Genomic DNA, 115343 nt, shown 5'->3' with positions numbered 1-115343 from the left:
TCATAATTTTCATACCTACGAAACTAGCGGGTTTGATGGTGATGAATTCACTAGTAGCTTAGACTTTGGATCAATAATGATGTATAGTGCATACTCTTTCTCTAAGAATGGGGAGCCTACTATAACTAGAACTAATGGTAGTACTTACCAGGTTCAAAGATCTGGACTTTCTTCGGGAGATATTAGAGGTATTAATGCAATGTACCCAGAAGATGGTGGTGAGCCTACCTACATCAATGGAAAGTATTATACTATTAGTGGCGTAACTGTACTTAGAGCTAATGATCTTTGGTACTTTTGGACTAAATACGGCTTCAAACGAGTTGAATTAAAGAATGATCGTTGGTATTGGGTTTAATGCTCAAATTTTGAATAAATATATAACCCGAACAATTTTGTTCGGGTTTTTTTATGGGTAAAATAGTAAGAAGTCTTTCTACAGGTTGGGGATATTTTCCACAGGGTATGCAGGCAGCAAGAATAAAAAATATGCTTACAAATTTTTCTTAGAATTAATCTTAGCTTTAACATACGTTCTTAGCTCCTCAAAAAACCTCCTAAACTCATCCTCGAACTCTTTATAAAACTCACGTAGTTCTTCTACTGCTAAATGCATTTTAGTTCGATATTTAATTCTTCTATTCATTTGGAAAAGAATTTTTTCAATACCCTCAATTTTTCGGTAGTTATAAAGCCAGTTATCTGCAACCATATATGGCAGAAAATTTTGAACCGGTTTTGGTAAAACCTCAAAGTTATCTTGAAGGAGTTTATAAAAACTTTCAGTATAAAACTTTAAAGGAATATCGCTGTAATCTTTCCAGTTTGCTGCCAAAAAATGGTCGTATAAAATATCAACAATAACCCGACTATAATGGCCATAACCCGCAAATAAGCGTTCTACACTTTTGCTTACAATTGGATGCGTATCGGTAAATGTATCAATGGCGCGATGCAATACTATTCCTTTTTGAATTTCAAGAGGATATTCTAAATATTGCTTCCCTTTAACCGAATCAGCTATAAAGTTTCCAATTTTTAAATCATCATTATCACCTGATAGATATATATGTGCTAAGAAATTCATTTTTGAAAGTTACGCAAATCAGATAGCTTCCTGTTTAATTTTTGTTAAGTTTTGGTGCTACCGGTATGCTCCTTGTATATTTGTTAAGACTTTAATTAATTATGGAGATTATAATATCTCTAAAATAAAATTTTTTCTAAAAAAATATTTTGTGAGTCTGCCCCTTAGTTAGCTTACTTAAAAACAATATTCATTATAAAATAAATTTATGAGTTTAATAAAATCAATTTCAGGAATACGAGGCACTATTGGAGGTAAAACCGGTGACAACCTAACACCAATAGACACCGTGAAATTTGCTGCTGCTTATGGTACCTGGTTAAAAAATAATTCAGATGATAAAAAGTTAACTGTTGTAGTTGGTCGGGACGCCAGGATTTCTGGTAAAATGGTTCAGGAACTAACTATGAATACCTTATCAGGATTGGGAATTAATGTTATTGATATAGATCTTTCTACTACACCTACGGTAGAAATAGCAGTGCCATTAGAAAAAGCCGATGGCGGAATTATTCTAACCGCCAGCCATAATCCAAAGCAATGGAATGCGCTGAAATTATTAAATAACAAAGGAGAGTTTCTTGATGGGGCGGCAGGAGCAAAAATTTTGGAGTATGCAGAACAAGATAATTTTAATTTCTCTGAAGTTGATGATCTGGGAACAATTACCAGAAAAGACGATTATATAGATATTCATATAGAGGAAGTTTTAAAACTTAAACTTGTAGACGCTGAAAAGATAAAGAAAGCAGGTTTTAAAGTGGTTGTAGATGGAGTGAATTCTACCGGTGGGATTGCTATCCCCAAGCTTCTTGAAAAAATGGGAGTAGAGGTTATAGAATTATACTGTGAGCCAAATGGTCATTTCCCTCATAATCCCGAGCCTTTAAAGGAGCACCTCACCGACATTTGTGAATTGGTTAAAAAAGAGAAAGCAGATTTTGGTATTGTGGTAGATCCAGATGTAGATAGACTGGCGTTTATTGATGAACATGGAGAAATGTTTGGTGAGGAGTACACGCTTGTGGCGTGTGCAGATTATGTGCTTTCTAAAACTCCGGGTAATACCGTGAGCAACCTATCTTCATCTAGAGCACTTAATGATGTTACTAAAAAATACGGTGGAGATTATAAGGCCAGTGCGGTAGGTGAAGTGAATGTAGTACAGCTAATGAAAGATGTTAAAGCTGTAATTGGTGGAGAAGGGAATGGCGGAATTATTTATCCTGAATCGCATTATGGACGTGACAGTCTGGTAGGTGTTGGATTATTTTTAACTCATTTAGCTGAAAAAAATATTAGTGTATCTGAATTAAGAAAAGAGTATACGGCCTATTTTATGAGTAAAAATAAAATCCAGTTGACTCCCGAGATTGATGTAGACGAGATTTTAAAAGCGATGGAGGAAAAATATAAGAGCGAAGAAATCTCTACCGTAGACGGAGTGAAAATTGATTTCGCTGAAAACTGGGTGCATTTAAGAAAATCGAATACCGAACCTATTATTAGGATTTATACCGAAGCAAAATCTCAAGATAAAGCAGATGATCTAGCCCAGGATATGATTAAAGAAATAGAAAAGATAGTGGGTTAAAGCACTGTTGCATTTTTTGGAATTTTTTTTCCAAGATGCTTCCAGCGTTTATGCGTCCAGAGATAAAATTCTGGTTTTTCCCGAATTTGTTTTTCTAAAAGCTGAATATAATCTAAAGTAATTTGGTTGTTCTCAGTTTCAGAAGGATTATCAGAAATGTTAATTAAAGAGGCCTCATAATGGCCTCTTTTTACTTTTTCTACGTGCAGGTAAAGCACCACCATGTCAAATTCTTTCGCTATCCTTTCAGAACCTGTATAAAAAGGCACTTTTTTATCCATAAAGTCGGTCCAGAATTTATAGCTTGGAGATTTTGGAGATTGGTCGGCTATCATGGCATAAGCACCACGTGAACCCGCCTGTTCGTTGCGGGCAATTCGCATATTGGCTTTGGAATTTTGAATAAGTTCTGCCCCAAACCTTTTTCTAATATCATTAATTAATTTATCAAAGCCCGGATTTTTAATTTTTTTATAAATACCAAAAGCATCGTGTTTAAGATCGTGGAGTTGTAGTGCAAATAGCCACTCAAAACTGGCATAATGCCCGCACATAAGCATAATACTTTTATCCAGTTTTTCTATGCGTCTTATTTCTTCAATATTGGTGTAAACAAAGCGTTTTTTTAATTCCTCTTCAGAAATTGAAATACTCTTTACCATTTCCAGGAACATATCACACATGTGTGAGTAAAATTTCTTCCGTATTGTAATAATTTCTTCCGTTGATTTTTCAGGGAAAACTAACTTTAAGTTATCTGTCACAGTTTTTTTTCTATAACCAATAAGGTGATAAACTATAAAGTAAACTACATCTGAGACGCAATAAAAAAGCCAAAAAGGGAGTATGGAGATAAGCCAAAGAAAGGGATAAAACAACCAAAAAACTACAGCCTGCATAAAATAATTTTCAGCAAATATATGGTATATTTGGCACTAAACTAAAGCTACTATGGGAGAATTAAACCTGGTTACCCTTATAATTATTGGTGTAAATGTATTGGTTTCATTCAAAGGATTTAAAGATGATTCTTTTTTTCAGAAATATAAATTTAATATTGCCGATATTAATCGTGGTGCCAAATATCAAATTCTTACTTCTGGGTTCTTGCACGTAAATACCACCCACCTTTTGGTTAATATGCTTACCCTTTATTTTTTCGCTAATTCTGTAATCTTCTTTTTAGGAACTGTAGGCTTTGTTTTGGTTTACCTCGGCAGTCTTGTTTTAGGTAATTTACTTTCATATTACTTTCATAAGAAAGACTTATACTACACAGCCGTAGGAGCAAGTGGAGCAGTAATGGGTGTTCTTTATTCTGCTATTTTACTAAGACCAGATATGATGCTTGGATTGTTTTTTATTATTCCTGTGCCTGCTTATATTTTTGGAATAGGATATTTGTTTTATACTATTTATGGGATGAAACGCCAGTTGGGAAATATTGGTCATGATGCGCATTTTGGTGGTGCGGTAGGCGGGTATTTATTAACGCTTCTTCTTGCTAGCTGGGTTTTTGAAGAGCATTTGCTTATGGTAATATTACTTGCTCTTCCAATTATAGTCTTGTTTGTACTGCAAAAAATGGGGAGAATCTAATTTGGTATTCTTATTGTATTAAAGGTTGCAACTAAAAACAATTAGCTATATGAAAAAAATAATCTTACTTTTTGCAGTAGTTGCAGGTATAGGAATGCAGGCTCAAAACAATAATAACAATCCGGGAATTCATGTTACCGGGGAGGGAATTGTAAAAGTAACCCCAGATAAGGTGACCATAAATTCCAGGATTGAACACGAAGGCCAGAGTGCCACTTCGGTAAAATCTCAAAATGATGAAGTAGTAAATAAAGTGATTAAGTTCCTGAAATCTGAAGATATATCTGAAAAAAATATTAATACAGATTATGTTAATTTAAATAAAAGGTATAATTACAATGATAAAACGTATACCTATGTAGCTAGTCAGGCTATTTCTATTACTTTAGAAGACATTAGTAAGTATGAAGCAATCATGAAAGGGCTATTGGAAAATGGCCTTAATGGAATTAACGGAATTGAATTTGAATCTTCCGATATTGATAAACATAAAGTGGCAGCGAGAAAAAAGGCTGTTTTAAATGCTAAAGAAAAGGCTAAAGCGCTAGCTGAGCCTTTAGGACAAACTGTAGGAAAGGCTTTTATGATAAGTGAGGGAAGCAGTAGTAATTATCAACCTGTTTATCGTGCCATGGAAATGAAAGCTTCTTCAGATCAGGGCGCAAAACAGGAGACTATTGCACCTGGAGAAATGGAAATTAATGTAAAAGTGAATGTAGCTTTCCAGCTTTTAATGGAATAAGACTTAATTACCTTTAAAGAAAAAAAGCGCCTTTACGGCGCTTTTTTTATGTATTAGTTGTTTTTAACAATTAGCCTTTATTAAGCAATTCTCCAATTTTTTTATCTAAATCGGCACCTCTAAGATCACGAGCTACAATGGTTCCTTCTTCATCTAGTACAAAAGCGGCTGGGATAGCTTTAATTCCGTATAACTGAGCAACCGGATCCTGCCAAAATTCCAGGTTAGAAACCTGGTGCCAGGGTAAACCATCGTCTTTAATAGCTTTAATCCAGCGGTCTTTTTGTCCCGGGCGATCTAAAGAAACACCAATTATGCTTAAACCATCGTCTTTATATTTATTATAAGTTTTAACCAGGTTTGGGTTCTCAACGCGACAAGGTTTACACCAGGCTGCCCAAAAATCTATTACAGTAACTTTTCCCATAACATCTTTTAAAGCAAGCTCATCACCTTCTGGAGTTGGAGCGGTAAAATTAGGAGCTTTACTTCCTACTGCTACTTTGTTTTCCTTTTCCAGATTTTCACCAATTTGTTTTCCTATAGCTGTATTCTTCACTTCCTCAGAAAGTCCATCGTACATTTCCTTAATTTCGTTTACAGGATAAGATTTCATTCTAAGCATATCGCTTATTACCATTATTGAAACAAAAGAATCCGGATTCTCCTGAACTATTTTTTTCTTGAAAACCTTATCATTATCTATAATTTCTTTTTCAGTTTCCTGAAGGCTTGTAAGTTTAGTGCTGTCTTTTTGTTGAAAAGCAGTTCGCATTGCGGTACGGCCTTTCATCACTTTTTCATTTACCTGTTTTAAGTGGCCTAAATACTCCTGTAATATCTTATTTTCTTTTCCTCCGGTTATTTCAGAAGCACGAAGACTATCCTTATAAATCTTGAATTTTATTTCTTCATTTTCAGAAATAAAAATTACATTTCCCTGTGTGCCTTCAAATTCAAGAAAACTTAAATTAGAAGTTTCGGGGTCTTGAAGGTCCAGTTCAAAATGTCCATCTTTAATAGCGGTAGAGTCTACACGGTTAGGACGGTTGGTTTTTTCATCAATTTCAGAAACATATACCATTTTGCCGTCTTCCATCTTAGAAGCCTCACCAGAGATTGTATAACCTTTATCTTCCTGGCAGGAAGTAAATGCAGCTGCAACAGCAAGCATCATTATTATTTTACGCATATAATTTATTTTGTTTAAGCAAAAATAAGCATCTCGCATTGCAATGCATTCGTAATCTTATAAAAAATTGTTAATTTCAACTATGTAAATTTGTAAGCCTTGAGGAATATGTAATTTTAACTGATATTACCTATTTATGACAGAACAGAAAGAAGAATTACCTTTTGAGATTCAGATTAGTTTTCATAAAGTTGTGGAACAATATAAGAGACAACTGAAGCATGAAGAAAGTGAGGTTGCTCGTAATTATATTAAAAGTATTTTAGAGCATGTAAAATCTTTCCCGGCGTTAACCCAGGGGATTAAAGATTTTAATGAACTTAAAAAATATAAAGAGCCGGTAAGGGTTTTGCTGGATGACCTTTTTCCAAGCGTACTTACCAATAATGAAATAAAGGCTGCATCTGTACCCTTTCAAAACTTTTTATTTAATAGATCTAAGCGTTTAAAAAAAATAATGGAGTCGGCTCCAAATGATTTTGAGCTAGAAATAAGAAACCTGGACAATAAAACCATTTATGTACAGGAATGCATCAACATTCTTAATGATTATTATGGGTATAATATAGATTACTCAAGGCCCTTATATTTTGATATTCCAGATGAACAGGGGATTATTAGACGATTTCGTATTGCCTTGAACGGTGATTTTATAGATATTTTTCCCAAAGAGGAAGCTAAAAAAATCACTGATGAAGATGTAGATGAATTACTACAGAATGTTGAGAATATAGATCTCTGGAAAGAGAAATTTCCGCCGCAAAGCTGGGTTTTTAAAGGTTTTACCATAGTAAACCTTACAGATGTTACAATGGACGATGCAATATCTGAACTAAAAACAGCCTTGCTTTTTGAAAAATCAACAGAACAGGACGAACTTTTAAAGCTGGAAGAAATTTTTAGGTCAATTTATAAAATCCCAGACTTAAGAGTAGGATTTACGGTATATAATCCGCAAGATGAGATGTTTGAGAAAATGGAATATAAAGAAGCTAATAGTTATATTCTTAATGATGAATTAGTGAGCGAGTGTAGGGAAGGAGTTTGCGAAGAAGGTTTTAATAATATTTTTAAAGATTATAGTTTTTTTAGTATTGCCAATGTTGAAGATTATGCCAAAAAAACTAAAAATAATATTCTTTCCAGGCGTCTTAAAGAAAGTGATGTAAAAAGCTGCATTCTGGCTCCGGTCGTAAAAAATAATCGCTTACTGGGAGTTTTAGAATTGGTGGCAAAAAAGAAAAATCAACTTAACAGTATTAATACTATAAAGTTAGATGAGATTCTACCTTATATCGCTACTGCGGTAGATAGAAACCGGAGTGATTTTGAGAATAGGGTAAAGGCCGTAATACAGAGCGAGTGTACTTCAATACATCCTAGTGTTTTGTGGGTGTTTGAGAAGGAGGCGAAGAAATATATTAAAGATTATGATGATGATGGCCTGGCTTCATTTAAAGACATTGTCTTTAAAGATATATATCCGCTTTACGGCCAAATTGATGTAGTAGCTTCTTCTGATGCCCGAAATGAAGCCATTCAAAAAGATTTGCTCCACCAATTAGAGGAAATTCAGTCTATAATTGATATGGCTTATAAATTGGAAGAACTGCCCATTTATGAGCAGGTAAAATTTAGAATTTCCGATTTTATGGAAGATCTGGATAGTAGTCTTAATGCTTCCAGCGAGCAAAAGGTTTTCAACTTATTGCAAAAGGAAGTTAATCCTATAATGAGTCATTTGCGAAATCAGTCTTCAGAATTAAAGGAGCTGGTAGAAGAGTATCAGAATAAGCTTAATCCGGAAACTGGAATAATCTATAATCATAGAAAAAATTATGATAAAACCGTACAGCAAATAAACCGTACGATGTCCCGGTTTTTAGATAGGAAACAAATTGATGCCCAAAAGATTTACCCGCATTATTTTGAACGCTATAAAACCGATGGTGTAGACCATAATATTTACATTGGTGCTTCTATGGTAAAGGAGCGTCCTTTCAACAAGGTTTATCTTTATAATTTAAGGCTTTGGCAGTTAAGTACAATGTGCGAAATGGAAAACCGTTTTTACCAGCTACAACAAACCACCCCTATTAAATTAGATGCTGCTTCTTTAATTTTAGTTTATAATTCCACCATGTCTATACGCTACCGAATGGATGAGAAAAAGTTTGACGTAGACGGTACTTATAATGCACGTTACGAGATAATTAAAAAGCGTATTGATAAATCATTTATAAAAGGAACAGAAGAGCGTGTCACTCAAAAAGGTAAAATAGCAATAGTATATAGTCAACGTGCAGACGAAAAAGAGTATTTAAGATATATTAAATATCTACAGACTAAAAATTATCTTGGTGACGAGGTAGAGTTATTAGATCTTGAAGATGTGCAAGGTGTAGTTGGGCTCAAAGCTATTAGAGTAGAAGTATTATATACGCCCAATAGCAACGAACCCGATAGAACTATTACTTATGAAAATTTAATGGAAGAATTACATTAGGTAAAACGCTCCAACAAAGGCAATTACCGAAATGATAATTCCTATCATAAATACGGTATAGGTAATTCTGAGTATTTTATATTTTCTATGTAAAACTTTACCAAGTAAATGGAGGTCTAACATCAAAGATTCATAGACATAATCTTTATCTTTTATTATTTCCTTCATTCCCCATTTAAACTGTTCAAAAGGCATTTTATGGCTATTTCCGAAGAATAAAAGGTTTACCTCCCTATTTTTAACCTGCTCTTTTGTGAATTCTCCACTGGTTACCTGTGGCCTTGTAGATAATACAGAGAGAATGATGGAAGCTACGCTAAATAAAATAAGAATTAGGGTAGGGATCAATAAATGCTTATTACTGGCAGCATCTAGTTTTGGGATCATATTGGCCAGGGCCAAAGAAATAATAATCGCGTTTACCGAAAGTAGAATATTTGCCTTAGTATCGGCAATATCACTAAGTTTTATATGGTTTCTAAGCGTTACCCTAAAAAGTGTTTGAATACTTCTTTCGGGATTATCGTTTTTATAACGCGCCTTCATACGCGCTTTAGCTTCCTCTTTCTTTAGCTTTTTTTGTTGTTTATTTTTATCCTCAATAAGTTGCAGTAGATTTTCTTCCTTTGCAGGCCCCCATTCTTCAATGGCATAATCTGTATAGAATTGATGTTCTTCAGTAAACATTCTTATGTTTTCCTGTATCCATTCGGCAGTAGTAAAATTCTTAATGTTATGAAGTTCCAATTCCTGCCTTAAAAGTTCACTGGTTTCCTCAAAATAATCTTTTGCAAAATGAGAAGAATCGGCATCTTTTATAATCTTTTCAGAAATGCTCTCTGGTGTAGCATCAAACTTTGTCGCTTCAATGTTATTTGTCACCTCTTTAATCAGTTCTGGGGTGGCATTATGCTGTTCCAGAAATTCCCTGGCTATATTAACACTTTCCTTCTCATGGCCTTTAAAAGTACGCGTATATCCGGTGTCGTGTAACCAGGCAGCAAGCAATAGAGCTTCTTCTTGTTTAACATTAATTTCAGAATTGGCAATTAATTCTTTAGTACTTTTAACCACACGTTGTGTGTGCCTATAGTTGTGGTATATATACGTATTCGGTAATTTTTCCTTAAAAAGATTTAAAACAAAATCATCTGCTTTCTCAATGAGATTATTCATATATTTTAGCTTGTTTTTGTTTAGCCAAAGTACAAAAAATGTTCAATACCCCTTATGAAAAAAACTAACATCTTTATATCACTAACAGCTTTGTTAGTGATTTTTTCTTGTGTATCCTCAGATCCGAAATATCGCGAAGGTGAACCTACTTCTAATTTTGGGTATCCTAAAAATAAAGAAATAGAGAAATCATTCTACCTGTTGGGAGATGGTGGTTATTCCCCTATGGGAGGAAGCTCTAAAGGACTTATTGCTTTTAAAAGCTATTTAGATTCGGTAAAACAATCTGATAACTATACCATTTTTCTAGGCGACAATATTTATCCCGACGGAATGCCTGAAAAAGACTCTCCAGATAGGGAAGCCGCCGAATATAAAATTGATGCCCAATTAGACGCAATTGAAGATTATGATGGCAATGTGCTTTTTATTCCAGGTAATCATGATTGGTATAGCGAGCGTATTGCAGGCTTAAAAAGGGAAGAGGAGTATCTAAAAGAAAAATTTGGTGAAGACTTGATTTGGAGTCCAAAGACAGGCTGCGGATTGGAGATTATGGACATAGGTGAGGAAATAACCTTAATTGTAATAGACTCCCAATGGTATCTTGAGGATTGGAATAATAATCCGACAATAAATGATGACTGTGCCGAAATAAAAACTCGAGAAGCCATGTTTCTTGAAGTAGAAACAGAACTAAAGAAAAGCCAGAATAAAACGGTTATTGTAGCCTTACATCACCCATTATTTACTAACGGAGTGCACGGAGGCCAATATAATTTTAACAGGCATATTTATCCTTCTCAAAAGAAAATTCCAATACCAATTTTGGGATCTTTAGCTACATTAATTAGAACCACAGGAGGTGTTTCTATACAGGATGCGCAAAATGAACGCTATAAATCTCTCGTAAAACGCCTGGAAACTTTAGGGCAGGATTCAGATCGTTTATTGTTTGTAAGCGGTCACGAACATTCATTACAGTATATTCAGCATGGTAAAATTAATCAAATTGTATCTGGATCTACCTCAAAAGCTACTTACGCAACCTTAAGCAACGACGGACTTTTTGCTTATCCCGAACAGGGGTTTGTAGTATATGATGTTTTTAAAGATGGTTCTTCATGGGCTAGTTTTTATGGCAATGAAAACAATAAACCCAAACTATTGTATCAGAAGGAAATTTTTAAGGCACCTAAAGAATTTGATGTTTCTGATTTTCCGCAGGAATTTGATAAAACAATTACAACATCAGTTTATCCGAAGGACGAAACCGATAAAGGATCAATACACAGAACTGTTTGGGGACAACGCTATCGAGAACTTTATGGCACAGATATTAGTGTGAAAATTGCAGACCTGGATACGCTTTATGGAGGCTTAACCCCAATGCGTGCAGGGGGAGGTCATCAAACTATTTCTATTAGGTTAAAAGATAGTTTAGATAGAGAATATAATATTAGAAGAATAAAAAAGAAAGCCGTTCAATTCTTGCAAACCGTAGCTTTTAAGGATACGCCTATAGAAACACAACTGGAGAATACGGTAGCTGAAGATATTATATCAGATTTCTATACTGCAGCCCATCCTTATGCATTTTTGGCCATTCCAACAATGGCAGATGCCATTGGAGTTTATCATACTAATCCAGAAATTTATTATTTACCAAAGCAACCTAAGTTAGGAAAGTACAATGAAGAGCACGGTGATGCTATTTATATGATAGAAGAAAGGCCTGAAGATCATTGGTTGGGTAAAGAGAGTTTTGGTTCACCCAATCATGATATTCAAAGTACAACAGGAATGTTTGATAGGTTGCGCCGGGATGAGAAGTATTCTTTAGATGAGCCTGCCTATGTTAAGGCCAGAATATTTGATATGCTTATTGGAGATTGGGATAGGCACCAGGATCAATGGCGTTGGGCAGAAATTGAAGATAAAGAAGGTAACCGTACCTTTAAACCAATTCCCAGGGATAGAGATCAGGTTTTTTCAAATTTTGATGGAGCATTTTTTGGAACCTTAAGAGCTTTAACCGGTTTTGCTTCACAATTTGCGGTTTATGATGATGATATTAATAATGTAGAGTGGTTTAATGTTTCAGCAACCGGCTTGGATCGTTCTTTACTTCAAAATGTAGGAAAAGAGACCTGGAAGGAACAAGCAGAATTCATTAAAGAAAACATGACCGATGCGGTGATTGAAAAAGCCTTTCAAAAACTTCCTCCCGAAACTTATGATGAAACAACCGAAGAATTAATTGAAAAAGTTAAAGCACGAAGAGATAATATTGTTGATATCGCGTTAAGATATTACGATCACTTTGCTGATCTTGCTATTATAACAGGAACAGATAAAGACGATTTTGTAGATGTTACCCGAATGAAAGGTGGTAAAACCAAAATTAAAATCAGCAGAAATAAAGACGGCGAAAGGGGCGAGGTGATAAGTGAAAAAGTTTACCATAAAGATGAAACCAAAGAAATTTGGTTATATGCGCTAGATGATGATGATAAAATTTTAGTAGATGGCGAGGGAGATAACTATATTTTTACAAGAATAATTGGAGGTCAAAATAATGATATTTATACCATAAAAAATGGAAATAAAATTAAAATATACGACCACAAAACAAAACCAAATACCATAGAAGAAGCGGGGAATGCCAAATTTAGGTTCAGGGATAATTATGAGATAAATACCTACGATAAAGATAAGAAAATCTTTAACGGAGGGGCAATTGTACCGGCCTTTGGCTTTAATCCAGACGATGGGTTTAAGCTTGGTCTTGAAATGGTTTCTACAAAAAATGCATTTAAGAGAAACCCATTTACCAGTCAGCATACTTTTGGAGGAGGTTATTATTTTGCGACCAATGGATTTGATGTATATTATGAAGGTGAGTTTGCGCTAATACTTGGTGATTATAATCTTAAAGTTGGAGCCAACTACGCCAGTCCTAATTTTGCGAGTAACTTTTTTGGCTATGGTAATGAAACTCCAAATTTTGATGAATCTCTGGATTTTGATTACAACCGGGTAAAGATTAGTCGCTTTGGAGCAAAAGCAGGTTTTGAAAACCAAACCCCATTTGGTAGTATGTTTAGGTATATGGCAAGTTTTGAAGGCAATAAAATAGATCCTACAGATGGTAGATATATAACTGAAGATTTTACTACCGATGACCCTGAATTCTTTGACAGAAAATATTTTGCCGGGCTGGATGCACTCTATCGTTATGAGAGTTATGATAATAGATTGAACCCAAGTAGGGGGATGAAATTTGAATTGAATCTTGGTGGGCAAATGAATACAGCCGAAACTTCACAGGTTTATGGTTATTTTAAGCCTTATTGGGGTTTCTACAACGCACTTACCAGAAATAGAAAACTTGTTTTAAAAACACACGTTCAGGCCCATTTAAACATGGGAGATGATTATGAATTTTACCAGGCTGCACAATTAGGTGGCGATACAGGTTTAAGAGGTTACCGTAAACAGCGTTTTACAGGGAAAAGTGCTTTTGGTTCAGGGGCAGATCTTAGATATGGATTTGACCAGTTTACCACAAGATTTCTTCCGTTACAAATTGGTGTTTTTACCGGTTACGATTTAGGTAGGGTCTGGAGCGACTTTGAAGATTCTAGCAAATGGCATGATAGCTATGGAGTAGGATTCTGGGTGAATAGCGCCGAAGCGGTTAATGGTACCTTCAGTTTATTTAAAGGAAGTGAAGGCTATAGATTCTCCTTTGGTTTTGGTTTTGAATTTTAAAACCAATAGTAAGAAAATAATTACAAAAAGCTCCCGAAAACAGTATGTTAAGGGAGCTTTTTTATGTTTTGATAGTTCTTATATTCTGCTTTAAACAGCCATATTTTAATCGGTAAGCGAGATTTGAATGTCCCGAGGCTTACTTTTGAAACCCAAAAACATTTTCCGTTTAATGCCTTTTAGGCTTACCGCGAGGTAATTTCGTCTTTCTTGCTATAGCTGCTCTTTTAAGGTTTTTAAATTAAAAAGATTAGCTTCCGTGTAATAGATCTTATAACCGAAAGAAAATACATATTCTTTTTTGGAGTAATACTTAGCGTTGGTTGTAAGAATAATCAGGAGTTTTCCTGAAAAGTTGAAAAAGGTCCGACCTTTAAACCGTCATCCTGAATTTATTTCAGGATCTAGTATGTTGATAATTAAAGAACATAATTGAAGTTGAAACCATTTTAAAAAGGCTTGCCTGCCAAAACCTCACAGGTTTTGAAAACCTGTGAGGTTTCTTTATTAATATTTTGACTACAATTTTTGCTTAGTCCCCAACAATTAGGCTTGACCCCGAAGGAATCAATGTGGGAAGCTACAGGAAATAAAAATACCAGGTTTTAATATTAGACGTGTTTGCCTCTCAGTATTCAATTCTAGTAAAGAAAATCAAAGACTTTATCTCGTTAGGTAGGTATTATTGATTTTCCTTTGAAGTTTAGCATACCTAGAGAAAAATGAACTTAAAGCTGAAGTGAATATAAGCCGTGAATATTTTAGCTATTCCGGCTTCTTCATGTTTAATGTATTGGAGAAATCTATAGTTCGAATAGGGAATGGGATATTGATACCATTTTTATCGAAAGTTTTCTTGATCTCTATAATAGCAATGTCTCGGGCGATTAGTAAATCCCTGTTTTTGGTAGCATCAGTCCAGAAGCGCACTACGAAATTGATAGAACTATCACCAAATTCGGTAAACATAAACTCTACCTGTTCATTACCACGGGAAGGAAAATGTTCAGAAATGGTTTCTATGGTCATTTCCTTAACTTTTTCCAAATCAGAAGAATAACCCACTCCGCAATTAAGCATGACCCGGGAGCGACTGGTTCTGGAGAAGTTTTTAAAAGGCTCTTCCACAATTTTAGAATTGGGAATTACCACATAATTATTGTCAGATTGTTTCACCACAATATTTCGAAGATTAATTTCAGTAACTTCTCCTGCATAAGAATTTGTTTCTATCCAATCTCCAATTTGAATTTCAGGTAAGAAACTTAAGATTATCCCCGAAAATGTATTGTTTAAAGTGCCTTGTAATGCAAGACCTATAGCCAACCCTACAACCCCGGCACCGGCAAGTACAGAAGTGAGAACCTTGTTGAGGTCTAATATACCAAGGGCAATAAAAAAACCGATAAGGATCACAATTGCTTTGCTCACCTTAACGGTTATATGTCTTATGGAATCTTGTTTAACTCTTCTTCCCAGGAGTTTATTTAATAACTGACCTGTATATTTGGCTAGAAATACAAATATTACAAATACTAGAATAGCTAGTAAAAAATTTGGCAAATTCAATATTAATGAATCTAGCCAACTTACCATTTTAGCACTAATTCCTTCCAGGGACTCTTTAAGGTTAAAATTTTCTTCCAATATTTAAAAAATTTAGCTTGTTTTAAGGGAATCTGAGGTTTTCATCTTCCATGCGTCTAGCATCCAACTGGTTTTTTCCAACTCTCTAATGTAAGCTCCAATAAGGTCTATAGTACCTTCATCTCCAGCTTTATCTGCTGTCTCTACTACGGTGCGCATTTGTTTTAACAACGTGCCGTGATCTTTAAGAAGGGTTTCAATCATTTCCTTATCGGTTAAATCGGCTTTAGATTCTTCTAAATTTGAAGCCTTTAAATAATCGGTTAGATTACTCGTTGGGGTATATCTTAGTGTAAGTATACGTTCCGCAATTTCATCTACCTTTAATTTTGCATCATCATACAATTCTTCAAACTTTTCGTGAAGGTCAAAGAAATTTTTTCCAAAAACATTCCAATGAAAGTTTCTTAGTTTTTGATAGTATAAATGATAATCGGCAAGAAGAACATTCAGGTCTTCTACGGTTTTACTGGTTTTTTCTTTATCGAGTCCTAAATAGCTCATAGTTATAATTTATGGTTTTTAATATTTGTATTCAAAAATATGATAGTTTAGTGGTTTGGCCAATAATTTCAGGCGATTTAGTAGAAGTTTAACGAAGCTTAATTTATAGGGCGGTTATCCTTCAAATCCAGTTTTTTAATCATTTCCTTAGAAACCTGACCGCTGGAAATCCCATATCCATCAACTAAAACTCCTTTATAACCTTTAGAAGTGGTTATAGCATATAGAATGGCATTATCGTCTGGATTGCTCATTCCTTCAAATCGAAGTACTTTATCAACATCAAAATCTTCAACCCCAAAGGTTTCTTCTTTAGCCCTAAGTTCTATTTCTTCGTCTAAAAGGTTGAAATCATGCTCATAACCTTCTTCTAATTTTAATTTATTTATAGCTTGAGAAAGTGTTCCGTAATCTTTCATTATAATTTATTTGATTAATTAATAATGTTAAATTACAAGGAGATGGCCTGATATGCAAATATTGAAACTTGTTTAGGATAAGTTTAACTCCTATGAAACCTACGTTTTTAAAAGGCTGAAGAAGATTTTTGTAATTTGTTTTGAATCAATTTTTCACTTATTGATCATGATCATTTTTTCTATTACTTAAATTGAAAATTCCTAATGGAAAAACTAATAAAAAGAAGAAATACCAGCCTGTTACTAAACCTAAAATAGTAATAAGTGCGGCAATGATATAGAACCAATAGGAGGATGGAATTTTCATGATCTGATAAAAAGATTTAATTCAAAATTACTAAAATGTAGACCTATAAATAGGAAACAAACCAAAATAGTAAGGAATACTAATTCAAATTTTCCGGAAATTTTAATATGTGGTTCATCTTTTTTTAATTTAAGAAAAATTTGGAGAGTCCACATCAATGCATGTATGTCAGTAGATATTCTTATTTTTATTCTAATGATTGGTAAATAAAATTACTTTCTTATGAATCTGGCGCGAATTCTTCGCGAATTTATTAGATATTTGCGAATTCTTAGTTTTAGTAAAAAATAGAAGAAGAAATAATTGATTGCTAAAAATTTTAATAAATACAGCAGGTTGGTTCAATATGTTTACGAATCATAAGTTGTATAGGAGATGATTATATAAACTGGGAGGAATTGCTCCAATATGGTTAAACTGTATAGTAAAAATGAAAAATAAAATCACCTTAAAGGAACTTGCAAAATTACTTAATGTATCGGTATCTACAGTATCTAAAGCTTTGCATGATAGTCCGGAAATTAGTCCTAAAACAGTAGAAAGAGTTAAAGAACTCGCCAAATTACATAAATACCGCCCAAACCCGGTAGCGGTCAATTTAAAGAGCAGTAAAAGTGGGACTATTGGGGTAATTATTCCGAATATAGCTAATACTTTCTTTGCTAGTGTTTTGTCTGGTATTGAAGCCAGGGCGCAAAAAGCAGGACTTCAGGTGATTACTTATATTTCGAATGAGAGTTTAGAGCGGGAGAAACAAATTACTGAAATGCTTACTTCAGGTTTTGTAGATGGGGTACTTATAGCTTTTTCAGAAGAGACGCAGCGTAAAAAAGAATTTGAGCATCTTTATAACCTGGTAGACTATGATATTCCGGTGGTATTGTACGATAGAACTAACCTTGATATTTCTGTAGATAAAATTGGTATAGATGACGAAAATAGTTTTGAAGATGCTACGCGTTTACTACAGGCACGAGGTATTAAAAAGATTGGAATTGCAACTTCCATTCATCATTTAGGTGTAGGTAAATTAAGGATTACCGGTTATAGAAATGCCTTGAAGAGTAAAAAAGATTTTTTTATTGCTAACTCTTCAAAACCAGATACTTTAAGGGAAAAAGTTAGGAAGCTTCTGGTTGAGGATAAAGTTGAAGCTATGCTCTGCTCAGATTTTTATAGTACTATGTTGGTTTATAGAATGGCTTATGAATATAAAATTAATATTCCTGAAGATCTAAAAGTGATTGGATTTATAAATAAGGAAGTAGCAAGTTATTTAACTCCCTCTATAAGTTATGTGGAGCAATTTCCAGAGGAAATTGGAGATGAAGCAGTTGAACTGCTAGTAGATCGTATAGAAAATAAATCGGCCAGAAAGCCACCAGTTAATAAGACAATACATACTAAATTGATTCATATGGAGTCTACAGGTTTTTAAGCCTGAAATTATATTTGAGAATTACTAGAAAAACTATCTTTGAAGTAAACAATATATGCCTTTAAATGAAAGATAATTCTATAGAAAAAAATGTTCTAATCACCGGTGGAGCTGGGTTTATCGGGTCTCACGTAATTCGACTTTTTGTAAATAAGTATCCGAATTATCAAATTTTCAATTTAGATGCATTAACCTATGCGGGAAATCTTGAAAATATTAAGGATATTGAAAAGGCTTCAAATTATCATTTTTTAAAGGCCGATATTACCGATGCTGAGGCCATAAAACACTTATTTCAAAAATATCAATTTGATAGTGTTATCCATCTCGCCGCAGAATCCCACGTAGATCGTTCTATTTCTAATCCTAAAATCTTTGTAGATACCAATGTTACAGGTACGCTAAATTTAATGGAGGCTACGCTGGAAATTTGGCAGGGAAATTTTAAGGATAAATTATTCTACCATATTAGTACAGACGAGGTATATGGTACACTGGAAGAAACCGGCTTGTTTACTGAAAACACTTCTTATGCTCCTAACTCACCATATTCGGCTTCAAAAGCAGCTTCAGATCATTTTGTAAGAGCTTATGGCGAAACTTATAATTTACCCTATGTAATTTCCAATTGTTCGAATAACTACGGGCCAAACCAATTTCCTGAAAAATTGATTCCGCTTTTTATCAATAATATTATTGAAAATAAGCACCTTCCGGTTTATGGAGATGGAAAATTTACTCGGGACTGGTTATACGTATTAGATCACGCCAGGGCTGTAGACCTTATTTTTCATAAAGGAAAAAATAAATCCACCTATAATGTTGGTGGATTTAACGAATGGCAGAATATTGATTTAATTAAACTATTGTGTGGCATAATGGACGAGAAATTGAATAGGAGTGAGGGCGAATCTAAATCGCTTATCACTTTTATAAAAGATCGTCCCGGCCACGATAAACGCTATGCGATAGATGCGAGCAAAATTAATAAAGAACTAGGTTGGAAACCTTCGGTAACTTTTGAGGAAGGTTTGCTGAAAACCGTAGATTGGTATTTACAGAATCCTGGTTGGATAGAGGCTGTGGTTTCCGGAAGTTATCAGGAATATTATAAGAAGCAGTATAGTTAATATGGAATGGATTGAGGTTTTAGGTATACCGGGTGCCGGAAAGAGTAGCTTGTTGAAGAATTTAAATGGTACTTATCAAACCAATAGCATTAAACAGACCTGGTATGCTGAAAACACTATTAAATATGGAATAATTAGAAATTTAAAAAAAGGTAATATAGAAGTATCAAAAAAATTACTTAAAGCTAAATTTATTTCTAATCAAAAACTGAATTATAAAGATAAATGGAAGGAGCTTATTAGACTGCATGAAGATGGGGTTAAAGCTTTGTATATTCCAAAGCCGGCCAAATATAAATTAATTCATTTTTATTCTAATTTAGTTTCCAGAACTTTGAAATATGCAGATTTAAATCTAAGTAAGCCTGTTTTTCTTGACGAAGGTATAATCCATAATAATTGTTGTAAGCTTAATGATTTAAGTGGTTTTGAAAGCTCGCAAATTTGTTTTCCTAAATTGGTTTTATATTTAGAAGCAGACGTTCTTGAGGTAGCAAATGAAATAAAAAAAAACAATAGTTTTGAATCAAGAGGTATGGCGGAATTTAATTTTTTTTCTTTGAGTGAGATAGCAACTTTTTTGAAAGAACTTGATTGCCGAAATCAAGAAAAAATAATATTTTTAAAGGAAAATAAAATTCCCGTGATCAAGCTAAACCGAAAGAACTCTCAAACAAAGATTGATTTTATTAGAATAAACCGCGAAATAAACGAGATTTTAAAAAAGGGCTTATGAAAGGAATTATTCTAGCAGGTGGTACAGGCTCACGATTGTATCCGCTTACCAAAAGCGTTTCAAAACAGTTACTGGCGGTTTATGACAAACCTATGATCTATTACCCGCTTTCTGTTTTAATGCTAGCGGGAATTAGGGAAATTCTTATTATTTCCACTCCGGAAGATCTACCGAATTTTCAAAAGTTATTAGATGATGGAAAAGATTGGGGGTTGAATTTATCCTATGCAGAACAAGCAAAACCTAATGGGCTGGCTGAAGCATTTATTATAGGTGAAAATTTTATTAATAATGATGATGTGTGTCTGGTTTTAGGAGATAATATTTTTTATGGTCAGGGCTTTAGTAGGTTGCTGGAAAACGCGGTTAAAAACTGTGAAGAATATAGGCAGGCCACTGTTTTTGGTTATTTTGTAAACCAGGCTGAACGTTATGGAGTTGTAGATTTTGATGCTAGTGGAAGTGCCCTTAGCATAGAAGAAAAACCAAAAAAGCCAAAAAGTAATTTTGCAGTCACCGGACTTTATTTCTATCCAAATTCAGTTATTGAAATCGCGAAGGAATGCAAACCAAGCGCCCGTGGTGAATTGGAGATCACCAGTATTAATCAGGAATTTTTGAACCGAAAAGAGTTAAAAGTCGAAATTATGGGGCGTGGTTATGCCTGGCTGGATACCGGTACGCCTGATTCTATGCTGGAGGCGTCTAATTTTGTACAAACCATAGAGAAAAGACAGGGTCTCAAAATAGCCTGTCCAGAAGAAATTGCTTTTCGTAAGGGATATATCACTAAAGATCAATTACTCAATCTAGCTCTTGAGCTTGAGAAGAGTGAATATGGGAAATATTTAAAGAATTTAGTGTAATCTTATTTTTTAATCTCTCCAGAGGGTTCAATTCCCCGAGGCTTGCTTCGAAATTTCAAAAAGTTTTTTTCAATTCATAGCTCGTGGGCTTGCCCCGAGCTTTTTGATTTAACTCATTTTTTTTTGGTAAACTCATAAGAATCAGAAGATTCACAATTTAATCATCCTGGGGGTTTTAATTTTTATGTTTTCCATATAGATAATCGCAGATAAATATATATTCTCCAAATCCCGATAATTAATACCCTATTAATTCGATAGACTAATAGGAAATATTATATTTGCGCAGTATCTCTATCTTATTAAAAAGAGTAAAATTGTATGAAAAGTGAAATTCAGAATAAAATTCGGCAAGATTACTTGGTAGCTATCAAGGCATCGGTAGAGGCGGGAAATGAGATATTAAGGATTTATAATGATGGGGATTTTCAGGTGGAGCTTAAAAAAGATGATTCGCCGGTAACGCTTGCAGATAAAAGAGCGAATAAAATTATTGTTGATGCTCTGGAACCTTTGGGGATTCCAATTATTAGCGAAGAAAATGAGGAAATTGATTTTTCTGAAAGAAAAAAATGGGATTCCTGCTGGATTGTAGATCCTTTAGATGGCACAATAGAATTTATAAAAAAGAGCGGAGAGTTTACAGTAAATATCGCGCTTATAGAAAATAATAAACCTGTTTTTGGAGTGATTTATATTCCAGTAAGTAGGGCGCTCTATTATGGAGATGTAAAAGAAGGAAAATCTTTTAAAATAATTGTGGATGATGAAATTAAAATAAAAGATCTATTAAAAAATGCTGAAGAAATATTTCCTGGTTTTGTTCAAAAAACTATAAATGTTGCAGGGAGTAGATCGCATATCAATTCCGAGACACTTGAATATATTGATGCGATTAAAGAACGATATGAACAGGAGGTAAAAGTTATTCCAAAGGGAAGCTCCCTTAAATTTTGTTTGATGGCAGAAGGGCTTGTGGATGTCTATCCAAGGTTAGGGCCAACTATGGAGTGGGATACAGCGGCAGGTCATGCTATTTGTAAAGCGGTTGGATTGAAGGTGGTAGATAAGAAAACTGAAAAGGAAATGGTTTACAATAGGAGAGAGTTAAAAAATAACTCTTTTATTGTTTCCAATCTTTCAGGAAATATTGATGACTAAATATTTGGTTTTTTGGTTTAAAAATCGGCTATATATGTTAGTAGATGAAATTGAAGTTTATAAGTCTGGTCTTTAGTGTAAGTAAAACAAAGAAGCTTAATTAAGCTTAGCTTGGTTAAAGCCCTTTGATGAAAAAATGAATTAAATTAAGATGAACAAGTATTATTTAAATTATTTAGACGAATTAGAATCGGAAGCGATCTATATTTTGCGTGAAGTTTGGGCGCAATTTGATAATCCGGTAATATTATTTTCGGGAGGGAAAGATTCTATTTTGGTAACCCATTTGGCAAAAAAGGCTTTTTACCCCAGTAAAATTCCTTTTGCATTGATGCATGTAGATACCGGACACAATTTTCCTGAAACTATAGCATTTCGAGATGATTTGGTTGAAAAGTTAGGCGTGAAATTGATAGTAGGTTCTGTTCAGGATGCTATAGATCAGGGACGTGTAGCCGAAGAAAGAGGGAAGAATGCGACTAGAAATGCTTTGCAAATAACAACCCTGCTTGATGCCGTAGAAGAAAATAAAATAGATTGTGCTATTGGCGGCGGAAGACGTGACGAGGAGAAGGCTAGGGCTAAAGAACGCTTTTTTAGTCACCGGGATGATTTTGGACAATGGGATCCCAAAAATCAAAGGCCGGAATTATGGAATCTTTTAAACGGAAAACATTTTGAGGGAGAGCATTTCAGGGCATTTCCTATAAGTAACTGGACCGAAATGGATGTTTGGAACTACATAAAACGAGAAAATATAAGTATCCCATCCCTTTACCTTGCTCACGAGCGGGAAGTGGTTTTTAGAAGTAATTCCTGGATTCCGTTTTCAGGACATCTTAGGCTTGAAGAAGAAGAGAAGGTAGAAAAGAAGAAAATAAGGTTTAGAACTCTAGGGGATATTACAATTACAGGGGGAATAGAATCAGAGGCAGATACACTTGAGAAAATTGTTAAGGAAGTTTCAGCAATGCGAAAAACCGAAAGAGGAGATCGGTCAGACGATAAGCGTAGTGAAACGGCTATGGAAGACAGGAAAAAGCAGGGGTATTTTTAAAGCCCCCTAACCCCCGGAGGGGGAACTTAAATTCTTTAAAAATGAAATTTGAATTAACTTAAAAATATATCCTTTTTAATCCTCCCCTTTGGGGAGGTTGGGAGGGGCTTATTAATATGGAAATAAACAACAACCAACTATTACGATTTACCACTGCCGGAAGTGTAGACGATGGGAAAAGCACTTTAATTGGTCGGCTTTTGTATGACTCTAAATCGATCTTTGAAGATCAACTTGATTCAATAACGGCGACAAGCGCAAAAAAAGGACACGATGGTATTGATATGGCATTGTTTACCGATGGTTTAAGAGACGAAAGGGAACAGGGCATTACCATAGATGTTGCCTACCGTTATTTCACTACGCCAAAACGTAAATTTATTATTGCAGATACCCCTGGGCATATTCAATATACCCGAAATATGGTGACCGGAGCTTCTACGGCTAATGCCGCGGTTATTTTAATAGATGCCCGGCACGGAGTTATAGAACAGACCAAGCGCCATTCGTTTATAGCTTCATTGCTGAATATCCCGCACCTTATTGTGTGTATTAATAAAATGGACCTGGTAGATTATTCAGAGGAAGTTTACAGCAAAATTATTGGACAGTTTGAGGAGTTTTCATCTAAGCTTTTGATGAAGGATGTTCGTTTTATTCCGATTAGTGCTTTGCTTGGAGATAATGTGGTAAATCGCTCGGAAAAAATGGAGTGGTATCAGAACGGCACTTTGCTTAGCACTTTAGAAAATTTATATATCAGTAGTGATATCAATAAAATAGATGCAAGATTCCCGGTGCAAACAGTTTTGCGCCCGCAAAGTGAAGAATTTAGGGATTATAGAGGTTATGCAGGGAGAATTGCTAGTGGTGTTTATAAGGTAGGAGATGAGGTGTCTGTATTGCCATCCGGCTTTGAGTCAAAAATAAAATCTATTAATGCAGGAGAAAAGGAAGTGGAGGTAGCTTATGCTCCCATGAGCGTTTCTATGGTACTTGAGGACGATATAGATGTTAGTAGAGGGAATATGATTGTAAGAAAAAGCAATCAGCCTGAATTGGAACAGGAATTTGATGTGATGTTGTGCTGGTTAAATAATGATTCGGCAAAACCCAGAGCTAAATACACGATTAAGCATACCTCTAATGAAGAGCGGGCAATGATTAAAGAAGTAGTTTATAAAATGGATATCAATTCTTTTAAAAGGGACACCGAAGATTCCAGTTTGAGCATGAACGATATCGCTCGAGTGAAAATTAGAACGACCCGCAGATTGATGTTAGATACTTATAGAGATAATCGTAATACAGGAAGCATCATCCTAATAGATGAAAGCACTAACGAAACCGTAGCTGCAGGGATGGTGGTGTAGGTGGGTGGTAAATTCGTGATTCGGTACTTGTCATTGCGAGACCCGTTTTTCAAGGGTTGTGGCAATCCTTTTTTTAAATTTAGGATATGTTACGTGTTCCAAGTTGTGGGTTGCGTGTCATTGCGAGACCTGTTTTTTACAGGTCGTGGCAATCTCTTTTTTGCAAGTAGAATATGTTGCGTGTTTTAGGCGGTGGGGACACCAGCCACGAATCCACCAATATTTTAAGAAATTGCACCTTGTTTTTTACAAAAAATAAAAGCTCTTTCCCTTTTTTTAAGGGAAGGTGGCATATCTTAGATGTGACGGAAGTGTTTCTGGCGCAGCCATTACCCGAGCTAATGGTGTAAATCACATAGAAATATTGTGATTTTTTTTAAGTTATCGCTGAATTCAAACAGATTGACTAAAGTGATTTCAAGAGAGGTTTTCAAAACTGTCTTTCAAACAATTCTTAACGTTTTTAAAGCTTTAAGGTTTCTTTAGCAATAGGCTCATAAAGAAATTCTATCTTTGCCGCCGATAAAAAGTTTAACTAAAATTCTCAAATGACTGAATTTCAGGAGAAATTAGAAAATAAGAAAGTTCTCGTAACCGGAGGAGCAGGGTTCATTGGCTCCAATTTATGTGAAACTTTAATAGGCTTAAATGCAAAAGTAGTCTGTTTAGATAATTTTGCTACCGGCCATAAACATAATCTAGAGGTAATTAAAAACCACGAGAATTTTAAGTTGATTGAGGGGGATATTCGTGATTTGGAAACTTGTCACAAAGCTTGTGAAAATGTAGATTATGTGTTACACGAAGCAGCTTTGGGTTCTGTGCCAAGATCTTTGGCCGATCCTATTACCAGTAATGAAGTAAATATTTCAGGATTTCTAAATATGTTGGTGGCTGCTAGGGATGCCGATGTAAAAAGATTTGTGTATGCCGCAAGCTCTTCTACTTATGGAGATTCAGAAAAACTTCCTAAAATTGAAGACGAAATAGGAAAGCCTCTTTCGCCGTATGCAATTACCAAATATGTAAATGAATTATATGCCGATATTTTTCAGGATGCCTATCAATTAGATACCATAGGATTAAGATATTTTAATGTCTTTGGAAGAAAGCAGGACCCCAATGGAGCTTATGCTGCTGTAATCCCGAAGTTTGTGATGCAATTTATGAAACACGAAAGCCCGTTGATTAATGGCGATGGCACTTATTCAAGGGATTTTACCTATATCGATAACGTAATTCAAATGAATTTACGAGCGCTTACTTCAGAAAATAAAGAGGCGGTAAATGAAATTTATAATACGGCTGTTGGGGATAGAACCAATTTGGTAGAGCTCACTCAATTACTGAAAAAATATCTTTCTGGGTTTGATCCCAAGATTGCCAATGTGGAAGTAAAACACGGGCCTAATAGAGCAGGCGATATTCCACATTCTTTGGCTTCGGTTGAAAAAGCGAAAATTTTGCTTGGTTATAATCCAAGTCATAAAATTGATGATGGTTTGAAGGAAGCCGTTTCCTGGTATTGGGAAAATTTGAGATAAGTTGTTCTGTCTGTTGAATGTATGCAAAAGAATTTTGAAATATTAGACTGGGATTCCCAATTTTTTGGAAGTAAAATTGCCAGAATAAACTCAAATATTTCACAAAAGCATTATCAACAAGCAATATTAGAACTTTATGGTGAGGCCGTGGATTTAGTCTATTTTAATTCAGCTTTCGAGCTAAAGGAAACAGCATATTATTCTGTTCTAAAAATTGACGAGATGGTTGAGCTTTCCAAAGAATTAAAATTTAAAAAAAAGTTTCACCCAAAAATAAAGTTCTTTGACCAGCCCAATGCAACACCAGGGATGAAAGAGCAGGTAAAGCGAATAGCACGACAAAGCAGATTTTATTTCGACAATAATATTGAAAAATCCAAAGTGTATGAGCTGTATGATATTTGGTTGGACAAGTCGGTAAATAAGAAAGGAGCAGATGCTGTTTTGGTTTACGAAGACAATGCTGAAGTTAAAGGTTTTGCAACTATAAAACGTATTGAAAATGGAACGGGGATAATTCCGCTTATGGGAGTGGAGGCTAAAAGCGAAGGCAAAGGAATATCGTTTATGTTAATGGAAGCTATAGAAACTTATCTGTTAGAAAATAACTGCAAGATTTTGAAGAGCACCACCCAGGCTAAAAATATAAAAGCTTTAAAAGTTTATGAACGTTTTGGTATTCAATGTAAAAGTAGTTATGCAATTAACCATTTATGGAGAAAACCTAATAATCTGATAGGATGATACCTTTTAACTTACCATATATCACAGGAAATGAGATAAGCTATATATCTGATGCTTTGGCTTCGGGTTCGCACGCCGGAAATTATAATTATAATAACCGGGTAAAAGATCTTATATTCCAAAAATATGGTTTAGAAGGCGTTTTTTTGACACCATCCTGTACTGCGGCTCTTGAGATGGGAGCTTTATTGGCAAATATTCAACTTGGGGACGAAGTAATATTGCCTTCATTTACTTTTAGTTCTACCGCCAATGCTATACTTATTTTTGGTGCTAAACCGGTTTTTTGCGAGATAAGGCCTTCAGATATGAATATAGATGTTTCTCAAATTGAAAAGCTGATTACTCCCAGGACCAAAATGATAATCCCTATTGATTATGCTGGCGTTCCTTGTGATATTGATGAAATAATGATAATCGCAGAAAAATATAATTTAACAGTAATGCAGGATTGTGCTCAATCTTATGGTTCATTATATAAAGGTGAAATAAGCGGTGAAAAAGCCCATCTTGCTTGCTATAGTTTTCATGATACTAAAAATTTTAGTTGTGGAGAAGGTGGTGCTTTGGTTGTGAATAAACCTGAATGGCGGGAACGCGCAGAATATATGGCCGAAAAAGGTACAGACCGCACTAAAGTTATTGATGGATTGCAAAATAAATATTCGTGGATAGAAAAGGGTTCAAGTTATCTTTTGTCTGATATTTTAGCAGCAATGTTATTAGCTCAGTTAGAGAAAGAAGAGGAGATTAAAGAAAAACGAAAAATTATTTACGATACTTATTTAAGTAAACTAAAAAAATATGAGTCACAAGGCTATTTTGTGATTCAGCATTTTGAAGAGTATAAAAAAACTAATTATCATTGCTTCTGGTTAATTTTCAATTCTAATAGGGAGCGGGAATTGTTTATTGATCTTATGAAGCGCAAAGGGATAGCTGCTTATTCAAGTTATGTGCCGCTTCATTCCTCTAAGATGGGCCTGCAATTAGGTTATAAAAAGAACGATTTGCCCTTAACCGAAGATCTTGCCGGTCGCCTGGTTCGTTTGCCGCTTTACCCTAATTTAAAAACAGAAGACTTAGAATCTGTAATAAAAGCTACAGAAGAAGTTTTAAATGAATTTAAAGCAGCATAGTTTAAAAATTTTAAAAAATATATTAGCAGAAAATATTAAATAATGAGTAATAAAAAAATAGCAATAATAGGCCTTGGATATGTTGGCTTGCCCCTGGCAAGACTTTTTGCTACTAAATATCCTGTAGTTGGTTTTGATATCAATAAAGCCAGAATTAAAGAACTAATGAGTGGTCATGATTCAACATTAGAGGTAGAGGATGATATTCTACAGGCTGCTTTAGTTCAAAAGGAAGAATTACAGAATAAGAACGGTTTATACTGTTCTGCTGATCTTGAAGATATAGCAGATTGTAATTACTATATTATTACCGTCCCAACCCCTGTTGATAAAAATAACCGGCCAGATCTTACTCCGCTGTACAAAAGCAGTGAGACCGTAGCAAAGGTTCTCAAAAAAGGAGATATCGTTATTTATGAATCCACGGTTTATCCGGGTGTTACCGAAGACGAATGTGTACCCGTATTAGAGAAACATAGCGGACTTAAATTCAACACAGACTTTTTTGTTGGTTATTCCCCGGAAAGAATTAATCCGGGTGATAAGGAGCATACTGTAGATAAGATTTTAAAAGTTACCGCTGGTTCTACTCCAGAGATTGGAAAAAAGGTTAATGAACTTTATGCAGAAGTAATCACTGCCGGAACCCACCTGGCTCCCACTATAAAAGTTGCTGAAGCAGCTAAAGTTATAGAAAATTCTCAACGGGATATTAATATCGCTTTTGTGAATGAACTGGCAAAGATCTTCAATATGATGGGGATAGATACCCAGGATGTTTTGGAAGCTGCCGGTACCAAATGGAATTTCCTTCCGTTTAAACCCGGACTTGTGGGTGGTCATTGTATTGGAGTAGATCCATATTACCTGGCTCAAAAAGCCCAGGAAATAGGTTACCATCCAGAAATAATTCTCGCCGGACGAAGAATGAATGATTCTATGGGACAATATGTAGCTTCGGAAGTTGTTAAGCTTATGTTGCAAAATGACCAGAAGGTTAAAAACTCAAATATTCTTGTATTGGGAATTACCTTTAAAGAAAATTGTCCTGATGTTCGTAATACTAAAGTCGTGAATGTGATAAAAAACCTAAAGGAATACGGGACGAATGTTACTATTTATGATCCGCTGGCTAACCCAGAGGAAGTAAATCACGAATATGGACTAAAAACTGTTAAAGAGCTTCCAAAAGAAAAGTATGATGCAGTAGTCCTGGCTGTGGCGCATAAAGAATTTTTGGAAATGAACCTGGATCAGTTGAAAAACGGGAGTACCGTTGTGTATGATGTGAAGGGAGTGCTTGGAGATAGGTGTGATAAGAAATTGTAAGCCCCCCAGCCCCCAAAGGGGGAGGATATATTGTGATGGAGTAATGTTATGATGAAGTGACATTGTAAAGAAGTGATGAAGTTAAAAATCAAAATATTATTGAATCGTCATGCTGAACTTGTTTCAGCATCTAACATAAATGGGACTTAATGTCGATCTTAGACCCTGAAACCCGTTCAGGGTGACGTCTAAAACATGAAATATGGTTGATTATTGATACCTAATAAAATAATATATTTCAGAAGATGTTCTGAAAACAAAACGAATTAAGGTAGAATCTTGCCTCAGATTAATAAATGGCTATATCAAATATTTAAGAAATAGGAGTAAGGAATAAATGTAGGTTGATTTCAAATAGTTTAGGAGGCGGATTCCAATTAACTATTTAACCAATTAACCAATTAACCAATTAACTAACAATGAAGATTAAGAATATATGTTGCATAGGCGCAGGTTACGTAGGAGGACCAACAATGGCGGTAATCGCGCAGAAATGTCCTGAAATCAATGTTACTGTTGTAGATATAAATGAAGAAAGGATTGAGGCCTGGAATGATGAAGATGTAGAGAATATTCCAATTTACGAACCTGGTTTATCACAAGTTGTTAAAGAAGCACGTGGTAGAAATTTATTTTTCTCAACCGATGTGGATTCAGCGATAGATAAAGCTGATATGATCTTTATTTCAGTAAATACTCCTACCAAAACCTACGGAATTGGAAAGGGAATGGCAGCTGATCTTAAATATATCGAACTTTGTGCCCGTCAAATCGCCAGGGTCTCTAAGACCGATAAAATTGTGGTTGAAAAATCTACTTTACCGGTACGTACCGCCGAAGCTTTAAAGAATATTTTAGATAATACCGGCAACGGAGTGAACTATCAAATTCTCTCTAACCCCGAATTTTTAGCCGAAGGTACAGCGGTAGATGACCTTATGAATCCAGATAGGGTGCTTATAGGTGGAGATATCGATACGACTGAAGGAAAAGAAGCTGTGGAAGCCTTAGTTGATATCTATGCGCACTGGATTCCCCGCGAACGTTTGCTCACTACCAATGTTTGGTCTTCTGAATTGTCGAAACTTACTGCAAATGCCTTTTTAGCGCAACGGGTTTCCAGCATAAATGCGATGAGTGAACTCTGTGAAAAAACCGGGGCCGATGTAAATGAGGTTTCTAAAGCTGTGGGAATGGATTCCAGGATTGGGGCAAAATTCCTTAAATCTTCGGTTGGTTTTGGAGGTTCTTGCTTTCAAAAAGATATTTTGAACCTGGTATATATTTCCAAATCTTTTGGCTTACACGAAGTAGCCGATTACTGGGAGCAGGTTATATTAATGAACGACCATCAGAAAAGAAGGTTTGCGGCTAAGATCGTACAAACCTTATTTAATACGGTCTCCGGTAAAAAAATAGCTATTTTAGGTTGGGCCTTTAAAAAAGACACCAATGATACTAGGGAATCGGCGGCTATTTATGTGGCAGACTATTTGTTGAATGAACAGGCCGAGATCGTAGTGTATGATCCGAAAGTAAAAACAGAACAGATCTATGCCGATTTAGATTATTTAAATACCCGTTCAACTGAAGAAAATAGAGCCAGGGTAACAGTGGTAAATGCGCCTTATAAAGCAACCAAGGATGCTCACGCGGTAGCGGTGTTAACTGAATGGGATGAATTTAAGGAATTAGACTGGCAAAAAATATATAGCGAAATGTTAAAACCTGCCTTTTTGTTTGATGGAAGAAGGTTGTTGGAAAGAAAATCCAAGGAAGAATTAGGTTTTGAGTTTTATGCAATTGGGAATTAAAAGAAAGTTATGAGAATTTTAGTTACAGGAGCAGCAGGTTTTATTGGCTTTCACCTATCTAAAAAATTAGTGGAGTTAGGACATGCCGTTGTTGGTGTGGATAACATCAATGATTATTACGATACTCAATTAAAATATGACCGTTTAAATGAATTAGGTATTTCCCAAAAAAATGGAATAGATTTTAATGAACTTTGCAATAGTGAAAAATTTGAAAACTTTGAATTTATAAGATTAAACCTTGAAGATCGGGAAAATCTTCCGAAATTTTTTGACTATTATCAATTTGAAAAAGTTATTAACCTTGCGGCACAGGCGGGTGTTCGTTATAGTATAGAAAACCCGGAAGCTTATATAGATAGTAATTTAGTAGGCTTTGCAAATTTGCTGGAATGCTGCCGAAATTATAATGTAAAGCATTTAATCTATGCCAGTAGCTCTAGTGTATATGGACAAAATGAAAAAGTACCTTTTTCTGTAAACGATAATGTAGATCATCCAATTAGTTTATATGCTGCTACAAAGAAGAGCAATGAGTTGATGGCTTATACCTATAGTCACCTGTATGATTTTAAATGCACAGGCTTAAGATTTTTTACTGTTTATGGACCTTGGGGTAGACCAGATATGGCTATGTTTTTATTTACTGATGCTATAATAAACGAGAATCCAATCAAGGTGTTTAATAATGGTAATCAGGAAAGAGATTTTACCTATATAGATGATATTGTTGCTGGAGTAGTTAAGATCGTAGATGCGAAGAATAATAAAGGATATTCGCTTTATAATATTGGGAATAGTAAGCCGGTAAGACTGATGGATTTTATAGAAGAAATTGAAGAACAATTGGGAACTGAGGCCGAAAAGAAAATGTTACCTATGCAAGCCGGAGATGTCAGTAGAACATGGGCAGACGTAGAATCGTTAAAGCAGGATTTCGATTATAGCCCACATATTTCAATGAAAGATGGGGTAAAGAAGTTTATAAGCTGGTATAAAAAATATTATTTATAGTAAAGTTAAAAATTTTGATAAAAAAAATCATAAATAAATACTTTGAAAGCTTTGCCTATTTCTACTCTTTTTTAGGATACAGGATTTTTATCATAATTGCTTTAAGCATTTTTATAGGGGTTTTGGATGGCTTTGGGCTAACAATGTTTTTGCCATTGCTCCAAATGGTTAGTGATTCAGGAGCTGTTGATCCAGAGGATTTGGGTAGATTAAGTTTTTTGATCGACTTTTTCAACTATGTAGGGATTCCCTTAAGTTTAATGTCTATTCTTTGTTTAATGTTGTTCTTCTTCTTTGGGAAAGGAATCATGCAATATATAGCTGGAATTTATAATGTTTATGTACGGGAATGGTTTATTAAGAAACTGAGAATTCAAAATATAAAAGGTTTAAACAATCTGGCTTATAAATATTTTGTTATGTCTGATGTAGGACGAATTCAAAATACATTAACAGGTGAAGTGGATAGGGTTGCAGCATCCTATTTCAACTATTTTAAGGCATTTGAGTATGGTATTTTAGTTGTTGTCTATATGGGATTTGCATTTACAATAAATGCTGAATTTGCAGTTTTGGTTTCCGTAGGAGGAATTTTAACAAATTTCTTATATACTAAGCTTTATAAAAACACAAAGGGGATTTCCCGATCATTGACCGGAGAAAATAACGTTTTTCAAAGTTTGATCATTCAAAATGTTGCCAATTTTAAATATCTTAAGGCTACGGGATCACTAAATAAATATGGAGAAAAACTGGAAGATTCTGTTTTGAAAATTCAGGAAAGCAATAAAAAAATAGGTAAGTTGGATGCACTGCTTACTGCCGGGAGAGAACCGATTTTGATTAGTGTTGTTGTACTTGTGATTTTTATACAAACTTCTTTTTTAGGGTCTGCTCTTGGTCCAATTTTGATAAGTTTATTGTTTTTTTACAGAGCATTAAATTATTTAATGCAAATGCAGGCTAGATGGAATAAATTCCTTGCAGTTTCAGGCTCCCTGGAAAACATGACTGCATTTGGGAAGGAACTTAGGGCAAACCAAGAAATTACAGGTGATATTGATTTTATTCAACCAATTGAAACTATGGAACTTTCAAATGTTTCATTTTATTATAATCAAACCCCCATTTTAAAGGATATTTCTTTAAAGATTAACAAAAAAGAAACTATAGCATTTGTTGGTGAAAGTGGGAGTGGGAAGACCACTTTGGTTAATATAATAGCCGGGCTACTGCCTATAGATAGTGGGGGTCTTAGATTGAATAATTTAAATAGCCTGGACATTAATCTTGATGATTTACAAAAAAAAATCGGGTATATTACCCAGGATCCTGTTATCTTTAATGATACCCTATACAATAATGTTTCTTTCTGGGCTGATCAAAATAAATTCAATAAAGATAAATTTTGGGAGGCTGTAAAACGAGCTGCAATTTTTGATTACATTAATGATTTGCCGGAAAAGGAAAATACGATTCTCGGTAATAATGGGGTTAATTTAAGTGGTGGCCAAAGACAACGCATTTCTATTGCCAGGGAATTATTTAAGGATGTGGAAATTTTAATATTGGACGAAGCCACTTCAGCACTTGATTCTGAAACTGAAAAAGCCATTCAGCATAATATAGACCAATTAAAAGGTGATTATACCATATTAATAGTGGCCCATCGTATTTCCACCATCAAAAATGCTGACAGGATTGTAGTAATGAAAAATGGTGAAATATCAAATATAGGTGGATTTTACGAGTTGATTGATCAATCTCCCTATTTTAAAAAATTAGTTGAATTGCAAGAAGTTTAAAAGAATATAATATGACAGATTTGAAAGATAAATCAATATTGATAACAGGAGGTACCGGCTCTCTAGGAAAAGCTTTAACCTCGCATATATTAAAGAATTTTCCTAAAGTAAAAAAGCTCGTTATATTTTCCCGAGATGAACAGAAGCAGTTCGAGATGGCTCAAGATTATCCCGCGACAGAGTTTCCTCAAATCCGTTTTTTTATTGGAGATGTAAGAGATGAAGCGAGAGTAAAAAGAGCTTTAAAGGGAGTAGATTATGTTATTCATGCAGCAGCTATGAAACATGTTCCTATTGCTGAATATAATCCTATGGAATGCGTGAAAACAAACATTATGGGTGCTGAGAATATAATTAATGCCTGTCTTGAAACAAGTGTAGAGCGAGTTGTAGCACTTTCCACGGATAAAGCTGCTGCTCCTATAAATTTATACGGAGCCACTAAATTGGCTTCTGATAAATTATTTGTTGCTGCTAATAATATAACCGGTTGGAATCCAATCAAATTTTCTGTAGTTCGCTATGGTAATGTAATGGGCTCCAATGGCTCAGTAATTCCATTTTTTCTTAAAAAGAAAAAAGAAGGAGTGTTGCCTATTACCGATCCAACCATGACAAGGTTTAATATTTCTCTACAAGGAGGAGTAGATATGGTGATGCACGCTTTGGAACATGCCTGGGGAGGGGAAATATTTGTGCCTAAAATTCCTTCTTATAAAATCACCGATATTGCGGAAGCCATCGGTCCAAATTGTGAAAAGCCTGTAGTAGGAATTCGACCCGGAGAGAAAATTCACGAAGAAATGATCACAGATTCTGATTCTTATTATACTTATGATTTAGGAAAATACTACACTATTTTACCGGCTACCCATAAGTGGAAGTTAGAAGATTTTGTTGCTAAATTTAATGCTAAGAAAGTAGCGCCTGGTTTTCAATATAATTCAGGAGAAAATGAAGAGTGGGAAACAGTCGAAGATCTTAGAATTTTAATTAAAGAACACGTTGATCCAAACTTTGAAGTATAATCTATGAATAATCCAATTCCATACGGTCGCCAAAATATTACAGAAGAAGATATTGAAGCGGTCGTGTCCACTTTAAAGTCAGATTACCTTACACAGGGTCCTAAAATTGCTGAGTTCGAAGAAGCTTTCGCAAACTATGTTGATTCTAAATTCGCAGTTGCGGTTTCAAATGGTACTGCTGCGCTTCATCTTTGTGCCCTTGCATTAAATGTAAAACAAGGAGATAAGGTGATAACCACGCCAATTACGTTTGCTGCATCAGCCAATTGTGTACGCTATTGTGGAGGGGAAGTTGTATTTGCAGATATAGACCCGGAAACTTATCTTCTGGATATAGATAATGTGCGTAAACTTTTGGAAGCTGAACCTAAAGGCACTTACAAGGGAATTGTTCCTGTTGACTTTGCCGGAAGAGCAGTAGACCTGGAAGCATTTAGGAAACTTGCTGAAGAGTATGATATATGGATAATAGAGGATTCATGTCATGCTCCTGGTGGTTTTTTTGCTGATTCTAAAAATCAAAAGCAATTTTGCGGAAACGGGAACTTTGCCGATCTGGCAATTTTTTCTTTTCATCCCGTAAAACATATCGCTTGCGGAGAAGGAGGAATGATTACTACAAATAATGATAAACTTTACGAGAAGCTTCTTCAGTTAAGAACTCATGGCATCGTAAAGGATGATAATAAATATAAGAATTCCATAGATTTTGCGGTTGGTTCTTCTGTCAGTTCGAGCGGAGTCGAGAATTATCCTAACTGGTATATGGAGATGCAAGATTTAGGCTATAACTACCGATTAACAGATTTTCAGGCGGCATTGGGAAGCAGCCAGCTAAAAAGAGCGGAAGAGGGGATAGAGAAGCGCCGAGCTTTAGCTACGAAATATCAGGAAGCATTTAAAAATAAAAATTTTATAAAAGGACAGTCGGGAGTAGTTGAAGGGCATGCTTATCATTTATATATTCTTAAGGTTGAAAATAGATTAGGACTCTATAATTATTTAAGGGAAAATAAAATTTTCGCACAAATTCATTATATCCCCTGTCATTTAATGCCCTATTATCGCAGTTTGGGATGGGAGGAAGGCGATTTGCCTGTCGCAGAGCAGTATTATAAAAACTGCATAAGCTTACCTATGTTTCCTAGTCTAACCGAGGATGAGCAGGAATTTGTAATTGAAAAGATTAATTCATTTTATGGAGATTAGTGAGAAACTAGGTTTAGGAACTGTCCAGTTTGGTCTCCCTTATGGGATATCTAATAATGCCGGTCAAACTGCTTCAGATGAAGTTGGTAAAATACTTGAAATTGCTAAAGCTTATAAGGTAGACGTTTTAGATTCGGCAAGTGCCTATGGAAATTCTGAGAATGTTCTTGGCCAAAACGATCTTTCTTCTTTTAAGATGATTTCTAAGTTTATGCCACCTCAGGATGAATCAATCTCAATTCAACTTGAAAATAGCTTAAAAATTTTAGGTCTTAACTCTTTATATGGCTACCTGGCTCATCGTCCCGGTGAGATTTTAAAAGATCCCGGGCAATGGAAAGAGTTGCAAAAATTTAAGGAAACGGGTAAAGTTCAAAAAATTGGTTTTTCGCTTAACGAACCGGAAGAATTAGTACACCTATTGGATAAAAATTTTTTTCCTGATCTGGTTCAGGTACCTTTTAATTATTTTGACAGAAGATTTGAAACATCTGTAAAAGAACTTAAAAATAAAGGTTGTGAGATTCATACAAGATCAGCTTTTTTGCAAGGTTTGTTTTTTATGGACCCACGGAAGCTAGATGACTTTTTTAATGAAGTGAAGCCTATAATTACTAATCTACAGGACGAGAAGCCACTAAACGGAGCTCTTTTAAAATTTGTACTTGAAAAATCATATATAGATAAAGTAATTATTGGGGTAGAAAATGAAAGACAATTAGTGCAAAACATAGAAAGTTTAGATACAGCTTCATCTTTGCCGGAATTAGAACGTAAAATAAGTGATAACATTTTAATACCTTCCAAATGGCCAAAAAATTAAATATAGGAGTAATTGGTATGAGTGAAGGGAACGGTCATCCTTATTCCTGGAGCGCCATCTTTAATGGTTATAACAAAATACCAATGCAGGATTGTCCTTTCCCTGCGATCCCTGATTATTTATCTCAACAAAACTTTCCTGAAGATGGTTTAAGTGAATTGGGAAAGGTTACTCATATCTGGACTCAGGATATAGAGATTTCTAAGCATATTGCTGCTGCTTCTAAAATTAAAAATATAGTTGAAAAACCAGAGGAATTAATCGGTAAGGTTGATGCTATTCTTTTAGCTCGTGACGATGCAGAAAATCATTTCAAAATGGCGCTTCCTTTTATAAAAGCCGGTCTTCCGGTTTTTATTGATAAACCATTGGCTTTATCGGTGGAAGAAGCTGAGGAAATATTAAATGAACAGCAATTTGAAAATCAGATTTTTTCCTGTTCTTCTATTCGTTTTGCTCAGGAATTAAATTTAACCAGGTCTGAAAAGGAAGAGATAGGGAAAATAGTGCACATTGAAGCAGCTATACCTAAAAAGTGGGATACTTATGCTATCCACCTTATCGAACCCGTAGTGGCACGACTTCCTCACAGAGGCGCCTTAATAAATGTTCAAAGCTTACACAGTAATTCTATTGCCAACTGCCTTGTGGAATGGGAAAATGCTACCGCATATCTTAAAGTAACCGGAAAAATACCTGTTTCGGTGGGTATTACTTTTTACGGAGAAAATGGGATTGTTACAAAGGAATTTAAAGATTCTTTCACATGTTTTAAAAAATCCCTTCATAGGTTTGTAAATGTAGTACAGGACAAAGAGAAAAATATTAGTAGGGAAGAAACATTAGAAATAATTAAAATCCTGGAAAAAGGAAGAAGATGAAAAATATTTTAATTACAGGAGGCAGCGGAAAAGTAGGGTTTCAGCTGGTAAAACACTTTTTAGAAAAAGAATTTACAGTTATAACTACTACAACTAATAAGGAACGTTTTTTTAATGGTAAGCAAAAAGAATTAGGTGATTATAACCTTGATACTTTAAAAGTAATTGAGGTTGATTTTAATACAGAGGATGCGGTAAATATTATAATAGAATATTTGAAAAGCAGAAATCTTTTGCTAACTGATATAATCCATAACGCGCGTTCATTAAATTTTCTAAAAATGGAAGAGGATAAAACAATATCCAGTGAAAATTTTTCAGGAGAATTTTATATGAATGTAGTCTTTCCATATCAGTTGTCCATGGCGGTTAAAAATCAAATGGCTCATAAGTTAGAGAATATTGTTTTTATCTCATCTATGTATGGGGTAGTAGCACCCACCCCGGCGCTTTATGATGATTTCGAAAATTCCTCTGCTATTCATTATGGAGTTTCGAAAGCAGCTCAAATTCACCTTGCCAAGGAGCTAGCAGTACGTTTGGCTCCTGAAATAAGAGTTAATTGTGTGAGTTTTGGTGGAATAAAGGGTAGAACGGACAAGAATTTTGAGAATAGGTATAAAAATCTTACTCCACAACATAGAATGCTAGAAGAAGAAGACGTGATAGGTCCTGTTGATTTTCTAATTTCTAAAAGCTCTAAAGATATGACGGGTCAAAATTTAAAAGTTGATGGAGGATGGACAATTTGGTAAATAAAAAAATAATTGCAGTTATACCTGCCAGAGGTGGCTCTAAAAGGATACCAAAAAAGAATATAGTCAATCTTAATGGCAAGCCAATGATAGCCTGGACTATAGAAGCAGCATTGAAATCAAAATATATAGATGAAGTTTTGGTGAGCACCGACGATGAAGAAATAGCGGAGATTGGAAAAGATTATGGTGCGAAAGTTCCTTTTTTAAGAAATGCTAATGCAGATGACCATTCTCCTATAAGTTTGGCGACTGTTAGAGCGCTTAAGCAATGGGAAGAAAGTGGCCTGGAAAAACAGGAAGTGGTAGTACAATTAATGGCTAATTGCCCGTTAAGGGATAGTAACGACATCGATGAGGCTATTGAAAATTTCTTTCAAAACAATTTAGATTTTCAAATTAGCTGTTTTAAATATGGTTGGATGAATCCCTGGTGGGCTCATAAATTGGCTGCTAGTGGAAAAGCTACTCCGGTTTTTGAGGAAAAGGAAAGAATGAAAAGATCCCAGGACCAGCCAGATTTGTATTGTCCTACTGGCGCTATTTGGATAGCAAAAAAAGATAGCCTTTTTAAAACTGAAACCTTTTATGGAACGAACTATTCATTTTTTCCTGTTCACTGGATTAAAGCTATAGATATAGATGAACATGAAGATTTAGAAATGGCCAAGTATTTTATGAAGAATCCTCAGAATTAAAGTGAAGTATGAAATCATATAAAGCCTTAAAACAGCAACAATTTACATCTGGAGAATATTCGATAGTTCCAATTCGATCCGAAGATCGTTATGATATTATGGAATGGCGCAATGAGCAAATGTACCATTTAAGGCAAAAAGAGGCTCTTACCAAAGAGAACCAGGATTTTTATTTTGATTCAGTTGTAGAAAGTTTGTTTGAACAAAATAAGCCTTCGCAAATTCTTTTTTCTTATTTAGAAGGAGAAAAATGTATAGGTTATGGTGGACTAGTTCATATTAATTGGACCGATAAAAATGCGGAAATTTCATTTATTATGAATACAGATCTGGAAAAGGAAAATTTCGAATTTCATTGGACAAATTTTTTAAATCTACTGGAATATGTTGCTTGGAAGGAACTAAATTTGCACAAAGTCTATACATACGCTTATGATTTGCGCCCTCATATATATATGATTCTAGAGAAATTGGAATTTAAGTTGGAAGCGAGATTAAAAAACCATCTTTTGTTAGAAGAGGGAAATTATTGTGACATATTAATTCATGCCAAATTTAATTACGATGAAAATTTATAGTGGAGAAAGAGTTTACCTTAGGAAAATTCAAATTACCGATATAACTGAACGAGTTATGGAGTGGTTTGAAGATAAGGAGTTGATGGAATTTTATACTAATTCGAAAAAAACTATTACGAAAGAATCACTAATAGAATCAATTAAAGAAGGTGAAAAGCGAGGGAATTTATACACTTTTGGAATTTTCACCAAAGATAGTGAGACTTTGATTGGGACTATAAAACTTGGTCCAATTAATTTTTCACATCGAATATCTGATCTGGTAATTCTTATAGGAGATAGAAACTATTTAGGAAAAGGATTAGCGGTAGAGGCCATTAAGACAGGTAATCAGTTGGCTTTTGAAGAATTTGATATCCGTAAATTATATGGAGGAATGTATGAATCCAATATACCATCAATTAAAGCTTATACAAGGGCAGGGTGGATTATAGAAGGTAGGTTAAAAGGTTTCTACCTACATAAGGGTAATAATGAAGATAGAATTCTTGTATGCTGCTTAAATCCAAAATATTTTCTAAAAGAAGAAATTGAAGAACTAGAGTCCGTTCAAGATAGATATTTTCAATTTTGAAATCAAGATTACGAAATTTAAAAAAAAGTGATTTAAATCCACTATTTATTTGGAGAAATCATCCGCTTACTCAGTTAAATTCGTTTGATAAAAAAGAGATTTTATTTGCTGATCACAAGAAATGGTTTAATGGGATCTTAGGTAGCAATTTAACAGCCACCTATATTCTAGAAACTGAGGAAGTTCCGGTTGGTGTAATCCGATTTGACATAGAAACCGAAGACCAGAGAGCTGCTAAAATAAGCTATCTAATAGATCCTTTAAAGCACGGCAAGGGGTTAGGTACTAAAATTTTAGAGAGGGGAATTAAAAAAATTTCACAGGAAAATAAGAAACTTGATAAGGTTTTTGGCTATGTTCTAAGGGAGAATTTAGCTTCTATTAGAATATTTGAAAAGTTAGCTTTTATTAAAGTATCCGAGGATACTTCAGAATTAAAATTTGAAAAATCTATATAATGAAAATAGCAAAAAATACTATAGGAGGAGATCATCCTGTTTTTATAATTGCGGAGCTTTCAGCTAATCATAATGGAAGTTTGGACACTGCTTTAAAAACAGTGAAAGCTGCAAAAAGAGCAGGAGCTGATTGTATTAAATTGCAAACCTATACCCCTGATACTATAACTCTAAATTCTGATAAGGAGGATTTTCTTATTAAAGGAACTATTTGGGAAGGAAAAAAACTCTACGAACTTTACCAGGAGGCTTATACTCCCTGGGAGTGGCACGAAGCAATATTTAAAGCTGCAGCAAAAGAAGGCTTAATCTGTTTTTCCTCTCCTTTTGATAAAACTGCTGTAGACTTTTTAGAAAAGCTTAAAGTACCCGCATATAAAATAGCTTCTTTTGAAATCACCGATATTCCACTTATTGAATATACCGCTTCCAAAGGAAAACCAGTGATAATATCCACTGGAATAGCCGGGAAGGAGGATATTGAACTAGCATTAGATGCTTGCAGAAGAATGGGTAATAATGATGTTGCCCTATTAAAATGTACCTCACAATATCCGGCACCTATTGAAGATGCAAATATGGTAATGGTTAAAGACCTGGCTGAACGATATAATGTGATAACAGGCTTATCAGATCATACCATGGGAAGTACTGTGCCTATTGTTGCCACCGCTATGGGAGCTAAAATAATCGAAAAACACTTTATTCTGGATAAAAGTATAGGTGGGCCGGATGCTTCTTTTTCTATGGATGAAAAAGAATTTGCCGAAATGGTAAAAGCGGTGAGAAAGGCAGAAAAGGCTATCGGGAAAATAGATTATACCTTAACAGAAAAACAGAAAAAAGGAAGAGATTTTAGTAGATCTCTGTATGTAGTCGAGGATATTAAAGCGGGGGAAGTTATTACGGAAAAAAATGTAAGAAGTATTAGGCCAGGGTTTGGTTTACATCCAAAGAATTTTAAGGAGGTGATAGGGAAAAAATCAAAACAGGGTATTTCCAGAGGAACCGCTTTAAATATCTCACATTTCGAAAAATAATATTTATATACCTAGCATAAAAAATTAAACCATGACACTTGTTTTCTTTTTTCCTAAACCTATTCGGGCTTCCCGAAGAGAATTATTTCAGTTGGATAGATTGGAAAAAGAGGGATATAATATTGTTGTTTTGGATGCAACAAAATATTATGATAAAACTAATAAATTTCCTCAACCGAGGATATATCATCGTACCATTGATTGCGCAACAAGGGAAGATTTTGTTAATTTCGCCAAAACCTTACCAAATGAGCCGGTCCTTTTTATTACATCAGATCTTTATGTAAATAGTGCATCCCCGGTTTTTAAGTCACTAATAAGAAAAAATGATAAGCTATTAGCTTACAAGACAAAAGCTTTTTCTAATGGGCGTTTTTCCGAAAATAAAACAAGATTGTTCTTAGAAAAAATTATAAGGAATTTGGATAAACATTTTGCCTTACATTTTTTTAATTTTTATTATAAAAGAAAATACGGTATCTTAATCCCTGATTATTACCTGTTTAGTACGAAATATATTATTCCTGTAAAAATATATTTAACAGTAAAAAAACAAAATAGGTTTGTGATTCATAACGATGATTACAATTTAATTTTGAATCCGGAACCTTCAATAATTGACAATAAGAAAAAAATAGGGGTTTTTGTAGATCAGGCCATTCCGTTCGCAATTCAAACGCATCCTCAGCTATACAAAAAAGAGGACTTACCAAAAGACTATGTTGAAAATTATTACGAAAATATAGAAAAGTCTCTTTTTTATTTACAAGAAAAATTGAATTTGGATGAAATAGTGATTGCACTTCATCCCAATTCGAATAATTTTAAAAAAGAGTTGGTAGGTAAATTTGCGAATTTCAGAACATTCTCAGGAAAAACAATGGATCTAATTAGAGATGCTAGTATAATCTTTACCCATAATAGTACTGCGCTTAGCTATGCTGTTATTTTTGAAAAACCGGTAATAATCTTTAAGGATGAATTCGTAATGGGTGAAAAAATAAAAAAAGGAACTTGTTTTTTCTTAAATGATTTAGATATGCGGGGTTTTTACATTGACAGGGAATTTGAGGAAATAAGTAATAATGATATAAAAATTAATAAAAAGCGATATAAAGAGTATACTCAAAATTTCATTAAAGACAATAATATTCAGGAAAACTCTTATTACTACGCCATTAGTAAAATAAAACAGGAGCTAAAATAATTTATATGATTTCTATAATTACCCCGTCGTTTAACCGTGCTTATTTATTACCAAGAATGATTGAAAGTGTATTAAGGCAAACTTTTAAGAATTGGGAATTAATCATTATGGACGATGGATCAACTGATAATACCAAAGAAGTAGTAGAAGCTTATAATGATTCTCGAATAAAATATTTTTATACTGAAAATAGTGGCGCAGCAGATAAAAGAAACCAGGGGGTTGAAAAATCACAATATGAATTTATAATATTTCTTGATAGTGATGATGAGGTAGTAAGCAATTGGTTGACGGAATTTGTCCATCAAATTAGAAAAAATAAAGCAAATATAGTCTCTTGTGGTGGCCAAAAATGTAATTCAAAGGGGGAGGTTATTGGGACTATTTTACCAGTAAATCTCGGTCCTCTGTTTCAAAATATCAAAGCTAATTTTATGGCTGGCTCAATTTTATATCATAAGAGATATTTTATTGAAAGTGGCGGTTTTGATAGAAATCTAAAATCTGGACAACACACTGATTTATTCTTAAGAATAATTACAGATATACCGGAAATCGAGTTAAAAGTATTTACTATTAATAAACCTTTAGTAAGAGTATATTTGCATACCGGGACGAGAATTCGTCATGATAATAACGCTGTATATAGTGGAACCGTTTTATTTATTAAAAAACATAAAAAATTATTAACGAATAATCCAGCAATCTTTAGCCAGTATCTGTCTATTGCAGGTGTTTCAGCTATAAGAACTAAAAAGTATAAAGAGGCTAATTCATTTTTTTATCAAGCCATAAAATGTAATAAAGGTAATCTAAAATTATATTTCCAGTTGATTGTATCTTTTATACCTTTCTTTCGCGATAAATTTTGGCAGCAAAATAGTTGAGTTAAAATTTAAAAAAGGAAATAAATGGGGACCTTACTAAAAAAAACTAGTAGTAAATTGTATAAATTTCTGTAGCCTAATCAAAATAATAAGATGACTGTAGAAGAAATAATCAGAAAGGATTTATATAGATACGCGGGGCAAGATTCTATTTTAAAAGGATTAAGAATACCTGGTTTTAGATATAGCTTTCTATTACGCAAAGCGTCAAAATTTCCTGAACGCTCTTCTTTAAAAGGAATAATATATAGAAGGCTTTTAAAATTCGCCAGTCATTACTATGGTTTTCAAATACCACCAGAAACAAAGATTGGGGAAGGACTGTATATTGGTCATTTTGGCACCGTAATTATAAATAATATGACATCTATTGGTAAAAACTGTAACCTGTCCCCAAATGTTACTATTGGACAAGCCAACAGAGGATCTAAAAAGGGTGCACCTATTATTGGCGATAAAGTATGGATAGGAACAGGTGCAGTAATCGTCGGGAAAATAAAAATTGGTTCTAATGTTTTAATTGCACCAAATTCTTTTGTAAATATGGATGTACCCAATGATTCTTTAGTTATAGGAAATCCCGCCAAGATTATTAAAAAATTGAACCCCACAGAGGGGTATTCAAATTTTTTGATTTAGTTAAACTCAATTTTATAAATCTCTCTTTTTTTAATGAGGAAATTGTATTATACCATTCTTAATTTTTTTGCTCCAATCTTCAGGTATTATTACCGAAAAAGGTTAAAGGTGTTGGCATATCATACTATTGAAGATTCAGTGAACTTTGAAAAACAGCTCAAGTTATTAAGATCTAAATATGCCATTATCTCCATAGTTCAATTAAAAGAGTATTTAGAAAATAAAAAAAATTTACCTATTTACCCACTTCTTATAACTTTTGATGATGGGGATGAAAGTGTTTTTAAAGCTGGAATGCCTGTTTTAAAAGAAAATAATTGTCCGGCTATTTTATTCGTGATTTCCGGGTTAATCAATACTAATACTGATTTCTGGTGGAATACAGTCATTAAAAATGAAATAGAGTATGGATCTAGTCACTATGAGACTTCACGAAAAATTAGTTATCTCAAACAGGTGTCGAATAAGGAGAGAATAAAAGAATTAGATAATTATAACCCAAGGGATAAAGCCCAACTTACATCCTCTCAATTGAAATGTCTAGATAAAAACAATATTTGTATTGCCAACCATTCACATACCCATCCCATGTTTGATCAATGTTCTGAGGAAGAAATAAATTATGAACTTAGCAGTTCTAAAAAAATGTTTCGCGATTGGAACATTGGTGAGTTTGATGTTTTTGCTTATCCTAATGGTAATTATGATAAAGTCTCAGAAAGAATTCTTTCTAAAAGAGGAGTTAAAATTGCATTCCTTTTTGATCATAAAATCAATCAACCAGTTATAAACCCTCTTAGAGTGTCCAGAATTCGGGTTAGTGCTGATACTGGACTGACTGAATTTGAAGCTAAAGTATCGGGAATTCATCCGTTTATTTATTCGGTTTTTAAATAAAAAATGTGAAAAAGGAAAAAATGAAAATTTTATTATTAATTAACTCTTTCGGTCGGGGAGGAGCTGAGAAATCAACTGTGTCTTTTATATTAAAAGTTAATAAGCAGTATGAAAATATAAATTTTGTTTGTGTATATCTTCATCCATATAAGCCAGGTTTTTATGATGAAATAGAACAAAATAAAATCCCATTAATTCATATTAAAGAGAAAGGTTTTTTTTCTCGTGTAAAAAGGTTCAAAGGTATAATTGAGGAATTTCATCCTGATATAGTACATAGTGTTTTGTTTGATTCAAACCTTATCAGTCGTTTTTCTTCAATTGGCAGGAATGAAATTTTTGTTGAGAGCCTGGTTAATAAAACTTATTCAAAAGATAGAGAATATCAGAGTAGAAACATTCAAATTAAAAGCTATCTAATTAAATTAATCGATAAAAGTTCATCTTATTTAGTAGATTATTTTCATTCAGTAGGCTTTGCAGTAGCTAATCATTATCTTGAGGTTTATAATAGAAAATTCAATTATACTGTTGTTGAAAGAGGAAGATTAAAGCCAATTAATATTCCTGAAAAGAAAGGAAATGTATCTGGAAAATTAACTTTATTGACTTTAGCTCGTCAGGAATATCAAAAAGGTTTACTTTATCTCTTGGAGGCTATGCTTCCTTTTAGAAATATGGTTCAACTTCAAATTGTCGGAAGAGAAGGATCTGCAACGGAGGAATTAAAAGAATATGTTAGACGTAATAATATGGAGAACGATGTAGAGTTTTGCGGCTATTTCGATGATATCGTTCCGTTAGTTAATAATGCCGATGTTTATGTCTCCGCTTCCTTATATGAAGGTTTGCCCGGTAGCGTTATTGAAGCAATGTCTTTAAAAAAGCCATTGATATTAAGTGATATCGAAGAACATAGAGAGGTTGCAATAGAAAATGAGAATGTTTTGTTTTTTCAACCTAAAAATTCCAGAGAACTTTCAGAAAAAATTGAAATATTCCTTAATGATCGTAAACTACTTAAAAAGTTTGGGAGTAGGTCTATGGAAATTTTCAATGAGAGATTTACCGAAGATTCAATGATTAAAGGTATGGCAGAATTTTATTTAAATATTTTCGAAAAAGAAAAAACCTCAAAAAATTAATAAGTGGAATTCAGAGATTTAGATTACTCAAAAGATATAGAGGATGTTGCTTCCTTAATAAAAAAAAATTTACAACCAGAGTACACAAAAGATTTTCTTATTTGGAAACATTTAAATAATCCATTTGGTCCATCCTTATCGATGGTAGCAATTTCTCAGGAGGAAATTGTAGGGGTTGTTTTTTATATGCGATATAACTTCTATAATAAAAAGGGGGAGATGATAAAATGTATTAGGCCCTTTGATGCCTGTACTTCACCTAAAATGAGAGGAAAAGGTATTTTTAAAAAATTAATGACCAAAGGACTGGAAAGATATAAGAATGATTATCAAGTCTTGTTGGCAAATCCAAACGCTAATAGTCACCCTGAATTTTTAAAATTAAGATGGAAGGAGCCCAAACACAATTACATATATAAATTTGGAATACTTTTGCCTTCGAAATTAAAGCAAGGGGAAAGCTTAATTAACCTTCCAAAATCGGAAAATTCTACAGACATAATTTCAACCAGTCATCTTTTCCAGGTTGGTAATTCTCTTGAATTTATACAATGGCGTTATCAAGATCCGGGTTACCAAAAAGTAAAGTATAAAACCTCAGATCAAAACATCCTTTACTTGGTTTATCGAATGGACAAGATCAAAGGGCTTAAAACGCTTGTTTTGTGTGATAGTTATGGAAATACTGAAATACTTCAAGATGCATTAAAACGAATTCTTGCCAAAGAGAATACTCCTTTTGTATATTTTCTAGAGAATCAAATTAATAAAGAGATTTCATCTTTATTTTCACTAAAACATAGGAAGGCATTAATTGTTTTTAAGGAAAATGACTTTCACATTCCAGATAACCTTATAATATCTCTAGGAGATCTTGAAGGTAAACTATAAGAGAAGTATGAAAATCCTCCAACTTATACAAAAACCTCAAAACAGGGGCGCCGAAACTTTTACTTGTCAGCTTTCTAAGCATTTAATACAACTGGGGCATGAAGTACAAATAATTGCCATTTTTTCGGGAAAGTCAAAGCTAGATTGGGATGCTGAAATAAAAGACATAGACGGTACTGCAAGTAATCGATTTTTAGATTATAAAGCGTGGAAAAACCTGACAAAGTTTATAAAGGACTTCCAGCCTGACATTATACAGGCTAACGCCGGGGATACCTTAAAATATGCTATTCTTTCTAAAAAATTATTTGGTTGGTCAACGCCTATCATTGTGCGTAATGCCAGTGAAGTAGGGCAATATTTGAAATCGGGTGTACAAAAAAAGCTTAATCATTTTTTATATAAAAATGTAAGTAGGGTGTTGTCGGTATCTCAGGCATCCAAAAAAGATATTATTCATCTGTTTCCTTTTTTACGAGAACGTACTTTCGTTCTTCCGGTGGGACTTGAGTCTAAAATACCAAAAACTATTAAACTCATGCCGCAGGAGGTAAAACATATAGTTCATATTGGCGGCTTTAGTTTTGAGAAAAACCATAAAGGTTTGCTGGAAATATTTCAATTGGTGATACAAGACGAACCTTATTTACACCTGCATTTGGTAGGAGATGGGCCATTGCGGTGGGAAATTGAAACGCTGGTAAAAGAAAAGGGATTACAAGACTCCATAACATTTCATGGTTTTGTTAATAACCCTTTAGATTTCTGTAAGGCTGCAGATGTGCTCATATTACCCAGCATCATTGAAGGTCTGCCAGGGGTGCTTTTAGAAGCAATGTATTGTAAAACGCCGGTAGTGGCCTATAATGTTGGCGGAATTGGCGAAATTGTAAATGAGCAAACCGGTTACCTCATTAAAAAGGGAGATAAAAACAGTTTTAAAAAAGCCATATTGAAGGTTTTGGCAAACAAACCGGAGCATAAAATAGAAAATGCCTATAAAATGGTTAAAGAAAGTTATATGAATAGTAAAATAGCTTTGGAGTTCGAAGCCGTTTATAAAGATTTATTGAAGTAAGCTTTGGTAAACTTTTGTATACGTTATAAAACATTCTTTACCATAAGGCATTCGTCATGATGAACTTGTCGAAGTGTAGGAGAGAAAAGCGTATAGCATAGGCTTTAATTAACTTTATCAGGGTAGTATTATGGAAGATTGCTTTATATACTTTAAAAATTATAGAACTAAATTACTGTAAACTGCGTTATTAAATGGCATACAATAAAAGTCCACGGGTTGGGGTAGTAATACTTACTTATAATCGTCTTAATTTATTGGAGATTGCTTTATGTAAAGTTAAAAATCAATCTTACACCAATATGCAAATATTGGTGGTAGATAATGATTCTACCGATGGAACACGAGCATATCTTTCTGCCCAAAAAAATATAAATACTCTTTTTTTAGACTTCAACACAGGGCCTGCCGGAGGTTTTTATTATGGAATAAAATACTTTAAAGAAAAGGAAGAAATAGATTATCTATGGTTAATGGACGACGATTTTTTCCCCGCAAGAACTTGTTTGGAAAATTTATTACATACAGCTTCGTCCAAAGTAGTATTATTTCCGTTTGTACGGAATAAAGATTTTCAAACAAAAAATAATCCGGCCTGGTGGGGAGTTCTTCTTCCTGTAGGAGTAGTAAATAAAATAGGCCTGCCCGATAAAGAATTATTTTTTTGGGGTGAGGATACGGAATACTTAAAGTATAGAATAGAGGAGGTGCATCAAATCCCCTGTAAATGGGTTTCCTCTGCTAAAGGAGTACACTTTGCAACCAGGGGTAAAAACTCCCGATCTGCCTGGCGTTACTATTATGAAGCGAGGAACAATATTTATATCAGATTATACGTACGTAAAAATAAATTAAATTTACCCCAAAGATTATACAAAGCTTTTAAATTTTGGTTGTTTCTCTTAGGTGGCTTGCTTTTTAAAGAGAACGAGAAATTCATAAAGCTAAAACTTTTTATACTCGGTACCTTTCATGGAGTTACTAAAAAATTAGGAAAAACAATAGATCCAAGTGATTATTGATTATTTGAGAGTGCAATATCAGTATTTTTCGAATTAATTTTAAAACAGAATTTATCTTTAAACTTTCTAATTTTTTCTTTTTTGCATTGCCCAAAAAAGAAACAAAAAAGTCTAGGCTTATACCTCGACTAAGCTCGGGACAGGCTATACTTTGTCTAAATTTATCGTTCAATTCCTTCCCGGGATTGGGAACTCGCCAATAACCTTTAGTATAAATTTCAAAAATCCGTTTGGCTCAAACAGCCTAAAATTTTTCGGAATTTTCACGTCAAATTTTATGATAAATTTTCGGTAGGCCGAAATAACCATGATACTAAAAATCATCGCATTTATTTTAAATAGCTGTGCGCGCACAATTATAATAGGTTCCAAGGGCGCATCAATTAAAACGTTTAGAAAGTTACTGGTACAATCTACAATTGCACAGACCGGGTTGGCCCAGTATCTCTAGCTTAAAAAAATAAATTTCTTGTGTAGGCCTGAGAATGAATTAACTTTGCGCTTTTATTTAAACTATGTCAAAAATTAAAATCCTTCATATTATTAAATCCCTGGGCAGGGGAGGCGCTGAAATGTTGCTTCCTGAAACGCTCAAATTGCACGACCAAGAAAAATTTGATTTTCATTATATCTATTTTTTACCCTGGAAAGATCAAATGGAGTCAGCAATTAAAGATGCCGGTGGGAGAGTGACCTGTTTGGAAGCCAAAGACAATATCAGGTTATTATCGCAGTACAAAGAAATTATTGCTTATTGTAAAGCACATAAAATAGATATAATACATTGTCATTTGCCCTGGGCCGGTTTTGTAGGTAGATTGGTACATAAAAAAACAGGAATACCGGTATTGTATACAGAACACAATATGCAAGAACGCTACCATATAGCTACTAAAACAATAAATAAATATACATTTAATTCCCAAAGTCTGGCCCTTGGAGTATCTCAAGATGTTACTAATTCCATCAACAAGAATATTCAGCCAAAAATTCCGGTAAAAACATTACTAAACGGTGTTAATATCGAATCTTTTCAAAAAACAAGTAATTCCAAAATCAGAAAAGAATTAGGGATACCAAAGAATGCCATAGTACTTGGCAATGTAGCCGTATTCCGCTTTCAGAAGCGTTTGGTAGAGTGGTTAAGGGTGATTAAGAAAATTAAGGAGCAGCATTCAAGTGTTTATGGAATAATTGTTGGAGCCGGTCCGCTGGAAGAAGAGATTAAAAAGGAATGGAAAGACTTAGGTCTGGAGAAAGTGGTTTTCTTTCCCGGTTTACAAACCAATGTAAAACCTTATTTTGAGGCTATGGATATTTTTATGATGAGTTCTTCCTTTGAGGGCTTGCCTATAGCCTTGTTAGAAGCTATGAGTATGGAATGTGCGGTGGTATCTACAGATGCAGGAGGCATTAAGGAAGTGATTAGAAAAAATGAAGATGGACTGGTTGTTCCTGTAGATGAATGGCAGGAGCTTTCAGGTAAAGTTCAAAGCCTCATTAATAATCCTGAAGAATTAAACAAGTTGAAACTGGCGGCGAGGAAAAGGGTGGTAGAATCGTTCAGCCTTCAGCGTATGGTTGAGGAGTTGGAAGGTTATTATGTGGAGATGAGTGAGGAAGTAACGAAGTGATGAAGTAAAGGAGTGAGGAGTGAAAAGAGTAAAGGAGTGATGAAGAGTGATCTAGTGGAGGAGTCAGGATCACAAGTTAACAAGATCACAAGGTCACTACATCAAAGCCTTACACTCATAACATAAAACAATAAATAATGCAAATAAGAGAAGCCAATCATTCTGATATTCCTGGAATTTTAAGCGTACTAAAAGCAAGTTTGGGGGAAACCTCTTCTAAGAAGACAGAAGAAGTATGGCGCTATAAGCATATAGAGAATCCTTTTGGGGAGTCTCTGGTATTGGTAGCTGAGGAATACAATAAAGTTATTGGTGTAAGGGCTTTTATGCGGTGGCAATGGCAACGTGGGGAAGAAGTATATAGCGCATTTCGTGCTGTAGATACAGCTACGCACCCGGAACATCAGGGTAAAGGCATCTTTAAAAAACTTACCTTAAAAGCTTTAGAATTTGGAAAAGAGCGTGGCGATCATTTTGTATTTAATACGCCAAACTCCCAAAGTAAGCCGGGCTATCTTAAGATGGGATGGAAAGAAGTTGCTAAATTAAAAATAGAGTTGCGGGCTTTAAATCCTATTAATATAAATAAGCAGTTTACTTATCATTGTGTTGGAGAAATAGCTTCCAGTGATAACCTGATAGCTTCGTTTTTTCAAAAGCAAAAGAAGACCAACCAACTCTTTACGCCTAAAAACTTACAGTATTTAACCTGGCGTTATATCAATAATCCTTTGCAGGATTATGCCGTGATCTGTAATAAACAATATTTTATTGCCGGTTACGTTAAAAAAAGAAATAAATTTAAAGAGTTTAGGTTGTCTGAAGTGATCTGTACTACTAATGGGAAAAAGGAAGCAAAAACAGCAATTCTTCAATTGGCAAAAGCATCGGGAGCACAGGTGTTAAGTATAGCTTCTAATGCAGACATTCAATTTAAAACCGGAATTATCGGGAATTTTGGTCCGGTATTAACCTATAAAGCAATAAATTTAAATACTCCCGAGCTATTAAATTTGCAAAACTGGAGGTATAGTTTAGGCGACCTGGAATTGTTTTAGATTATGATAGGAGCAATAGTTTTAATACTTTTTTTATTCCTTCTAAACCAGGGGCTTTTTAACAGTTTTGAGAAAAAATATCGGTGGTTTTCCAAAAAACTGATGAATTTGCTCTTTTTATATCATCTGTTTTTCTTTGGAGTTTACTACACCTATGCTGCTTTCAATCCTTCTGATTCTAAAGCCTATTATTCCAGACCTCAAATGAATGATGAATGGTTTCATTATTTTGGCACCAGTACTACCTTTATAGATTTTCTATCCTGGCCGTTTATCAATTTGCTTGGTTTTAGTTATGAAATGATGATGGTGCTTTTTGCCTGGTTGGGATATCTAGGCTTCGTCTATGCATATATGTTTTTTCGAGAGAATATACCAATTAAGATTAAGGTTTTTAAAAATTTTGATCTTCTTGTCTTAACACTTTTTTTACCTAATATGCATTTTTGGACAGCATCCTTAGGGAAAGGAGCTCCAATTTTTTTAGGTTTGATGATGTTTGCGTATGCTCTAAAGAATCCAAAGTCCCGGCTTGTAACCCTCATATTAGGATCAGTAATAATCTATTTTATTAGACCTCACGTATTCTTGTTTGTAGCAGCCGGGACAGTTTTAGGGTATATGACGGGAAAAGAAAAAATTTCCTTCGGGAAGAAACTACTTATTTATGTAGGAATGATTGGTGGATTAATTCTGGTTCAGGACCAAATTTTAGGAATGGCGGGCTTGGAAGAATCGGAAAATCTTGTATCAGATTTTGAAGATTTTTCTGAAGATCGTTCGCAGGGTCTTAGTGAATCGGGTTCCGGAGTAGCCATATCAGATTATCCGTTACCCTTAAAGCTTTTTACATTTTGGTTTAGACCCTTATTTTTTGATGCACCGGGAGTTTTAGGCTTAATTGTCTCGGTTGAAAATCTCCTTTATTTATTGCTATTCATCAAAATTCTCAAAAAAGATTTTATTTCCTTTTTAAAGAATTCACCTATGTCCGTAAAAATGAGTTTAGTTGTATTCTTTCTTTCTTCTTTTGCCTTAACCTTTGTAATGTCTAACCTCGGGATTATTATGCGACAAAAGTCTATGGTGATGTACTTTCTGTTTTTTGTGATCTATTATTATCTGGCGCAAAAGAAGTATGATAGAATTATTAAAAAGCGTAAGTTGTTAAAAAAGAGGCAGAAGGCAAAAGAAGCTGTGGTAGCTATGGAATAAAGGATATAGGGAGCGATAATTGGGGATTCGGGATTTGTTTCTTCGGAAAATAACCAAGCGAGAATGGACTCGTTAATTCGAATGTAGCAACTGTTTAGTTGAATATTTGGGATTCGTTAATGGAAAAATAGAAAATGGTAGATTCGGGAATCCTTAATTTCGAAATTTGTGATGTAGCAATAGATGGAGTTGCTTAAGGCCAGGATAAAAATAGATGAAAGATAATATAAAGCCTAAATGAAAAATGCTTAATTCTAGCTATCAGAGGTTGCCCCGGTTAATCGAAATTAGCATAAATCGAACCCACGAAGAACGAATAAACGAATTAACGAATTCACCAATTAACGAACCAACGAACTAACGATTTAACGAACAAACAATGCAAGGTACCTTAGTGATTTCCCTGGATTTCGAACTTTTATGGGGAGTGTTTGATAAAGTAGACTGGAGGGAAAAGAAGGAGTATTTTCAAAATACCCGTAAGGTAATTCCTGAGATGCTTAAGCTATTTGAAAAATATGAAATTTCCTGTACCTGGGCTACCGTAGGGATGTTGTTTAATGAAAACTGGGAAGAGTGGAATGAAAATATTCCTGAATTAATACCAGATTATAATAATATAGAACTATCAGCATATAGATATGGGAAATCTATTGCAAGCAAAGAAACTGAAGCACTTTGTTTCGCACCAGAACTTATAAAATTAATTGCTGAAACTCCAAATCAGGAGCTGGGTACTCATACCTATTCGCATTATTACTGCCTGGAACGGGGGCAGAATCAGGCGGCTTTCAAAAAGGATTTAGAGAAGGTGGTTGAACTTGCCAGGAAACAAGGTGTTGATATGCGTTCTCTGGTATTTCCTCGTAACCAGTATAACGAAGATTATTTAAAAGTTTGTGCCGAATTTGGGATTACCAATATAAGGTCTAATCCTAAAGATTGGTATTGGCAGGATACCCAAAAAGATAGTCTGGCGCAAAAAATATTTAGAACCGGGGACGCCTACCTTGGATTTTGCAATAAATCTTATAAAAACGAAGAAATTTTCCAAATACAGCCTGGAGTGGTTCCGCAAATGGCTAGCAGACTGCTTCGCCCTTATAGTGATATAAAGGCTCTTAATAATATGAAGTTGAAACGTATTATTTCGGAAATGGAAAAAGCAGCCAGGAAAAACGAAATTTATCACTTATGGTGGCATCCGCATAATTTTGGGAATAACCCTAGTAGGAATTTAAATGAATTGGAGGAGATTCTTCGCTGTTATAAAAAACTAAAAAATTTGTATGGCATGAAATCTATACATATGAACGAATTAAAGTTGCAAAGTTTGAAGATAAAACTTTAAAAACTTTATAATCTCAAGCATTTTTTTTCTTTTTAAATAATATTTAAAAATCATTTTAGCATAATTATTAGCTCGCGATTTAAAATGTTCAGAAAGGTTTTTGTCTTTTTTTCGTTTATAATATTTTGATAAATAGCTATAAGTTTCAAATTTTGATTTCAGTTGAAATGATTTTTCAGCAGTACTCCATATAGAAGCGGGATGTATTCTATAAAAACTGGGCTTTATATTTTCGAGATATTTCCCATCCCCATAATTTCCCAATAAACTCATCCAAAAATTATCACCATTAAAAATTTTAGTAAACTCTATAGGAATATCTTTAATTTGGTTTCTAAAACACCAGGTTGAAATAGGTGGTTGTATAAACGCTTTTTTTAATTGAGTGCTTGTAAAATCTCTTTCACTTAATTTTAAATCGCTATTATTGGAAATAAGTAAACCGTTTTTATCTATTAATTTTACCTCGTGATAGGTGAAACTGGTATTAGGGTTGGCTCTTAAATAATCTACCTGTTTCTGAAGTTTATATGTATCGTCCCAAAGATCATCTCCATCGCAATAAGCGATAAACTTTCCTCTACTGGAAAATATATTGTACAACGAATTAAAAATCCCTGTTGGTTTACCGGAAACACTAATGTTATTCATCCTATGATGAAAAAATAATCTTATTTTTTCTGGATATTTTTTAGCGTAGGCTATACATATTTCTCTTGTGCCATCTGTAGAGTCGTCGTCTCCAAGTAGAAGCTCTATTGAAAAGTTGATTTTTTGAGATAGTATGGCATCCAGGCTTTCTTTTATATAAGACGCCTGGTTATATGTCTGTATGCATATACTAACCAAAGGGGTGTGTACAGCTTTATTCTTATATTCAGTAACTTCCTTTTTTTCAAATAAATTCTTAAATTGGGTAAAGTTCATGAAATCATATCTTAGCAATAAACTAGAATTAGCAGCGAGCAAAGATAGTATAAAATTATACCTTTGTTTGAACAATTCATTTTAGTATGCGGCTGAAGCAATTTATTAAAAAACAATTTGGATATCTGTTGTTTTTTTATTCTTATCTTAAATGGAGGGTGATTCTAAGTTTTTTACTAAGTTTTTTAACCGGTATTTTAGATGGTTTGGGACTTGCCCTTATTATTCCCTTATTACAAATTGTATTTAACGATACTGCAAATGCTGAAATACCCGGAAGCGATTTTTTAAATAAAATATTTTTTGACTGGTTAGATTTAGAGCCTGTAATTCTAGATGTTTTTCTAATAATATTCTTATTGTTTAGTTTAAAGGGGGCCATAAAATTTATGGACGCCTATCTAAGCGTGTTATGGCAACAAAAAATGATGCGAGAAATACGTTTTAATAGCCTTCACCTTTTTAGTAATTATAAATACCCGTCTTTTGTAAATCTCGATACTGGAAGGGTACAAAATACCCTTGGTAGTGATGTTGCTAAAATAAGTGTAGCTTATAAATTTTATTTCAAAACAGTTAATTTCTTTGTTTTAGTGCTGGCTTATTTTTCATTGTCCCTAGGAGTGGATTGGAAATTTACTCTATTGGTATTATTGGGAGGTATAATTATTAGTCTGCTTTATAAAATTTTATATAAGCGTACAAAGTATTTTTCAAACAAGCTTGTTGGTGAAACGAACTACTATCATAAATTATTAATAGAAAATATTAATTTATTTAAGTACTTAAAGGCTACTGGATTAATTGATTCATTTGTTCATAAATTGAAAGGAAGTATTTTGAAAATGGAACAAACCCAAAGAAGATTGGGAATAGTTGATGCGATTCTAATGGGGATTAGGGAACCATTAATAATACTAGTTATTTTTGGCGCAATTCTTTTTTATACAGAGCTATTTAACCAGGGAATTACCGGTGTATTGCTAAGCTTGTTGTTTATTTATAGGGCTTTTTCTTTTTTTATGGCTTCTCAACAGCAGTGGAATTTATTTTTGGGATATTCGGGTAGTTTAGAAAATTTAAAAAGCTTTAATAAACTATTGCAGCAATCTCAGGAAAAAGATAAGTATAAAAATATATTTCGTGATTTTAAGCAAAGCTTAACATTAAAAAATGTTAGTTTTAGCTATAATGACAAGCAAAACCCAATATTAAATAAGATTTCTTTTAGCATAAAAAAGAATACCAGTGTCGCTATAGTGGGCCCCAGCGGTTCGGGTAAAACTACACTTATGAATATCCTAACCGGATTATTGATTCCCAATAAAGGTGATTTTTTTGTCGATGATGTTAATTTTAAAGAAATTGACCAAAAATCCTTTAGAAGAAAAATAGGATATATTGTTCAGGACGCTACAATTTTTAACGATACCTTATTTAATAACGTAACTTTTTGGGAAGAAAAGAGTAAAACTAATCTAACCAGGTTTAAGAGTGCTGTAAAAAAAGCGAATATTGAGGATTTTATTTATAATCTACCGGAAAAAGAAGAAACGCTTATAGGAACTAATGGGGTAAACATTAGCGGAGGGCAAAAGCAGAGAATATCTATTGCACGTGAACTCTATAAAAAGGTGGAAATTTTATTGATGGATGAAGCAACATCTTCCCTTGATACCGAAACAGAATTTGAGATTCAAAAAAATATTTCAAATTTAAAAGGCAATTATACCTTTATTACCATAGCACATAGACTGGCTACCATAAGAGAAGCCGATAAAATTATTTTATTGGAAGATGGTGCTATTAAGGCAATTGGAGATTACGAACATTTATTAAAAATCTCCAATGCATTTAGAAAAATGGTGGAAATGCAAGAATTATAAAATGATCAATAAACTAAAAGGTAATAAACCATTAATACTGGATTGTACTCTGCGAGACGGTGGGTATTATACAAATTGGGATTTTGAGGATAAATTGGTAGATGCGTATATTTCTTCTATGAATAAATTACCTGTCGATTTTATTGAAATTGGTTACAGATCTACACATAAGAAGCAATATAATGGCGCCTATTTTTATTTACCTGAATTTATTATCGAGAGGATTAAAAGCCATACAAAGAAAGACCTTGCGATAATTTTAAATGAAAAGGATGTTAGAAAGGAAGATGCAGAAGCTTTGTTAAATTCTTGTTTAGGAAAAATAAGACTAATAAGACTAGCAGTGAACCCTGAAAATTTAGATAGGGGCATAGCTTTGGCATCTAAAATTAAGGAAATTGGTTTTGAGGTGGCACTTAATTTAATGTATGCTAGTAAATGGCCTTTAAATTATCCTTTATTACCGCAAATTAAGGCTATTGATGCAGTATGCGATTATTTTTATGTGGTAGATTCTTACGGAGGGCTTTTTCCTGAAGATGTGAGAAGAATTTTTAATTATTTAAAACCCAAATTTAAAATTAAATTAGGCTTTCATGGTCATAATAATTTGGAAATGGCGCTGGCTAATACATTAGAGGCAATTAATTGTGGTGCTAATATAGTAGATGCAACTATTGACGGAATGGGCCGTGGTGCGGGAAATCTTAAAACAGAATTATTACTAAGTGTTTTATATAAAAAGATTGAATTAGATGTGAATTTTGATGTGCTGCACAAAGTTCGCGAAACTTTTTTTCAGCTAAAACCTAAATATCAATGGGGAACGAACCTGCCATATATGGTTTCGGGTAGCTTTTCTTTGCCACAGAACAAGCTTATGGATCAAATCCATAAAAGGTATTTTTCTTTAAATGCTATTATTAAAAATGACATTGGAGCCATAAGAAATACTTTTTCAACAAGCAATGTTGCTGTTTTTGAACCTGAATTTAAATCTTCTAGTGTACTAATTGTGGGAGGAGGTAAAGCTTTACAAAATCATAAAGCTGCTATGAATAAATTTCTTTCTATACATCCTAAAATACCGGTGATTTTTGCAAGTTCAAAAAACGTGGCAGTTTTTAGAGAAGTGAAAAACCCGCAGTTTCACTTAATTCCGGGAAAAGAACTCCAACGATTAAACAGGTTTTTGTCAAAAACGAAATTACAAAAAAGATCTTTTATAATTCCCCCGGCGTTTAATGACGTGAAAAGCTTACATGGTTTGGAATATTATAAATTAGCTGAAAATAAAAATTACTGTTTTCCCGAATCGGTTACTGAATATTGTCTTCAGGTTGCTTTAGCTTTTAAAGCGACGAAAGTTTATTTGGTTGGTTATGATGGGTACGGTAATATAATAAATAAGGCTCAAAAAGAATTGTTTGAAGAAAATGAAACAATTTTTAGACATTATAAAAATGAAGATTTTAAAATAATTTCACTTACTCCCTCTGAATATACTATTGAAAAATCTTCAGTTTATTCTTTTTTGCTATGAAGTATTCCATATTTCTTCCCGTTAGAAAAGGAAGTGAAAGAATAGAAAGAAAAAATACTCGTGATTTTTCGGGTATTGAAGGAGGATTGCTAAAGTTGAAACTTAAACAACTGGAAGGCCTACCACAAAATATGGAGGTGATAATTTCTACCAATGATGAAGAATGCCTGGAAATTGCCGGATCTTTTTTTAAAAAAATAAGGAATTTGCGAATTATAAAAAGAGCCGATAGATTAGGGGCTGCCAATACCCCCTTAAAAGAACTTATTAAACACGCAGGAGAAGTAAGTGCCGCAGATTTTATTTTATGGACGCACGTAACTTCCCCCTTTTGCCAGAATGCAGAATATTTAAAAGCCATTAGAGAATTTGAAAAAGGATGGGATAATGATTTTGATTCATTAGTTTCAGGAAAAGATTATAAGGAATTTTTAATGGATAAATCTTCTTTAGGAATTGTAAATAATAATACGGCTATAGCCTGGCCACGAACTCAGGATTTACCAGAATGGTTTGAAATTAATAATGCCATATTTTTAACCTCTCGGGCAAATTTTTGCAAAGGAAAAAGAATGGGAGATAAACCAAAATTATTAGCGCAAAGTAAAATAGTTTCTTTGGATATAGATTATCTGGACGATTTTAAGATTGCAGAAGCCGTATATGATAAATATTATAAATAAGTTGGCGATTTTATGGGATTTTGATGGGGTTATTTTAGACTCTATGCCTGTTAGAGAATACGGTTTTAAAAAAGTTCTCGAAAAATATCCAACCAGAGAAGTTAATTTACTCTTAGACTTTCATAAAGTAAATGGAGGTCTATCACGTTATGTGAAATTTCGTTATTTCTTTAAAGAAATTAGAAAGGAAGATGTAAGTGAAGAAAAATTGAGTAATCTTGCAAAAAGTTATTCTGACATAATGAGAAAAAAATTGGTTTCAAAAAATAATTTGATTTTAGAAACTATAAATTTTATAAAAGAGAACAAGTCAAATTTTAATATGCATATTGTTTCAGGCTCAGATAACAATGAATTAAATTTTTTATGTGATAAACTAATTATCTCCCAATACTTTAAAAGTATAGAGGGCTCGCCAACTCCAAAAATAGAATTGGTAAGGAGTTTGATTAAAAGATACGGGTACGCGCCCGAAAATATTTGTTTAATAGGCGATTCTATGAATGATTTTGAGGCAGCAAATTTAAATAGTATCGATTTTTACGGATATAACAATCCGGATTTAAAAAACCTGAATGCTGTATATATAAAAAGCTTTACTTGAAATTAATAAAAACTTTTTACGCACTAATCTTAATGTTTTTGTCGTTAAGGATATTTAATTTAAAACGGCATTTAAAGGATAAAAGAGTGGCCATTATAGGAGCCGCCGATTCGGTTTTTGATGAAAAGAATGGTGATTATATTGATTCTTTTGATGTTGTAATCAGAATAAACAAGTCGGCATTGGTCTGGAACAAAGAAAATGCTGATTATTTAGGCTCTAAATTCACCTATCTATTTCATAGTTTTTACGAAAATAATTATAGTGGTGGAGGCCCTATAAATTTTAAAGAATTTAAAAAATTAGGGATTCAAAATTTAGTGCATCCAAATTCAGATAGTAAGGGATTGAAAGCACATCTTAATTTTTATAAGAGACACTTGAAGCTAAAGAAAACTTATATACTTTCGCCTAGGTTATATAAAAAAATAACAAAAGAATTAGGTTGTTTTCAGCCTACTGTTGGGTTTTCGGCTATTTATAGTGCGTTAAATACAGATTGTAAAGAATTATACTTAACCGGTTTCACTTTTTTTAAGAGCCCATATTTACCAGGATATCGTGATGACCTTAGAGATACAATATCGAATAAGCGCCATATAGAAAAACAAGGTATTCACGATCCAGATGTAGAGTTTGAGGTTTTTAAAAATCTAGTACAAAACTCTGGCAATAAGAGAATAATTTTAGATTCCCGATTAAGAAAACTTATAACTTAATTATGCGTATACTTTTTTATACTACTTCATACTTCGCTAAACATGGTGGTAGCATTCAATCTATAGAATTGCATAGGCATTTAAAAAAGTTTTCTGCTGTAGAAGCTATTGAAATATTTCCTGAAAAACATGAAAGACTAGCGGTTCATAAGAAAGGAAAAATTACCTTTAGAGATATTTTAAGACGTTCCGGACTTTTTCAAACGCTATCATTTTTTAGAAGAAACCGTTTTTATTTAAAAGGTTTAACTAAAAAGGTAGAAGAGTTTAAACCTGATGTATTACTAATTCGAATAGACTCCAATTTCTTACAAATTAGTATTCTAAAGAAAAAGTTTCCCAATCTCCTCATTTGTGCACAGATTAATGGCTCTCCTTTTGATGAAAATTATAAAAATATTGCTTTTAAAAAATACTTTCTTCAATTGCAATACAAAGCTTACCTAAAAACAGATTTAAATATTTTTATTTCCGATTTTTCCAGAAAAAATATAATGGGTTTAGATTTCAATCCGAATAAAAATATTGTTGTGCATAATGGAACTAATGTTGCCAAGTTTTTCCCTATTTCTAATAAAAACGATTTGCGTTTAAAATTAGGTTATCCTAAAGGTGCTTTTATTTTTGGATATATTGGCACTTTAGATCATCATAAAAAAATGGAGATTCTTATTAATTCATTTTATGATTTGCAGAAAAAACATGAAAATTTATTTTTAATTATTATTGGAGATGGACCTGCTTTTAATAAAATTAAACAAAGGATAAATTACCTATCATTAACCGATAAAACAAGTATGTCTGGTTGGTTAAATCATAAAAATATTAATGCTCATATTAATTGTTTTGATGTGGCAGTTCATCATTATGCAAACCCATATATGAATCCTTTAAAGATTTTTGAATACCTTTCTGCCGGTTTACCTGTTATTGCTCCAAATATTCCATCTATACAAAATTCTTTTAAGACAGATGAGGATTTATTAATCACCAGAGCTAATGAAGATTCTTTAAAACTAGAAATGGAGAGAATTATGAACGATGACGTTTTGAGAACTAAGCTTAGCAACAAACAAAATTTGATAAAAAAAGTTGAGAATAATTTTACCTGGGATAAATACGCGGAAAGAATTTTAAACAATCTCCAAAAACTTTAGGAAGGCGGCTAGTTCATATTTTGGAAATATTACTTTTGCAGCAAATTATTATATCCCATGCCTAAAAAACTCATTCGCATTACCACCATTCCCCTTTCCTTAGAAAAACTACTAGAAGGGCAGCTTACTTATATGAGTCAATATTATAAGGTTACCGCTATTGCTGCAGAGATGGAAAGGCTCGAGAAATATGGAAAAAATAATAAAGTAGACACTTTTTGGGTTGAAATGACCCGGGCCATTACCCCGGTAAAAGATCTAAAAGCAGTTTGGAAGCTGTATAAATTTTTTAAAAAGGAAAATCCGGAAATTGTTCATACACACACACCAAAGGCGGGGATTGTCGGTATGTTGGCCGCTAAACTAGCTGGAGTGCCTTTGCGCTTACATACAGTAGCCGGGCTACCGCTTATGGAAACTACCGGGACTAAGAGAGTGATTTTAGATCAGGTAGAGAAATTCACCTATAAGTTGGCTACAAAAGTTTACCCGAATTCTCGTGGCCTAAAGGAGATTATCCTTAAGGAAGGTTTTACTGAGAAGAATAAATTAAAAGTGCTTGGAAAGGGAAGTTCTAATGGAATTGATACCAAATACTTTGATCCATACAGCTTTAAAGAGGACCAGAAGATAAATAAAAGACAGTCACTTGGGATTCCTCAGGATGATTTTGTGTTTATTTTTATTGGAAGATTGGTTAGTGAAAAAGGAATAAATGAATTGGTGGATGCCTTTAAAAAGCTCCAAAAGAAAAATCAGAATATTTCCTTGCTGCTGGTAGGGCCTTTTGAAAAAGAACTGGATCCATTAAATCAAGATACGTTTAATAGTATAAAAAACCACGAAAAAATTATCACTACGGGGTACCAGGAGGATGTCCGTCCATATTTTGCTATTGCTAATGCCCTGACTTTTCCAAGTTATCGCGAGGGCTTTCCAAATGTAGTGATGCAGGCCGGCGCTATGAACCTTCCGGCCATAGTAAGCGATATTAATGGGTGTAACGAGATTATTGTAGAAGGCATTAATGGGGTTATAATTCCGGTTAAAGATACCTCTGCTTTATTCTCTGCTATGGAGTTGTTTGTTGAGAATACGAATTATACCAATAGGCTTTCATCAAATGCCAGGGATGAGATCTGCAAATATTATGAGCGCAAAGAATTTTGGCAAATTCTGTTAAAGGAATATAAAAGCTTGGAGAAGCTGTATATAAAGTCATAATTTTGCACGGCTAAAAAAATATCTAATAATAAGGTCCAAAGTACTTACATGTATAGGCATTTTTTAAAAAACATTCTCGACTTTTTTATAGCTTTTACGGCATTATTAGTGCTTAGTCCGTTATTAATTCCTATCACAATTTTATTAGCTTTGGCGAATAACGGAAAACCCTTTTTCTTTCAGAAAAGACCGGGAAAAAATGGGCATATTTTCAATATCATTAAGTTTAAAACGATGACTGATGAGAAGGATGAAAATGGAAATTTACTTCCTGATGAAAAGAGGTTAACAGCGGTTGGGAAATTCGTTAGAAAAACCTCTATAGATGAGATTCCGCAGTTGATAAATGTTTTAAAAGGGAATATGAGTTTAATAGGTCCCAGGCCTTTATTACCTCAATATTTACCTTTATATTCTGAAAGGCAAAGAAAGAGACATAATGTAAAACCTGGAATTACCGGTTGGGCGCAGGTAAATGGTAGAAATGCCATTAGTTGGACCAAAAAGTTTGAGTATGATGTTTGGTATGTGGAAAACCTATCTTTTAGCTTGGATTTGAAAATTATATTCAGAACAATAAAAAAAGTATTGATTTCTGAAGGAATAAATACAGCTAATATGGCAACTACAGAAGCATTTAACGGTAAAAATTAAGCATGAATATTTACGGAGCCAGCGGTCATGGGAAAGTCGTTTTTGATATATTAAAAAGCAGGAATATTCAAATAGACGCTGTGTTTGATGATAACCAGGAAATTCAAAAATTTCTTAGCTTTAAGGTAACACACAAACCTAATGAAGATCAACTGAAAATTCCATCAGTTTTAGCTATAGGAAATAATGTGATTAGAAAACAAGTTGCCCGTAGGTTTACCGGGATGATTTCCGAAGCTGTGAGTCATGCTAGTGCAATAATTTCAGATAATATTAAAATGGCAGCGGGAACTGTGGTAATGCCAGGAGCTATTATTAACGCCGGTTCTAAAATAGGAAAACACTGTATTATAAATTCTGGAGCGGTTGTTGAACACGATGTGCAGCTTCAGGATTTTGTGCATATAGCACCAAACGCTGTAGTTACGGGAAATGTCACTATAGCTGAAGGTACTCAGGTGGGTACCGGAGCCTCGGTTATTCCGGGGGTTAAAATTGGTAAATGGGTCTCTATAGGTGCCGGTGCTGTAATTATTGAAGATGTTCCGGACTTTGCAGTCGTTGTTGGCAATCCTGGAAAAATAATAAAATACTTGAATGAATAAAGATAAAATTTGGCTATCCTCTCCACACATGGGCGGAAGTGAGCAAAAATTCGTCAACGAGGCTTTTGAACAAAATTGGATAGCCCCATTAGGCCCCAATGTAAACGGTTTTGAAGAAGATATAAAAAAATATCTTAATTCCTCCCCCTTAGGGGGAGGCCAGGAGGGGGCCGAGGGGGCTTCTGTAGCAGCTTTAAGTTCGGGGACAGCCGCCTTACATTTGGCTTTGGTGATGCTAGGTGTAAAAGCCGGTGATGAGGTGCTTTGCCAAAGCATGACCTTTGCTGCATCAGCAAATCCTATTGCTTATTTAGGAGCTACTCCCATATTTATAGATAGTGAAGAGGAAACCTTGAATCTTTGCCCCAGGCATTTGAAAAGAGCGATTGAAGATAGGGTTTCAAAAGGAAAAAAACCGAAAGCGATAATAGCCGTACATTTATACGGAATGCCTTATAAAGTAGATGAGATTAATGCAGTAGCTGCTCAGTTTGATATCCCGGTTATTGAAGATGCCGCTGAAGCTTTGGGTAGTACTTATAAAGGGCAGAAATGTGGAACATTTTCTGATTATGCGATACTTTCATTTAATGGGAATAAAATTATCACTACTTCTGGAGGGGGTGCTTTAGTTACTAAAAATAAAGCAACCAAAGATAAAGCTGTTTTTCTGGCTACACAGGCAAGAGACGCGGCACCTCATTACCAACATAGTGAAATAGGTTACAACTATAGGTTGAGCAATATATCAGCCGGAATAGGGCGCGGCCAAATGGAAGTGATAGATAAACGAGTAAGTGCAAGGAGAGAAATGCACGATTTTTATGTAGATTTGTTTTCTGAAATTGAAGGTGTTATGGTTCATACAGCTCCAAATACTGACTATTTTTCAAATCATTGGTTAAGTGTAGTGACTCTTAATAAGAAAAAGACCGCGGGAATAGGTCGTGAAGATCTTCGTTTGCATCTTGAAGCATTGAATATTGAAAGCAGACCTTTATGGAAGCCCATGCATTTACAACCGGTTTTTGAAAATGCTCCTTTTTATGGAGATTTGGTAGCAGAAAATTTATTTGAGAACGGTCTCTGTTTGCCTTCGGGATCTAATTTGGGCCCGGAGGAAAAAGATAGAATAAAGGCGGGAATTTTATCCTGTTTTAAACAACAGAAGTAAACTGCCTTTGGGTTAAGCCCAAAAGGTATTAATGGATTTTTTTTGATATAGAGGCAAGCCTCGAAGCATTTAATCTCGATTATCAATTAAATAATTATGGGAGATAAAATAAGTAAGATATTAAGAAATATACTCTCGGGTACCGATAACGCCCTCGATTTAAGGAATATTAAATATTTACCCAGGTGGGCGGTCTATTTAATAGACCTGTCTTTGGTTACTATTTCTACGTTGTTTACGGTTTTAATTATTGTAGATCTTACCCCAAATTATTATACTATTCTTAGTTTTTATGATAAAGCTTTTATCGTAATAGCTGTTCATATTTTCTATTTCTATGTTTTTAAAACTTACGCTGGCATTATTCGGTATTCTTCCAATATAGATGCTCTAAAGCTACTTATGGCTACCATGAGTTCATTTTTTACTTTGTTGTTTATCAATTATATAAACTATTATATTATAGGTGAAAAAATATTTTTGGTTGGTGGTTTATTTATTAATTTATGTATTTCTTTTTCCCTGCTATTTCTATTTAGATTAGGTGTAAAACAGATTTATGAGTATTTTAAATTAGTAAGTAGAGATGAAGATATATTAAAGGCGGTTATTCTTGGATCTGATGAAAACGCTATTTCTATTGCTGGTGCGCTAGATATAGAGATTCCAAGAAGATTTAAAATAGTTGGTTTTTTAACTAATGAGAAACACAATAAAAGTATAAGGTTGCTTGATAAACCTGTTGTTAATTACTCTTCTAAAATTCATAAAGCGGTTGAATCTTTAGATGCAGAAGCTATAATTCTTTCAGAAAATAATTTTACTGCTGAGGAAAAATTCAATTTTGTAGAAGACTGTCTTGAAAATAATATTAAAGTCTTTAACGCACCTATTGTTTCAACCTGGGGTGAAGACGCACAACCCATAGCGAAAAAAGTAAAATCTCTGCAAATTGAGGACCTTCTGGAACGTGAACCTATTAGGCTTCATCCCGAAAATAAAATAGAGCAACTAACGGGAAAAACCATTTTGGTAACAGGTGGCGCTGGTTCTATAGGGAGCGAGATTGTAAGACAGGTAGCGCAGTATAATCCTAAGAAACTAATTATCCTTGATCAGGCCGAAACACCGCTTCATTCTTTAAGTCTAGAGGTAAATGCAAAGTTTCCGGATTTAAATTGCAAATTTATTATTTGTGACGTAGGTAATTTTAAGCGTTTAGAGCTTATGTTTCAGAATCAGAATATTGATGTTGTCTACCACGCAGCAGCCTATAAACATGTACCCTTAATGGAAGAAAATCCGCATGAAGCGGTTTTTGTTAATATCCAGGGCACTAAAAACCTGGCTGATCTTTCCTTAAAGTATAAGATTTCACATTTTGTGATGGTTTCTACAGATAAAGCAGTGAACCCAAGTAACGTTATGGGAGCTTCAAAGAGAGCTGCTGAAATGTACGTGCAGTCGCTTTATCATTCTAAAATCAAAGGAGATTCAAATACCACAAAATTTATAACCACCAGATTTGGAAATGTTCTTGGCTCCAATGGTTCTGTAGTTCCTTTATTTAAAAAGCAAATAGAAAAAGGAGGGCCGGTAACTATTACCCATCCTGATATTATACGATATTTTATGACTATCCCGGAAGCCTGCCAATTGGTTCTTGAAGCTGGCGCTATGGGGAAAGGGGGAGAGATCTTTATTTTTGATATGGGAGAACCGGTGAAAATTATGGATTTGGCCATAAAAATGATTAAACTTGCCGGCTACGATCCAAATAAGAATATTAAAGTGAAAATCACAGGCTTAAGGCCCGGTGAAAAGCTTTATGAGGAGTTACTGAATGATGAATGCAAAACACTACCTACGCATCATAAGAAAATTATGATAGGCCAGGAAGTAGTGAGGGATCATGAATTGATAAAGGAGAAGATTGAAAAAATCATTAAATCTGCTAATTCATTAAATGCTGAAAAGATGGTGAAAAAAATGAAAATTCTCATTCCTGAATTTAAGAGTAACAATTCATTATTTGAGAGTCTTGATACAAAAGAAGAAGTAATAAGTGAATAAAAACAACTGCATGTTCAAATCAATGAGGAAACTGGGATGGTTTCTTATTTTAAGTATTATTGTTTCAAGTTGTGCTACCAAAGATCAGGTGGTATATTTTAATGATGTTCAACAATTAGAGGGACAGGTGAATTTGCTGGAGTATGAACCGAAAATAGAACGAAATGATGTGTTAAGAATTAACGTCTCTTCTTCTTCGGTAAATGAAGAAATAGTAGCTCCATTTCAAATGAATCAACAAGGCGCCCAATCTGGTGGAGGAGGTGGCCAAAACCTTTCTTTAACTGGTTATTTGGTTAGTCCACAAGGCACAATAAACTTCCCGGTATTAGGTACGGTAGAAGTAGAGGGTCTATCGCGCACCGCAATTCAGGAAAAGCTACAAAAACAAATTGCGGAATATGTTAGAGATCCTGTTGTGGATGTTAGAATTGTGAATTTTAATGTTACGGTTCTGGGGGAAGTTGGTAATCCGGGTCGAGTTCAAATTACCGATGGTAGAATTACTATGCCTGAGCTTTTGGCAATGAGTGGTGATGTGAGTTATACGGGAAAACGACAGAATATAAGAGTTATAAGAGAGGTAGATGGTGTGAAATCTGTTGGCTTCATAGATATGACAGAAATTGATCTTTTCGACAGTCCGTATTATTATTTAAAACAAAATGATATTGTATATGTGGAACCCACGTACGCCAGAATGAAATCTGCCGGATTTTTTGGAAGTCCAGGAGCTATTTTAGGTCTTGTTAGTTCAACATTAAGTTTAATTTTTATATTCACAAGATAGATGGAAGAATTAAACGATTTTAACGAAGAGAGAGAAGAATCTAACTTCGATTTAAAAGCGGAACTCTTTAAGTACCTGGCCTATTGGAAATGGATTTTTTTAGGTTTCCTTATTGGAGGATTAATAGCTTATTTATATAACAGGTACACTATTCCAAAATATAGAACTGAAGCTACAATGATGATTGTAGACGACCAGGAGAAAAATGCGATGAATGCAACTCCTTCTGGGGGAGGAGCTATTTTCTCTTTAGAGGATGATGGAATTCAAAACCATATAGAGAAATTAAAATCTAAGCAACTTGTAGAGAGTGTAGTTGATGAGTTAAATCATAACATTAGTTATTTTATTGAGGGAAATGTAATTACTGTAGAAGCTTATAAATCAAGTCCTGTTTTAATTGAGTTTATTACCCCTGATAGTATTGTTCATTCTATTTCAAAAAATCTTATTGTTACTCCAACTTCAGATACTTCATTTAAACTGGAAGAAGAGTCCAGTGGATATTCAGAAAATCATAATATTGGAGAAGTAATTAAGTTGGGTGACATCCAATTCACAATTTTACCAAAGTCGGGAGAAGAAGAGGGAACTTTTAGGAAGACTAGATCTGTAAATATAAGCATTCAGCCGCTAAGAGCTGTAGCCGCAAATTATATAGCAAAATTACAAATAGCTCAAAAAGGTCAGGCTAAGGATATTTTAGCTTTAAGTCTAGTTCAGGAAACATCCGAAAAATCTGAGGATTTTCTTAGTAAATTGATGGAACGCTTTAATGAAGAAGGCGTTAAAGATAAACAGGAAGTAGCTGAAAACACCACTAAGTTTATTCAGGATAGACTGGAGATGATCACTACCGAATTAGATTCTGTAGAAGTGAATATCGCTGATTTTAAAAGGGATAATCAAATAATGGATGTTGGTAGTGGTGCTGCACAGTTCCAGTCCAAATTTACGGCTGCCGAACAGGAGGTTTTTAATTTAGAGACTCAGCTTCAACTCTTGAGTTCGGTTGAAGACTTATTAAGAAACCAAGGTAAATATGAATTACTACCCGATGTAGGTATTAGTGAAGGTGGAATTTCAGGCCTTGTGAATTCTTACAATACCCTAATTATGGAGCGTAATATGTACCTTGAAGGAGGTACGGAACGTAACCCGATTGTAAAAACAATCACTCAACAACTGGATAGTCTAAGAGATAACCTTTTTGAGAATATTGAAAGTACCAGGCGTTCACTTAATGTAAGGTTAAGAGAGCTTAATCAAAGGGGAAATGTTGCACAGGGACAATTCAGTAATTTCCCTGGTCTTGAAAAAGGAATGCGCAGTATTGAACGCCAGCAACAAATAAAAGAGCAGCTATATTTATTTCTTTTACAGCGCAGAGAAGAGGCGGCTATTTCATTTGCCGCTACTGCTTCAGTTGCCCGTGTTATTGATGATCCTTTTACCAATAATGCTCCTGTAGATCCTAAACCCTGGCTTATTTTAGTTGGAGGTTTTTTAATTGGACTAATCATTCCAATTCTTATAATTTTCCTTAAAAATTTGCTGGATACTAAAGTACATCATAAGGGAGAATTGAGCGGATTAACCAGGCATATCCCATTTATTGGGGAAGTGCCACGTATTGGCGGAGAACAAAATCAACGAATAGAATTGAACGATCGTACGCCTCTGGCTGAATCATTTAGAATTTTGCGAACAAATCTTGCCTATTTGTTTCAGAATAAGGATAAAGACAGGGGAGAAGTTATTTTTGTAACTTCTACGATTAAAGGAGAAGGAAAAACTTTTGTCTCCTATAATATGGCGCGTACCCTGGCCAGTACCGGTAAAAAAGTTTTACTGGTAGGTGCAGATATTCGTAACCCTAAACTACATAGGTATGGCGAGATAAGTGATACGGCTCCTAAAGGCCTTTCCGATTATTTATACGATTTTGAAGTGTCTGAAAATGAGATTATTTCTGTAGAAAAAGAAGCCGGAATAAAAGTAGATATGGTTCTTTCAGGGCCTATTCCCCCTAACCCTGCAGAACTACTAATGAACGACCGATTGGAGAGTTTACTGGAATATGCAGCCGGAGTTTATGATTTTGTATTAGTAGATACCGCTCCAACAATGATAGTGACAGATACCCTGTTGGTAAGTCCACTCGCTGATACCACTTTATACGTGGTACGAGCAGATTTTACCGATAAAAAGATGCTTGATTTTCCTAAAGAGCTGAAGCAACAAGGAAAACTTAAGAGCCCTGCCATTATTCTAAATGATGTAGATTATTCAAAATTCTCTTATGGAGCTAAGTATGGGTATTCTTATGGCTACGGATATGGTTATGGAGTTGATAAAGAGTCTCGCTGGCAGCGAATAAAGAACAGGATGTTCAGAAATAAATAGGGTTTCCTAAGCTAAATTTTTTGAATATCCGTAAACAGTTATACTTTAAAATGTTAACGTCACCCTGAACTGGTTTCAGAGCCTGCCCCGAAATTTATTCGGGGGTCTAAGTTGAGTGGTAGGTACTATTGTGTTAGATGCTGAAACAAGTTCAGCATGACGATTTTTTCATAAATTCATTTCTATGAGTGAAAGGGGATATACATTCTAAATTTTATATCGAATTGTAAATCCAAAGTTTTGTTTATTAAAATAAGGCTTTGGATTTTTCAATTATTGGCTCAAGGGAATTGATTTGCTTCTTCTTTAATTTTATATTCCCAATTTTCTCCAGGTGTTCCATTCGGTGCACATCGCTACTAATAAAATCTATCATCCCATTTTCAAGTAATTGTAAGGCTTTTTTTTGAATTCCTTTCCCATAGTGAGGAGTAAGGGATAACATATTTAACTGGAAATTACATCCTCTCGTTTTTAGATCTTTATACTTATCAAAACTGCTGTCGTGATAAAAAGCGTAACGTTCTGGGTGTGCAAGTATTGGTTTTAGGTTGGTATTCTGAATTTTAAATAGAATTTCAGCTAAATTAATAGGCGCCTGAAAATAAGACATTTCTACTAAAACATAGTTGTCTGTTATTGTCAGTACATTGTCTTTTTCCAGTTGGTCTATTAAAAATTGATCCATCATATATTCGCCCCCAGCTTTAATTGAATTTCCTTTTGGTAGCTCCTTTTTTAGCTTTTCCATAGCCGGTATAATGGTTTCGGGAGTATTAGGATAAAACTCGCCCATCACGTGAGGGCTGGCTACAAAATTAGTGATCCCAAATTCATTAAACTTTTTAATCATGGCTATAGAATCGTCTACAGTATTAGCCCCATCGTCTATACCCGGCAGTAAGTGATTATGGAAATCGGTGAAACCTTCCAGCAAATCGGCTAAAAAATATTTTTTCTGAAAAATGGATAGCATTTCTAAGTTTTAGAAGCATAAAATTACATATTTTTAAATCGAATTAAGCATATTTAAAAAGTCTTAACGCCTACTTATGAAACATCTTTTACTAGCATTATTATTTTTTTCCTTTTTCCTAAATGTCCAAGCACAAAATATTGAATTTAGTGGACAAGTAAACGCAACCGGATTATTGTATAGCGATGATAACTCCCCTTTTTGGTTTCATACCAATCAAAGAGGAAGAGTAGATGAAAGCACCAATTTTTCCGGTTTTATTACCACCCAAGGATTTTATAAGCTTTCCGAAAATTCTAATTTAGAGTTTGGGCTGGGAGCACTTTATCAGGACGGTTATTCCGATAAACTCCAGTTAGATGAAGCCTATTTAGCTTTTAATAATTCCTGGTTGGGAATTGTGGCCGGTCGTAAACAGCGAAAGGAATTATACCGAGGCTTAAGTGCCAGCAACCAGAGTGTTTTATGGTCTTTAAACGCCAGACCGCTTCCTGGAATTCGACTTTTTACCACACGCCCTATATTTTTTAAAAATAATCGCGGACTTGGCTTCCAGGCTTCATTTGAAGAATATCTTATGGATGATGAGCGTTTTGTAGAAAACACCAGGCTTCATCATAAAAGCTTCCATTTAGTTTATAGATCATCACCTAAATTTCAAATTTCAGCTGGGTTGAGACACTTTGTACAATGGGGCGGCACACATCCCGAATTCGGGGATCTTCCTTCTGATTTTGAGGCTTATACCAGGGCAGTAACCGGGAGAGGAGCAGGAGAAGATACCGGAGATGGAATTTCTGAACAGGAAATCAATGGTTTAGGAAATCATCTTGGTAGTTATGAGGTAAATATCAAAACTATATTAGCCGGTTATAATATTGAGCTTATTTATAATCATTTATTCGAAGATGGCTCTGGAAGTTTACTTAGAAACACACCTGATGGCCGGTATGGTATTTTTATAGAAGACCCTACGGCTCCCTTAAATGCCTGGGTTAGTGCAGTAATGTATGAGTTCTACTATACCAAAAACCAAAGTAAGAATACCCCAACTACAGACGGGCAGGATAATTATTTTAATAATAATCTATATAGATCTGGTTGGACTTATGAAAATAGGGTGCTGGGGCTTCCATTTATTACCCTTGGGCCAGATAGATTTCGTATAAGCAACAATAAAATACTTGCACATCATATAGGTTTAAGTGGGATGGCTTTTAATAAAATTCCATATAGATTTCTGGGGAGTTTTAGAAAAAATTATGGTGGGAAAGGAAGTGCAAATACCAATGGACAACATATACTTTCTACATATCTAGACTTAAATTTACTTCAAAATGTAGTAAACTTAAATCTTCAGCTAGGAGGTGATTTTAGTGAAATTGAGGGTCCTAATTTTGGTGCCGGCATTTTTATTTCTAAATCGTTTTTATAAAAAGGAACCGTAAATTCAAACTGCGTCTCAATGAAAAACATAGCGATACCGGTTTTAAAAATTGACGGGAATTTTGAAATTATAAGCTGGAATACTTCCGCAGAAGATTTTTTAAAAGTTACTTTTAAAAAATCTCCAGGTGCACAGTTAAATTTAAAGGAAATTTTGCCTTCGGGGATTTGGAGTGAATTCCAATATAATTTTGAAGCAAATGGAGGTGTATTTCATAATATTTTTACTTTCTCAAAAACTAAAAATTTAGAGATTTTTAGCAGTCCCTGTTTAGATGATGGGGGAAATATTAAAAACTATTCACTAAGCATAAAAGTTGTTTCTTCTAGGGATACTACTTCATCTGAAAATATAATTCAATTAAAAAATATTCTGGAGAACTCCTCTCTAGCTATTTTTCTCACCGATCCATCAGGCCCTATCATAGGTGTAAATAAAGCTGCTTGCAGGATGTTTGGTTATTCCGCTAAAGAAATGACAGGTCTCCATCGGGAACATATAATGCAGAAAAATATCAACTTAGATAATGCGGTGGAGCATAGGAATAAGGCGGGTGAGTTAAGAAGCGAATTAATAGGAGTTCGAAAAAGTGGCGAGACTTTTCCTTGTGAGGTACATTCGGTTATTTATACCAATAATGAAGGTGAAAAGAGAACCAGCACAACTATTATTGACATTTCAGAAAGAAAAAAACAGGAATTAATTGCTGAAAACAACAAACAAGCTTTTCAATCGCTGTTTGAATATAATCCTGATGCAGTCTATTCTTTTGATCTACAGGGAAATTTTCTAAGTCTTAATGAAAGCGCCGCAAGACTTGGAGAAACTTCCCGCGAAAAATTAATGGAGATGAGCTTTTTACCATTAATTCCCAAAGATGATCAAGTGCGGGTTATGGAGTATTTTGCTAAGGCGACTCTAGGAGAAGTACAGCGGTATCAAACAAATTTTATAGGCTTAAAAGGAACAAGGAAGGTCTTGGATGTCACCAACTTTCCTATATATGTAAATAAAAAAATAGTTGGGGTTTATGGTATAGCTAAGAATATTACCCAACAAGTGAGTATGGAACAAAAGCTTTTGGAAGATCGCAATATGTTTCGGGCAATTATAGATTATATCCCAGATCATATTTTTGTAGTAAACGAAAAGCATGAAACTATTTTAACCAATCATAGTTTTTATAAAAATTATTTAGGTGTTGAGGACGAACAAAAAAGTTTAGGCTTAACCGCTGCAGAATTTTTAGATAAGGAAGAAGCTAATGAGATACTTGAAGATAACACCAGGGTTATGGATAGTGGTACTCCGGTATTAAATCGTGAAAAAATAATTCATAATTTTAATGGTGAAAAACAATATACACTATTAACCAAAGTGCCCTTTAGCTTTGGAGATAATAAAAAGGGACTGGTAGGAATTTCCAGGAATATTTCTGAAATTAAAGAGAAAGAAAAATCTTTAGAAGAATTAAACCAGGCACTTAAAGAACATGCAGATGAATTGTCATTATCTAATAAAGAGCTAGAACAATTTGCCTATATAGCTTCTCATGATCTTCAGGAGCCTCTAATAATGATCACTAGTTTCCTGGCTCAACTTAAGAAAAAATATGAGCACGAGCTGGATGAGAAAGCACAACAGTATATTTATTTTGCCAATGATGGAGCCATCAGGATGCGACAAATAATTTTAGATTTACTTGAATATTCAAGGGTAGGGAGAATACCGCATAAAGTTACAGCGATAAATCTTGAGCATTTGGTTGCTGAAGTCTTATTACTTCAGAAAAGAAGTATAACAGAGAAGAATGCCGGGATTGAAATAGGCACACTCCCAGAATTGAAAGTTGAAGAGCCACTCCTAAAACAATTATTTTCAAATCTAATAGAAAATGCCTTAAAGTATTCTTCAAAAGAGCGGACTCCCGAAATCAATATTTCATCTTTAGAAAAGGAGAAACATTGGGAGTTTGAAATTAGGGATAATGGAATAGGTATCGAAGAAGAATTCAGAGAACAGATTTTTATAATTTTTCAGCGTTTACACCAACGTAGTGAATATAAGGGAACAGGAATTGGTTTAGCAATATGCAAAAAGATTGTAGATAATTTTGGTGGTGATATCTGGGTAGATTCAACTTTTGGCAAAGGGAGTAGCTTTTATTTTACGATCCCAAAACAATTTTAGTATATTTACTAAATACTGATTTTTATTCATAAATTTTTTTAGGTTTTTTAACCTGATATACATTAATGTATTCAGTTTTATGATTTTTACGTTGTTATTTTAATAATTTTAAATGAGAAAAAAGTCCGGGCAATTAAAAGTATTAGTTATAGAAGATAACCCTGGCGATTTTATTCTTATTGAAGATTATCTTTCTGAAGAACATACAGCCCTGGAAATACAGCATGCTGAGACCTTTAAAATAGCAAAGGAATTTCTTTCTTCTGCAAATTTCGATACCATATTATTAGATCTATCCCTCCCAGATATTAAAAATCCTGAGGTTCTTGTTAAGGAAATCCTGGCTTTATCTAATGGAGCACCAGTGGTAGTGCTTACAGGATATACAAATAAGAATTATGGTATGAAAACACTTTCCTGGGGTGTTTCCGATTATCTCCTTAAAGATGAAATTAATGCCTCAAACCTTTCAAAAAGTATCCATTATAGTATGGAACGAAAAAAGGTGCAACGGCAACTTTACGAATCTGAAGAAAAATACCGAACGCTTTTTGACTCCAGTCCATTACCTATGTGGGTTTTAGACCGTAATACCCTTGAGTTTTTAAATGTAAACCAGGCTGCAATAGAATTGTATGGTTATTCCAGGGAAGAGTTTATGCAAATGACGGTTAGAGATCTCTGGGTGGAGGATGAAGAGAGTATTGAAAAAACGGTAGAAAATAATTTACATGATTTCTTTTTTATAAAGGTGAAACATTTCACTAAGAATAGAGAAATGCTTTATATAGAGGTACAAAGCAATCCCATTTTGTTTGGCGGGCGTGAAGCACGTGTTACTCTGGCGCATAATATTACAGAAAAACTTAAGTCCGAAGAAAAATTAAGACATAGCCAGCAGCGATTCAAAGCTCTGGTGCAAGATGGAAGTGATGTAATAAGTATTTTAGATAAAAATTTTCATTATGCTTATATAAGTCCGAGTGCAAAGAATATTCTGGGTGTAAATCCAGAGCAACTGCAAGGGAGTAGTGCATTTCAGTTTATCCATAGAGAAGACCGTCCATATATAGAAGATAAGATTAAATTTATAGGAAAAGTGAAATCTTATCAACTACCTCCTTATAGGTATATAGATGGAAAAGGAAACTGGCGTTGGTTAGAAACAATTATAAGTGACTTAAGAGATGATCCCGCTGTAAATGGTTTAGTTGCTACATCAAGAGATATTACTCGCTTTAAAACTCAGGAGAAAGAGCTCAGGGAAAGTTTGGAGCGTTATGACATTGTGGCAAAAGCAACCACCGACTTAATTACCGATTACAATATTGAAAAAGACACATTTCAATTTAGCAATGCGATGTATGATATTTTTGGATATAACTCAGAAGAATTGGATACTTCTAGAGAATGGTGGAAAGAACGGCTGCATCCCGAGGATTACCAACGTGTAATTAATGCTACTGAGGAAATATTCACTAGTCAAAAAAAGCTACTGAATATTGAATATCGTTTTAAATGTGCCGATGGCAACTATAAATATATTCTGGATCGTAGTTATGTAATTACAGATGCAGAGGGCAAACCATCGCGAATCATTGGTTCTATTCAAGATATTACTGAGAGAAGAAAATATATTAATGCCATAGAACGCAGTAACGAAAGGCTTCGGGAAATTGCCTGGACACAATCTCATGTAGTTAGGGCGCCTTTAGCAAGAATTATGGGGCTAATAGATTTGCTGAAGAACCAAAGAAATAACCTTGATAATATTGAGGAAATTATAGATAATATCTTAAATTCGTCTGAAGAGCTTGATAAGGTAATTAGAAAAATCACTAATAAAACTGAAGAAGAATTTTAAGCTCCTGCCCTAAACCCTCTAGAATGCTTGAAGTAATTATTGTAGATGACGATAAAATTGTGGTTTTTATTCAACAAAAAATGATAACTAACCATGATATCGCTTCAAATCCTATTAGTTTTAGTAAAGCTGATGTTGCTTTAGATTACTTAAATGAACAGCGAAAAGAAAAGAAGAACTTTCTTATTTTTTTGGATATAAATATGCCTAATATGAATGGTTGGGACTTTCTAAACTATTTAGAAAACCATGAAGAAAAATCTAATTATCATGTGGTAATGGTTACCTCTTCAATTAATAGTAAGGATAAAAAAGAAGCTGAAAAATATAGTATGGTTCGCGCTTTTATTGAAAAACCTATAGCCTCTTCAGATTGTGAAAAAATTAAAGAAATTCCAGAAATAAGTCATTTTTTTGAGCGAGTTTAAACACCTTTTTCCCGGGGTTTAGCATCATCAATCTTTTCCTGAGCCCAATCTTTTTCCTCTTCTTCAGCTTCCGGTTTATTTTGTTCCAGTTCCGCTTTTCGCTCAAAATTTAATTTAATATACATAGGAAAATGATCTGAACCTATATGTTTTTCCCTGGCAATATCTACCAGGGTAAAATCGTTGCTATGAAAAACATGGTCAAGTGGCCATCTAAAAAAGCGATAATCGGCGTGGAAAGTATTAAAAAAACCTCTCCCAATCCTGGGATCCATTAATCCACTCATTTCTTGAAATAACCTGGTAGTTCTAGACCAGGCAACATCATTTAAATCTCCAAACACCAAAACACTATCATCTTGCTTTCTTACATCTCTTCCCAGCATCAGTAACTCGGCATCTCGGTTAGTAGAAGTCTCGGCTTCAGAAGGGCTGGGCGGCCTGGGATGCATACAATGAATCCTAATTTTTGAGTTATCATCTAAACGCACAAACCCGTGAATAGAAGGAATATCGTCTTTTACTAAATATCTAATTTCGGTTTCTTCTAATTTCAGTTTAGAGTATAAATGCATTCCGTAGAGATTATCCTGGGGTACTTTTATACGATATTTATAATCTTTTTCCAGGTCTTTAAGCGCCTCTTCCCATTTCTCATCAGATTCCAGGGTTAGTAACATATCCGGTTGCCTTCTGTTTACAATTTCAAGAAGTTTATGATAGTCTTTATTTGGTGTAAGAACATTGCTTACAAGGATCGAGATATTATCTGTAGAATCTCCATCTTCAAATTTCATCACCTCTTTTTTTGCGAACCAGGTATAAGGATAAATTTTATCCAATTGGTATATCAAACTTATAATTAGTAGGACTATAGCGATAAAATGAATTACTTCAGAAAAATCAAAAACAATAACAGCTACAATAATTATCAGGCCTATAAGTATGGAAATTTGAAGACGCGGAAAATCGAAAGCGCGAACCCACCATTTATCAAAACGTGTTGCAGATGCTAAGCTTGGAATTAAAAAAATTGCGCAAGCCACCAGCATTATTATTTCTGAAATTTCCATAAAGAATTTGCTTAGAATTTATAAGTAAGGGCAAGCCCCTTAGTATTTATGCCTGTGCCGTTTACATTAAAATTGGCAGTGGGATAAAGATCAATATTTTCATTATCTTTTTTATGTAATTCAGGAATTAAAATACCACTAGCAGCTCCTACTATAAATCCGGCAATATTATCGGTTAAAAAGTGCTTTCCGGCTTTGGTTCTCAAATATCCCATTAATGCCGATATTCCTACAGCACCTCCCCATAAATAAGGAACAGCCTTAGAATCTGGATGAAAATCATTAAAAACCTTGGCAGCGAAAAAAGTTCCTGCAGCGGCTACCGCAGTATGTCCCGCTATAAAAGAACGTTGGGCACCACCTTCTATACGTGTACCTAAAGGGAGGTCTTTGTTATAAACAAGAGGTCTGCTTTTGTCTATTAAGCCCGCCGTCATGGTATAGAAGATTCCTGTAGTTGCCATGGTTTCCACAAATAAGACGCTTATTTGGCCAAAATTCTTTCTTTCGGCTTTACCCGGTAAAAAGACCAGGGGCATTCCTAAAGCAGCATAAAATGGAATATAACTCACCGCATCTGCTTCTTCAGAGTAATTTCCGGCTGCCCAACGATCTATTTCCCAGATATCGTTTTTATTGAGTTTTTGAAGTTCAGTTTCTGTTAATGCCTCCTTATTTTGAATAAAAGTGAATCCTAAGATATTTATGCCAACAGCACCGGCAATATATAAGCCATCTTTCCAACCATTGGTCTCGTAGGGAGAATCTTGAGCATACGTGTTAAAAAACAAGCCCAGACAAAAAATGCTTAAAAATATTCTTTTCATTTTCTAAAATATGTTTTGTGACTTTCAAATCTCTGAACTCTATAGTAATTGTTGAAGTATTTAAGAAAAGAATAACAATATAGACCTGAAATCTAATGATCACCAATTTGTAGATTAACATAAGTTTAATTCCTGTTGCAGCTAAAGATTTTCCAATTCTACCCAAAATACTGTAATTTTAAGATTATGAAGAAGAAAGATTACAGACAGGGCAGCGGATTTGTTTTTAATAAGTTTGAAGCACCTGAAAAATCGCCATTTGATAGATTATTTGAGGTTTTTAAAGAATTGATAATACATACTTCAGGTGATTTAGATGAAGCTTTAGATTGGTTAAAACAGCTTGATGAAGAATATAAATTAAGCACCGAGGATTATACACTAGATGATTTTGTTGAAGACCTTAAAAAGAAGGGCTATATCAAAGAAGAAAGTGATGATAAAGGTGGCGGAATGGCAATTACAGCCAAAACCGAGCGAGCCATTAGAAAACAGGCTCTAGACCAAATTTTTGGAAACTTAAAGAAAAGTGCTTCCGGTAGCCATAGAACCAATCATGTAGGCAGGGGAGATGAGCATACCGGCGATTTTAAAGCATTTCAATTTGGGGATTCACCCGATAAAATTTCGGTTACCGAAAGCCTGCGTAATGCTCAAATTAATCACGGAATTGGAGATTTTAATATGACCGAAGAAGATTTGGTGGTAGAAGAAACCCATTATAAATCCCGAATGAGTACCGTTTTAATGATAGACCTTAGCCATAGTATGATACTTTATGGCGAAGACCGTATTACTCCTGCCAAAAAAGTGGCTATGGCATTAGCTGAATTAATTACCACAAGGTATCCAAAAGACAGCCTGGATATTATTGTTTTTGGTAACGATGCCTGGCCGGTCTCTATTGCAGATCTCCCGTATTTAAAAGTCGGTCCTTATCACACGAACACTGTAGCCGGTTTAAAATTAGCTATGGATATTTTAAGAAGGAAACGAAGTACCAATCGCCAGATTTTTATGATTACCGATGGGAAACCTAGTTGCCTGAGAGAGCGAGATGGTTCTTATTATAAAAACAGTATGGGATTGGATCCTTATATTCTTGGAAAATGTTATACAATGGCGCGGCAGGCGCGTAAATTACATATTCCCATTACTACTTTTATGATTGCACAAGATCCATATTTAATGCAATTTGTTAGGGAGTTTACCTATGCAAATCAGGGGAAAGCTTTTTACACCGGTCTTAAAGGTTTAGGTGAAATGATTTTTGAAGATTACGAAACTAATAGGAAAAAGAGAATTAGAGGGAATTAATAAAATCAAACTCCCCTTTTTTGGTTTGCAACCAAAACTTCCCCTCTTTTACCAAAGAGGGAGCAATTGAAAAGGATGATGTTGAAAGGACAAATTCACACGCGCAAAGAATTAAAGGAATACCGTAGGTTCCTAAGGGGAAACATGACTGGGGCTGAAGCTTTTCTGTGGAACTGTTTAAAAGCCAAAAGACTTGAAGGAAGGAGATTCACAAGACAACATAGTATCGGAAATTATATTGTAGATTTTTATTGTGCTTCAGAAAAATTAATTGTTGAATTGAATGGTGAAGTACACACAAACAGCGTTGCCGAAGAAAAAGATTTAAAACGTACTAAATATTTAGAAGGTTTAGGTTATAAAGTTCTCCGTTTTGAAAATAAAATGGTATTTGATTTCCTACCTTCAGTATTAAAGGATATTACAGATAATTTTAAAAATAAATAAAGCTCCTCCCTTTTAAAAATGGAGGTGGCTGGATTTCGTAGAAATTCAGTCGGAGGGTTGAATGAGAAATAAAATAAAAATATGAAAATAGAAAGTATAAATACACTAGGCGAATTAAAGAAATCCGGATACAAAAGTCGGAGTATTAAAGAAGAGCTTAGAGAAAATTTAATTGAGAAAATCAAGAAAAATGAACCAACTTTCCCTGGAATTCATGGTTATGAAGATAGCGTGATTCCAGAAATGGAAAGAGCCATTTTATCACGCCACAATATCAATTTACTGGGTTTGAGAGGCCAAGCAAAAACTAGATTAGCTCGTTTAATGGTTAACTTGCTTGATGAATATATGCCGGTTGTAAAGGGCTCAGAGATTAATGACGATCCTTTAAATCCAATTTCGCGATACGCCAGGGAATTGGTGAAAGAGAAGGGAGAAGAAACTCCAATAGATTGGGTGCATAGAGAAGAGCGATTTTTTGAAAAATTAGCTACTCCAGATGTGACGGTAGCCGATTTAATAGGAGATGTAGATCCAATTAAAGCTGCAAATTTAAAATTGAGTTATGCCGATGACCGTGTAATTCACTTTGGGATGATTCCCCGTGCTAATAGAAGTATTTTTGTGATTAATGAGCTGCCAGATTTACAAGCAAGAATCCAGGTGGCCTTATTCAACATTCTCCAGGAGGGGGATATCCAAATCCGCGGATTTAAACTAAGGTTACCTCTAGACTTGCAATTTGTATTTACTGCAAATCCCGAAGATTATACCAATAGAGGTAGTATTGTAACTCCGCTAAAAGACCGGATTGGGTCTCAAATTCTAACCCATTATCCTGATAATATTGAAACTGCTAAAACTATTACCGCTCAGGAAGCTAAACTTGATAAAAGGCAAAGTGAGTTGGTTTACGTTCCCGAACTGGCTAAAGATCTTCTTGAACAAATTAGCTTTGAAGCCCGGGAAAGTGAATTTATAGATGAAAAAAGCGGAATTAGCGCCAGGTTAAGTATAACAGCTTACGAGAATCTATTAAGCACCGCAGAAAGAAGATCACTTAAATCTGGAGATAACGAAACCCTATTGAGATTTGGCGATTTTCTTGGCGTTGTACCGTCAATTACCGGAAAGGTAGAACTTGTATACGAAGGGGAAGAAGAAGGGGCTGCCAGTGTAGCTTTACAATTAATTGGAGATGCAGTAAAAACTTTATTTCCGCAGTATTTTCCTAAAATAGAAAAATTACAAAGACCAGACGAAACCACGCCCTATGATGATTTGGTTGAATGGTTTTTTGAACAAAGTGGTTTCGAGTTACCCGATGATCTCTCAGATGCAGAATACAAACAAAAACTTGATTCGGTAAAGCCTTTAAATGACCTTATAAAAAAATACCATCCGGAAATTTCAGGGAAGGAAAGTTACTTTTTAAAGGAATTTTTACTTTGGGCTTTAGTAGAATTTAAAAAATTGAGCAAACATAGGTTTGCCAAAGGCGTTCAATTTAAAGACCTCTACGGAAGTTATATAAGTGATCTTTAAGTATTTAATAATTCATCTCAAAAAAATCCCGATTAATTTAATAATCGGGATTTTTTTTGTTGAATAAGAAGAAATTCATAATTCTTTCTCTAAAGTGTAAATTTTATTTGTGTTACCCCTTAAAATATATACTTTTAACATCAGAATAAAGTCAAAAATGAAGATTACAGAAAACATTCATTTCAACATTGCAACAGGCATTTTTAGCTTGGGCATTTTTGGCGCTACTATTATTCGTATTACCCCTTTTGGGGTATAATTCTACATAGCACTTCTGTACACACCTGTTTTTTAAAAACACAATCATTCTAATTTAACCAATTTGACTTATGAAAGTCCTTAAATTCGGAGGTACCTCTTTGGCATCTCCAGAGCGCATAAAACTCGTAGCTAAAACAGTTCAAAAACATCTAAAAAAAGATAAGACTCTGGTAGTTTTTTCTGCATTTGGAGGGGTGACCAACAATTTGCTGAAAATGGCAGATCTGGCTTCTAATGAAGATCTTGCATATAAAGATTTGCTCGTTGAAAACGAAAAACGCCATCTTCAAGCTGTAAAAGAATTAATTCCTGTACAAGCCCAAAGTAGTATTTTAAGCAAAGTAAAAACCGAGCTTAATCGCCTGGAAACGCTTTATGAAGGGGTTTATTTGCTAAACGAGCTTTCCAATAAAACTCGACATGTAGTTTCAGGATTTGGTGAGATTTTATCTTCAATAATTATTGCCGAATATTTTAAAAATTTGGGTGTAAACTCGCAATATGTAGATTCTAGAGAATTAATTGTTTGTAAAAACACCAACGAAAAAGTTCAGGTTAATTATCAATTAACATATAATAATATAGATAGGTATTTTACTGAGAATGATGCGTCTTTGTATATAGTTCCTGGTTTTGTCTCCAGAAATGAACAAGGTGTGCCAAGTACCCTGGGGCGTGGCGGATCAGATTTTACTGCTGCTTTGTTTGGTGCAGCTTTAGCTGTAAAAGAGGTGTTTATCTATACCGATGTGAACGGAATGTACACAGCCAACCCTCAAATTGTGCCACACGCTTACCCTTTAAAAGATATCTCTTATCAGGAAGCGATGGAACTGTCGCATTTTGGAGCTAAAGTACTTTATCCGCCAACCTTGCAGCCCTTGCTGGATAAGCAAATAAGTATTCGAATTAAAAATACTTTTAAACCTGATGAAGATGGAACCTTAATCTCCAGGTCTTCAGAAAAGAATTTCCGTTGGGTTACCGGGATTACTCATATAGATTCTATAAAGCTGTTAAATATTGAAGGAAGTGGAATGGTTGGTATTCCCGGCTTTTCCAAACGCTTTTTTGAGGTTCTTTTTCAGGAAAATATCAATGTGGTTTTAATTACCCAGGCTTCTTCAGAACACAGTATTTGTATTGCCGTTAAAGACGATGAAGCTCAATTAGCTAAAGAAGCTTTAGATGAAGCTTTTGAGGTTGAAATTGAATATAAAAAAATTAAACCGGTAACAATCGAAGAGAATGTAGCCATTGTTGCACTGGTTGGTGATAGAATGAAAAGTCATCACGGTTTAAGCGGAAAAATGTTTAGTTCTTTAGGGAATAATAATATTAATATTCGCGCAATCGCCCAGGGGTCTTCAGAAAGAAATATTTCGGCAGTCATCGCTAAAAAAGATGTAAAAAAAGCGCTGAATACTTTGCATGAACAATTCTTTGAAGTGCCATCTAAGGAACTAAACTTGTTTATTACCGGTGTCGGAAATGTAGGTAGTAAACTATTAAATCAATTAAAAAAGCAGGAACAATTCCTTTTGGAAAATCTAAGGTTGAAAGTTCGCGTACACGGACTTTCAAATTCAAGAAAAATGCTTTTTGATGAAAATGGAATTGATTTACAGAATTGGGAAGAAGCACTGGAAAAAGGAGAGAAAGCCGATAAAGCTGAATTCTTTAAAAAGGTAAATGCATTTAATCTGCGAAATAGCATTTTTATAGATAACACGGCAAGTGCCTCCATTTCTGCCTGGTATAAAGAGTACCTTGCGAATTCGGTTTCTGTTGTTACCTGTAATAAAATTGCCTGTGCAGATAGTTTTGAAAATTACCAGGAACTGCAAAACCTGGCTCGGGAGTATGGTGCATCTTTTCTTTATGAAACCAATGTTGGGGCCGGCTTACCAATTATAGACACCCTTAAAAATTTGGTCGCTTCTGGAGATAGGATTACCAAGATTCAGGCGGTACTTTCAGGCAGTTTAAACTTTGTGTTCAATACGTATAAAGGGAAAGAGCCATTTTATAAAACTGTAGAAATGGCCATGGAAGAAGGCTATACAGAACCAGATCCTAAAATAGATTTGAGTGGAGTAGATGTAGCGCGTAAAATTTTAATTCTTGCTCGTGAATGCGGTTATGATATGGAATTGGAAGATATTGAAAGTGAAGATTTCCTATCGGAAGAGAGTTTGGCAACCACTAATAACGATGACTTTTTTGAATTGCTGAAGAAAGACGAACCAAAATTTCAGGAGATATATAAAGCTGCTGAAGAAAAATCTGAGCAACTCAAATATGTAGCGCAATTGGAAGATGGGAAAGCTGTAGTAGGTTTACAATCTGTAGGTTCCCAGCATCCCTTTTATAATTTGAGCGGTAGCGATAATATAGTATTGTTTTTTACAGAACGCTACCCAGAACAACCTTTAATTGTAAAAGGTGCAGGTGCCGGAGCTGAGGTTACTGCTTCAGGGATCTTTGCTGATGTGATAAGAATAGGAAAAAAGTAGAGCTATGGATAAAATAAAACTTTTTGCTCCGGCAACAGTAGCAAACCTTTCTTGCGGATTTGATGTTCTTGGATGTTGTTTAGATGGGGTTGGAGATGAGATGATTATTTCTAAGAACTCGGCAAAGAAGCTTAGAATAACTAAAATTACAGGTCAGGATTTACCCCTGGAAGTTGATAAAAATGTGGCTGGGGTTTCTGCCGAAGCTTTATTAAATGCATTAGGTGAAAACCAGGGCTTTGATATAGAAATAAAGAAAAATATTAAAGCAGGCAGCGGAATTGGAAGTAGTGCGGCTAGTGCTGCTGGAGCCGTTTTTGGGATCAATAAATTGCTGGGAGAACCTTTTTCAACAAATGAATTGATAAAGTTTGCCATGGAAGGGGAACGTCTTGCCAGTGGAAATGCTCACGCCGATAATGTTGCGCCAGCCTTACTGGGAGATTTCAGCCTTGTAAAAAGCTATGAGCCTCTGGAAATATTGAGCTTACCTAGTTTGCCGGAATTACGAATATTGGTTTTGCATCCTTTAATTGAGCTTAAAACAAGGGATTCTCGTTCTATTATAAGGCAGAATGTAGCATTGACCAAGGCGATTAGCCAATGGGGAAACCTGGCCGCGCTGGTAAGTGCGCTTTATACCCAGGATTACGAACTCTTAGGGAGAAGTTTGAAAGATGAAATCATTGAGCCGGTAAGATCTATTTTGATTCCTTATTTCGATGAGCTTAAAGCTTTAGCTTCAGCAAATGGAGCACTGGGTTTTGGGATTTCAGGTTCGGGCCCTTCGGTTTTTGCCATGTGTAAAGGAGATGTGGTTGCTCAAAAAGTAAAAACCGAATTCCAGGAGTTTTATCAGGATAAAAATATAGATTTCGACCTGCATTTATCTAAAATCAATTCAGAAGGAATAAAAATATTAGCACAATAAAATCAGCAAGATGCTGAACCTAACAATTAGTAACAAACATGGCTTGAGTATTAGTCGGGTCTAATGCTATTGGGGGATAAAATTATAAATAGATGAAATATTTTAGTTTAAACGATAAAAACCATAAAGTTTCTTTTGAAAGTGCTGTGGTTAAAGGTCTTGCACCCGGAAAAGCCCTCTACTTTCCCGAGGAAATTCCAGCATTACCTAAAGAATTTTTTCAGAACCTGGATAAACTTTCTAAAGAGGAAATTGCTTATAAAACCATACAAAGTTTTGTAGGAAAAGAAATTGAAAAAGATGGACTTCAGGAAATTCTAAAAAAAACACTGGATTTCGAATTTCCGGTAGTGCCAATTTCAGAAAATACCGGAACCCTGGAACTTTTTCATGGTCCCACTTTGGCCTTTAAAGATGTAGGTGCGGGATTTATGGCCGGTTGCCTTGGGCATTTTGTGAAGAAGGGAAATCTTGGGAAAATCACCGTTTTGGTAGCGACTTCAGGGGATACCGGTGGAGCAGTGGCTAACGGATTTCTGGGAGTAGAAGGTATAGATGTGGTGATCTTATATCCTAAAGGAAAAGTGAGTGAAATTCAGGAAAAACAGCTTACTACTTTGGGGCAAAATATCACGGCCCTGGAAGTAAATGGCAATTTTGACGATTGTCAGGATATGGTGAAAAAAGCCTTTTCCGATTCAGAAATAAGTGAAAAACGACAATTAACTTCGGCGAATTCTATTAATGTAGCCAGATGGTTACCGCAAATGTTTTATTACTTTTTTGCATATAAGCAATTAGCTGAAAAGCGGGAAAAACTGGTTTTCTCGGTGCCTAGTGGGAACTTTGGAAATATTTGTGCCGGGATGCTGGCTAAAAAGATGGGCTTGCCCATAGCTCATTTTATCGCTTCCAATAACGAAAATAATGTGGTGACGCGCTATTTGCAATCTAAAGAATACGCTCCAAAACCAAGCATACAAACCATCTCTAACGCGATGGATGTTGGGAATCCTAGCAATTTTGTGCGGATACTGGAATTGTTTGAGAATGAATTTGATTCGCTATCACAACAACTTTCTTCTTTTAGTTATTCAGATGAAGAAACGCGAAAGGCAATTAAAGAGGTTAGAAATAACTATAATTATACTATGGATCCGCACGGTGCTGTGGGGTATTTAGGACTTCAGCAATTTTTAGCTGAAAACCCTGGATATTATGGTACATTTTTAGAAACTGCACACCCGGTGAAATTCCTTGAAACGGTAGAGGGAGTAATAGCAGAAAAGGTGAAAATTCCAGCTTCAATTAAAGAAGCGATGAATAAAGAAAAAAAATCTATCGAAATTTCAGATTATACTGAATTGAAGGAGTATTTAATGAATTAGTTTGATGCAATTGTTTGGGAAGTCTTTTCAATGCAACATCACCCTGAACTCGTTTCAGGGTCTAACATGTTAGATAAAGATAATATCAACTTAGATTCTGAAATAAATTCAGAATGACGGGCATTAAAAGTTTAAAAGACTTCCCAAACATTTATAAATTAATACTTTGCAGGAGCACCTTCTCCCGGCAAGGATGTTCTATGATGGGGTTTTAATAAAAATTGCTTTTTCTTTTATTAATTTTTTTTCACCCGTTTAAGATTTAACTCTCCAATGCAATTTTCATAAGGTCCACAGGGATCAAAATCAAATAATAATTCATCGTTATTTATTGAAAAATTAAAGCTCCAATCCACATCCTGGTCAATTAAAACTAAATCTGCACTATCAACAAGTTGTGAAGCCTCAATATCAGAGTTGTATTGATTATAATTTAAATTCATTCGGTTCCCTTTTATAAAAAAACTACCTTCAGAATGAGATCGATAGCCAATAATATTGTCTGTATCGGAATTTCTAACAAAAGAGAAACTTTCAAAAGTAGAATCGTCTAGAAATTTATACTGTAGTACAAAATCATAATTTCCCTTTTCAAGTTCGAGATAAATTTCCGCGGATATATCGCTAGATTTTTCCCAAACTCCCACAATATCTTTTATGTTAGTCCTAACTTCATCATCAGAAGAGCAGGATACTAAAAGAAAAACATTTAAAATAAAAAATAATCTTTTCATAATAAGTTTACAAGGTTTTTACTTATTAGATGCAAATACCTTAAAAAGGTTGCGCGAGAATTATTAATACTTTGCAGGAGCACCTTCTTCAGGGAGGCTGTTTTCTATAAATTCCCGAATATCTTCATTGGCATTTTTAAGGTCTTCGGCTCTCAAATACATCATGTGGCCGCTTTCATAACCTTTAAAACTTAAACGGTCTTTCATTTTTCCACTTGGGTCTAATTGCCACATGGTATATTTTGCGTTAAAATAGGTAGTAGCTCCATCAAAATACCCCGATTGTACCAGTACATCCAGGTTTGGGTTTTGGGCCATTGCCTGTCTTAGGTTTTCACCGGTGTTGTTCCCACTGCGATCCCAGGGATGTACAGGCCCGAACATAAAGTACTTAAGATCGGTTTCAAAGTTAAGATCGTTACGTAAATAATGATTAATTGCCGGGGTGAATGAATGCAACCAGGAAGTTAGTTCAGCATTATAATCTGGGGAATCTCCGGCTTCTTTAGCATCTATTCCCAAATACCTGGAATCCAGTCTACCCACGGTAACACCATCTTTTCTTTTTAATTCTTTCCAAAAATAGCGAAAACCAACATCAAGGTTATTTTGAAGAATTACTTGCTTAGAAATTCCGGAATAATAGGCCATTTTTTCTGCTGCAGCTTCTTTTTTTGTAGTTTCGGTAAAACCTCCTTTTACAAGTACGGGTGTTAACTCATTGATAGTATAATCTTCCACCTCTTCCACCAGGTCTTCTAATTCTTTATTCTGAAGTTCTGCCGGTAAAGCATCGTGATACCAGGCTGCTGCGGCAAAATAAGGCAGTCTGTTTGCGATTTCTACAGGGCCATCTCGCTTAATTCCCAATTCGGTAGGAGAAACTAAAATCACTCCGTTAAGGTACATCCACTGACTGTTTTGGAGTTCTAAAGCCAATCCTGAAACACGGGTGGTGCCATAGCTTTCGCCAATAAGATATTTAGGTGATAACCATCGGTTATTTCGGTTTACAAAAGTATTTAACCATTCGGCTAAATATTTAATATCTGCATCTACGCCAAAGAATTTTGCTTTATTTACTTTTCCCTCCTCATCAGGAATAGGGCGGGAAAAACCTGTATTTACGGGATTTACATAAACTATATCAGCAACATCTAAAATAGAATGCGGGTTTTCTTTAATTCCGTAAGGTTGAATAGGGAATCCTTCGTCGTCAATTTTTAAAACTCTGGGGCCGGTATAAGCAATATGCATCCAAACCGAAGCCGATCCCGGCCCGCCATTAAATGAAATTACAAGTGGGCGATTTTTAATATCTTTTATATTGCTTCTTTTATAATAGGTATAAAAAAGGCTGGCAATAGGCTCACCCTCACTATTCCAAAGCGGTTGCATTCCCGTGGTAGCCGTATAGTCTATATTTTTTGAATTAATACTAACCGAATGCTTGGTCGTAACCGTGGTATCTACAGGAATTTCAACTTTCTGGCTCCAGGCTGTTGCTATAAAAACAAGTAAAAATAGGGGGGTAAGAATATTTTTCATTTGGTCTAATTTTTTAGAACTGAAAATATACACTGAAATGCACAATTCCCCAAATAGCTTAATCTTTATTATTTAGATTATCGTCCCTAAAAACAATAATATAGCTTAGAATAATCCCGCCAATAGCTGCAAGAAGAAAAAATATCATGGCCAGCCCGGGATATCCTAAAATCCTAAAATCTGAGGGCACCTGCATTAACATAGCGGCACCAATAATCATAGCGGCTATAATTAAACCCAGGGTGATGCGGTTAGCAACTTTTTGAAAACCATCGGTAACTCGTTTTTCGTCAAAAGCATCTACCTTAATGGTAAATTCATTTTCAGAAAGATTCTTTGAAATGGTATTTAATCTATCGGGTAAGTATTCTATAAATTTCTTTGATGCCAATACAGAAGAGAAGAAATTTTCAGGCTTTAACTCTTCGTACATTTTATCGCGCATTATTTTATGTGAATGTCTTTTAATGGCATTCCTAAGATCAAAATCTGGATCTAATACCGCTATAATTTGATCCATATTTAAAAGAATCTTACCAAGAATGTTTACTTCCACAGGGATATGAATTCCATTTTCAGCAGCGAGTCGGTTTAATTGAATTAGCAAGCGGCCGGTTTGCATATCTTTTGCCGTACTATGTTCACTGGCCATAATAATATCGTTAATGGCTTTTTTAAAATGTTTTAGATTTGCGTTTTCTGTTACTTCGCTCATACTTAGCAATACGCGAGCCGTCTCTTCTCCGTTATTGTTACTTAGCGCCAATAAAAGTTCTAAAATATATTGTTTAATTGCAGGGCTAAACCGGGCAACCATTCCAAGATCTATAAGTGCAATTTTATCGTCTTTTGTAAACTGAATATTTCCCGGGTGTGGATCTGCATGTACAAATCCATCATTAATAACCTGCTTTAAATAGGCGTTCACCAATTGATCAACAAGGGGTGAATAGTCTACTTCAATTTGTTTAAGCGGTGAAATTGAGGTTATCTTTTGCCCTTCAATATATTCCATAGTGAGCACCTTACCCGAGGAATAATCCAGAATTGGTTGTGGCACCATTAGATCTTTGAATTCTTTTAAATTTTCACCCAGGCTAATTAGGTTTTGTGCTTCCTTATGGTAATCCAGCTCTTGCAATAAAATTCGCCTTAACTCAGCTAAAACATCATCAAAAGCATATTTTTGAGCGGTGGTGCTATGCTTAACAGCAAGCTCGGCAAGCTCCTTTAAAGTATCTAAATCTGATAGAAACTGCTTTTTTATTCCCGGTCTCTGGATTTTAACCGCTACCGGTTTTCCAGATCTTAAAGTAGCTTTATGTACCTGCCCAATAGAAGCACTTGCCAGAGGTTTTTTCTCAAAACTTTCAAATGCTTTTGAAATTCTGGTTCCAATTTCTTCCTCAACAATATGGTGAACTTCATCGTAAGGAATAGCGGGTACATCGTCTTGCAAAGTAGCCAAAGCTTTTAAATAAGCATCGGGAAGCAGGTCTGGCCGGGTAGACAGTAATTGTCCCATTTTTATATAGGTAGGCCCCATATTTTTTAAGTCTTCTACTAGCTCTTCGGGAGTTTGATCGTAGGTGTCTTTAAGCTCTTCCTTGTCCCCATCCATCGCTTTTGAAGCAGTATTGGTAAACAAATCACTGTTCCAGTATTTTAGCATAAAGCCTATAAATTTCTGGTAACGCAAAAGATGATCGGGAAGTACAGACATAAGGTTTATTGGTGTTAGGTTATTTAATTTTAAAGATATTTATTTAAAACTATAACACCAATAGGTCTGATAACATACAGCTATTTTTTGCTATTATTTAAGAAAGCTTTTTGTTGGCTTTTGGTTCTTAAACTTAGAAAACCTTAATTTTTAAATTTTCCAGGATTAAACTAGGCAGTTTAAATAATCCCAATTTCTGTCTTTGATTATTCTAGTAAGAAAGTTTTTCGTTTAGTCTGTTAATGTTTATGGGATTACCAAAAATATATAATAAATCTCCCTGCTTAATCTTGGTATCAGGAAGAACTTCAGTGATGTATTGTGTATCCCTTTTTATAGCTAGAACGGTAACTCTAAAGTTTTTCCCTATTCCTGAATTCTGAATACTTTTACCTACAATATCCCTGTTATTTTGTTGAACGCTTAAGGTTACAATTTCTCGATTTGGGATATGAAGATGTTGTAGTGAAGGTTTATGTGGCCTTCCTTTTACAGAAGTTAACATTTCATAATCTGAAGAGCGTATACTAGCTGTGAAGTCCATTATTTCATTATAAGGCACCAGGTATTTTTTTAGAACCCGGTTAAATATTTCTATGGAAGTTTCAAACTCTTCAGGAATTACTTCATCTGCTCCCAGTTTAATGTTTTCTTCAATTTCCCGCACATAACGCGTTCTCACAATTATAAAAGCTGTTTTAGTATATAATCGCACATTACTTATAATCTTTTTGGTAGCTCCCGGGTCTGAAATTGCAATAACCACCACACGGGCTTCCTGTACATGAAGGTGTTTTAGGATGAGCGAATTGGTGGCATCTCCAAAAATAACTGGTTCGCCGTTATTTTGTGCTTTTTTAAAAGTTATGGGGTCGGTATCTAAAACAACGTAGGGAATTTCGGCATTTCTGGCTGCTTTGGCAATGTTTTCACCATTTATGCCATAGCCGACAATGATAAGATGGTCTTCTAGTTTTTTTGGTTCAGTGCTACTTTCCTCAGCAGTTGTTTTTTGCTTATTAAATCTTTCTAATCTATGTCTTACGGAAGAAGGAACTCTAGCCTTTAAAATAGCGTAAGTAATTTTTGGTGCTGCAGCAATAAGAAAAGGCGTTAGCCCCATAGTGATAATAGAAATTGCCAGGAAGTACTGGTAAATACTATCAGGAATAATATTATTATCCAATCCTACTCCAGAAAGTAATAAAGAGAATTCCCCCACCTGAAATAGACTAAATAAGCTTAAAAAAATTGTTCTGGGAGGATATTTTAGTAATAGAACGGTCGCACCTACTACTAGCATTTTTAGCAGTACAACGCCAATAACCAGAGCCAGAATTACTAAAATGTTTTGGATAAAAAACTCAAGATTCAGAAGAGAACCTACCGAGATAAAAAAGAAACTGATAAAGATTTCACGAAATGGCAATACATTTACAGTAGCCTGGTGGCTATACTCAGATTCAGAAATAATAAGTCCGGCGAAAAAAGCACCCAATGCCAGGGATAATCCAACAGAGGAAGTTAGCCATGCAATAGCAAAACAGAAAACTACTGTGGTTAGAATAAAAAGTTCTTTACTCTTTGTTTTTACTACCATACTAAAAATGCGTGGTACAATATACCGGGCTAATAAAAAGATTACTGCACCAACACCTACAATTTTAACGATAAGAAGAAGCACGGTGTTAACAATATCTCCTCCATCGCCTGCTAAAATAGGGGTTAGGAGCATCATAGGGACTACAATGATGTCCTGGAAAATAAGAATTCCAAGTGCCACCCTGCCGTGTGGAGCGGTAATTTCTCCGCGTTCCTGAATGAGCTTTAAAACTATTGCCGTACTACTTAAAGAGAATAGGAAACCCAGGAAAACAGCTGAATTTAATGGTAAACCAAGAAAATAGGCAATTATAGCAGTAAACAAAATAGTACCTCCAACTTGAAGTCCGCCGCCAATTAAGACGGTATTTTTCATGGAGATGAGCTCTTTTACAGAGAGCTCAATTCCTATAACAAATAGCAGAAAAATAATACCTATCTCAGAAAGTAATTCTACTTCGTGTGTAGAACTAATAAGATTAAAAGCGTGGGGCCCCGCAATTATTCCCGCCAACAGAAACCCCAAAATAGAAGGCACTTTTATCTTTTGGAATAATAGAATAATCAATATTGATAGTCCCAGAATAATTACAATGTCTTGTAAAATAGGTATTTCCATAAATAAATTTTAAAGTTGGTTGGCCGCCCTAATTTAAAGGATATAACCCGATTATGGAAATAAAAAAGCGGCGGGAATTCCCGCCGCCCAGAATAAATCAAAAACCTCAGGGCAAGCCCACGAGGTATGAATTGGAAAAAAACTTTTTGAAATTTTGAGGCAAGCCTCGGGGAATTAAACCCTCTGGAGGGATTAAATTAAAATCTATTAACCTTTTAACCAAGCATTTCTAAGTTTAACTTCTTCACTGCTTTCAGGCAGGTCTTTTTCGGTAAGTGTAAGTTCGCTATCTGTTGGTTGGGATGCAGTTGTGCTAAGCTCTAACTTCTCACCATCTCGCATTACTACAAAGTTTACTTTTTCTCCTTCTTTCCAGGATTCAGCAGTCATAATTAAATTGTACACATTTAGAATATTATATTTTTCTTCGTTTACAGATTTTATTATGTCACCGCCCTTTACGCCAAGTTTTTTAAGAAAAGAATTGAATTCAATATTTTCTCTAAAAAATAATTCTTTACTGGCAGGATCTCCATCTATATAAGGTGTTTGTCCTTTTATAAAATAGCCGGTGTTTACCTGGATTTCAGATTCTTCAAGGCCTACTTTTTCAAAAAATTCCCGGTAAGGGATAGGGGTAGATCCACTTATATACGTTTCTAAAAAAGTTCTAATTTCAGGATAAGTTAATGCAATAATATCTTCAAATAATTGATCATCGGTAAAGGGTTTGTCCATCCCATACTTATCGCTAAGCGCTTTCATAAGATCTAGAATGCCCATTTTACCATCGCTTAATTCCCTTAACCGAATATCCAGTGCCATCCCAATTAAAGCTCCTTTTTGGTAAACATTGTAATAACTTTTTTTATAGGGTTCTTCAAGGATATTTTTACTCATTTCTGTAAATGGCATCGTATCGTCAAACTGTTGTGCAGATTTTATTTTTTCTGAAATCCTATCATAAAAATCCTGCTTTTCTATAAGCTCCTGATTAATTTGAAATAGATTCGCGAAATATTCGGTTACGCCTTCATACATCCATAAATGTTGCGACATTTTAGGATCATTATAATCAAAATAATGCACTTCTTTTGAATGAACATTTAGCGGAGTTAATATGTGGAAAAACTCGTGAGAAACTACATCGGTCATTGTTTTCTGTAATTGCTCAGGCTGCATAGCCTCAGGAAGTACCACAACAGTAGAAGTATGGTGCTCTAAAGCTCCAAAACCGCGTGCATCTTGCGTCTCACTATCTGATAAATATAAAAGAATGGCATATTTACCGGTATTATCTACCTCACCCAGAAATCTCTTTTGGGCGATTATCATTTCTTCAATTCCCGGTTTTATACTTTCAGAAGTATATTTTTTATTGGGAGAATAAACATTAATAAGTACTTCCATTCCTTCTACCATAAAACTTGTGGTGTCCGGTTTGGCGTACATGATTGGATTATCTATAACTTCAAAATATCGGTCTAAAGAATAAATATCTTCTTTAAATTCCATGCTGGTTGAAGCCGTTACAGTTTTGCTCAATGCGGTTCCGGGAATTAGCCCTTGAGGTCTTTTAACCAGTAAACGGTATGCTTCTTCTTTCTCGTTTTCAAAATAACCTACAAAGCCGTGAAGATTAAGCATAAAGTTTTTACCGGCTTCAATATTTGTTCCCGAGGGAGAGAACACTCCTTCTTCGCCCTCAATATCATAAGTATCATTCACCTGATAGCTTACTTTATCTAATTCTTTTGCATTAGAAACAAACCAGGAATTATCGTCTAATTTTTCAAATTCCAATTCGCTTCCATCATAGGCTATAGCTTTAAAATTTTCAATAAATTTTCCGTAGTTATCTGTAGAGTAGGTTCCGGGAACGGTTTTAGGGATATAAAAAGTAGTATTTTTAGTAGTAAATCTATCTGGGTCAATATTTACAGAAACTTTGTCTTCGTCAATATTTACAAGGTCTATGCTTGCAATTACCGGTTGATCTTCTTTTTGTGTTTGGGTAGTTTTACAGCTGTAAAGTGTGCCAATAAAGGCCAGCGTATAAATTGCTTTTTTCATGTATAATTTTTTCTTTTTTATAGGACTCTAAAAGTGTGTAAAAGTTACATTTATATAAAGTAGAAATATGAATTTTGTGAAAATTGAAAACTAAAATTGTTTAAAACTCAATAAACTAGTTATTTACCCGATAATAGAGATTTAATGTTCCTAGGTTTGTCTCTTGAGTAAATAATTATAGAATTCGAAAATATATTTTTTCCAAATGCTCCATAGGCCTGCCCCAGTGAAGTTTTACTTCTAGAAAAGGGTATAAAAAAACCGCTGAGATTATCAGCGGTTTTTGTTTTCAAATAGAAAAAAGATTATTCTCTAATATGGCCTTCACCCAGCACATAATATTTGTTGGTTACCAATTGTTTTAAACCAAGTGGTCCACGGTGGTGAAGTTTATCGGTACTAATAGCGAGCTCTGCTCCAACTCCCATTTGGCCGCCATCAGTAAATCGGGTAGAGGCGTTGTGGTATACAGCTGCACTATCTACCTGTTCCATAAAGTTGGCAGCTTCTTCCTTATCTTTAGTAACAATTACTGCAGAGTGTCCACCTGAATACTTATTAATTTTATCTATAGCAGCGTCATTACCGTCAATAGCACCAAGAACAATTCTCATTGCAAGAAATTCTTCATACCAGGTATCTTCTGAAGGTATTTTTTCTTCGTTTGGTAGTATTTTGGCAATATCGTCGTCTACCTGGATGTGTACCTCATTCTCAGTAAACATATCGTAAAGCTCTTTTACTCTTTTTTCAAAGTCTGGAAGATTTTTATCTACCAACACTTTATCTAGCGCGTTACATCCTGAAATCTTATCGATTTTAGCATTCAGCATTACTTTTCTGGCAGTGTCAAAATCGGCGTTTTTAGAAACATACAGGAAGTTATTCCCACGTCCGCTAACCAATACAGCTCCTGTAGAATGCTCTTTAACAAATGCAATTAGTTTTTCTCCACCTCTTGGCACTACTAAGTCAATATGTTGTGGTGGATTTTTAAGGAAATCCTGGGTTTCAGTTCTGTTCATTTGTAACAGCTCTATCCAGTCTTTCTCCAAATTGTTTTCTGCAAGCGCTTCATGCCAGCATTCTTCAAGAATTTTATTGGAATGGTTTGCTTCTTTACCACCTTTTAAATAGATTTTGTTATTTGCTTTAAAAGCAAGAACCGCTGCTTCAATGGTAACATCTGGACGAGATTCATAAATAATCATTATAGTCCCGAAGGGTGCGGTTTTATTGGTGATATCTAGACCGGTATCTAATTTTCTATGCTCTATAACCTGGCCTACAGGATCTTCCTGCGCCATCACTTCTTTTACAGAGCGCATCATATCATCTACCTTGGCATTGTTTACTACCAATCTATCATACATAGCCTGATCTCCTTTACCGAAAGCATCAAGGTCTTTTTTATTTGCGGCTACTATTTCTTCGCGCCTTTTATCCAGAATATTAACCATGGATTGCAGCACGTTATTTTTAGTTTTAGAATTTAATAATTTCATTACTTGATATATTTTAGTTTGATTAAACTTCAATTTATTGTTCACAAAATGAACATTAGATTACCTCGCAGCCTTCACTGGAATTTAATGAATTTTCCAGCTATAGCCAGTGGTTATCTATAAGCTAGTTTAAGCGGTGAATTTAGTACCTACCGGTTTACCGGCTACAATATCTAAAATCACATTTCTCTGTTTACCATTAGCAATGTAAGTGGTAATATCTTTTGCTGCGGTGCCTTTGGCAATCTTTATTTTAGACTCCATGCCGCCACGACCTTCACCTTCGCCTTTGCCAGATTCCTGAACATATTTTTCAACATTTTCATCAACCTGAACTTTATTTAATTTTTCAGATTCATCATCTTCAGGGTGACCGGTATAGAGACCATCGGTATCACTGAGAATAATTAAGGAATCTGCCTTGATTAACTCAGCCACTAAACTTGCAAGTTCATCATTATCAGAGAACATAGACATAGTTACCGAAACGGCATCATCTTCGTTAGCAATTGGGATAATCCCTTCAGATAATAAAGATTCGTAACAGTTAATCATATTCTCACGGTGAATTCCCGGGCTAAAGTCTCTTTTGGTAGCTAGTACCTGTGCGCAACGCATTCCGTAGTCGTGAAAAATACTATAATAATGGCGCATCATACGAGGTTGTCCTACTGCAGAAAATACCTGTCTTCTTTTAGAAGCATCTTCAATATCTACATCACCAAGAACTTCTTTACCGGCGATAGCAGATCCTGAAGAAACCAGAACTACCATTACGTCTTCCTCATATAGTGTAGCTATTTGCTCTACAAGATGTTTTAGCACAGGGCCTAAAATCCTGTTGTCTTTATTGGTCATTACATTGGTTCCGACCTTAACTACAATTCTCTTTTTTTCCATTTTATAAAGTTATATTTAAACTTCTTTTTAGAATTAAACTACTCTTTACCCAGTTCAACGGCTCTATCAAAAGCAGCATAAGCAGCATCTTTAATAAGCTCTTCTACGTTATTCTCATCCATAGAGTCTAAAGCTGCGCGGGTTGTACCTCCTTTAGAAGCAACGCGATCCATCCAGGTACTTGGAGAAAGATCTGATTCATTAAAAAGTTTTACAGCACCTTCAAATGTCTGACTTACCAATATTTTAGAATCATTTTTAGAGAAGCCCATTTTTAATGCTGCTTCTAACATAGAGTTCATAAAATAGAATACGTAAGCCGGCCCACTTCCTGAGATTCCGGTAGAAGCATCTATAAAATTCTCTGTTTGTACATGAATTGATGCTCCTGTAGTGTCCAGTAAATTTCTGATCATTAATAATTCTACCCTTGATACTTCTTTAGCTTCTGTAAACGAAGTAACTCCTTTTCCTACCTGAGCTGGAAGGTTAGGCATAGAACGAACTACTTTTTTAACATCCAGACCTTCCTGAATTTTATCTATGGTTACACCGGCCATTAACGAAACAAAAATTTGTTGATCGTTTACCAAAGGCCTTATTTCTTCAAATAAAGAATCGCAGTGATACGGTTTTACAGCAAGAAATACAATATCTGCCTCTGGGAGACACTCTTCTATATCATCATAAACATCAAAATGATCTACTTTGCTAAGGGTAGTGATCACCTCGGCAGATTTATCGAAAATCATAAGGTTGCGATGATTTAGTAGACTGGACTTCGCCATTCCTTCAGCGTAAGTTAGTCCCATATTTCCTGCTCCAATAACTAATACTTTCATTCTATATTTTTTGGTTAATTAATTCCTTTTCAATTTTTGGATAATTAAATCCGGTTCATAAGGAACAAAGACCATACAATGATTCCTGCCAAAACAGCCTAGCTGCTCTAAAATCAGGATTAAATTAATTTATTTTTGGTGGAACTAATAAAAAATATGGTTAAACTAATCTAAAAACAGCTTTCAGTTTCTAAAAGAAAAACTTTTATCCAAATGAGGGAGCCCCTATAGCTTATACCGCTAGAGTCAATTTATACAATAGGTTTGCCTTTTAATATAAATCAGTAGTAGTTTGAATTGTCCAATTCAGTTCTTAAAAGGGAGGCTTATTTAATACGAATAATAGAAAAAAACTATTAACTATAATTTAGATTGATTCTATGGAATAACTGACATATCTCTGCCATTATTGCAGCAATAAATATGCTAAATTTAACGAAAAGGTTTTCGTTGCAATGCTGCGGTTTTAGAGTTTTAGGCTAGTAATTTCATGAAGCTCAGGAATAATTACTTCAGAATTATACAGGTCTTTAATTTTGACTCTTAAAGAATCTAAGGCCGTGGCTTCTCCGTGAATTAAGAATACTTTCTCAGGAACGTTTTTAATTTCTGAAAGCCAGTCCAACAATTCCTCCTGATCGGCGTGGGCTGAAAGACTTTCAATTTTTAAGATTTTTGCTTTTACAGGACAGTATTTTCCAAAGATTTTTACTTCTGAAGCTCCATTTTCCAGTTGCCTTCCACGTGTGCCCTCTGCCTGGTAGCCTGCCAGTAAAATAGTGGTTTCAGGTTTGTCTATTAAATAACGTAAATAGGTGAGAACTCTGCCCCCGGTAACCATTCCACTGCCAGCAATAACAACTTTAGTACGGTTTTCATCTATAGTTTTCCAGGTATCGCGGTAGGAGGTGATGATATTAAAATAGGAAAGCATTTTTTTAAATTCATCTGCACTTATTTTATGCCATTCACTAAAACCGGAAAACAAGCCCAAAACTTTATTCCCCATTGGGCTATCAATATAAATCGGGATTTTTGGAATTTTGTTTTCTTTAGCTAATAAGTAAAGTTTATACATAATTCCCTGTAGGCGTTCTACTGCAAAGCTTGGAATAATTAGGTTTCCATGATTGCTAACCGTGTTTTTTATGGCTTCGGTAAATATTTCATCTGAATTATCTTTTGGATGAAGCCTGTCTCCATAAGTGCTTTCCAGAAATAAATAATCTGCTTTTTCGGGTTTTTTAGGGGATTCCAGAAGTACATCTTTTTTCCGACCAATATCACCTGAAAATACAAATCGTTTATTAAATATATCCAGCTCAATAAAAGCTGATCCCAGAATATGAGCATTGGCCTGGTAGCGATATTTAATATTTTCTGAAATTTGATACCATTCATCAAGGTTTATGCTTTGAAACAAACCAATCGCTTTTTCGGCATCTTTAGTAGAATATAAAGGTAAAGCCGGCTCGTGCTTGCTATATTCTTCTTTATTGGCTCTTTCGGCATCTTCTTCCTGGATTTTTGCACTATCTTTTAATATTACATCTGCAATTCCTAAAGTTGGAGGTGTGCCAATAATTGGATTTTTATAGCCTTGCTTCACCAATCTTGGCAAATATCCTGTATGATCCAGGTGGCCGTGGGTAAGTAAAATAACGTCTATAGCTTTAGGATCAAATGGAAAATCTTTCCAATTTAGTTCACGTAAATGTTTAATTCCCTGGAATAGGCCGCAGTCTATTAAAATATTTAATTCAGGGGTTTCCAACAGGAATTTAGAGCCGGTAACGGTACCTGCTGCTCCCAGAAAATGAATGTGTACCTTATTTTCCATAATTTTAGTGTTTACAAAGCTCATCCATTTCTTTAAGAATCCTTTTTTTACGCGGATTATTAATTCCTAAATGGTCCAGATAAAAGTTGTCATTTATAAGATCCTGGCATAAGACTACATCCCGGCTAAGTAGAAAGTTCTTTTCCCTTTCAGAAAGTAGGGTAGAGACAGTTACAGGATATAAACCTAACCTGTCTATTTTATCTTTTAAGCCTTCCCCAATTGGATAATCCCAACTCATTAATTTGAGATCGCTACATTTACCATATTTTATAGCATCTGCAGTAAACCTGGTATTGGTAACCACCCAGGCCTCCTCAAAGTCAAGTTTATTATTATTATTTCTGAAGTTTTTTATGTCACGAAATCTTGAATCTATATAAAGCGGAGTTTTTACATCACTATTTCTGCCGGCATTGTGGAACTTACATTCTATTAGTATTAATTTTTCATCTGTTTTAGCTTCTACATCAATTTCATGAGTTACACATTTACCCTGATAAATTTTTCCGGTTTCTGTTTTATAACCACTATGGTTTAAAAGGGCGGCAATAAATTTTTCAAACGGAAATCCTGTAGGTCCCAATTCATAAATAGCAGTCTTTAATTTATATTTTGAAGCACTGGTGTTGTTTCCTTTACGAAGTAAACTAAAAGCACGATTGTAAATCTCTTTGGTAGAGATCCCATCATAAAGTTCGGTTTTTAGTTTTTCTAGCGTACTTTTAACCAACGCATCATTGGCGCCAGATCGCCTTAGAGACTCTGCAACTCTATCAATAGAAAACTTAGCTTTCTCGCCAGAAGCTTTTATAACTTGTAAGTTAGAAATATCCATTTTTAGTAGTTTTATAGCAAATAGTTTATTGGCACCGCCAAAAGGTGTAATACCCCGAGGCTTGCCTCGAAATTAAAAAATTGTTTCCAACTAATGCCTCGTGGGCTTGCCCCGAGGTAGTTTACTTAAAATTATAAGTCTGCTGGCATAAAAATTATAGGGGTTTCCGGTTTTTTCCCTAATTCTTTAAGCAAAGATTTAGAAAATAGATTCTTAACAAAACCTCTTTTTTTGTGGTTTAAGACCAATATGTCGCTGTTTCTACTTTGAATGAAACTGTGAATCCCTTTGGTAACCTCAATATTGGTTAAAGTATGGAAACTATGAGAAACTTCATCAAAATAATCGTGTAATTCTTCCTTTCTATTTTGCTGATCTTCAGAAAGATTATCGGTATCCTGAATATAAAGAATTCTAATACTGGCCTTGAACTTTTTAGTCATATCTATTAAAAAATTGATTTCAGCAATAGAAAATGATTTGTCAAAACGGGTTGCTAAAACTATTTCTTTTTTTACTTCAGGTACATACACGCTTTGGTCTGGAATTAAAAGAACGGGCATATGGTCTACCGTTTCTATAACATTCATACTATTGGTGCCAAAGATTTTATCGTCGGGTTCGTTTTCGCCTTTTGTTCCCATTACAATAAGATCGAAAATTATATCCTTTTGAATTTCGATTATCGCATCATTTAACCAGGATTCTACGATTAAAGATTTAAACCTGTGATTCGGGTTTTTGTTTATTACAGCTACTTCCTTAAATAGTTTATCCATTAAAACTTTATTTTTAGCTTTTGCCTGTGCTAAACTCTTTCCGTTTACATCTGGTGTGTAGAACTCAGGTTTGCAGGCATTTAGGAAGTAGAAATTACACAAGTCATTTTGGAATAAACTAAAAGCGTAAACAGTAGCTTTCCAGGCGTTGACTGAAAAATCGGTGGGGATGAGTATGTTTTTCATAATTAGCTGAATTTTCCTGAAGGAATAACCATAAATGGCACTTTAATATGAAAGCCTATTTTGTTTACTACCGGTCTAAACAAGAGGTTTTCAAAAAAACTATGTTTATTATTTACCATAAAGAGCATATCTACTTCATTTTCCTCCTGAAAATTTTTGATAGCTTTAGGTATACTTTTATCTTCTATAGTATTGAATTGATGTGGAAAATTATCAAGAATTTTACTTAGGTTTTTCTTGTTTTTTTCCTGGTTTTCATCAAGATCTTTCCCAAAGAAAACGTGTAGGATATCAAGTTTTGAATTATGGTTTTTTACTACATTTAAAATAGGCTCCAGCTGTGGAGCACTAAAATGCAATTGAAAATCTGTGGGGAAAAGAATATTAACCGGTGGTTGATATTCATAATCTGAGGGAATAGTTAACAGTGGGACTTTTAACTTGTTTATAGCCTGCACTGTATTAGTACCAATTAAAATCTCTTCGGCACCAGTAGCACCCTGGGTTCCCATAACTACCAGGTCTATTTCTTTAGACTTTAGTTGGTCTTTCATTTCATCAATCAAAAGGTTGAATGCTGATATTTTTTCGAAATGATGATTTGGATTTTTGAAATCACGCTTAATATTACGTTCTACTCTTTTTAAACCATTAATAGAGTTTTTCTGGTAAACCTCTGCAAGATTAGGTTGTGTGCTGTTGTATAATATGTATTCTGAATCGTATAAAACTGGGGTATAGGTGTTTAAAAGATAAAATCTACATTCTTCGTCCTTAAAAGTTTTAAGTGCATAGGAGATGGCATTATATGCGTTTTCTGAAAAGTCTGTGGGTAAGAGTATTTTTTTCATGATTTCTAGGTTTTAAGTACATTCCCTATTAAAGTTTTGCAAAGCAAGTAGAGGAACTTTTGGATGCAAACTCACTTTATCTATAGTAGAGGTAAGTAGCATATCTTCCAGGTAAGTGTGACGCGAATTAACCATCACCAGAAGATCTATTTTATTGCCGGCTATAAAATCTTCTATAGCTTTTTCCTTTTGTAATTCCTCCCGTTGGTGTTGCGCTATGGTTATATTGTAAAATTGTTGTTTTAAAAATTCTAGATTATCCTTTTGCCTGGCCGAAGTTGCTTTATGCCTGGATAGATATAGAAAATGGATTTGAGATTTAAAATCCCGGGCAATTTCTCCAACAACCTTTAATTCCCGTTTTTGATACGGAATCAAAAAATTGGTTGGAAATAGAATATTTTTAGGCTCCTGATATTTGTAATTTGCCGGGATAGCCAAAACCGGGCATTGTACATATTTGAGTACTAGCAAAGTGTTACTTCCCATTCCCAGATTACGGTTATTGGTGACGCCACGAGTTCCCATAATTACAAGATCAGCATTTTCTGAATTGACTAAACGGTTTACTTCGTCTACCAAATCTCCAAAAGCGGCAACCAATTTTACGCTATGTCTGGGATTGCAAAATTCATCATGTATTTTTGAACTTATTCCAGTCAACACCTTTTCAGTCTTTGTTTTTGTAAGTGCTTTTAGCTCGTCTGTCAATTCGTTGCTTAACACATTTTCATCAGCATAAATCTTTTCAGCATAGGTATGTAAAAGAATTAGCTGGCTTTTTTCATATTTAAAAAGCTGGCAGGCGTAACGCAAAGCATTATTTGCATTTTCTGAAAAATCTGTTGGTAGAATTATCTTTCTCATCTTGTAGACCTTTGAATTATAAAGTTAATAGATAAGCTAAGTTTAAACTATGAGGAAAATCAGTTTGCTTCTGAATTTTAGACCTTTAGAGTTTAAAATAGTATTGATTCATTATGACTTCTATCATGTTTATTTACAGTCTTTTACGCTATATTTAATAGTAATTTTAAAACTTTTAAAGATGAAAAATTTAATATTGGGAATCTTAATAAGTATTCCGTTTGTGCTGTTTGCACAAGAACAGAAAGAATTTGATTACGTAGCGAATCAGGAAAACGGGTTTACAGCAGTGAAACTTGCTGATACCTGGGGTTTTGTAGATAATACCGGTGATTTGGTGGTACCGCTTAGAAGCGACCTTATTTCTAATGAAGAACCGGAAAGTGATAAAATTGGTGTAGCCGGAATAAAGTATCCACAATTAAAAGATGGCCGTGCTATTATCAAAAAGCAAGAAAATGGCATTAATTATTACGGTTTTATAGATGCTAAAGGGAAAACCGTAATTGAACCCATATACCTGAATGTGAGTAACTTTTCTAATGGTAAAGCACTGGCAATAAAACTTGAAGAAGAGAGACTTGGTAAAAACCAACTACTAGGCAAAGGGGTTATTTCTTATAAATATGATGTGATCCTTCTAAATAAAGACGGGGAAGTAGTAAAGTATTTGGAAGGGCCTTTTCCGGTAGCAGTTTCTAAGAAAAAATTAAGAGAAGCTCCTGCAATTAATGCAAAATGGTTGGGAGAAAATGTGATTAGCGTAAAGGGACCTAGTGGAAAATGGAAAATTTATAGGCTTTAAAATAATCCTGCTTTTGCAAAATTCCTGGAACAGCAGGACTTTTTTCCCATAGAGTTCTAGAATATTTATTTTATAATTAGGGGGGAATAGGTTTGTTGAAAACGGCTTAGATTAACTAGTTCTTTTATAGTTTTCCTTAAGTCTAAAGATGGTCGTTTAATGGCAAACTTTCTATTGCTAAAGTTCTAGATTTAGTAATTAATAACTAAGCTATTGAAAACATGAATTTACAATCTAAAAATGGGATTTAAACATGGTAAATTGATTGTTTTAATAGGCTTAAGAAAAGGCTTAAAACACAGAAACAGGAGACCATTGCCTCCTGTTTCCTAAGAAGATATTAAGTTTACTCTTTAACACTTAATTGATATCAGTGATCTTACACGAAGTAAAATTTGTATATCAGGTTAAAAAATACCTTTGATATCTCCTAAATTTGATCTCTAACTCTAATAAGTACAAAGAAATCAAATTATTATGATGATTTAAAAGTAGTTTAAAATAGATTCAGAAAAAATGACAAATGTCAGAAAACTAATTTTTAACATAAAAATAAAATCATACGATATCTTGCAGTCTTTCTGGGTTTAGAATGTTTATTTTTTTTCCTTTTATAGCTATAATACCTTCTTTTTTAAGGCAGGAAAGGCTTCTTATAAAACTTTCAGTAGAAATACCGGCAATACTTGCTAGATCTGTCCTGGAAATTTTTAATCCCGGGAAATCTGGATTCTGCAAATCATCAGCAAATTGAAGTATGGTATTGGAGGTTTTTTTTAATACTGAAGCATACGCCATTTCCAGAAGCTGTGATTTGAGCCTTAAAACGGTATCGGTTAAATGTTGCGCAAGATCCAGACTCAATTCTTGATTTTCCTGGAGTATTTCTTTAAAATCTTTATATAAAATTCTATGCACCCTGGATGGTTCTATGGTAGCAGCAGTTTCAGGGCAAATTGGGTTTTCATGAAACCCATATAAACCCAGCAATTCATTTTTACGATAAATTCCTGTAATCAATTCCTTTCCCAGCTGGTCCATCCTGGAGGTTTTAACCAGACCTTTACTTATAAGATAAATAAAGCTAGAATGTCTATTCTCTCTGAATATGATTTTATTCTTATCCCAGAATACTGTTTCTCCTTCTTCTTCTATATATTTTTTTAAAGATTCAATATCCGGTATTTTGATTCTTTGAGTATTTTTATTTTTAGAACTTAACAAAGATTCTATTTTGTACAGAAGCTCTGCCTGGGAATGGGAGTTTAGTAAATAATGATTTTGGCTATGTAGCGGTAGCCAATTATTAAGATTTTCTTCGGTAATAATAGATATTAGGGGGATTGTAGAAAGTTCTTGGTTCCGCTTTAGAGCTACGGGAGGTATTTTGGAATTAGTGCCACAAATAATTAAGTCTGGTTCATTTTTAACTAAACTACTACTTAGCTTTTCTAAACAATGGACATGCGAATAGCTACAGTTTTTTAAAACTGAAAATTCTTCGGATTTAAAAAATTTAAAATCTTGTTTTGAAAACAATAAAATATGCTTCATCACTGATGAGCTTAAAATTAATAGTTTAAAATCTGGAACTATTTTGCATTCCTGTTGGGGGGAGTAAGGTAGAAATGCCTTTAACAGTAATTAAATATACAAAGTAATTTTTATAAATCATAAAATTAAAAAATGAGTTATAACTTTGATAATCATCATACTATTTCCTTTAATAAATATTTTTTCCTTGGATATTGATCTTAAAAATGACTTTTATCATTTTTAAGCATTAGACACATTTGTATCTTTAATTAGAAAATAAAATTGTTATGAAAGTTTCTAAAAAACAATCTCTTACCGAGGAATTCTATAATCATACTGGGATGATTTTTTACGCTGTTGCCGCTTCAGATAAAGTAGTGCGAGCCGAGGAGATAAGAACTTTAAAGAAGTTGGTTAAAGAGAAATGGGTGCCGGTAGATACCGTAACTGATGAATATGGGACAGATGAGGCTTATAAAATTGAAATAGCTTTTGATTGGTTACAGGAAAATGCCCCTGAAGCAGCTTGGGCATTTAATGAGTTTAAGGAATATAAAAAAGATCATCAGCAATTATTTGACCCAAAAATAAATCAGTTAATATGGGAGACCGCTGATGCAATTGCGGCATCTTTTTCAGGAAAGAATAAAGCTGAGCTTATAATGCTTTCAAAATTAAAAATATTGCTTACCTAGTAAATAAGCTTGGGGCATGCTCACAAGGCATCAAATGATGTTTTTTTGAATTTCAATAGAAATATTGCAGCATTTTAATCTCGATTTTTAAGTAAAATTAAAGATATGGAAACCTTAATTTGCCAGAGTTGTGGCTGGCCTTTTACCCTAACCACCGCAGGTACAAATCGCGATAAATCGGTCAATAAAGATTATTGCAGAGATTGTTTTAAAGATGGGACGTTTATTGATAAATCTCTTAATTTACACCAATTGGAGATGAAGCTATTGGAAATGGCAAAGGTACATGAAGATATAAGTCTTGAAGAAGCGAGACAGCTTATAAAAAAACTTCCAGAACTAAAAAGGTGGCGTATGGACCATATTTAGCATAATCAATGTTTTATTGGTAGTGAACATCTTAAAATTTATTGGCACCGCCAAAGGGTGTAATAGCCCGAGGCTTGCCTCGAGGTAGTTTACTGTTTTTTCTTTTCTTCTCTTGCTTTTTGACGTTCCAGTTTCCTAAAATATCCGCGGAATAATATATTGTGTTTTAAAGCCTCCATATTCTCATTAAACTTAAATGTAGCTTCTTCAATATTCTGCATACTTTTATCTAGATAATTTACAAAACCAGTATCTTTTACTACATAATTTAAAGCCCCTTTTTCTGAATTAAGACTGTTAGAAAATTCTCCCAAATCTACACTTATTGCTTTTATTTGTGAGGAAGTGATTTTTAGATCTTCAATTATGTTGCTGAAGCTTTTTTGAGTGCTAGAGTCGCTAAGAAGTGTGCTTGCAAGACTATTTTCATAATCTATTGAGTTTAAGATACTATTTATCTTATTAATTCCGGCTTTAGCCGAATTGGTAGTTTGGTTTAAATTTGCAGCACTTTCCTGAATGTTTTTTGCCAGAGTATCATTTTTGAGTAAATCTCCCAAAACTCCTTCTCCCGCATTAATACTATTGGTGATTTTTAAAAGATCGGCGGTTAAAAGCGCTGCGTTTTCATTGGTTTGGTTTAAAGTATTAAGCATATCGGCAGTTGCCACCTGGCTAAGCGATTCAAGGGTATCTCCTTCTTGTATGGCTCTGGTGGATACTTCACTATTGGGAAGAATATTTAAAACCATGCTTCCTACTAGACCGTCAGAATTTATGGTTGCGACTGAGCTCTGTTTAATTAGATTTCCAGATTTACGATTAATAAGCATATCTACACAAATTGCAGTATCGTTTAAAAATTTGATTTCTTTTACAGTTCCTACATTTACACCAGAATAACGCACATTATTGCCGGGCTGTAAACCGTTCACATTTTTAAAAACAGAACTTAGCATAATAGAATCTCCAAAGAGGTTTTGTTTATTCCCAATAAAATAAACTCCAAGTGTAAAGATGATTAGTCCAGCTACAATGAGAAGACCTAATTTTAGATTTTGTCCGGAATTTGATTTCATAATATACTATTTAAAAAAGGCTTTAATTTTTGGATCTTTAGAACTGGCGAGCTCATTAAAATTTCCCCCGGCATAATCTTTTCCATCTAAAAGCAAGATCATTCTATTTGAAATTACCCTTGCACAATCTACATCGTGCGTAATAATTAGTGATGAGGTTGCATACTTTTCCTGGATATTCATCATTAATAAAATGATCTCCTTAGCGGTTATTGGATCTAGTCCTGTGGTAGGTTCGTCATAAATAATAATCTTTGGTTTTAAAATAAGTGCCCTTGCCAAAGCAATTCGGCGTTGCATTCCTCCAGAAAGTTCAGCCGGCATAAGATCTATGGTTTCTGGTAAACCTACACTTTCAAGGGCTTCTTTTACCAGTGCTTCAGTTTTCTTTTCGGTATTATGGCTATGTCTTCTTAGCGGGAATTCTAAATTCTCCCGTACCGTCATTGAATCATACAAGGCGCTGCCCTGGAACAAAAAACCTATATTGGTTCGTAATTCATCCAATTCGTTTTGCTTCAATTTAGAGATGTCTTTTCCTAAAATTTTAATACTGCCCTTATCAACCTCCATTAAGCCTACCAGGCATTTAATCATCACCGATTTCCCAGAACCAGATTTCCCCATTAAGACCAGGTTTTCGCCTTCAAAAAGATTCAGATTAAAATCTTTCAGCACATCTGTTGTCCCAAAGCTTTTATATAAATGACTTAGCTCTATGACTGCTTTTTTCTTCATCTTTAGTTATAAAAAATATCGGTTATAAAAACAGCTATAAAATCTAACACAAATAATAGCATAGAGGTGAAAACTACTGCAGAGTTGGAAGCTTTTCCTACACCGGCCGTTCCTTTCTTACTATTATAACCTTTAAAACAACCTACAAGCCCAATAGCAAAACCAAAAAAGAAGGTTTTTATAGTTGCGGGAAGTAAGTCTGTAAACTTAAGTGCTTCAAAAACCTGATTAAAGTAAAGTAAAAAAGAAACATCACCTTTTGCGTTTTCTATAATAGCCGATCCTATTAATGCTACAAAATCTCCTATAATCACTAAGATAGGTAACATACAGGTTGCCGCAAGAATCCTGGTAACAACCAGAAATTTAAATGGATTTGTCCCAGAGACTTCCATAGCGTCTATTTGCTCGGTTACCTTCATAGAACCTAACTCGGCACCAATGCTAGATCCAATTCTTCCGGCACAAATAAGTGCAATTATTACAGGGCCAATTTCCCGAACAATGGAGATACTTATCATAGAAGGCATCCAGGAAACCGCACCAAATTCCATTAAGGTTGGCCGGGATTGAAGGGTGAAAACCAAGCCTAAAATAAACCCGGTAACGCTTACCAAAAGCAACGATTTATTTCCCATTTGATAGCATTGTTTAAGGAATTCCCTAAATTCAAATGGCCGGCTAAATAATTCTCGAAAATAACGTCCAGTGAAATTTCCCATTTCTCCTATTTCCACGAAAAAGGAATTAAAACCCGATTGATATGAGGAGAAAAACTTCATACATCTATATTACAGTAAATTTAAGCTTAGGTTGTCTTAGCGCAAATGATATTTATCAGTTAAAGTAGGAGATTATGCAAATAGTATGTGAGAGCGATTACTACCGCTAAAACCCCTATAATTTTATTTTTTAACTAGAAATATTTAAAAAACTTTTTATTTTTATGGGGTTGTAGCTAACTCTTAGGAATTGTGGGAGCATAAATTTACAGATTTATTTGACTTAATTGTTAATTTAAATTGCAAATGAGTCCATATTTCTGGGGCTTAACGTATATTTTTGATCTTTGATTCTCATTAATTTTAGATAAGTCTGACTTAATCATTTCTAAATGACAAAAGTAAATAACTACCCATCCAAATCTGAGTTGGAAAATAAGCTTAAAACCGATGAACCGCGCATAATTGCTATAGGCGCAAGTGCCGGTGGATTGGAAGCATTAAAAGCATTTTTTGAAAGTATACCAGAAACCGATAAGAATGCTTATGTAGTTATTCAGCACCTCTCCCCAGATTTTAAAAGTATGATGGGAGAGCTTCTTAAAAAGAACACCAATTTGCCCATTCGTGAGGTTAAGGACGGAAAAAAAATAAAACAAGGCCATATTTATTTAATCCCACCTGCCAACAACCTCATTTTTGAGGATAATAAGCTTCACCTTGTAGATAAACCAAAAGGTCAAAGTTTAAACCTACCCATAGATATTTTTTTTGAATCACTTTCAAAGCATAAAAAAGATAAAGCTATTGGGGTAATTTTAAGCGGAACCGGAAGCGACGGGACACGAGGAGTAAGAGCAATAAAAGAACTGGACGGCATGGTTATGGTCCAGGATCCCGAAGAGGCTAAATTTGATGGGATGCCGCAAAGTGCTATAAATACAGGTCTGGTAGATTATGTGCTGCCGGTTTCCAGTATGGGTAAAGAGCTTAAGAACTTTATAGATGCCCCTTCGGTTTTTCATTTTAAAGATGGGGATCTGAACTATAATGAGAGCGAATTGATGAAAATTCTTCGCTTTGTAGATGAAAAAACCGGTTTGGATTTTAGGGAATATAAACACGCAACTCTTGCACGAAGAATAGCCCGAAGGGTAAATGTTTGTAAATGCAAAAGTCTTTCGGGATATTATGAGTTTTTAATTCATAATGAAGAGGAGATAGAAATACTTCATCGCGAATTCCTTATTGGAGTCACTAAATTTTTTAGGGATGAAAAAGTGTGGAAAATACTTAAGGATAATGTAATTCCAAAACTGGTAGAAGGGAAAAAAGATGGTGAAGTCATAAAACTGTGGGATGTTGCCTGTAGTAGTGGTGAGGAAGCCTATTCTTTTGCGATGATTATTAATGAAGAAATTGAGCGCCAGAATAAAAGTATAGAATTAAAGATCTTTGCTACAGATATTTCGCAGAAACACTTGAATATTGGAAGTGAAGCATTTTATCCTGAAAGTATTGTTGCAGATATAGATTCAGAATTATTACTAAAGTATTTTATTAGTAAGCCCAATGGTTATAAGGTAATCGATAAAATGCGCCGAATGGTGGTTTTTTCCAGGCATAATATTATTAAGAATCCGCCTTTTAGTAATATGGATATGGTGGCTTGTAGAAATCTCTTAATTTATTTTCAGCCCGGAATTCAAAATAAGGCACTAAACTTTTTACAATATGCCTTGAAGGTTGGAGGGATTTTGGTTTTGGGAACAAGTGAAAATGTATCTTCTCAAAAGAATAATTTTAAAGTCATTAATCGTTCGGCAAAAATCTTTCAAAATGTAAATGCAGATAAACGATTAAATTCAAATATTTCTCAATCAACAACGGCAAATAACTTACCATCCAGTGTACGTGAAATTAAACGGCCAACAAATAGGAAGGTATCAAACCCTATAAAAAGTAAACTTACCGAAGAGCTTAATGAAACAATACTGGAAACCTTTGGTGGTGCCAGTGTGTTTGTGGACAAAAATTTTAATATTATACAAGCTGTTGGCGAGTTTCGGAAATATGCTAATTTGCCGGTTAGTGGGTTTTCTATAAACCTGCTGGATATGTTGGGAGCAGATTTAAAATATATTATTCAAAGCACATTAAAAAAGGCTGAAAAAAATAATAGTAAACAAAGGTATAAAGACGCTTCTTTTGAGCAACAGAATAAAGAGGGCACAGTAGACATTATTGTAAAACCATATTATCAAAAAATAGAGGGTGACCAATCTAATTTTGTAATTACCTTTATTGAAAAAGAGGTGAACTTAGAGGGAGTAAATACCCTGGAAAAACTAAGCCTAACTAACCGCACAAAGGAATATGTAGCAGATCTTGAAGAAGAACTCAAAGAAACCAAAGAAGAGCTACATACTTCACTGGAGGAAATTGAAACCAGTAATGAAGAGTTACAAGCTGCAAATGAAGAATTATTGGCTTCTAACGAAGAGCTGCAAAGTACCAACGAAGAGCTGCAAAGTGTAAATGAAGAAATTAATACGGTAAATGCTGAAAATCTTCAAAAAGTGGAAGATTTAGCAGCTTTGAATGCCGATATGAATAATTTGCTGGAAAGCACGGAAATTGGAGTGATTTTTCTTGATGAAAGTTTAAAAATTAGGAAGTTTACTCCTGCAATTCAAAGGCATTTTAATTTAATTGATTCAGATGAAGGTCGTCCCATAGAACACTTTACTTCAAGTATGGGAAAAAATAACCTTATTACACGTTGTAAGCGGGTACTTAGAACAGGTAAAATCCTTGAAAAGCAAGTGATGACCAAGGATAACTCTTACTATTTAAGAAGAATTTCTCCATATATAAATTCTAATAACGAAATAAATGGTGTGGTGATTACTTTTATAGATGTTGGTTTATTACACCGATCTACAGAAAAGTTAATTGCCAGCGAAAAACGTTTCAAATCTTTCTATGAAGAAGATCCTGTAGTTCATATTAGTGTAGATCCACAAACACAGCTTATTGTGCATTGCAATGAAATGGCAGTAACAAAGTTGGGTTATGAAAGTAAGGAAGATTTAATAGATAAACCAATCTATGACCTTTATAACGAAGAATCTCAGCTTAAAGCTTTAAAAACTAATAAAGAATTTAAAAATAACGGTACCATAGTGAATATGGAGCAGAACATGCTTACTGCCTCGGGAGATTTACTGCCCGTGATTGTAAACGCCACGGCAGAGAAAGATTTAGATGGTAGGGTAGTGACCATAAGATATACTTGTGTAGATATTTTAGCATTAAAAAAAGCCGAAAATCAGCTAAAGCAGCAACATGACGATCTGGAACGTGCAAATAAGGATTTGGAACAATTTGTCTCCATTTGTTCACACGATCTTCAGGAGCCGCTTTCCACCATTAAGTTTGGTAGTGATGTATTGGGTAAATTGTATGCCGCCAAATTAGATGAGAAAGGAAAAGATTATATCAAGTATATAAAAGATGCCTCTACCCGTCTTTCAGAGCAAATTAAAGCACTGCTGGAGCATTCCAGAATTGGGCGTAACGGTGAAAAAAGCCTGGTAAATATTAAAGAGGTTGTAGAAATTGTGAAATATGATCTTGGTAAAAGAATCAAAGACACTAATGCAAAAGTAAATGCCAGTAAGTTGCCAAAAATTATGGGGCATGAAGTAGAGTTGCGCCTACTTTTTCAGAATCTTATTAGCAACGCTATAAAATACACTCCAAAAGACAGAAATCCAGATGTACGGATTGCATCTTATAGAGAAGGTGCCCATTGGGTTTTTTCTGTAACAGATAATGGTTATGGAATTTCAGAAGAAGACAAAAAGAACATATTCACCATCTTTAATCGCGTCAAAGAAACCGATGCCAACGAAGGTACCGGAGTTGGCTTGGCACACGTAGAAAAGATCGTTCAACTGCACGAAGGTAGCATTTGGGTAGAAAGTCAGGTAGATGTAGGAAGTACTTTTTATTTCAAATTAAAAGCGTAATCCTATATGAGTGCAGAACAGTTTTCGTATCCCGAAAA

The 115343-nt window shown here is 34.5% G+C and carries 98 protein-coding genes (2 of these 98 running past the window's edge); 70 read left to right on the top strand and 28 right to left on the bottom strand.

The window, feature by feature from the left end:
- A protein-coding gene (locus B5X51_RS03115; RefSeq protein ID WP_079719410.1) for a M12 family metallopeptidase crosses the window boundary here: on the top strand, positions 1 to 358 show its 3' end. 665 nt of this gene lie to the left of the window's left edge; only the last 358 of its 1023 coding nucleotides appear in the window; the start codon falls outside the window, past its left edge; the stop codon is at positions 356 to 358.
- Positions 359 to 493: 135 nt separating this feature from the next.
- Here B5X51_RS03115 and B5X51_RS03110 read toward each other — a convergent pair whose 3' ends face one another.
- Positions 494 to 1087, bottom strand: coding sequence for an acyl carrier protein phosphodiesterase (locus tag B5X51_RS03110; RefSeq protein ID WP_079719409.1), 594 nt, complete (start codon positions 1085 to 1087; stop codon positions 494 to 496).
- A gap of 208 nt (positions 1088 to 1295) precedes the next feature.
- On the opposite strand from B5X51_RS03110, the gene glmM reads away from it, so the two are divergent.
- Positions 1296 to 2681, top strand: coding sequence for a phosphoglucosamine mutase (gene glmM / locus B5X51_RS03105; protein ID WP_079719408.1), 1386 nt, complete (start codon positions 1296 to 1298; stop codon positions 2679 to 2681).
- Here glmM and B5X51_RS03100 read toward each other — a convergent pair.
- Complete coding sequence (locus B5X51_RS03100; RefSeq protein WP_079719407.1) at positions 2678 to 3580, bottom strand: lysophospholipid acyltransferase family protein; 903 nt, start codon at positions 3578 to 3580, stop codon at positions 2678 to 2680. The two genes, glmM and B5X51_RS03100, sit on opposite strands and share 4 nt — an antisense overlap.
- A gap of 52 nt (positions 3581 to 3632) precedes the next feature.
- On the opposite strand from B5X51_RS03100, the gene B5X51_RS03095 reads away from it, so the two are divergent.
- Positions 3633 to 4280 (top strand): rhomboid family intramembrane serine protease, encoded by a 648-nt coding sequence (locus B5X51_RS03095; protein WP_079719406.1) that lies wholly within the window; start codon positions 3633 to 3635, stop codon positions 4278 to 4280.
- 49 nt (positions 4281 to 4329) lie between these two features.
- Entirely contained in the window at positions 4330 to 5022 is a 693-nt protein-coding gene (locus tag B5X51_RS03090; RefSeq protein WP_079719405.1) for an SIMPL domain-containing protein, read from the top strand.
- Between the two features lie 70 nt (positions 5023 to 5092).
- Here B5X51_RS03090 and B5X51_RS03085 read toward each other — a convergent pair whose 3' ends face one another.
- Positions 5093 to 6214, bottom strand: a complete 1122-nt coding sequence (locus B5X51_RS03085; protein WP_079719404.1) for a TlpA disulfide reductase family protein — start codon at positions 6212 to 6214, stop codon at positions 5093 to 5095.
- Positions 6215 to 6350: 136 nt separating this feature from the next.
- Between B5X51_RS03085 and B5X51_RS03080 the strand changes: the two genes are divergently transcribed.
- The gene (locus B5X51_RS03080; RefSeq protein ID WP_079719403.1) at positions 6351 to 8720 is read left to right on the top strand and encodes a GAF domain-containing protein; all 2370 of its coding nucleotides are present in this window, start codon (positions 6351 to 6353) and stop codon (positions 8718 to 8720) included.
- On the opposite strand, the gene B5X51_RS03075 is transcribed toward B5X51_RS03080, so the two are convergent.
- Positions 8712 to 9896: a Pycsar system effector family protein gene (locus B5X51_RS03075; RefSeq protein WP_079719402.1), complete on the bottom strand. Its 1185-nt coding sequence runs from the start codon at positions 9894 to 9896 to the stop codon at positions 8712 to 8714. The two genes, B5X51_RS03080 and B5X51_RS03075, sit on opposite strands and share 9 nt — an antisense overlap.
- Before the next feature lie 54 nt (positions 9897 to 9950).
- Between B5X51_RS03075 and B5X51_RS03070 the strand changes: the two genes are divergently transcribed.
- Positions 9951 to 13670: a metallophosphoesterase gene (locus B5X51_RS03070; RefSeq protein ID WP_079719401.1), complete on the top strand. Its 3720-nt coding sequence runs from the start codon at positions 9951 to 9953 to the stop codon at positions 13668 to 13670.
- 765 nt (positions 13671 to 14435) lie between these two features.
- On the opposite strand, the gene B5X51_RS03065 is transcribed toward B5X51_RS03070, so the two are convergent.
- The 3 genes from B5X51_RS03065 to B5X51_RS03055 form a co-directional block, all read right to left on the bottom strand.
- Positions 14436 to 15317 (bottom strand): mechanosensitive ion channel family protein, encoded by an 882-nt coding sequence (locus tag B5X51_RS03065; protein WP_079719400.1) that lies wholly within the window; start codon positions 15315 to 15317, stop codon positions 14436 to 14438.
- Positions 15318 to 15329: 12 nt separating this feature from the next.
- Positions 15330 to 15821, bottom strand: a complete 492-nt coding sequence (locus tag B5X51_RS03060) for a Dps family protein (RefSeq protein WP_079719399.1) — start codon at positions 15819 to 15821, stop codon at positions 15330 to 15332.
- Between the two features lie 98 nt (positions 15822 to 15919).
- A complete protein-coding gene (locus B5X51_RS03055) occupies positions 15920 to 16240 on the bottom strand; it encodes a phosphoribosylpyrophosphate synthetase (RefSeq protein WP_079719398.1) in 321 nt (106 codons plus the stop codon).
- Positions 16241 to 16977: 737 nt separating this feature from the next.
- On the opposite strand from B5X51_RS03055, the gene B5X51_RS03050 reads away from it, so the two are divergent.
- The 36 genes from B5X51_RS03050 to B5X51_RS02875 all read left to right on the top strand — a co-directional run bounded on the left by B5X51_RS03050 (position 16978) and on the right by B5X51_RS02875 (position 54765).
- A complete protein-coding gene (locus B5X51_RS03050; protein ID WP_079719397.1) occupies positions 16978 to 17985 on the top strand; it encodes a LacI family DNA-binding transcriptional regulator in 1008 nt (335 codons plus the stop codon).
- Positions 17986 to 18050: 65 nt separating this feature from the next.
- A complete protein-coding gene (gene rfbB / locus B5X51_RS03045; protein ID WP_079719396.1) occupies positions 18051 to 19115 on the top strand; it encodes a dTDP-glucose 4,6-dehydratase in 1065 nt (354 codons plus the stop codon).
- Between the two features lie 52 nt (positions 19116 to 19167).
- Positions 19168 to 19851: a hypothetical protein gene (locus B5X51_RS03040; RefSeq protein ID WP_139374824.1), complete on the top strand. Its 684-nt coding sequence runs from the start codon at positions 19168 to 19170 to the stop codon at positions 19849 to 19851.
- Positions 19848 to 20717 carry a glucose-1-phosphate thymidylyltransferase RfbA gene (gene rfbA / locus B5X51_RS03035; RefSeq protein WP_079719394.1) on the top strand — a complete coding sequence of 290 codons (870 nt, stop codon included), beginning with the start codon at positions 19848 to 19850 and terminating at the stop codon, positions 20715 to 20717. The genes B5X51_RS03040 and rfbA overlap by 4 nt, the downstream gene beginning before the upstream one ends.
- A 321-nt stretch (positions 20718 to 21038) precedes the next feature.
- Complete coding sequence (cysQ, locus tag B5X51_RS03030; protein WP_079719392.1) at positions 21039 to 21878, top strand: 3'(2'),5'-bisphosphate nucleotidase CysQ; 840 nt, start codon at positions 21039 to 21041, stop codon at positions 21876 to 21878.
- 151 nt (positions 21879 to 22029) lie between these two features.
- Positions 22030 to 22935, top strand: a complete 906-nt coding sequence (gene cysD, locus B5X51_RS03025) for a sulfate adenylyltransferase subunit CysD (RefSeq protein ID WP_079719390.1) — start codon at positions 22030 to 22032, stop codon at positions 22933 to 22935.
- 116 nt (positions 22936 to 23051) lie between these two features.
- On the top strand, positions 23052 to 24308 hold the full coding sequence (locus B5X51_RS03020) for a sulfate adenylyltransferase subunit 1 (RefSeq protein WP_079719388.1): 1257 nt from the start codon (positions 23052 to 23054) through the stop codon (positions 24306 to 24308).
- A gap of 548 nt (positions 24309 to 24856) precedes the next feature.
- Positions 24857 to 25852, top strand: a complete 996-nt coding sequence (locus B5X51_RS03015) for an SDR family oxidoreductase (RefSeq protein WP_079719386.1) — start codon at positions 24857 to 24859, stop codon at positions 25850 to 25852.
- A gap of 21 nt (positions 25853 to 25873) precedes the next feature.
- Positions 25874 to 26596, top strand: coding sequence for a GNAT family N-acetyltransferase (locus tag B5X51_RS03010; protein ID WP_079719384.1), 723 nt, complete (start codon positions 25874 to 25876; stop codon positions 26594 to 26596).
- Positions 26593 to 27735, top strand: coding sequence for a dTDP-4-amino-4,6-dideoxygalactose transaminase (rffA, locus tag B5X51_RS03005; RefSeq protein ID WP_079719383.1), 1143 nt, complete (start codon positions 26593 to 26595; stop codon positions 27733 to 27735). Before B5X51_RS03010 ends, rffA begins: the two co-directional genes overlap by 4 nt.
- A gap of 42 nt (positions 27736 to 27777) precedes the next feature.
- A complete protein-coding gene (locus tag B5X51_RS03000; RefSeq protein WP_079719381.1) occupies positions 27778 to 29064 on the top strand; it encodes a nucleotide sugar dehydrogenase in 1287 nt (428 codons plus the stop codon).
- A gap of 419 nt (positions 29065 to 29483) precedes the next feature.
- Positions 29484 to 30878 (top strand): UDP-glucose 6-dehydrogenase, encoded by a 1395-nt coding sequence (locus tag B5X51_RS02995; protein WP_079719380.1) that lies wholly within the window; start codon positions 29484 to 29486, stop codon positions 30876 to 30878.
- A gap of 9 nt (positions 30879 to 30887) precedes the next feature.
- On the top strand, positions 30888 to 31892 hold the full coding sequence (locus B5X51_RS02990; protein ID WP_079719378.1) for an NAD-dependent epimerase: 1005 nt from the start codon (positions 30888 to 30890) through the stop codon (positions 31890 to 31892).
- 14 nt (positions 31893 to 31906) lie between these two features.
- Positions 31907 to 33697, top strand: coding sequence for an ABC transporter ATP-binding protein (locus tag B5X51_RS02985; RefSeq protein ID WP_245828692.1), 1791 nt, complete (start codon positions 31907 to 31909; stop codon positions 33695 to 33697).
- An 11-nt stretch (positions 33698 to 33708) separates the two neighbouring features.
- A complete protein-coding gene (pseB, locus tag B5X51_RS02980) occupies positions 33709 to 34725 on the top strand; it encodes a UDP-N-acetylglucosamine 4,6-dehydratase (inverting) (protein WP_079719377.1) in 1017 nt (338 codons plus the stop codon).
- 3 nt (positions 34726 to 34728) lie between these two features.
- Positions 34729 to 35934 carry a UDP-4-amino-4,6-dideoxy-N-acetyl-beta-L-altrosamine transaminase gene (gene pseC / locus B5X51_RS02975; protein WP_079719375.1) on the top strand — a complete coding sequence of 402 codons (1206 nt, stop codon included), beginning with the start codon at positions 34729 to 34731 and terminating at the stop codon, positions 35932 to 35934.
- The gene (locus tag B5X51_RS02970) at positions 35903 to 36757 is read left to right on the top strand and encodes an aldo/keto reductase (protein WP_139374823.1); all 855 of its coding nucleotides are present in this window, start codon (positions 35903 to 35905) and stop codon (positions 36755 to 36757) included. Before pseC ends, B5X51_RS02970 begins: the two co-directional genes overlap by 32 nt.
- Positions 36742 to 37638, top strand: a complete 897-nt coding sequence (locus B5X51_RS02965; RefSeq protein WP_079719373.1) for a Gfo/Idh/MocA family oxidoreductase — start codon at positions 36742 to 36744, stop codon at positions 37636 to 37638. Before B5X51_RS02970 ends, B5X51_RS02965 begins: the two co-directional genes overlap by 16 nt.
- Positions 37635 to 38393: an SDR family oxidoreductase gene (locus B5X51_RS02960; protein WP_079719372.1), complete on the top strand. Its 759-nt coding sequence runs from the start codon at positions 37635 to 37637 to the stop codon at positions 38391 to 38393. The genes B5X51_RS02965 and B5X51_RS02960 overlap by 4 nt, the downstream gene beginning before the upstream one ends.
- On the top strand, positions 38378 to 39091 hold the full coding sequence (locus tag B5X51_RS02955) for an acylneuraminate cytidylyltransferase family protein (RefSeq protein ID WP_079719371.1): 714 nt from the start codon (positions 38378 to 38380) through the stop codon (positions 39089 to 39091). The genes B5X51_RS02960 and B5X51_RS02955 overlap by 16 nt, the downstream gene beginning before the upstream one ends.
- 8 nt (positions 39092 to 39099) lie before the next feature.
- Positions 39100 to 39669, top strand: a complete 570-nt coding sequence (locus tag B5X51_RS02950; RefSeq protein ID WP_079719370.1) for a GNAT family N-acetyltransferase — start codon at positions 39100 to 39102, stop codon at positions 39667 to 39669.
- Positions 39656 to 40243 (top strand): GNAT family N-acetyltransferase, encoded by a 588-nt coding sequence (locus B5X51_RS02945; protein WP_079719369.1) that lies wholly within the window; start codon positions 39656 to 39658, stop codon positions 40241 to 40243. The genes B5X51_RS02950 and B5X51_RS02945 overlap by 14 nt, the downstream gene beginning before the upstream one ends.
- On the top strand, positions 40240 to 40701 hold the full coding sequence (locus B5X51_RS02940; protein WP_176132718.1) for a GNAT family N-acetyltransferase: 462 nt from the start codon (positions 40240 to 40242) through the stop codon (positions 40699 to 40701). Before B5X51_RS02945 ends, B5X51_RS02940 begins: the two co-directional genes overlap by 4 nt.
- Positions 40701 to 41741: a pseudaminic acid synthase gene (pseI, locus tag B5X51_RS02935; RefSeq protein ID WP_079719366.1), complete on the top strand. Its 1041-nt coding sequence runs from the start codon at positions 40701 to 40703 to the stop codon at positions 41739 to 41741. Before B5X51_RS02940 ends, pseI begins: the two co-directional genes overlap by 1 nt.
- Positions 41742 to 41772: 31 nt before the next feature.
- Positions 41773 to 42948 carry a hypothetical protein gene (locus B5X51_RS02930; protein ID WP_079719365.1) on the top strand — a complete coding sequence of 392 codons (1176 nt, stop codon included), beginning with the start codon at positions 41773 to 41775 and terminating at the stop codon, positions 42946 to 42948.
- A 5-nt stretch (positions 42949 to 42953) separates the two neighbouring features.
- Positions 42954 to 43835: a glycosyltransferase family 2 protein gene (locus B5X51_RS02925; RefSeq protein ID WP_079719363.1), complete on the top strand. Its 882-nt coding sequence runs from the start codon at positions 42954 to 42956 to the stop codon at positions 43833 to 43835.
- 93 nt (positions 43836 to 43928) lie between these two features.
- Entirely contained in the window at positions 43929 to 44474 is a 546-nt protein-coding gene (locus B5X51_RS02920; RefSeq protein WP_079719362.1) for a serine O-acetyltransferase, read from the top strand.
- A 111-nt stretch (positions 44475 to 44585) separates the two neighbouring features.
- The gene (locus tag B5X51_RS02915) at positions 44586 to 45371 is read left to right on the top strand and encodes a polysaccharide deacetylase family protein (protein WP_176132717.1); all 786 of its coding nucleotides are present in this window, start codon (positions 44586 to 44588) and stop codon (positions 45369 to 45371) included.
- A 5-nt stretch (positions 45372 to 45376) separates the two neighbouring features.
- Positions 45377 to 46516: a glycosyltransferase family 4 protein gene (locus tag B5X51_RS02910; RefSeq protein WP_139374822.1), complete on the top strand. Its 1140-nt coding sequence runs from the start codon at positions 45377 to 45379 to the stop codon at positions 46514 to 46516.
- 3 nt (positions 46517 to 46519) lie between these two features.
- On the top strand, positions 46520 to 47407 hold the full coding sequence (locus B5X51_RS02905) for a GNAT family N-acetyltransferase (RefSeq protein ID WP_079719359.1): 888 nt from the start codon (positions 46520 to 46522) through the stop codon (positions 47405 to 47407).
- Positions 47408 to 47414: 7 nt separating this feature from the next.
- Positions 47415 to 48485, top strand: coding sequence for a glycosyltransferase family 4 protein (locus B5X51_RS02900; protein ID WP_079719358.1), 1071 nt, complete (start codon positions 47415 to 47417; stop codon positions 48483 to 48485).
- A 194-nt stretch (positions 48486 to 48679) separates the two neighbouring features.
- A complete protein-coding gene (locus B5X51_RS02895) occupies positions 48680 to 49507 on the top strand; it encodes a glycosyltransferase (protein WP_079719357.1) in 828 nt (275 codons plus the stop codon).
- A gap of 515 nt (positions 49508 to 50022) precedes the next feature.
- A complete protein-coding gene (locus B5X51_RS02890; RefSeq protein WP_079719356.1) occupies positions 50023 to 51141 on the top strand; it encodes a glycosyltransferase in 1119 nt (372 codons plus the stop codon).
- A 137-nt stretch (positions 51142 to 51278) separates the two neighbouring features.
- A complete protein-coding gene (locus B5X51_RS02885; RefSeq protein ID WP_079719355.1) occupies positions 51279 to 52199 on the top strand; it encodes a GNAT family N-acetyltransferase in 921 nt (306 codons plus the stop codon).
- Between the two features lie 102 nt (positions 52200 to 52301).
- Positions 52302 to 53414, top strand: coding sequence for a hypothetical protein (locus B5X51_RS02880; RefSeq protein ID WP_245828691.1), 1113 nt, complete (start codon positions 52302 to 52304; stop codon positions 53412 to 53414).
- A 379-nt stretch (positions 53415 to 53793) separates the two neighbouring features.
- Positions 53794 to 54765 (top strand): polysaccharide deacetylase family protein, encoded by a 972-nt coding sequence (locus tag B5X51_RS02875; protein ID WP_079719353.1) that lies wholly within the window; start codon positions 53794 to 53796, stop codon positions 54763 to 54765.
- On the opposite strand, the gene B5X51_RS02870 is transcribed toward B5X51_RS02875, so the two are convergent.
- Complete coding sequence (locus B5X51_RS02870) at positions 54733 to 55692, bottom strand: glycosyltransferase (RefSeq protein WP_079719352.1); 960 nt, start codon at positions 55690 to 55692, stop codon at positions 54733 to 54735. The genes B5X51_RS02875 and B5X51_RS02870 overlap by 33 nt on opposite strands.
- An 86-nt stretch (positions 55693 to 55778) precedes the next feature.
- Here B5X51_RS02870 and B5X51_RS02865 point away from each other — a divergent pair, with 86 nt between their 5' ends.
- The 13 genes from B5X51_RS02865 (at position 55779) to B5X51_RS02805 (ending at position 71210) form a co-directional block, all read left to right on the top strand.
- A complete protein-coding gene (locus B5X51_RS02865) occupies positions 55779 to 57578 on the top strand; it encodes an ABC transporter ATP-binding protein (protein ID WP_079719351.1) in 1800 nt (599 codons plus the stop codon).
- Entirely contained in the window at positions 57541 to 59121 is a 1581-nt protein-coding gene (locus B5X51_RS02860) for an aldolase catalytic domain-containing protein (protein ID WP_079719350.1), read from the top strand. Before B5X51_RS02865 ends, B5X51_RS02860 begins: the two co-directional genes overlap by 38 nt.
- Positions 59118 to 59804, top strand: coding sequence for an acylneuraminate cytidylyltransferase family protein (locus B5X51_RS02855; protein WP_079719349.1), 687 nt, complete (start codon positions 59118 to 59120; stop codon positions 59802 to 59804). The genes B5X51_RS02860 and B5X51_RS02855 overlap by 4 nt, the downstream gene beginning before the upstream one ends.
- Positions 59785 to 60408 carry an HAD family hydrolase gene (locus B5X51_RS02850; RefSeq protein ID WP_079719348.1) on the top strand — a complete coding sequence of 208 codons (624 nt, stop codon included), beginning with the start codon at positions 59785 to 59787 and terminating at the stop codon, positions 60406 to 60408. The genes B5X51_RS02855 and B5X51_RS02850 overlap by 20 nt, the downstream gene beginning before the upstream one ends.
- The gene (locus tag B5X51_RS02845; RefSeq protein WP_079719347.1) at positions 60405 to 61127 is read left to right on the top strand and encodes a glycosyltransferase family 29 protein; all 723 of its coding nucleotides are present in this window, start codon (positions 60405 to 60407) and stop codon (positions 61125 to 61127) included. The genes B5X51_RS02850 and B5X51_RS02845 overlap by 4 nt, the downstream gene beginning before the upstream one ends.
- Positions 61128 to 61129: 2 nt before the next feature.
- A complete protein-coding gene (locus tag B5X51_RS02840) occupies positions 61130 to 62284 on the top strand; it encodes a glycosyltransferase family 4 protein (protein ID WP_079719346.1) in 1155 nt (384 codons plus the stop codon).
- 57 nt (positions 62285 to 62341) lie between these two features.
- Entirely contained in the window at positions 62342 to 63508 is a 1167-nt protein-coding gene (locus B5X51_RS02835; protein WP_079719345.1) for a glycosyltransferase family 4 protein, read from the top strand.
- Between the two features lie 48 nt (positions 63509 to 63556).
- The gene (locus B5X51_RS02830; protein WP_079719344.1) at positions 63557 to 64162 is read left to right on the top strand and encodes a sugar transferase; all 606 of its coding nucleotides are present in this window, start codon (positions 63557 to 63559) and stop codon (positions 64160 to 64162) included.
- Positions 64163 to 64164: 2 nt separating this feature from the next.
- A complete protein-coding gene (locus B5X51_RS02825; RefSeq protein ID WP_079719343.1) occupies positions 64165 to 64767 on the top strand; it encodes an acetyltransferase in 603 nt (200 codons plus the stop codon).
- Positions 64760 to 65941: a DegT/DnrJ/EryC1/StrS family aminotransferase gene (locus B5X51_RS02820; RefSeq protein ID WP_079719342.1), complete on the top strand. Its 1182-nt coding sequence runs from the start codon at positions 64760 to 64762 to the stop codon at positions 65939 to 65941. Before B5X51_RS02825 ends, B5X51_RS02820 begins: the two co-directional genes overlap by 8 nt.
- A 96-nt stretch (positions 65942 to 66037) precedes the next feature.
- Positions 66038 to 68014: a polysaccharide biosynthesis protein gene (locus B5X51_RS02815; protein WP_079719341.1), complete on the top strand. Its 1977-nt coding sequence runs from the start codon at positions 66038 to 66040 to the stop codon at positions 68012 to 68014.
- Between the two features lie 10 nt (positions 68015 to 68024).
- Positions 68025 to 68804 (top strand): polysaccharide biosynthesis/export family protein, encoded by a 780-nt coding sequence (locus B5X51_RS02810; protein WP_245828690.1) that lies wholly within the window; start codon positions 68025 to 68027, stop codon positions 68802 to 68804.
- A complete protein-coding gene (locus tag B5X51_RS02805; protein ID WP_079719339.1) occupies positions 68805 to 71210 on the top strand; it encodes a GumC family protein in 2406 nt (801 codons plus the stop codon).
- 247 nt (positions 71211 to 71457) lie between these two features.
- Here B5X51_RS02805 and B5X51_RS02800 read toward each other — a convergent pair whose 3' ends face one another.
- Positions 71458 to 72186, bottom strand: coding sequence for a tyrosine-protein phosphatase (locus tag B5X51_RS02800; RefSeq protein ID WP_079719338.1), 729 nt, complete (start codon positions 72184 to 72186; stop codon positions 71458 to 71460).
- A 76-nt stretch (positions 72187 to 72262) separates the two neighbouring features.
- Between B5X51_RS02800 and B5X51_RS02795 the strand changes: the two genes are divergently transcribed.
- The 4 genes from B5X51_RS02795 (at position 72263) to B5X51_RS02780 (ending at position 78115) form a co-directional block, all read left to right on the top strand.
- Positions 72263 to 73621, top strand: a complete 1359-nt coding sequence (locus B5X51_RS02795) for a capsule assembly Wzi family protein (RefSeq protein ID WP_079719337.1) — start codon at positions 72263 to 72265, stop codon at positions 73619 to 73621.
- Positions 73622 to 73651: 30 nt separating this feature from the next.
- Entirely contained in the window at positions 73652 to 75823 is a 2172-nt protein-coding gene (locus B5X51_RS02790; protein WP_079719336.1) for a PAS domain-containing sensor histidine kinase, read from the top strand.
- 112 nt (positions 75824 to 75935) lie between these two features.
- A complete protein-coding gene (locus tag B5X51_RS02785; protein WP_079719335.1) occupies positions 75936 to 77687 on the top strand; it encodes a PAS domain S-box protein in 1752 nt (583 codons plus the stop codon).
- Positions 77688 to 77710: 23 nt separating this feature from the next.
- Positions 77711 to 78115 (top strand): response regulator, encoded by a 405-nt coding sequence (locus tag B5X51_RS02780; protein ID WP_079719334.1) that lies wholly within the window; start codon positions 77711 to 77713, stop codon positions 78113 to 78115.
- On the opposite strand, the gene B5X51_RS02775 is transcribed toward B5X51_RS02780, so the two are convergent.
- Entirely contained in the window at positions 78112 to 79188 is a 1077-nt protein-coding gene (locus B5X51_RS02775) for an endonuclease/exonuclease/phosphatase family protein (protein WP_079719333.1), read from the bottom strand. The genes B5X51_RS02780 and B5X51_RS02775 overlap by 4 nt on opposite strands.
- An 11-nt stretch (positions 79189 to 79199) precedes the next feature.
- Complete coding sequence (locus B5X51_RS02770; protein WP_079719332.1) at positions 79200 to 80015, bottom strand: phosphatase PAP2 family protein; 816 nt, start codon at positions 80013 to 80015, stop codon at positions 79200 to 79202.
- Between the two features lie 186 nt (positions 80016 to 80201).
- Here B5X51_RS02770 and B5X51_RS02760 point away from each other — a divergent pair, with 186 nt between their 5' ends.
- From B5X51_RS02760 to thrC, 6 genes are all read left to right on the top strand, one after another.
- Positions 80202 to 81332 carry a vWA domain-containing protein gene (locus B5X51_RS02760; RefSeq protein ID WP_079719330.1) on the top strand — a complete coding sequence of 377 codons (1131 nt, stop codon included), beginning with the start codon at positions 80202 to 80204 and terminating at the stop codon, positions 81330 to 81332.
- 78 nt (positions 81333 to 81410) lie between these two features.
- A complete protein-coding gene (locus tag B5X51_RS02755; protein WP_079719667.1) occupies positions 81411 to 81779 on the top strand; it encodes an endonuclease domain-containing protein in 369 nt (122 codons plus the stop codon).
- Between the two features lie 81 nt (positions 81780 to 81860).
- Positions 81861 to 83324 (top strand): magnesium chelatase, encoded by a 1464-nt coding sequence (locus tag B5X51_RS02750; RefSeq protein WP_079719329.1) that lies wholly within the window; start codon positions 81861 to 81863, stop codon positions 83322 to 83324.
- 329 nt (positions 83325 to 83653) lie between these two features.
- Entirely contained in the window at positions 83654 to 86101 is a 2448-nt protein-coding gene (gene thrA, locus B5X51_RS02745) for a bifunctional aspartate kinase/homoserine dehydrogenase I (protein WP_079719328.1), read from the top strand.
- Between the two features lie 4 nt (positions 86102 to 86105).
- Positions 86106 to 87032, top strand: coding sequence for a homoserine kinase (locus B5X51_RS02740; protein ID WP_079719327.1), 927 nt, complete (start codon positions 86106 to 86108; stop codon positions 87030 to 87032).
- 92 nt (positions 87033 to 87124) lie between these two features.
- Positions 87125 to 88420, top strand: a complete 1296-nt coding sequence (gene thrC / locus B5X51_RS02735) for a threonine synthase (RefSeq protein ID WP_079719326.1) — start codon at positions 87125 to 87127, stop codon at positions 88418 to 88420.
- 236 nt (positions 88421 to 88656) lie between these two features.
- On the opposite strand, the gene B5X51_RS02730 is transcribed toward thrC, so the two are convergent.
- The 13 genes from B5X51_RS02730 to B5X51_RS02670 all read right to left on the bottom strand — a co-directional run bounded on the left by B5X51_RS02730 (position 88657) and on the right by B5X51_RS02670 (position 105327).
- Positions 88657 to 89154 carry a hypothetical protein gene (locus B5X51_RS02730; protein ID WP_079719325.1) on the bottom strand — a complete coding sequence of 166 codons (498 nt, stop codon included), beginning with the start codon at positions 89152 to 89154 and terminating at the stop codon, positions 88657 to 88659.
- A 63-nt stretch (positions 89155 to 89217) separates the two neighbouring features.
- Positions 89218 to 90702: a S10 family peptidase gene (locus B5X51_RS02725; protein WP_079719324.1), complete on the bottom strand. Its 1485-nt coding sequence runs from the start codon at positions 90700 to 90702 to the stop codon at positions 89218 to 89220.
- A gap of 58 nt (positions 90703 to 90760) precedes the next feature.
- The gene (locus tag B5X51_RS02720; protein WP_079719323.1) at positions 90761 to 92425 is read right to left on the bottom strand and encodes an ABC1 kinase family protein; all 1665 of its coding nucleotides are present in this window, start codon (positions 92423 to 92425) and stop codon (positions 90761 to 90763) included.
- Positions 92426 to 92636: 211 nt separating this feature from the next.
- Positions 92637 to 94646, bottom strand: a complete 2010-nt coding sequence (locus B5X51_RS02715) for a monovalent cation:proton antiporter family protein (RefSeq protein WP_079719322.1) — start codon at positions 94644 to 94646, stop codon at positions 92637 to 92639.
- Positions 94647 to 94853: 207 nt separating this feature from the next.
- On the bottom strand, positions 94854 to 96719 hold the full coding sequence (locus tag B5X51_RS02710) for a M61 family metallopeptidase (RefSeq protein ID WP_079719321.1): 1866 nt from the start codon (positions 96717 to 96719) through the stop codon (positions 94854 to 94856).
- A 305-nt stretch (positions 96720 to 97024) separates the two neighbouring features.
- Positions 97025 to 98236, bottom strand: a complete 1212-nt coding sequence (locus B5X51_RS02705; RefSeq protein WP_262506821.1) for a glutamate-5-semialdehyde dehydrogenase — start codon at positions 98234 to 98236, stop codon at positions 97025 to 97027.
- Between the two features lie 117 nt (positions 98237 to 98353).
- Positions 98354 to 99124 carry a glutamate 5-kinase gene (proB, locus tag B5X51_RS02700; protein ID WP_079719319.1) on the bottom strand — a complete coding sequence of 257 codons (771 nt, stop codon included), beginning with the start codon at positions 99122 to 99124 and terminating at the stop codon, positions 98354 to 98356.
- Between the two features lie 38 nt (positions 99125 to 99162).
- The gene (gene proC, locus B5X51_RS02695) at positions 99163 to 99966 is read right to left on the bottom strand and encodes a pyrroline-5-carboxylate reductase (RefSeq protein WP_079719318.1); all 804 of its coding nucleotides are present in this window, start codon (positions 99964 to 99966) and stop codon (positions 99163 to 99165) included.
- 466 nt (positions 99967 to 100432) lie between these two features.
- Positions 100433 to 101806 carry an MBL fold metallo-hydrolase RNA specificity domain-containing protein gene (locus B5X51_RS02690; protein WP_079719666.1) on the bottom strand — a complete coding sequence of 458 codons (1374 nt, stop codon included), beginning with the start codon at positions 101804 to 101806 and terminating at the stop codon, positions 100433 to 100435.
- A 4-nt stretch (positions 101807 to 101810) separates the two neighbouring features.
- Positions 101811 to 102644 (bottom strand): restriction endonuclease, encoded by an 834-nt coding sequence (locus B5X51_RS02685; protein ID WP_079719317.1) that lies wholly within the window; start codon positions 102642 to 102644, stop codon positions 101811 to 101813.
- Positions 102645 to 102775: 131 nt separating this feature from the next.
- Positions 102776 to 103609 carry a universal stress protein gene (locus B5X51_RS02680; RefSeq protein ID WP_079719316.1) on the bottom strand — a complete coding sequence of 278 codons (834 nt, stop codon included), beginning with the start codon at positions 103607 to 103609 and terminating at the stop codon, positions 102776 to 102778.
- A gap of 2 nt (positions 103610 to 103611) precedes the next feature.
- Positions 103612 to 104460, bottom strand: coding sequence for a universal stress protein (locus B5X51_RS02675; RefSeq protein ID WP_079719315.1), 849 nt, complete (start codon positions 104458 to 104460; stop codon positions 103612 to 103614).
- Between the two features lie 12 nt (positions 104461 to 104472).
- Entirely contained in the window at positions 104473 to 105327 is an 855-nt protein-coding gene (locus B5X51_RS02670) for a universal stress protein (RefSeq protein ID WP_079719314.1), read from the bottom strand.
- A 181-nt stretch (positions 105328 to 105508) separates the two neighbouring features.
- Between B5X51_RS02670 and B5X51_RS02665 the strand changes: the two genes are divergently transcribed.
- On the top strand, positions 105509 to 106132 hold the full coding sequence (locus B5X51_RS02665; protein WP_176132716.1) for a WG repeat-containing protein: 624 nt from the start codon (positions 105509 to 105511) through the stop codon (positions 106130 to 106132).
- Between the two features lie 558 nt (positions 106133 to 106690).
- Here B5X51_RS02665 and B5X51_RS02660 read toward each other — a convergent pair.
- Positions 106691 to 107686 (bottom strand): Crp/Fnr family transcriptional regulator, encoded by a 996-nt coding sequence (locus tag B5X51_RS02660; protein ID WP_079719312.1) that lies wholly within the window; start codon positions 107684 to 107686, stop codon positions 106691 to 106693.
- A gap of 269 nt (positions 107687 to 107955) precedes the next feature.
- Here B5X51_RS02660 and B5X51_RS02655 point away from each other — a divergent pair, with 269 nt between their 5' ends.
- Together B5X51_RS02655 and B5X51_RS02650 are read left to right on the top strand one after the other, a co-directional pair.
- Positions 107956 to 108363 carry a hypothetical protein gene (locus B5X51_RS02655; protein WP_079719311.1) on the top strand — a complete coding sequence of 136 codons (408 nt, stop codon included), beginning with the start codon at positions 107956 to 107958 and terminating at the stop codon, positions 108361 to 108363.
- Between the two features lie 105 nt (positions 108364 to 108468).
- A complete protein-coding gene (locus B5X51_RS02650) occupies positions 108469 to 108732 on the top strand; it encodes a zinc ribbon domain-containing protein (RefSeq protein WP_079719310.1) in 264 nt (87 codons plus the stop codon).
- Positions 108733 to 108821: 89 nt separating this feature from the next.
- Here B5X51_RS02650 and B5X51_RS02645 read toward each other — a convergent pair whose 3' ends face one another.
- Genes B5X51_RS02645 through B5X51_RS02635 form a run of 3 tightly spaced genes read right to left on the bottom strand, consistent with a single transcriptional unit; the run spans position 108822 to position 111331 of the window.
- Entirely contained in the window at positions 108822 to 109811 is a 990-nt protein-coding gene (locus tag B5X51_RS02645; protein WP_079719309.1) for an MlaD family protein, read from the bottom strand.
- 6 nt (positions 109812 to 109817) lie between these two features.
- Entirely contained in the window at positions 109818 to 110549 is a 732-nt protein-coding gene (locus tag B5X51_RS02640) for an ABC transporter ATP-binding protein (protein ID WP_079719308.1), read from the bottom strand.
- A gap of 2 nt (positions 110550 to 110551) precedes the next feature.
- On the bottom strand, positions 110552 to 111331 hold the full coding sequence (locus tag B5X51_RS02635; protein WP_079719307.1) for an MlaE family ABC transporter permease: 780 nt from the start codon (positions 111329 to 111331) through the stop codon (positions 110552 to 110554).
- Between the two features lie 332 nt (positions 111332 to 111663).
- On the opposite strand from B5X51_RS02635, the gene B5X51_RS02630 reads away from it, so the two are divergent.
- Both B5X51_RS02630 and B5X51_RS02625 read left to right on the top strand, forming a co-directional pair.
- A complete protein-coding gene (locus tag B5X51_RS02630) occupies positions 111664 to 115305 on the top strand; it encodes a chemotaxis protein CheB (RefSeq protein WP_079719306.1) in 3642 nt (1213 codons plus the stop codon).
- A gap of 6 nt (positions 115306 to 115311) precedes the next feature.
- Positions 115312 to 115343 carry the start of an ATP-binding protein gene (locus B5X51_RS02625; RefSeq protein ID WP_079719305.1) on the top strand. The gene runs 2182 nt beyond the window's last position, so 32 of the gene's 2214 nt are visible here — the first part of the coding sequence; it begins with the start codon at positions 115312 to 115314; the stop codon falls past the right edge of the window.

Origin of the sequence: Salegentibacter holothuriorum (genome assembly GCF_900168045.1) — a bacterium.
Classification (GTDB): domain Bacteria; phylum Bacteroidota; class Bacteroidia; order Flavobacteriales; family Flavobacteriaceae; genus Salegentibacter; species Salegentibacter holothuriorum.
This window is presented reverse-complemented; position numbering and strand designations above follow the sequence as displayed.

Excerpts from the sequence above, each read along its gene's own strand:
- B5X51_RS03110 (WP_079719409.1), bottom strand. The coding sequence starts at position 1,087 with ATGAATTTCTTAGCACATATATATCTATCAGGTGATAATGATGATTTA.
- glmM (WP_079719408.1), top strand. The coding sequence starts at position 1,296 with ATGAGTTTAATAAAATCAATTTCAGGAATACGAGGCACTATTGGAGGT.
- B5X51_RS03100 (WP_079719407.1), bottom strand. The coding sequence starts at position 3,580 with ATGCAGGCTGTAGTTTTTTGGTTGTTTTATCCCTTTCTTTGGCTTATC.
- B5X51_RS03095 (WP_079719406.1), top strand. The coding sequence starts at position 3,633 with ATGGGAGAATTAAACCTGGTTACCCTTATAATTATTGGTGTAAATGTA.
- B5X51_RS03090 (WP_079719405.1), top strand. The coding sequence starts at position 4,330 with ATGAAAAAAATAATCTTACTTTTTGCAGTAGTTGCAGGTATAGGAATG.
- B5X51_RS03085 (WP_079719404.1), bottom strand. The coding sequence starts at position 6,214 with ATGCGTAAAATAATAATGATGCTTGCTGTTGCAGCTGCATTTACTTCC.
- B5X51_RS03080 (WP_079719403.1), top strand. The coding sequence starts at position 6,351 with ATGACAGAACAGAAAGAAGAATTACCTTTTGAGATTCAGATTAGTTTT.
- B5X51_RS03075 (WP_079719402.1), bottom strand. The coding sequence starts at position 9,896 with ATGAATAATCTCATTGAGAAAGCAGATGATTTTGTTTTAAATCTTTTT.
- B5X51_RS03070 (WP_079719401.1), top strand. The coding sequence starts at position 9,951 with ATGAAAAAAACTAACATCTTTATATCACTAACAGCTTTGTTAGTGATT.
- B5X51_RS03060 (WP_079719399.1), bottom strand. The coding sequence starts at position 15,821 with ATGAGCTATTTAGGACTCGATAAAGAAAAAACCAGTAAAACCGTAGAA.
- B5X51_RS03055 (WP_079719398.1), bottom strand. The coding sequence starts at position 16,240 with ATGAAAGATTACGGAACACTTTCTCAAGCTATAAATAAATTAAAATTA.
- B5X51_RS03050 (WP_079719397.1), top strand. The coding sequence starts at position 16,978 with ATGAAAAATAAAATCACCTTAAAGGAACTTGCAAAATTACTTAATGTA.
- rfbB (WP_079719396.1), top strand. The coding sequence starts at position 18,051 with ATGAAAGATAATTCTATAGAAAAAAATGTTCTAATCACCGGTGGAGCT.
- rfbA (WP_079719394.1), top strand. The coding sequence starts at position 19,848 with ATGAAAGGAATTATTCTAGCAGGTGGTACAGGCTCACGATTGTATCCG.
- cysQ (WP_079719392.1), top strand. The coding sequence starts at position 21,039 with ATGAAAAGTGAAATTCAGAATAAAATTCGGCAAGATTACTTGGTAGCT.
- cysD (WP_079719390.1), top strand. The coding sequence starts at position 22,030 with ATGAACAAGTATTATTTAAATTATTTAGACGAATTAGAATCGGAAGCG.
- B5X51_RS03020 (WP_079719388.1), top strand. The coding sequence starts at position 23,052 with ATGGAAATAAACAACAACCAACTATTACGATTTACCACTGCCGGAAGT.
- B5X51_RS03015 (WP_079719386.1), top strand. The coding sequence starts at position 24,857 with ATGACTGAATTTCAGGAGAAATTAGAAAATAAGAAAGTTCTCGTAACC.
- B5X51_RS03010 (WP_079719384.1), top strand. The coding sequence starts at position 25,874 with ATGCAAAAGAATTTTGAAATATTAGACTGGGATTCCCAATTTTTTGGA.
- rffA (WP_079719383.1), top strand. The coding sequence starts at position 26,593 with ATGATACCTTTTAACTTACCATATATCACAGGAAATGAGATAAGCTAT.
- B5X51_RS03000 (WP_079719381.1), top strand. The coding sequence starts at position 27,778 with ATGAGTAATAAAAAAATAGCAATAATAGGCCTTGGATATGTTGGCTTG.
- B5X51_RS02995 (WP_079719380.1), top strand. The coding sequence starts at position 29,484 with ATGAAGATTAAGAATATATGTTGCATAGGCGCAGGTTACGTAGGAGGA.
- B5X51_RS02990 (WP_079719378.1), top strand. The coding sequence starts at position 30,888 with ATGAGAATTTTAGTTACAGGAGCAGCAGGTTTTATTGGCTTTCACCTA.
- pseB (WP_079719377.1), top strand. The coding sequence starts at position 33,709 with ATGACAGATTTGAAAGATAAATCAATATTGATAACAGGAGGTACCGGC.
- pseC (WP_079719375.1), top strand. The coding sequence starts at position 34,729 with ATGAATAATCCAATTCCATACGGTCGCCAAAATATTACAGAAGAAGAT.
- B5X51_RS02965 (WP_079719373.1), top strand. The coding sequence starts at position 36,742 with ATGGCCAAAAAATTAAATATAGGAGTAATTGGTATGAGTGAAGGGAAC.
- B5X51_RS02960 (WP_079719372.1), top strand. The coding sequence starts at position 37,635 with ATGAAAAATATTTTAATTACAGGAGGCAGCGGAAAAGTAGGGTTTCAG.
- B5X51_RS02955 (WP_079719371.1), top strand. The coding sequence starts at position 38,378 with ATGGACAATTTGGTAAATAAAAAAATAATTGCAGTTATACCTGCCAGA.
- B5X51_RS02950 (WP_079719370.1), top strand. The coding sequence starts at position 39,100 with ATGAAATCATATAAAGCCTTAAAACAGCAACAATTTACATCTGGAGAA.
- B5X51_RS02945 (WP_079719369.1), top strand. The coding sequence starts at position 39,656 with ATGAAAATTTATAGTGGAGAAAGAGTTTACCTTAGGAAAATTCAAATT.
- pseI (WP_079719366.1), top strand. The coding sequence starts at position 40,701 with ATGAAAATAGCAAAAAATACTATAGGAGGAGATCATCCTGTTTTTATA.
- B5X51_RS02930 (WP_079719365.1), top strand. The coding sequence starts at position 41,773 with ATGACACTTGTTTTCTTTTTTCCTAAACCTATTCGGGCTTCCCGAAGA.
- B5X51_RS02925 (WP_079719363.1), top strand. The coding sequence starts at position 42,954 with ATGATTTCTATAATTACCCCGTCGTTTAACCGTGCTTATTTATTACCA.
- B5X51_RS02920 (WP_079719362.1), top strand. The coding sequence starts at position 43,929 with ATGACTGTAGAAGAAATAATCAGAAAGGATTTATATAGATACGCGGGG.
- B5X51_RS02900 (WP_079719358.1), top strand. The coding sequence starts at position 47,415 with ATGAAAATCCTCCAACTTATACAAAAACCTCAAAACAGGGGCGCCGAA.
- B5X51_RS02895 (WP_079719357.1), top strand. The coding sequence starts at position 48,680 with ATGGCATACAATAAAAGTCCACGGGTTGGGGTAGTAATACTTACTTAT.
- B5X51_RS02890 (WP_079719356.1), top strand. The coding sequence starts at position 50,023 with ATGTCAAAAATTAAAATCCTTCATATTATTAAATCCCTGGGCAGGGGA.
- B5X51_RS02885 (WP_079719355.1), top strand. The coding sequence starts at position 51,279 with ATGCAAATAAGAGAAGCCAATCATTCTGATATTCCTGGAATTTTAAGC.
- B5X51_RS02880 (WP_245828691.1), top strand. The coding sequence starts at position 52,302 with ATGAATTTGCTCTTTTTATATCATCTGTTTTTCTTTGGAGTTTACTAC.
- B5X51_RS02875 (WP_079719353.1), top strand. The coding sequence starts at position 53,794 with ATGCAAGGTACCTTAGTGATTTCCCTGGATTTCGAACTTTTATGGGGA.
- B5X51_RS02870 (WP_079719352.1), bottom strand. The coding sequence starts at position 55,692 with ATGAACTTTACCCAATTTAAGAATTTATTTGAAAAAAAGGAAGTTACT.
- B5X51_RS02865 (WP_079719351.1), top strand. The coding sequence starts at position 55,779 with ATGCGGCTGAAGCAATTTATTAAAAAACAATTTGGATATCTGTTGTTT.
- B5X51_RS02860 (WP_079719350.1), top strand. The coding sequence starts at position 57,541 with ATGCATTTAGAAAAATGGTGGAAATGCAAGAATTATAAAATGATCAAT.
- B5X51_RS02855 (WP_079719349.1), top strand. The coding sequence starts at position 59,118 with ATGAAGTATTCCATATTTCTTCCCGTTAGAAAAGGAAGTGAAAGAATA.
- B5X51_RS02850 (WP_079719348.1), top strand. The coding sequence starts at position 59,785 with ATGATAAATATTATAAATAAGTTGGCGATTTTATGGGATTTTGATGGG.
- B5X51_RS02840 (WP_079719346.1), top strand. The coding sequence starts at position 61,130 with ATGCGTATACTTTTTTATACTACTTCATACTTCGCTAAACATGGTGGT.
- B5X51_RS02835 (WP_079719345.1), top strand. The coding sequence starts at position 62,342 with ATGCCTAAAAAACTCATTCGCATTACCACCATTCCCCTTTCCTTAGAA.
- B5X51_RS02830 (WP_079719344.1), top strand. The coding sequence starts at position 63,557 with ATGTATAGGCATTTTTTAAAAAACATTCTCGACTTTTTTATAGCTTTT.
- B5X51_RS02825 (WP_079719343.1), top strand. The coding sequence starts at position 64,165 with ATGAATATTTACGGAGCCAGCGGTCATGGGAAAGTCGTTTTTGATATA.
- B5X51_RS02820 (WP_079719342.1), top strand. The coding sequence starts at position 64,760 with ATGAATAAAGATAAAATTTGGCTATCCTCTCCACACATGGGCGGAAGT.
- B5X51_RS02815 (WP_079719341.1), top strand. The coding sequence starts at position 66,038 with ATGGGAGATAAAATAAGTAAGATATTAAGAAATATACTCTCGGGTACC.
- B5X51_RS02810 (WP_245828690.1), top strand. The coding sequence starts at position 68,025 with ATGTTCAAATCAATGAGGAAACTGGGATGGTTTCTTATTTTAAGTATT.
- B5X51_RS02805 (WP_079719339.1), top strand. The coding sequence starts at position 68,805 with ATGGAAGAATTAAACGATTTTAACGAAGAGAGAGAAGAATCTAACTTC.
- B5X51_RS02800 (WP_079719338.1), bottom strand. The coding sequence starts at position 72,186 with ATGCTATCCATTTTTCAGAAAAAATATTTTTTAGCCGATTTGCTGGAA.
- B5X51_RS02795 (WP_079719337.1), top strand. The coding sequence starts at position 72,263 with ATGAAACATCTTTTACTAGCATTATTATTTTTTTCCTTTTTCCTAAAT.
- B5X51_RS02790 (WP_079719336.1), top strand. The coding sequence starts at position 73,652 with ATGAAAAACATAGCGATACCGGTTTTAAAAATTGACGGGAATTTTGAA.
- B5X51_RS02785 (WP_079719335.1), top strand. The coding sequence starts at position 75,936 with ATGAGAAAAAAGTCCGGGCAATTAAAAGTATTAGTTATAGAAGATAAC.
- B5X51_RS02780 (WP_079719334.1), top strand. The coding sequence starts at position 77,711 with ATGCTTGAAGTAATTATTGTAGATGACGATAAAATTGTGGTTTTTATT.
- B5X51_RS02775 (WP_079719333.1), bottom strand. The coding sequence starts at position 79,188 with ATGGAAATTTCAGAAATAATAATGCTGGTGGCTTGCGCAATTTTTTTA.
- B5X51_RS02770 (WP_079719332.1), bottom strand. The coding sequence starts at position 80,015 with ATGAAAAGAATATTTTTAAGCATTTTTTGTCTGGGCTTGTTTTTTAAC.
- B5X51_RS02760 (WP_079719330.1), top strand. The coding sequence starts at position 80,202 with ATGAAGAAGAAAGATTACAGACAGGGCAGCGGATTTGTTTTTAATAAG.
- B5X51_RS02755 (WP_079719667.1), top strand. The coding sequence starts at position 81,411 with ATGTTGAAAGGACAAATTCACACGCGCAAAGAATTAAAGGAATACCGT.
- B5X51_RS02750 (WP_079719329.1), top strand. The coding sequence starts at position 81,861 with ATGAAAATAGAAAGTATAAATACACTAGGCGAATTAAAGAAATCCGGA.
- thrA (WP_079719328.1), top strand. The coding sequence starts at position 83,654 with ATGAAAGTCCTTAAATTCGGAGGTACCTCTTTGGCATCTCCAGAGCGC.
- B5X51_RS02740 (WP_079719327.1), top strand. The coding sequence starts at position 86,106 with ATGGATAAAATAAAACTTTTTGCTCCGGCAACAGTAGCAAACCTTTCT.
- thrC (WP_079719326.1), top strand. The coding sequence starts at position 87,125 with ATGAAATATTTTAGTTTAAACGATAAAAACCATAAAGTTTCTTTTGAA.
- B5X51_RS02730 (WP_079719325.1), bottom strand. The coding sequence starts at position 89,154 with ATGAAAAGATTATTTTTTATTTTAAATGTTTTTCTTTTAGTATCCTGC.
- B5X51_RS02725 (WP_079719324.1), bottom strand. The coding sequence starts at position 90,702 with ATGAAAAATATTCTTACCCCCCTATTTTTACTTGTTTTTATAGCAACA.
- B5X51_RS02720 (WP_079719323.1), bottom strand. The coding sequence starts at position 92,425 with ATGTCTGTACTTCCCGATCATCTTTTGCGTTACCAGAAATTTATAGGC.
- B5X51_RS02715 (WP_079719322.1), bottom strand. The coding sequence starts at position 94,646 with ATGGAAATACCTATTTTACAAGACATTGTAATTATTCTGGGACTATCA.
- B5X51_RS02710 (WP_079719321.1), bottom strand. The coding sequence starts at position 96,719 with ATGAAAAAAGCAATTTATACGCTGGCCTTTATTGGCACACTTTACAGC.
- proB (WP_079719319.1), bottom strand. The coding sequence starts at position 99,124 with ATGGAAAAAAAGAGAATTGTAGTTAAGGTCGGAACCAATGTAATGACC.
- proC (WP_079719318.1), bottom strand. The coding sequence starts at position 99,966 with ATGAAAGTATTAGTTATTGGAGCAGGAAATATGGGACTAACTTACGCT.
- B5X51_RS02690 (WP_079719666.1), bottom strand. The coding sequence starts at position 101,806 with ATGGAAAATAAGGTACACATTCATTTTCTGGGAGCAGCAGGTACCGTT.
- B5X51_RS02685 (WP_079719317.1), bottom strand. The coding sequence starts at position 102,644 with ATGGATATTTCTAACTTACAAGTTATAAAAGCTTCTGGCGAGAAAGCT.
- B5X51_RS02680 (WP_079719316.1), bottom strand. The coding sequence starts at position 103,609 with ATGAAAAACATACTCATCCCCACCGATTTTTCAGTCAACGCCTGGAAA.
- B5X51_RS02675 (WP_079719315.1), bottom strand. The coding sequence starts at position 104,460 with ATGAAAAAAATACTCTTACCCACAGACTTTTCAGAAAACGCATATAAT.
- B5X51_RS02670 (WP_079719314.1), bottom strand. The coding sequence starts at position 105,327 with ATGAGAAAGATAATTCTACCAACAGATTTTTCAGAAAATGCAAATAAT.
- B5X51_RS02665 (WP_176132716.1), top strand. The coding sequence starts at position 105,509 with ATGAAAAATTTAATATTGGGAATCTTAATAAGTATTCCGTTTGTGCTG.
- B5X51_RS02660 (WP_079719312.1), bottom strand. The coding sequence starts at position 107,686 with ATGAAGCATATTTTATTGTTTTCAAAACAAGATTTTAAATTTTTTAAA.
- B5X51_RS02655 (WP_079719311.1), top strand. The coding sequence starts at position 107,956 with ATGAAAGTTTCTAAAAAACAATCTCTTACCGAGGAATTCTATAATCAT.
- B5X51_RS02650 (WP_079719310.1), top strand. The coding sequence starts at position 108,469 with ATGGAAACCTTAATTTGCCAGAGTTGTGGCTGGCCTTTTACCCTAACC.
- B5X51_RS02645 (WP_079719309.1), bottom strand. The coding sequence starts at position 109,811 with ATGAAATCAAATTCCGGACAAAATCTAAAATTAGGTCTTCTCATTGTA.
- B5X51_RS02640 (WP_079719308.1), bottom strand. The coding sequence starts at position 110,549 with ATGAAGAAAAAAGCAGTCATAGAGCTAAGTCATTTATATAAAAGCTTT.
- B5X51_RS02635 (WP_079719307.1), bottom strand. The coding sequence starts at position 111,331 with ATGAAGTTTTTCTCCTCATATCAATCGGGTTTTAATTCCTTTTTCGTG.
- B5X51_RS02630 (WP_079719306.1), top strand. The coding sequence starts at position 111,664 with ATGACAAAAGTAAATAACTACCCATCCAAATCTGAGTTGGAAAATAAG.